This is a genomic window from Sphaerochaeta sp., from assembly GCF_050256055.1.
Classification (GTDB): Bacteria; Spirochaetota; Spirochaetia; order Sphaerochaetales; family Sphaerochaetaceae; genus Sphaerochaeta.
In genome coordinates this window covers 1-115,343 of record NZ_JBFWIJ010000003.1, presented here as the reverse complement: position 1 = coordinate 115,343, position 115,343 = coordinate 1, and the positions used below count along the sequence as shown (strand labels likewise).

Here is a 115,343-nt window from a genome sequence, read left to right as displayed (position 1 = left end):
AGATCAAGATGCGCAGTGAGGAATTGTTTCTCGCCTCCTACAAGCAGATTTCCCAGAATTTCCAGGAAATGTTCCGCAGGTTGTTCGGAGGAGGCCGTGCCGAACTTTCTTTGGTCGACCAGCAGAATGTCCTTGAGAGCGGGATCGACATCCTGGCCCAACCGCCGGGAAAGAAACTGACCCATCTTTCATTGCTCAGCGGCGGGGAACGCTCGATGACCGCCGTGGCCTTGCTGTTCGCCACCTATCTGGTCAAGCCGTCTCCGTTCTGCATCCTCGACGAGATCGATGCTGCGCTCGATGACCGCAATATCGGATATTTCCTTTCGGTACTCGAGGAGTTTGCGATGAAAAGCCAGTTCATCATCATCACCCATAACAAGCATACCGTCATGGGCAGCCAGACATTGCTCGGCGTTACCCAGATGGAAGCGGGGGTCTCTACGATGGTCAGTTACCGGATCGGGAGGATAGAGGGGGAACAGGTCATCCTCAATGATGCCCAACAGGAAGTAACCTTTGATGAAAATGGAAGCTCTGAAGCCAAGCCTTGACAGAAAAGTCTGGTGTACGGTATAAGATGTAACTTGAGTGAAATTAACAATAGAGTAAGGTAATGTTTGATTCAATAAGCGATAAGTTCTCCGGCATCATGCGAACGCTTGCCGGCAAATCCAAGATAACCGAGAAGAATATCCAAGAGGCCGTTGAGGAAATCAAGGTAGCCCTCTTGGATGCCGACGTGAACCTGAGGGTCGTCAGACGTTTCATCAACGGCACGATGGAAGAAGCACTCGGCGAGAAGGTCCTCAAAGCGGTCGATCCCGGACAGCAGTTCGTCAAGATCGTATATGACCGTATGGTCGCCTTGCTCGGGGATGAGGAGAATCAGAAGCTTTCACTCAAAGGCCCCGATACCACGACCGTCATCCTGATGATGGGTCTGCAGGGCAGTGGTAAAACCACTACCAGCGCGAAGCTTGCAGCACGCCTCAAGAAAGAGGGTCGCAGGCCGATGCTTGTTGCAGCTGACTTGGTGCGCCCGGCCGCAATTCTTCAGTTGAAGGTACTCGGCGAGGCTGTCGGTGTTCCTGTATTCAGTATAGAAGGGGAGAAGGATCCTTCCAAAGTGGCCAAGGCTGCGCTCTCCCAAGCAAAGAAGGATCAACGGGATATCCTGATCGTCGATACCAGCGGACGGATGCACCTCGATCAAACCCTTATGGATGAGATCCAGCGGGTTCGGGATACCCTTAAACCGGATGAAACCTTGTTCGTCGCCGATTCGATGACTGGTCAGAACGCAGTGACCATTGCTCAGGAATTCGAGCAGAAGGTCGGTATTTCCGGGGTGGTGCTCTCCAAGTTCGACAGTGATACTCGGGGTGGTGCCGCCCTTTCGCTCCGATCGGTGGTGGGTAAGCCCATCAAGTTCATCGGGGTAGGCGAGAAAATCGAAGATCTTGAGCCGTTCTATGCTGAGCGTATCGCCAGTCGAATCCTTGGCATGGGTGATATTGTAAGCCTGGTTGAGAAAGCCCAGGACGCAATGGATGCCCAGGAAGCGATGCGGATGCAGGAGAAGATGGCGAAGAACACCTTCGACCTGCAGGACTATCTGGACCAATTGAACAATATGGACAAAATGGGCTCGGTTGAACAGCTGTTGGAAATGATTCCAGGGGCGAAAGGCCAGATCAGTGAAGATGATATCGATAAAGCGGAAATTCGTCGGGAGAAAGCAATTATTCTGTCGATGACCTATGCGGAACGGACGAATTACCATATAATGGGACCGTCGAGACGCAAGCGGGTTGCCTCAGGTAGCGGTACCGCCGTATCCGATGTCAATCGGCTGCTGAAGAAGTTTGAGAAAATGCGACTTACTATGAAGAAGTTGGCAAAAAATAAAAAATACCAGGCTGCAATGCTGAAACAGATGGGTATGTAGAGTTGAATTCGTAGGAGGAATTGACGTGAGCACAAGCATGAGACTGAAGAGATTTGGCAGCAAGAAGAGACCTGACTACCGAATCGTAGTGATGGACTCCAGGGCAAACACCCAGAGCCGCACCCTCGATGAGGTTGGACAGTACCATCCTCTGGCCGAAAAGGACCAGCAGGTAGTATTGAAGGTTGAAAAGATCAAGGATTGGCTTGCCAAGGGTGCACAGCCCAGCGACACGGTGAAGAGCCTGCTTAACCGCAGTGGTGTTACGGTAGCCAGAACTTCCCAGGAATAAGTTCCAGGAGATAGTTGTGGAAAAAGATCTTGTTGAATACATTGTGAAATCACTGGTTGATGTCCCTGACGAAGTCAGCATCAATGTAATCGAGGGCGAGAAGTCCACGATTCTTGAGCTGAAGGTAGCCAGCGAGGATGTCGGCAAGGTGATCGGCAAGCAAGGCCGCATTGCGAAGGCGATCAGGACCATCCTGAGTGCCTCGGCTACCAAAGGTGGAAAGCGTGCCGTGCTGGAGATTCTGGACTGATATGGAACCAATGCTCTGGACTGCAACCGTAATGAGCCCGTTCGGGGTCAACGGAGAGGTGAAGATCCATCCTCATAACGACGATTGTTCCTACCTGAAGAAACTCAAGGTAGTAATTCTGCGTGCAAAGGATGGATCGGAGCAGAGCATTGCTGTTGAACATTTCAGAATGCTCGGCTCCCAAGCCCTGATGAAATTCGCCGGTTATGATACACCGGAGGATGCCAGGGCTTTGAATGGGCAGCATATTATCGTGGAACGGAGCAAGGCAGCCCCGCTGAAGAAAGGCCAGTACTACGTAGCCGACCTGATTGGTTGTGCCATGGTGCACGAAGGGAAACAGGTCGCTCAGGTAGTCAGCAGTATTGACGGTGCTCAGGCTGTGTTGCTTGAGGTTCGAGGGAATGACGACAAGCTCTACATGGTTCCGTATTTGACGGAGTTTGTAGGCGCTGTCGATCTCGAGAATCGAACGATCGAGTTGAAGGCTCCCTGGATTCTTGCGTGAAGATACAGATAGTCACCCTGTTCCCTGATATGGTGGAAGGGTTTTTCAAGAATTCGATCATGAAGCGTGCTGTAGAGAGCGGCAACGTCGAGTATGAAATCATCGACTTCCGCCGGTTTGCTACGGACAAACATCTCAGTTGTGACGATGTACCCTATGGGGGGGGTGCAGGGATGGTGATCAAATGCGATCCCCTCTGCAAGGCTCTCGATTCCATCCAGGCAAGGGAAAAACGGGTGGTCTATGCATCTCCTTCCGGGAAACGCTTCACACAGCAGTATGCTGAAAGCCTGAGCAAGGAAGACGAATTGGTCTTCATCTGTGGTCATTACGAAGGGATTGACCAACGGGTGATCGACCTATATGTTGATGACGAGATCAGCATTGGGGATTATGTGATCAGTAGTGGAGAGGTTTCCACCTTGGTTTTGATCGATGCAATCTATCGTCTGATAGACGGTGTGATCAGCAGCGAGTCTCTCTCCGAGGAGAGTTTCACTCAGAATCTGCTCGAATATCCCCAGTATACAAGGCCTGAGACCTATTGCTCAAAAGATGTCCCTGTTGTATTATTGAGCGGACATCATGCCAACATTGGCCACTGGCGACTACAGAAACGGTTGGAGAAGACTTTGTCCAATCGACCGGATCTGTTGGAGACGGCATCTTTGGATGCGCACTCCAGAAAGATTTTGAATGCATTGAAAGAACATAGTGCGAAGGGGACCGTAGACGATGGATGTTATTAAGGCTATTGAGTCGGAACAGATGAAGGAAAATGCAGAGAATTTCTGCGTTGGTGATACCGTAAAGGTATATTTCAAGATTATTGAAGGTACCAATGAACGTGTCCAGGTATTTGAAGGCCTGGTCATTGCCAAGAACAATGGTGGAATCCGGAGAAGTTTTGTTGTCCGGAAGATCTCCTACGGAGTGGGTGTGGAAAGGATTTTCCCCTTGCATTCTCCCCGTATCGAAAAGATCGAAGTCATCCGCAAAGGCCGTGTCAGAAGAGCAAAGCTCTACTATATCAGAGGCAAGGTCGGCAAGAAGGCAAAGGTCAAGGAGCTCATCCGCAAGAAGAATGCCTAAGGGCATCATTCATGCACCCGGGGGACGGCAGCTTGCCGTCCTTTTTTTGCACTCTTGCCCATCTTGGGAAAAGAGGGTAGTCTGAAACGCATGAGGTAGAGGATGGAAGCTGAAAAAAAAAGCAAGGAAAACGTGCTGAGCAAGAACCAGAGGAAGCGTGACAAACGCAACCGTTCCAAGAAGCAAGCCAAAGCGAAGGTAGTGCAGAAGGAAGGTGCGTCCAAGCCGAAAAACACCCTCCTGCCCGATCCCGCACGGAGAATTTACCATAGTAATCTTCCCCAGGTTCCGGTGAAAAAGGTAACTGAGCCTCTGGACACGTGTATCATCTGCGGACAGGTCATTGATGTCATTGCCAGTGCCATGACCCATCCCCAAGGCGGATTCTGTCACTTTGACTGTGTATTGGAAAAATTGAAGGCTGAGGAACAGCTTTCCGATTCGCAGAAGATCAGTTATATAGGCCGCGGTACCTTTGCAGTGGTTCAGCAGAATGAGGATGGTACGTTCACCTTCGTCAAACGCATCGTCTGGGAAAATGCCGAGGCGCTGGAAAAAATGAAGAAATATGTGGAGACCGTCAAGCAATGAGTGCAAACAGCAGGACTGCCATGCTTCCCGGATCTTTCGATCCACCGACCAATGGGCATATCGACATCATAGAGCGGAGTGCCCGCTTGTATGAAAAGCTCTATGTAGTGGTTGCCGACAACGTGCAGAAGCAGTGTCTTTTTACTCCCGATGAACGCATGGAGATGCTCAGGCAGATTCTGCAATCGCATCAGAACATAGAGGTGGTCAGTTATCGCGGATTGGTCGTGGATTTCGCTCGAGAGCATGAGGTGGGAGTGATGATCCGCGGAGTCAGGGCGTTGGTCGATTTCGGTTACGAGTTCGAACTGGCCATGACCAACAAGCAGCTCAACCCATCGCTTGAAGTGCTCTTTCTCCCCACCAGCCCCAAGTATTTTCAGCTGAGATCGAGTGCCATCAAGGAAATGGCTGCCTATGGGGCCGACATTTCGCCGATGGTTCCCCCATTGGTCGTACAAATGATGAGAAAACGTATCAAGTTGTTGACGCTTTAGGGGTTTTCCGTTATTCTTGCAAACGTGTCAAAATTTTGTGTAGCATAAGAGGATATCAACATGGCAACACCCAAATATAAGACTTCAAAGGCTAGTGCCGCTTCCAGAAAAGCAGCAAACATGCGCCTTGCGACCCCCACACTCTCCCGTTGTGGTACCTGTGGGAATATGGTCCTCCCTCACCGTGTCTGCCCGAAGTGCGGATTTTATCGTGGAGTGCAGGTCATCGAGCTGCAGGACAAATAAGTAATATTTCAGGAGAAGCGAGATGGATAGCAAGGAAGTTTTTGAGAAAGTAAAGTCTTTGATTGCAGAGAAGCTGGAGATCGATGAGAACAAGATCACCATGGAGGCCTCCTTCCGCAAGGATCTTGGAGCCGACAGTCTCGATACCTATGAGTTGGTGTATGCCATCGAAGAGGAACTGGGTATTTCCATTCCTGACGAGAAGGCCAATGAGTTCGAAACTGTGAAGGATGCTGTAGATTTCCTTGCCACCCAGCTCTAAGGCTAATCGGTTCTATGGAGAGCACTCTCTTCACAAGAGCTCCCGCCATCTCTGAAGCTAGAGAGCGGGAGCTTCTTGCATTCATTGCAGACAGCCATATTTCCATACAAAACCTCGCACTGCTCAACCTTGCATTCACCCACCGTAGTTATGCCAATGAGACGCTCGAAGTTGTTGACAACAATGAGCGTTTGGAATTCTTGGGGGATAGTGTCCTGGGTGTTTGCGTCGCCGATTGGCTTTTCAGAAATCTGCCCGCCAAACAGGAGGGGGATTTCTCAAAAATCAAAAGCGTCGTTGTCAGTGAAGACAGTCTTGCCGTCGTCGCCCGCAAGCTGAATGTCGATCGGTATCTTTTGATCGGCAAAGGTGAAGAGAACAGCGGAGGACGGACCAAGAAGGCCCTGCTTGCAGATTGCATGGAAGCTTTATTCGCAGCATGCTACCTGGACAGCGGGTTCGAAGCGGCGAAGCGTTTCGTCATGGAAAACTTGGAAGTGCAGATCCGGGCTGTGCTGGAAGATGATTACCACCGCGATTACAAGACAAGCTTGCAGGAATATATGCAAAAGCGTTGGCGTAAGGTTCCTTCCTATCGGTTGGTAAAGAAAACCGGCCCAGAGCATGACTATACGTTTTTTGTCGAAGTTGACGTCAACGGACGCATTTTCGGCCCTGCACGGGGTGGAAACAAGAAGGAAGCCGAACAACAGGCTGCCAAACTTGCTTACGACTGCCTCGCTGAGTCCAAGAACGACTGATACGCCTTTGCCAGCTGGAGCAACTGTTGCCGCTCATTCTGCCTTGGGTCGTCCAATACGGTCTCAAGCAAATAGGAAAGGGTGGCTCCGATGCGCGTTCCCTTAGGAATGCCGAGTCCAATCAGGTCGTTGCCGTTGATAGCAAGATCCTTGATGGAGAGTGCGTCCTGCTGTTCGATGATGGTTCGGATCCGTCCTTCCAATTCCTCCAGAAGCCGTATGTCCGCCTTGCCGTGGATTGCTATCTGGTCTGCCATTCTGAGGACGAACAAGGCTCCGATCTCATCCTTTCCCACTGTGGTGATGAAACGGCGAACCGCACTGTCGGTCCAATTGCTCTGGTATGCGAACATATGATGACGAACCAGATGAGAGACCTGCTGGATTTGCTCGTTGCTTGCCTTCAAGCGCTTGAGCACCGTTTTCGTCAGGTTCTCTCCGACCACATCATGTTGATAAAACGTATTCCGCTGTGCATGATAGGAAACCACTTCACTTTTTCCGATGTCATGCAGCAATGCGGCGAGTCTGACCTCCAGTCGACCGGTGAGCGCCACCGATGCTTGGCAAACAGCAATACCATGATCCAGCACATCCTGGTGGTGCATCCCTTTCTGTTCGATCCCTTCCCCCGCAGCGAGTTCAGGGAGCACGATCGGAAGCAACCGGCATGTCTTGAGGTAGTACAAACCTTTGGATGGATGATCGGAAAGTACCAATTTGAATAATTCATCCCGAATCCGCTCGCTGCTGACCATCCTCAGTCCCTCTCGTTTGGCCTGCATGGCATCAAGGGTGTTTGCTTCTATGGAGAAGTCGAGCTTGCCGGCGATACGGCAGGCCCTGAGAATTCTCAACCCATCCTCGGAGAAGCGTTGAGACGCATCCCCGATCGCCCTGATCACCCTATGCTTGAGGTCCTGCAATCCTTCATGCTGGTCGATGATGATTCCACTCTCGCAGTCGGCGGCAAATGCATTGATGGTAAAATCCCTCCGCTTCAGGTCCTCTTCAAGGCTGCGGATGAAGGTCACCGAATCCGGATGTCTGCCGTCGCGATAATCGCCTTCACTACGGAAGGTGGTGACCTCGAAGCTCTGATGCTCAAAATGAACGGTTACGGTCCCATGTTCGATACCGGTCGGTATGACATGGTGAAAAAGACCTATCACCTGCTCGGGAAGGGCATCGGTGGTAAAGTCATAATCCTCGTTTTCCAGGCCAAGGAGATGATCGCGAACGGCTCCTCCCACGATGTACAGGGAAAAACCGGATGCTTTGAACTGCTTTGCAAATCGCTTGATTACAGGCGGAATGGGAAAGGTATGCATAATCAGACAGTAACGCGCCCAAGGCTGAAGGTCAACGGGGAAAATCCTTCTGTAAAGGTTGTCATTTACGCCAGATATGAATAGAATGGCACTCATGCGATTGTGTAAATTCAAGGAGTGCGTATGTTTCGTCCAGTAAATACCAAAGTGGATTTCCCTGCGATGGAAGAGAACGTTCTGGCTTTCTGGCAGGCAGAGGATATTTTCAAAAAGTCGATCGAGACACGATCTGAAGAGAATGAGTACGTCTTTTATGACGGCCCTCCGTTCGCGACCGGGCTTCCCCATTTCGGCCACTTGGTTCCTGGAACCATCAAGGATGCAATCCCTCGCTTTCAGACCATGAAAGGCAAACGGGTCAGGCGTGGCTTCGGGTGGGATTGTCATGGACTCCCGGTGGAATACGAGATGGAGAAGACGCTGGGTATCAGCGGTTATTCAAATGTCGTGAATTATGGGGTGGCAAAATTCAACGAACAATGCCGCTCGATTGTGTTGCGCTATACCAGTGAATGGCAGTCCACGATTAATCGTATGGGACGTTGGGTTGATTGGGAACACGGCTATCGCACGATGGATACCAACTACATGGAATCAATCTGGTGGGTGTTCAAGACCCTCTATGAGAAGGGCTTCATCTATGAAGGCTACAATATCCTTCCTTACAGCCCGGCCTTGGCCAGTCCGCTTTCCAATTTTGAAGTGAATCTCGGTGGATATCAGGATGTGGTCGACCAAGCCGTGACGGTCCGCTTTGCCGTGGTAGGGCAGAAAGATACCTATTTCCTGGCATGGACGACCACGCCGTGGACGCTTCCTTCCAACCTTGCTCTTGCGTTTGGTCCGGACATCGACTATGTGAAGGTCCATGACAAGACCGATGGGAACTTCTATATTCTCGGTAAGGCTCGTTTGGGCAATTATTACAAGGATCCCGCCACCTATGAGATCGTGGACGAGCAGAAGGGAAGTTTCTACAAGGGGATGCGCTACAAGCCGCTGTTCCCGTATTTCGCCCACTTGTTTGATACAGGTGCGTTCGTATGTGTGACCGGTGATTACGTAACCACCGAAGATGGATGCGGCATCGTACATACTGCCCCTGGATTCGGCGAGGATGACTACAAGGTGCTGAAGGGCACCGGAATCCCTGTGGTATGTCCGGTGGACGAGGAGTGCAAGTTCACCCAGGAAGTGCCCGATTTCCAAGGTCGCTTCGTCAAGGATACCGACAAGGATGTCATCGCTTATTTGAAGGAACACGATCTGTTGGTCAAACGCGAGAATTACCTGCACTCCTATCCCTTCTGTTATCGGACCAAAAAACCGCTGATCTATCGTGCATTGAGTTGTTGGTTTGTTGATGTCGAGAAAATCAAGGAATCGATGCTCAAGGCCAATGAGCAGATTACCTGGGTTCCTGAGCATCTGAAGGCCGGCCGTTTCGGCAAGTGGCTCGAAGGGGCACGGGAATGGGCGATCAGTCGGAACCGGTTCTGGGGAAATCCGATCCCCATCTGGAAGTGTGACGGCAGCGACTACATTGAAGTAATTGGAAGTCGAGCTGAATTGGAAGCAAAATGCGGCAAGAAGGTGGATGACCTGCACAAGCATTTCATCGATGATTTGACCTGGCCCAGCCCCGATGGGAAAGGCACGATGCGCCGAATCGGCGATGTGCTGGACTGTTGGTTTGAATCCGGATCCATGCCGTATGCACAATTGCATTACCCGTTCGAGAACAAGGAATACTTTGAAGAGCATTTCCCTGCTGATTTCATTTGTGAAGGACTGGACCAAACGAGGGGCTGGTTCTACACCCTTACCGTCATTGCGGCGGGATTATGGGATAAGCCGGCTTTCACCCATTGTATCACCAACGGGATCGTGTTGAACGCCGAAGGCAAGAAATTAAGCAAGAGTGAACGCAACTATACCGATCCGATGGACATGGTCCGCCAGTATGGTGCCGATTCTCTGCGCTTTGCTTTGATGAACAGTGCGGTAGTCCGTGCCGAGGATCTGAAATTCAGCGAGGACCTGGTCAAGGAAGTACTCAAGAGCCTGATCATTCCGCTTTGGAATGCCTATTCGTTCTTTGTCACCTATGCGAATATCGATGGGTATGTTCCTTCCGAGACGGCGTATGAGCAGCTGGAGAATCCGATGGACCGCTGGATCATCAGTGCGACCCAACGGTTCGTCCAGGATGTGACGAATGCCTTGGAAGCCTATGATATCCAGAAAGCATGTTCCAATTTCGTGCCGTTCATCGATGAACTGAACAATTGGTACATCCGTCGCAGCCGTCGTCGGTTCTGGAAAGGTGAAAGCGATACGGATAAGAAACAGGCGTATGACACTCTCTACAAGGTATTGATGACCTTTGTGAAAGTGGCCGCTCCGATCATTCCGTTCACGACTGAGGAAATCTATCTGAACCTCAAGACCGATGATATGTGTGAGAGTATCCATCTGTGTGATTACCCTGAGTATCAGGAGGGACAGCGCGATTTCGAACTGGAAAATCAGATGTCCTTGACCCAGAAGGCTATCGCCATGGGACGGGCTCTGCGTGCCTCGAACAACCTGAAGATTCGACAACCGCTGCAAACCCTGTATTTGGTCGATCGCAATGAGGAGGACCGCAAGATCCTTGCCTCTATGCAGGAGATCATTGCAGAAGAATTGAATGTCAAGGAAGTGCAGCTGCAGCAGGACGAATCCGCATTGGTTGATTACAGCGCCAAGGCGAATTTCAAGGTGTTGGGAAGTTCCTTGGGCAAGGATATGAAGGAAGTCGCTGCTATGATCGCCGGTTTCGGAGGGAAACTGATAGCTTCCATCCTGGACGGACACACCCATCAGCTATCCTACAGCAAGGGGGAAGTGGCGATTGGATCCGAGCAGATCATAGTCCAGAGAACCGAGAAGGAAGGGGTGAAGGTATTGAATGATGGTATGCTTACCGTCGGCTTCGATACGAAAGTCACCGAGCAATTACTCGAGGAAGGCATTGCCAGGGACATCATCCGTTCGATCCAGAATCTGCGCAAGGAAAGCGGATTTGAGGTTTCCGACCGGATCCGTTTGACTTGGGATGGGGATGAGATGATCGCTCGTGTATTCGAGCACTATGCTCAGACCATCGCAAAGGAGACGTTGTCCAATTCGGTTCGCTTTGGTACACTCTCTACTGAGAATATTGAATGCGGCGAATATGTGGTGAGGTTGTCCGTCGAGAAGGATTGAGTGAATGAAGCTTCTGCTAAGGCTGGGAATTCCACTTTTGGGTATAGTACTGCTTCTGTCTTCCTGTGCCACCTTGGCACCAAGACAGAGGCCGTATTATGAGTTCCAAGGGATGGCTGAAAAGGGTACCATCGTGGTGACGGTTGATGCCGTCAAGGAACAGAAGACGGTGAATATGGCCTTTCCCAGTCTGCAGGAGTTTGCAAAACGTTCTACACGGATTTCCCTTGCACTGACCAGCGCCTCTAAGGCCTATCCACTTGGTCTTGACCAGATAGCGATGTATGGAGTGGTCGATGGCGATTATCCCCGGTTCTTGGTGAATACCGGCATGATGTACGCCAGAGAGTTTACTCAGGAGCATTCGGACAACGGCTTGACCTGGTTCAGCAGGAAAGATGGTGATTTCTCGTTGTATGCACCGAAGAATAACACGTTGATTTTCACCAATGCATCCTATGAGAAAGCTTTCGAACAGGTTGCCGCCAAAAAGGTGTTGATCGATGATCAAAAGGCAGCGAAGATGGCGAATGCCGCCATCGCCGTGTATGCGTACGAGCCCCAGACGTTTTTCGACCTCGGACTGGATCTTTCCCAGACGGTGATCTCCCAGGCAAAAGAGATGCTGTTGTTGTTCGACCAGAAAAGTGAGGGAGGGTATACGATGGATGCATATATTTCCATGGACACCCCAAAGCTGGCAAACACGCTTTCGCAAATGGTACGGAGCGGGTATCTTGCGCGACTGAAGAAGGATAGGATTCCCTTTAAGATCGCGGATTTGATGCAGATGTTTTTCATTGAGGATGATCTAGTCACGATCAAACATATGGATGTTGGTGAAGAGCAGGTTCAGCTCATCAAACAAAGTCTGACCGGCTTGCTGTAAGCCAAAGAGGAGAAAGTAAAGCATGCCTTCTTATGAATACGAATGCCAATTGTGCAAAGCACGGGTGGAACTGGTCCAATCCTTGGACAAGCATGAAGCTCCTGCAGTATGTCCTTCCTGCAACATGGAGCATACGATGATGCGGGTGAACATTCCCTCCACATCTGTAAGTGAGTCGACGGCTGAAGTCTCAGAGCACGAAGAAGCGTAGCGAAGCGGAGGGAAGCGTGGATACAAAGATGAAACGGATTCTCACTGGCGATCGGACAACCGGGAAACTGCATCTCGGTCACTACGTTGGATCCTTGAAGAGCAGGGTGGAGCTGCAGGACAGCTATGAAACTTTCATTCTGCTTGCGGATGTACAGGCCTTGACCACCCATTTCGAGCGACCTGAGTTGATCAACAGCAGCATCTATGATGTTGCCATCGATAACCTTGCCGTAGGCCTTGACCCTGCCAAGGTGACGTTGGTGCAACAGTCCCAGATTACCTCAATTGCCGAATTGACGGTATTCTATTCCATGATTGTTACCGTGAACCAGCTCAGGCACAATCCTACGATCAAGACGGAAGCCAAAAATTACGGATATGCCGACCTTACCTACGGGTTTTTGGGGTATCCGGTCAGCCAGACGGCAGACATTACGTTCTGCAATGCCGACTTGGTCCCGGTAGGCGAGGATCAGATTCCCCATATTGAACTTGCCCGCAAGATTGTACGGAAGTTCAACGACCTGTACGGGACTTCCATTGTGGAACCGCAGGCCAAACTCAGTGCGGTCGGAAGGCTCAGCGGTTTGGACGGAAACGCCAAAATGGGAAAGAGTCTGGGCAATGCCATCTATTTGTCCGATACTCCTGAGATGGTCTGGGAACGGGTGCGCAATGCGGTGACCGATCCTGCACGGGTAACCATCAAGATCCCAGGAACCCCCGAGATCTGCAATGTCTACAAGTACCATTGCGTATTCAATCCAGAGGAGTCGGATTCAATCGGCGAAATGTGCCGGACCGCTCAGATCGGGTGTGTCGCCTGCAAAAAGCGGTTGAATGCAGTGTTGAACACCCTGCTTGATCCGATTCGTGAAAAGCGGGCCTATTATGAGGAACATACGAGTGAAGTCCGTGATCTGATTGTGGAAGGGACCAGAAAGGCGAACCGGATTGGTAATGAGAACTTGGATAAAATCAAGGAAAAGATGCATGTTCTGATCTGAACAAGCGGTTCTGTATACAAAACCCACTGCTCCGAGAGCAATTATCTCGTAGTGGTGGCATTTTTTTCGTAAATTTGTAGTTAAAATCTTAATATTCTTTGCTTTTGTTCTCTATAAACCAATGCTATAGTGAAAACACGTGGGTATTGTATACAAAATTCAAAAGGAGAGAATTATGAGAAAACTGCTTGTATTCTTGCTGATCGTCTCCCTGTTCCCGGTTACTGTATTTGCAACCGGAACAAAGGAAGCTGCGCCTGCCCCCTCCGCTGCTGCAGCAGTGGAAGAGGTGTTGACGCATGATGAATTGGTGAGCCGGGCGAAAGCCGAAGGAAAGGTTGTCGTCTATGCGACGACCAGCCGAATTGCAAAGGCTGCCGAAAGTTTCTCCAAACTGTATGGAATCGAAGTAGAGAGTTCCAACCTCAAGGATTTCGAGTTGATCGAAAAAGTGGCCAAGGAAGCACAAGCCAAGGTAGTCGGTGCTGACTTCGTACTCGCTCAGGATGCCGGTCGCTTGGTTGGTGAACTGATGGAACCTGGTTACTTGTACAACTATGTGCCGCCGACCCTGAAGGATGTGATTCCACAGAGCATGCAGAATCCTCTCCAAGCATTCGCGATCAACAAGGTGTTCATTTATAATGACGAGGGTATCGACAAGAGTCCGTATTACAATATCTGGCAGTTTGCAGATCCGAAATACAAGAGCCTGCTACAATTCAAGAACCCGTTCCAGGAAGGTGTGAATGCGAATTTCTTGACCATGATCACCAATGAGTATTGGTCGAAGAAGATTGCAGACGCCTACAAGTCCTATTTCGGCAAGGATATCGTGCTGACCACCAAGAATGCAGGATATGAGTGGATCAAGGCAATCTATGAAAATGATCTCATCGTCGGGACCAGTGACACTACCATTGCAGAGAATGTGGGTATCAAGGGCCAAAATGCAAAACGTGATCTTCCTCCGGTAGGATTGTTCGTGTTCTCCAAAGCCCGATATGCTACCAGCAAGAACCTTGCGCTCAAGCCCGCAATGGATATGGAGCCGTTTGCCGGTTTCTACTACAGTCTGTATGCCCTGATGGTGAAGAGTGCAGCGCATCCCTATGCTGCGAAACTGTTCATTGAATATCTCTTCACCGAGGAAGGCTTCGCTCCTTGGGGGTCGGATTGCGGTACCTACAGTGCCAATCCGAACAACCCGATCCAGGAAGACATCGATTATCCGTTTGCCGTCTGGAAACCGCTGTTGGTTGAAGAGGAAGGTTCCTATTGCTTCGACCATCGCGCCGAGGTGGAAGAATTCCTGAACCAGTACATCTATTGATTCGTGATTATCCAAAGGCCTGCAGGAATATTCTGCAGGCCAGTCTGTAAGGAAAGCTTCGCATGAATGTAAAGAGCAAACTCAATCAGCTCGCTTCGTATCTGAAGAAACCACATAATATCATTCTCTTGGTCCTGTTGGTAGTGCTTGGGTATCTGACCATGGTTCCTTTGCTGACCATCATATCCGACACATTCACGGTACATTCCTCGGAAGCCCGCTTTGTCAAACAAGGTGTCGGGACCTTCACGTTGTATCATTGGACCAAACTGTTTGCCAGCGGCGTTACCAGCCAAAAAACGTTTTATGAACCTTTTGTAAACACCATGGTGGTGGCATTCCTTTCCTGTGTGCTCGCCATCCTGATCGGTGGATTCTTTGCCTGGACGGTGACTAGAACCAATATCCGTGCCAAAGGATTCATTTCCACCGTATTCGTGTTTCCGTACATCATGCCGGCATGGACCCTCGCCATGGCTTGGCTGAATTTTTTCCGTAACAGTCGAATAGGTGGAGCTCCGGGCTTGTTTACCGTTTTTACCGGGATCGAGACTCCAAATTGGTTTGCTTACGGCTTGTTTCCCATTGTCATCGTCCAAGGTCTTCACTATGCACCTTTTGCCTATATCCTCATCGGAGGCATCCTGCGCAATATGGATGCAAACCTGGAGGAAGCAGCAATGTTGTTGCACGCAAACCGGTGGCAGATCATGCAGAAAGTCACCATCCCCATTGTTCGGCCTGCATTGCTTTCCACCTTCCTGTTGGTATTCTCCTCAACCATGAGTGCCTTCGCCGTTCCTGCTTTCTTGGGCAGTCCCGTCCGTTTTCAGGTCCTCACCACCCAAATGTACCGGACCCTCAATGGGATGAACCCCGGGTACGGCTACATCATGGCATTGGTTATGATCATCATCGGTGTGGGAATCCTGATGCTCAATCAATGGATCACCGGGCGAAGGAAATCTTACACCACCATCACTGGAAAAAGTTCGAATATCAGTTTGGTGAATCTGCGCAGGGTACGCACCCCCTTGTCCATTGTGTTGGTTGCCATCCTCTTGATGATCGCCATCCTTCCCCTTGTATCCTTTGCCATCGAATCGTTTATAATGGCACCCGGCGATTATTCTCTTTCCAATTTCACCACAGAGTTCTGGATTGGGGCGGGAAGAGCCGACATCGCCAACAGCGAACCGGGGATTCTACGCAATCCATCCATCTGGCTTGGGCTGACGAACAGCATAAAACTTTCGGTGATCATCAGTCTGATTGCAGGTACGGTGGGTATGCTCAGCGGGTATGCCATCGCCAAGAAGCGGGGATCGCGCCTTGCCACCTGGGTAAACAATCTGACCTTCTTTCCGTACCTCATGCCTTCCATGGCCTTTGGTGCCATCTTCCTTTCGATGTTCGCCGTTCAGCGTGGGTTCATCCCCGCTCTCTACGGTTCCTTCTGGTTGTTGGTCATCGTAGGTGCAGTAAAATACCTTCCTTTTGCTTCACGCAGCGGCATCAATGCGATGCTGCAACTCTCAGGGGAAATCGAGGAAGCGGGTACCATTTTGGGAGTGGGGTGGATCAAACGGATGACCCGGATCATTTTTCCCATCCAAAAAACTACGTTCATCAGCGGATATCTGCTCCCCTTCATTTCCTGCATGCGTGAACTTTCCTTGTTCATTCTGTTGGTATCCCCTTCGACCCGGATACTCACCACATTGCTGTTCCAGTACAATGAAAAGGGCTGGAACCAATATGCGAATGCCATAAACCTGATGATTGTCGTCATCGTCGTCAGCTTCAATCTGTTGATCAATAAACTGACCGGGGCATCCATCGACAAGGGAATCGGCAACAACTAAGAGGAGTCTGCAACAATGCCAAAAATAGAATTACGTCACGTAACCAAGAAATTCGGAAAATTTATAGCCGTTGATGACCTGAACATGGTGATAGAAGATCGTTCCTTCGTCACTTTGCTCGGTCCCTCGGGTTGTGGAAAAACGACAACGTTGCGTATGATCGCCGGCTTGGAGACTCCCACTGAAGGAGAGATCGTCATCAATGATCGTGTGGTGTTCTCCTCTCTGAACGGCATCGATGTGCCTCCCGACAAACGTGATGTGGGATTCTTGTTCCAAAACTATGCACTCTGGCCCCATATGACCGTTTACAAGAACATTGCATTCGGTTTGGAGAATCTGAAATGGCCGAAGAATCAGATCAACGATCGTGTCCAGCAATTGCTTGACATGCTCAAGATAGGTGAATTTGCTGCACGGTATCCTGCAGAACTCAGCGGCGGACAGCAGCAACGGGTAGCCATCGCCCGTACTTTGGCCACCGGGCCGAAGGTCCTGTTCATGGATGAGCCGTTGAGCAATCTTGATGCCAAATTGCGTATGGAAATGCGTGCGGAACTCAAACGACTGCACCGGGAAACAGATTCCACATTCGTGTATGTCACCCATGACCAATTGGAGGCCATGACCCTTTCCAGCATGGTTTGCCTGATGAAGAACGGATATATGCAGCAATACGCACCGCCTTTGGAGGTCTATCGAAAACCTGCAAATACATTCACCGCAGATTTCGTCGGATCGCCCAACATCAACCTCGTCGAAGGGACGGTGATCGACGGTACTGAGCAGATGATTCGTCTGACGGAAGGAATTGTATTGCAGTTCACCAGTGAAAAAACCCTTGGACTACATACCGGACAGGCTGTGGTACTGGGATTACGCCCGGAACACATCAGCATCACCGAACATGCTTCCCTGGTGGATGCAACCATTCTCAGCTCCCTTCCTTCTGGAATGGAGACTATCGTTGCATTGGATATGGATGGCATTCGATTGCATTCGGTGGTGTTTGGAGACCTCGATTTTGAGGTGGGAAAACACGTTGGATTATCCTTCAGTCAGGGGCTTTTCAACCTGTTCGACAAGGTCGATTCCAACAATCTTGGCCAAGGCACCTTGAGCAAGGCCTAGAAAATGGATGCAGCCATATTCAAGGCTCATGATATCAGGTTTGCGAGGGAACTGCTCGATGCAGAAACCAAAAACCGCCTGGCATGCGCCGTCGCTGAGTATTTTGCCCAGGATTGCGGTGCACAGACTGTGGTGTTGGGCAGAGATGCCCGGTTGGGTGGAGAAGGGTTGCTCTCTGTCCTGCAAAACGAGATGCAGGCAGCAGGCATGGATGTGCTCATCCACGAAGAGCCGATCGGCACCTGCCATTTCTATTACAGCTGTATGCAGCATCCCCACAGCTGCGGGGTCATGGTGACCGCCAGCCATAATCCAGGCTCCTATCTTGGGATGAAGATCGTCGGCAAGGATCTGCTTCCGATCAGCATGGGAAGCGGACCGAATGGGGGACTGAAACGGATTCAGCAACTTTTTGAGGGAGAAACGACATTGTATCCCGTGTGCCCCCGAGGCAGACGGGAAAAGCTTGAGGATCTTGCTTCGTTCACCGAATATTCCCTGCACCTGGCGGGTCTGGGGAAAAACAGCCTCTTTGGCATGCACGTCGCCTGTGATTTTCTGCATGGGAGCAATGCATCTGCCGTACTGGATGCGCTCACCCAAGCAGGTGTCTCGTATGAGGTACTCCATCAGACTCCTGACGGTTCGTTTCCTGCAGGAGACCCGAATCCAGGTATTGCGAAGAGTATGCAGGATGCACATGACTATCTCAAAACCCATCCTCATCCGTTGCTTTTCGCCTATGATGGTGATGGTGATCGCATGGATCTGTTGTATGAAGGAAGGCAGCTGCCTCCTTCCTGTGTGCTTTGGGCGATTTCAGATGCATTGCAGCACCTGCAGACCTTCTCATCCAATCCCCGGTATTTGCTTGATGTCAAAGCCTCCCCGGTTGTTCTGCATGCCATGCAACAGGAAGGAAAAAAGGTCGCCCTTATCCGGAATGGGCACTCGGTCATCAAGGCGCGGCTTCATACCAGTGGAACCTATTTCTGTGCCGCCGAAGAGTCAGCGCACTATTACTACCAATTTCCCCAAGCCGGGGGCGGTTTTATTCCCAGTGAGAACACCATCTTCTTTACCTTGATGGTGTTGAAGACCTACCAGAATAACCCGCAACGATTCTTTCAGGCCAGAGCCCTTGCAGACAGTTTTTTTCGTCAGCGTGAATGGGCTGTGACTATCAAGGATGCTCAGCAACGATCCCATTTTCTTAATCAAGTCCGACAAGCCATGGAATCGATGCACGCTGAAATTATTACAGAGGATGCAGACGGATTTTCCTATGGAGCTCTGCTGTACCGTCATGGCATTCATGCTGATCTCAGCTTGGAAAGCCAGTGGTTTCAGGTATTCCAACGCATCAGCGAAAGTGAGGATTCGCTTGTTCGCTTTGAGGTGATCGCCGCAAACCAATCATTGGGATTGCAGGTGACCGCCTCGATTTTGGAAATTCAGGAACAAATCAGTCAAACCACGTAAAGTCGTTGTCCTTCGCCATCTGCGCCGCAAAGCGGGGAAGGGTCCTGATCGGATAGACTTCCACCGGAAGGTCATCAGAGAGCATCGGTTGGACAATTCTCCATGATTCAGAAATCTCCTTCATCGTCGGAAAGAGGCTCTTGTCGGCAGTGAGTATCTTCTGGACGATTTGTTCATAGGCTTCGGGAGTGTTGGCCCCGAAGGTTTCGCTCTGGTTGAACCTGAATCGAACCGGTTTTGATTTCCAACTGGTATTGGGCATCTTGAGGTTCATGCTGATGTCGATGGTAAGTTCCGGATGAATGGTGATGATTACCCCGTTCTCCGCAATACTCGGATCATGCATCACCTGCTTGGTGAGATTCTTGAATTTAATGTAGATCAAGGATTTGGCATCCTTTTGCATCTTGCCTGTGCGAACATAAATGGGGATGTCCGCAAAATAGTAGGTGTTTACAAAGAGTTTGAAGGCCGCGTACGTCGGGGTTTGTACAATATGCCCGCTGTTCATTCCCAACGATTCATACCGTCCCATATGGAATTCACTGATGGGAGATATACTGCGTAGTACCTTTTCCTTCTCCACTGCGATATCCTCAGGGGAAAGCGAGACAGGTTCACTCATGGTGAGGTAGGTGATGATCTGCATGATGTGGTTTTGGATCGTATCGCGTACGACTCCGATCTTTTCGTAGAAGCCGAGACGTTGGTCTACACCATGCGTTTCATCGAAGATGATTTGGATGGATTCGATCGTCCGGTTGTCCCAGATTCGGCGGATGATATCATTATGGAAACGCATCAAAAGAAGATTCTGCATGAACTCCTTGCCCAGATAATGATCGACCCGGAAAATTTCCTTGTCCGTGAATGCCTTTTCCAGAATCTCATTGTATCGTTGGGCGCTTTGCAAATCGAAACCAAACGGCTTCTCGACCACAATCTTTTTAGTGAGGGTGCACATGCATTGAAGCGAGCCGTCGACTTCCTTGATCTGGTGTATCGCTTGTTCATACAAGGAAGGCTGCAAGGCCAGATAATAGATGAACTCCACCTCATTCTGGTTTTCGATCATCGATTGCAGGCGAGCGGAAAGGATGGAGACTGCTTTATCGTCATCCATATCAAAATACAGGTAATCAAGATGATCAGTGAAGGTTGCAGGAGCCTGGGGATCGACCAGATTGGAAAGGAAATCCTGTCGATTTGCATACCGTCGGCCCAACGCAAGGACTTCGAAAGAAAAATCTTTCTCCATCAGGTTCTGGTAGGCCGGATAGAGTTTTTTCAGGGCAAGATCACCGGTGCCCCCATATTGGATGATGATTCGTTTCATGTTGTTTCCTCCTTGAGATCGGTGATGATCGTTGTCTGGTTCCGGTACTCCAGAAAGAAGGCGCAGGGGAGTGTCTCGGCAGTTTCCACCCCTTTTCCAAAGCGCTTGAGCGCTTCACCTTTGCTTTCGCCAAGAAAAAGCAAATGGATCCGGGCCCTTTTCGTCAGATCTGACAGTCCCGAATAGGAAAGCGTCGCCCTCCGTTTGGGCTGTTTTGGGCTGTCCTCAACCAAAATCACCTGATCAATACGTGCATCAGGCCAGGAACCGGGGAATAGTGAAGCGATATGCCCATCTTCTCCCACTCCCAAGTATACACGATCAAAGCCGGTATCCGACAAGCGTTCCCCGACAACCGGAATGCGAATCTGATCCATGGACATACGCTTCGCTGCTATGGCCTGGCCAAGCCCCGCTTCTAGCAGTGTATCCAGGTTCCGCTCTCCTTCCAGTCGTTCATCAACCAGATACAGGCGAACGCGTCGCAGAATCTGATCATGCAACTGCAACAACCCCTGAACCAGATAGGCCGCACTTCTTCCACCCGGCAACGCGATATGCAAGAACCCGTCCTTGGAGGCGGCCAATCCGGCCAGATCTTCTTTGGTGAATGAGGCTAGCTGTGATGCATGGTCCAATCGTATGGTATTCATACTTCACAATGTACTCAAAGAAAAGGAAGGGGAATAGTAGGAGATTGCGTATTTATACACTTTTCCCGGTTTGTTGGTGTTCTTTTGCAATGGAGAGCATCAGCTTGATTCGGTTTTCTTGATTTACATGCGTCGCAGACGGGTCGTAATCGATAGGAACGATATTTGCTTCAGGTGCCCGCTCAGTCACCGCCCTGATCATCCCTTTGGCGACAATATGATTGGGAAGACAGCCAAACGGTTGTGCACATACGATGTTGGTATATCCGCTATGGACCAGATCAAGCATTTCTGCGGTCAAAAGCCAGCCTTCGCCCATTTTTACCCCATAATCAAGTAGCCCTTCGTTGAGTTTCTTCATTTCCGTATAGGGGATGGGAACGGTGAATTTACCACTTTTTTGCATCGCCTTTCGACTCATTTCCTCAACTTTATAGAGCTGACGGAGAATGAATTGGGTGATTTTCGCACTGAAGAACCGTTTGCCGTAATACGTGCGATCGGTTATGGCATTATCAGCGCCATAATACAGGAACCCCATAAGGGAGGGGACCATCACCTCACAGCCCTGCTCCTCGAGATATGCTTGCAGCTTGTTGTTTCCCAGTGGAGAATATTTCATGTATATCTCCCCGACGATGCCTACCTTGATCCGTTGCTGCTTTTGCGTCGGGATGGATGCGAATTCATCACAGATGGCATTGAGATTCCGCTTCATCGCCCAACCGATGTATCCCCGGTTATGGGCGAATCGTTCGCTCAGATACGCTGTCCATTTTGCCACCAGCGCATCTGCTTCACCCTTGGTGACTTCATAGGGCCGAACCTGATTCGAAAGTGCCATCAGCAAATCGCCATAGATGAAGGCACTGTATGCCTGCAGCAACATGAAGGGTGTCAATTTGAACCCGGGGTTTTTCTCCATACCTTTGAGATTAAGGCTGATTACCGGGATGTGACCCATTTGGCACTTCTCCAGTGCTTTTCTCAGAAGAAAAATATAATTGCTCGCCCGGCAGCCGCCTCCGGTCTGGGTGATTACCAGAGCACATTTGTCTGCGTCATAGCCGCCATGCTTCAGGGCATCGATGAGCTGACCGATCACCAACTGGGCGGGGTAGCAGATGTCATTGTGTACATACCGCAGTCCCTCCCGAATGACATTCGGACCTTCATTTTCCAGCAAAACCACCGTATAACCATGGTTAGCAAACACTTCCTTGGCGATATTGAAATGAACTGGGGACATATTGGGGATAAGGATCGTATAATCCTTCTTCATTGCTTTGGTAAAGACGGGGCTCATGGTGCATCAGCCTCCTTGAGGGCGGAAAGAAGACTACGGATGCGTATTTTCACCGCACCCAAGTTTGCTATCTCATCAATCTTGATCTGAGTGTAGATCTTATCCGTAGCATGCAGGATATCCCGGATCTCATCAGAAGTGACCGCATCGAGTCCACATCCGAAGGATACCAGTTGGATGAGTTGCATGTCCTTCTGGGTTGTCACATAGCGCGCCGCATCATACATCCTTGCATGGTACGTCCATTGGTTGAGTACCGATCGCTTTTCCTTGGGCATCAGATAGGCTGTCGAGTCCTCACTGAGAACGGCACATTGACATTGGAGCAACAATTGGTCGATGCCGTGATTGACCTCGCTGTCCACATGATACGGCCTGCCGCAGAGCACCATGATCGGCCAATGCTTAAAGCGGGCATGCTCGATGATGGAAAGGGCTTGGTTGCGTACTTCCATCTGGTAGTCTTTCAAGGCTTGGTACGCAAGCTTGACCGCTCGTTTCACTTCGTCTTTGCCGACAGGGAAAAAAGGTTGGAGAACTTGATGCAACCGCTTGGAAAGAAAGCGGGGATTGTCCAAGGAAAGATAATCGGAGATGAACGGGATATTTGAATCCTGAAGCATGGGCATATTGTGCTTCAGTACCTCGGGATAATAGGCTACCACCGGGCAATTGAAATGGTTGTCTCCCTTCTCCTCATCGATATTGTAACTGCTGCACGGGTAGAATATGGCATCGACCTTTGCATTGAGCAAGTGCATGATATGGCCGTGCATCAACTTCGCAGGATAACAGATGGTATCGCTGGGGATCGTACTTTGCCCATCGAGGTATGTCTGTCGAGTGGAGGGTGGGGACATGACCACCTCGAATCCCAAAGAAGTGAAGAATGCTTGCCAAAACGGCATTTGTTCATAGAAATTCAGCTGCAACGGTAATCCGATGCGTCCGCGTTCATTGGTGCCGACAGACAAACGGTCAAGATATTGCTGCTTGAAGGCATAGATATTCAAGGTTTCAGGATTATTGACGAAGGTTTGCGGACTTACAATCCGATCACACTTGTTCCCGCTGATGAGTTTGCGCTCCCCGTCGAATGTATTGACCGTAAGCAGGCAGTTGTTCGTACACCCTTTGCAATGGATGGTTTTCGTGCGATGGCTGAATGTCTGCAGTTCAGCCAAGGAAAGGGCTGTTTTTTCCTGAACGAATCGTTGGTGTTGGGTTTTTGCGAACAAGGCGCATCCGTAGGCGCCCATCAGCCCGGCTTCATCGATCCTGATTACTTCGCATCCCAGTTCCACCTCGAAGGAGCGCAGCACGGCGTCATTGAGGAATGTCCCTCCCTGTACGACGATATGCTTTCCCAGCATGGAAGGATCAGTGCTGCGGATGACCTTGTACAATGCATTCTTGACGACACTGATGGCCAAACCTGCAAAAATATCAGCGACACTCGCACCATCTTTCTGTGCCTGTTTGACAGAGCTGTTCATGAAAACCGTACAACGGCTTCCCAGATCGACCGGATTCTGCGCTTTGACGGCAAGTTCAGCCGCCTCTTGGGGCGAATACCCCAAGGCATTACTGAACGTCTGCAAAAATGAACCGCATCCGCTGGAACATGCTTCGTTGAGGAAGATGTCATCTATGACACCATCCACGATCTTGAAGCATTTGATATCCTGGCCACCAATATCGATGATGAAGTCGACATCGGGGAGAAACGCACAGGCGCTGGTGTAATGGGCCATCGTTTCAACCAAGGAATACTCGAAATTGAAGGCATTCTTGATAAGATGCTCCCCGTACCCGGTGGAGCAGGATTTGACCAATTCAATATTTGGATATGTGGTAAGAAATGAGGATAAAAATTCCTTGACCGCTTGGACCGGATTGCCGTTGTTCGCTTGGTAGCGGCTATGGAGCAATCGCCCCTGGTCGTCGATGACACATGCTTTGACGGTAGTGGACCCGGCATCAACGCCTAAAAAAGCAGTCCCGTGGTAGTGTGCAGGATCGGCTTTTACCAGTCTTGCCTTGGCATGACGGGTCTTGAAGGTCTCATAGGCATCGGTTCCTTCAAAGAGGGGAGGTATGGAAGTGAAGGCTTTTTCCACCTCGTAATGTTCCAAGCTATAAATCAAGTTCCGTAGTTCAAAGCTCTGTTCGTTCGCCATCAAAGCGCTGCCCATCGCAACATAGAACAGGGAATTGGTAGGGCAGATCCCTTCCAATCCCAAGGTGGTGTCAAATGCTTTGCGCAAGGAGGAAAGGAAGGTCAGCGGTCCACCCAGATAGACCACCTGGCCTGTGATGGGCCTGCCTTGTGCAAGGCCTGCAATGGTTTGATTCACCACGGATTGCAGGATGGAAAGAGATATATCAGCTTTATCGGCCCCTTGGTTGAGCAGGGGCTGGACATCGCTTTTTGCGAACACGCCGCATCGGGAGGCAATGCTGTAACTCTGTTTGGCTTGCATTGCCAATTGGTCGAGCTCAGCCTGATCCACCGAAAGCAGGCTGGCCATTTGGTCGATGAATGAGCCGGTGCCTCCTGCGCACGTTCCATTCATGCGTACTTCCATATGGGTACCGAGAAAGAGAATCTTGGCGTCTTCTCCTCCCAATTCGATGACCACATCGCTGGAAGGAAGAAATTGGTTCACAGCCAAACGGGTGGCATACACTTCCTGGACGAACGGAAGCTTTAGATTTTGGGAAAGGCCCATGCCTGCTGATCCAGAGACGGCCAAATATACCTGCTTCCCATCCAACAAGGGAAGCAGGGAAGAAAGCATTGCGACACCAGTCTGGGGAATTTGTGAATAGTGTCTGCGATAATCTGTATGCAACACATTGAGCTGGTCATCAAGCACAACGCATTTCATCGTAGTGGAGCCTACATCCAAGCCGATTTTCACCGAGAAGCCTCCGAATGCACCAACCATACGCAATTTTTCAAAAATGGTATAGCAAACAATCATTGTATATAGACACTAATTGAAAATATGTCTAGATACGAAGCGTTCCATCAGAGCCGAAATCGAAGACTTCGGTGTGGGCGATTGCTTCTTCAAGCAAACCTTCGATCTCCATATGGTAATAATGCTCAGTCTCCGTCTGCTTGTCGGGATGTACCAGCGGATGCTTGGGGCTGAAAATGACACAGCAATCCTCATACGGGAGGATGGACGTCTCATACGTCCCGATTTTGACGGCAAGGTTCATGATTTCCTGTTTGTCCATTCCGACCAAAGGCCGAAGTACCAATTGTTCACTCATACTGTCGGTGAAGGACATGCTTTCCAAGGTTTGGCTTGCCACCTGGCTGAGCGCTTCCCCGGTCACGATGCAGGTGCCTTCCTGTTTTACCGAGATGGCATTTGCCACCTTCATCATGGCCGCTCGGAACATGAGGGTAGTCTCATCGATCTGGCTGTGTTGCTTGATCCAAAGCTGGGGTTCGGTGAAGGGAACGACATGCAATCTGGTGCCCTGCAGATAGACGGCGATGATGCCGGCAAGTGTCTTGACCTTCTCCAAGGCCTCGTCGCTGGTATACGGGTAGGCATGAAAATAGATGCAATCCATTTTCAATCCGCGCTGAGCCATACGGTAGCCTGCGACCGGGCTGTCTATACCTCCGCTGAGCAGCAACATTCCCTTGCCGGCCGTGGTCACCGGAAGGCCTCCCGGTCCTGATTTGGGAGAGGTATACAGATACGCTTTGTCGCGGATTTCGCAAAAGATGGTATAATTGGGATGTTTCACGTCGACGGTCATCAAGGGATAGGTTTCATGCACCACCTCGCCGAGCATGCAGTCGATCTGGTAACTATTCAATGCAAAGCCTTTGTCGGCACGTTTGGTAACCGATTTGAATGTACCCGTTCCCTTGCTGAACGGTTCATCCTGAATGATCAGGGCCGCCGTCTTCTTGATTTCCTCGATGTCTTTTGCACAGCGCAGACATTTGCTGTATCCAACGACACCAAAGGTGGTGGAGAATGCCATGTCTATGGTTGTCTGGGGACAGTCGTTGCTGATCTCAAAGAAGATCCGCCCTTTCTGCTTGGATATTTGGGTGCGATATCCCTTGAGTTTCGCCTTGATGTTGTTCTTCAGTCGTTTTTCAAAGAAATCGCGGTTCAAACCTTTCAGTGAGATTTCGCCGAGTTTGACGAGATAGAGTGTTGCGTCGTTCATGGATGCTCCTGATACAGGGAGATGATTGCCTTTGCCAATGCATCGGCTTCTGCTTGCGTTGTGTCTTTGCTGAAAGAAAGGCGAATACTGCTTGCCCTTTGCTTCTGTTGGTATTGCATGGCTGCGAGCACGCTTTCTCCCTTATGCCGGGCATTGTTCGAGCATGCTGAACCGCTGGAGACACAGAACCCACGGTCATACAGCATTCGGGTAAACACCTCACTGGGAAGTTTCATTGCCGCAAACGTCAGAATATAGGGAGAACAGGTATGCAAAGGGGAGAGGATCGGTAGAAAAGACAGGGCGTCCCTCAATTGTGCATTGATCTGCTTGACCTGTTCATACTGCTCATCCAGGTTTTGGATTGCTTCCTTCAGTGCCGTCGTCATGCTTACGATTGCAGCAAGGTTTTCCGTGCCGGGGCGTAGGCCCGCTTCCTGGTCTCCGCCCCTGCTCAACGCCTCGATGCTTGCATCAGTGTTGTACAATATGCCGATTCCCCGGGGCCCATGGAATTTATGGGCGCTGAAGGAGGCACTGTCCACACCCAGTTCGGTCAAGTCGAATGGAATTTTTCCCAAAGCCTGCGTTGCATCAGTGTGGAAGTGAATTTTCCTGCCGCCTTGGTCCCGTTCAAAGCGTCGGACCACTTCAACCAAGGCTTTGACATCCTGGATGGAACCGACCACATTGTTGACCAGCATGATGCTGACCAAACGAGTTTGCTTGGTCAGCACCTTGGCCAGGTCCTGCGGTTGGACGAACCCATTTGGAGCGTTCAAAAAGGATATAGTCCATCCCAGATGCTTGTAGATGCGTTCATATTCCTTGATTGAGGGATGCTCGATGTTGCTCATGACGACGTGTGCCGGCTGTGATCGCCAAATGAGGGAATTGTGTACAATGGCATTGGCCTCAGTGGCTCCACTGGTGAAAGTCAGGTGCTGGGCAGGTACCTTCAGAAGCCCGGCTGCCAGGGTGCGACTTTCTTCAAGCAGCGCATGGGCATCCCTTCCGAGTGGATGCAATGCCGAAGGATTCCCTATCATACGGCCGGCAACCTCCTCATATGATGCAAGGGCGGATTGACTGATGGACGTCGTGGCGGCGTTGTCGAAATACAGTGGGGTATGCATACACAGCATTGTGCGACAACCAAAAGATTTTTGCAAGCAGGCTGATTTTTTTGGTTCTTGTCTTGCACCCCTGCTCTAGGGTATAACGAAGCTATGAAAACTGTGATGAATGCACTCCTTGACCAGGGAAAACAGACGGATGTTCTGCTTGCAGAGGATCTGAAGGATCTTGCCTCGCATTTGGGAAATTATGGACGCTCGGTGATGTGGGTGTTCGATACCAATACAGCGAAGTTGTTCAAGCAACTTCCTCCCAGTCATGTGGTACTTGAGAGCGGGGAACTTTCAAAGACGTTTTCTTCGCTGGAACGCATCCTTTCCTGTTCCTTGGATGAAGGTCTGGCCCGTGACGGCCGTATCATCGGGTTCGGGGGAGGAGTGGTCTGCGACATGTCTGCATTCGCGGCATCCATCTACATGCGCGGTTGTCGCTTGACGCTCGTACCCACCACCTTGCTGGCTATGGTGGATGCCTCTCTGGGAGGCAAGACTGCGATCGACTTCAGGGGTATGAAGAACATGGTCGGTTCGTTCTACCCTGCGAGTGAGGTTTTGGTCAGCATCGATACCTTGCGTACTCTCAGTGACAAGGAATTCCTCAATGGATTGGCTGAGGTGATCAAGCATGCACTGCTCAGTCAGGATGAGGAATTGTACAAGTTCCTGTTGGTCAAGAAAAATGAAATTCTCAGCAGGGATACCCAAACTCTGTCCCAATTGGTGGAACTCTCCTTGCTGGTGAAGAAATGGTATATTGAACAGGATCCGACCGAAACCAAGGGCATCAGGCAGGCCCTCAATCTCGGACACACGTTCGCCCATGCTCTGGAATCGTCATCACACTTCGGAAGTTGGGGGCATGGAGCGGCGGTTGCCTGGGGGACGTGCAGAGCTTTGGAAGCAGGGGTGGCCCTGGGGGTAACGGACAAGGCATATGCCAGCGGGGCAACCAAGCTGTTCAAGAGTTATGGGTATGATATCGAACACCGGATCGGTCGAGGCGATTGGATTGAGTTCCGTGATCATTTGCTGAAGGATAAGAAGAAACTGGACGGGAAAGTCCGGTTCGTGTTGCTCACTGCCCAAGGTAAGGCGGTGCTGCAACCGCTGGACATGCCATTGGTGCAGCACTTGGTCATCGCCAAACCTATTTTCTGATTTATTCCACCAGTTTGAGTAGGCTGCCGTAGATCTTGGCAACTTGGTTTGCCTGGTTCTTCCTGCCTGAAGCCTCCAGACCGTCGGCAAGCTGAAGCAATGTATACAACGAGGTGTCAAGCGCATCAAAGCAGTCATTGACGGCGGTGAACCGGTAATTGCCGTTCCCGCTTTCCTCCAATGCTACGAACGCAAGCTGTCTCCGGTCCTTCTTGCTCTTGGTGAAGGCAAGCACCCAGTTCAGGTTGTCCACCAGATTCTGTGCATCATTGAGGGTATAGATGCCTGAAGGCGGGTTGTCCAGAATGCCTTTGGCTGGGGAAAGTTTTCCCTGAAGTTCCAAAATGGAGAAGAATTTGTCCCCGAAGTGAATATAGAAGCCTTGGTGAAGCAAGGCCGCAGGGAAATTCTTCGGCCGTTTAGGTGCTTTCTCGTTTGCATTGAAGAGGTAGGCCAGATCGTCAAGCGGAATGATGGCGACCAACCGGTCCTTCTTCTTGCCCAGACTGACGGTGGGATAGGTCCGCTTGTAGATGGTGATGGTGGTTTTCGCCTTCTCCTCACGCTGCACACCGCCTTTTGCCCTTCGCTCCTCGCGCTCTTCTTCGCGTGAAGAACGCTCTCCCTTCGCCAATGCAGAGAGCTTCGGATAGAGGGTGGGGGAGATATCCTCCAACCAACTTTTTTCCAACGGACTGACGCTTCGGGCGTACAAACGGCTGGTCTGGACGATCTCACCGGCTATGATGAACTGCGGAAGTGTCTTGAAGTATGCGCTTCCCGGGTGGATGAATACCTGGTCTGCGGTAAGGCTCTTGTACATGTTGCCTCTTGCCTTGACGCAGACGTATTGCATCAAGCCGCTGGCGATGCAGCACAGGTACTCTCTCACCGAACCGCCGGAGGTGAGGGGGAACCCGATCTCGCTGCAGATTTCCCCAAGCTGTTCATCGACATGGACGATTTCCTGCATGCATTGGAAATCGAGATAATTCCGTTTACAGAATTTTTGTTTGCTTTCCTTGGTGGTGTTCGCCGTATATTGTTTGAAAATATTCAGGTATGCGACGAAATCACCATATTCGGTGGTATTCAAACGTTTGTGTGCGGCCCTACTCAATTCCTCTTCCCCGGGAGGCAGCAAAAATGGTGTTTTTGAGGAAAGAAACGAAACGGCGACCAATACTTCATCCAGTACGTCGGGGTGGTTCATCATTGCTTCGACGATGACCCGTGAATGACGGGGAAGCAAGGGGAATCGGCACATCAAGGTTCCTACTGAAGTCAGGTGTCTGGTCTCATCGATTGCACCGATGAACCGCAACGTCTCCTCTGCACTGAGGATTGCACTGTGCTTGGGCCTGGTGATGAACGGGAAATGTTCATAATCATAAATACCGAGATCACTCATCCGAAGCACCACCTCGCTCAGATCAGTACGCAGGATTTCCTCCGTACCATAGGCGAAGCGACTCTTGTAATCCTCCTCGCTGTACAGGCGGTAGCATACCCCAGGTTGGGTTCTCCCGGCCCTGCCTTTACGTTGTTCGCAACTGGAACGGCTGGTGGGCAGGGGAACCAGGGATGAGGTGAAATCTTTCTGGTTGTAGAAGTTGATTTTTGCAATCCCACAATCAATGACGGTGGTTATACCGTCAATCGTCACCGAGGTTTCGGCTATGTTTGTGGCTACCACTACCTTGGTCTTTCCCGGGGATGTCTCGTTGAAAACCGATTCCTGCTCCTCCTTGCTCAACCGGCCGTACAGTGGATAGATTTCGAGGAGACGTTCGGGGTCGGCTCCATACAGGGCATTGACGCAGGTGGTGATGTCAAATTCACCACTCATGAAAACCAGAATGTCCCCGGAATGTTTCTTCGCCTCTTGCATGGCAATCTGTGTGACGGCTTGCACTTGGAACTCCAGATTATCCCGCTCAAGCACTTTGTAGATGACCTTCACCGGATAGATGCGTGCATCGATGCTGATGATCGGGGCATTGTCAAAGAATTCACTGAATACTTTGGTATTGATCGTGGCGCTGGAGATGATCACCTTGAAGTCAGGACGTTCGGTCATGACATGTTTCAACAGGCCGAGGATGAAATCAATGTTGAGCGATCGCTCATGTGCCTCGTCCACCAACATCACTGAATAAGAACGAAGCAAGGGATCAGCTTTCAATTCCATCAGGAGGATCCCATCGGTCATGACCTTGATGCGGGTACTGGGGGTAGTCGTGTCCTCGAACCGCATCTTATACCCGACAAAGCCGTCGTCACGTCCGACTTGCCGTCTGATGAAATCACTGACACTGAGGGTGGCGATACGCCTTGGCTGGGTAATACCTACCTGCAGGTTGTCTGCATATCCTGCTTCATGAAGAATGAGCGGGATTTGTGTGGTTTTCCCACTTCCCGTGGGACTTTCGACGATGATGACCTGATTGTTCGCCAGACCATCGAGAATCTCCTGCCGGTGTAGATAAACCGGCAATTGTTTCATATCTTTCAAATTACTTCCTTTCGTATGTGGTCGATGGCTTCTTCGAGCGTAATCGACGCATAACTCGCTCTTGTTTTCAGATTTTTCAGGGTGAGCAGTCCTGTCTCAATCGTGTTTGCATCACTGAGGATGGCAAAAGGAACGGCGTTGGTTTCCGCCCATTTGTATTGAGCAGCAAGTTTCTTTTCCAATAAATATACATCGACGCGCAATCCTGCCTGCCGGAGTGTCCTCGCCATCCGGTCGTATTGGTTGAACAACGACATATCCGTGTTGAGGATCGCCACATCGGCACTATTGGTCTTCCCCACAACAGGGCTCTCGAGCTCTTCCAAGGCGGCCAACAAGCGGTCAAGGCCGATGGAGGAACCCACTCCCGGTAGGCGTTCCTTGGTATACAGACTTGCAAGATCATTGTAGCGACCGCCGCTGCAAACTGAGCCAAAGTTGGGTAGAGAAGGGAGGAAAGTCTCATATACGATGCCGGTATAGTAATCCAAACCACGGGTAATGGAAGGGTCGAAAGTGAAATGACCTTCAATGCCCGCTTCGCTCAGATATCGGTAGATGGTACGCATCCGTTGGGTGTGTTCGGTTTCATTCCCGGCAAGTTTGCTTAATCGATCCAAGGTGGCCAGAAAACTCTCCTGTTCGTCTTCCTTGGTGATGTAGGACAGAATATCTTGTGCTTTCTCGCTGCTTCCCGTCAGGGAGGTCAGCTGTTCCTTTACCGTATCCTTGCCGATTTTTCGCAATTTGTCGACCGTTCGGAGAATTTCGACACTCAGATCGATGATCCCCAGATGGGAGAGAAATGCGTTGAACAATCCGCGATGGGCCAAGCAGAATTGATACTCGCCGACCCCCATGACCGCAAACGAGCTGTCCATCACCGAAAGGATCTCGTAATCGGCTTCGGCACTGTCGACGCCGACGATGTCAAAATCGCATTGCGTGAATTCCCGATAGCGTCCTTTTTGGGGGTTTTCCCCACGCCATACCTTATTGATATGGAACCGTTTGAAGGGCAGGGCAAGCTCATTCTGGTGTTGGGCCAAAAACCGGGCGAACGGTACGGTGAGGTCGAAACGGAGGGCGACATCACGTTCACCATTGTCCTTGAAATGGAAGATCTGCTTGTCCGTCTCGCCTCCACCTTTTCCGAGAAGCACTTCCGTATATTCCAATACAGGAGTGTCTATCGGAACGAAACCATAGCTGGAGAAATGCTTTTCGAGCTTGTTGATGATGGCTTTCTTGGGAATCTCCATCGCAGGCAAGAAGTCCCTGAACCCTTTCAATACCCTTGGTTCGATGATGCTCCTTGTCGTTTTCTCGTCACTCATTGATTCATATCTCCTGTTGTGTTTTTCATGTGGATGGTGTACAAAGAGTGTATAACGAATCGCTTGTTCACTGCAATATGCGGTTCTTTCCACACCCTGCAAATCAATTGAGAGCGATATGCTGATACGATACAAACAAGACGAACAAGGAAAGACTCTGCCAGTTGCCAATATTTACACCCAGTCGGAACATAAGATCCAATCTCAGCTTCTTGACAAGGATGCACTTTGGGCTATCAAAAAACTCCAAGCCAGCGGAGCCGAGGCCTATCTGGTAGGCGGAGCCGTGCGGGACCTGTTGCTGGGCAACATCCCCAAGGACTTTGACATAGCAACGAGCGCTTCCCCGCGACAGATCCAGAGAATGTTCTGGAATGCAAGAATCATCGGGAAACGATTCAAATTGGTACATCTGGTCTTCAAGGACAAGGTTCTGGAAGTTTCCACCTTTCGCAGCGGCGAAGAGGCCATGGACGGCAACAACAATATTTTCGGTTCGATCGACCAAGACGCCAAACGTCGCGACTTCTCGATAAACAGCTTGTATTATGATCCTTCCAACGGACAGCTTCTGGATTTCAACCATGCAATGGATGATTTCAAGAAACGTCGTATTAGTTCCATCATCGATCTGGACGAATCATTTGAAGAAGACCCTGTGCGGATGATCAGGGCCATCAAGTATTCGGTGTCAACCGGTTTTTCGTTGCGTTGGAACGTTCGGATGGCCATCCGGAAATATTCCAACGAGTTGTCAAGGGTTTCCACCAGCCGGCTGACCGAGGAGGTCAATAAGATTCTGGGCAGTGGACACAGCCAAAAGATTTTCAATGAATTGAAGCGATATAAACTGTTGGTATTCATGCTGCCGGCTTTCTCCCTGTACAGCACCTATCCGCAGGTCCAAGCCAGTCTGAAGGATCTGGATGAACGTGTACAGGCTGCAAAACAGGGCAAAGGGGCGGACGTCGTCTTAGCCGATATGCTCATGGCGTTGGTTGATCCTCTGGTGGTGTTCACCGATGAGCAGATGACCGCCGACCAGCGGTTCAAGGAAACATTCCGACAGATCAAGGTGTTGATCAGTCCGATGACTCCATCCAACTATGACGTGGAGTTGGCCAGTGAACGCTTGCTTGCACAACGAGGATTCAAAACTCCGCGCAATTGTGTGCGGCTGCAACGCCCCGCCAACCGAATCCCGAATCGCCGTGGTCCCGTCGCACAACGAAAAGTCCGCAGCGAAGCTGCTGGTGAGGTTGCCTCAGCAACCAAGAAACGCAGGAACCGAAGACGGGGGCCGAAGAGGAAACCGGAGCTGGAAGGGCAGCAACTGCAACAGACACAACCACAAAGCAGTGCGGAAGCCCACGACCTCTAGCCCCATTCCTCAATTTCGATGTTGACGCTTGCCACAAAGATCGAACCGTATTTCTCCAGACTATCGGCAATATATTCCTGAAGTTCCCCAAGTGTGGTCGAAATCTGGTGCTGCATGGGAACCCGAAGTTTTACAGTCAAGGCGTAGCCTTCCGCCTTGACCTGTACCTGGACCCGTTTCACCTTTATCTGATTGTCGAATTCATCCAAACAATGAGCCACCATCTGAGTGAGGGCAGCCTCACTGACGGTGACTTTGCTGTATTTGGAAAATTCGGGACGTACAATGGTTTTCTCAAAACTGACATTTCTGCGCTTGAACGGCATACCCCTGTTCTTCTTGAGGAATACGCGCATGGAGTCATACACGATCTGCGGATAGTTTCGGGTGATCTCGATGGAAGGGACGGGGATGACATGCTTGCCCTCGGAATATCGGATCCGCATGGCTGTGTCTATCTGTTCCTTGGTGGCGATATCCTCGATCCGGAAGAGTTTCTCCGGTTGGGGAAGGTTCAGCCGGGCGGCAATCTTATACACCATCTTTTCACTGGTCCCGATGATCAGGACCTTGTGGTAGGTCTCCTTGGCCAATGCTTCCTGAACCTCTTTCTGGTGGTCCTGGTCATCAAAGACTGCGGTCCGGACGGCGGACAGAACGTTGTCCTCACGCTTGGCTGACTTGCCTGCGATGATGCGATCACCACGGATGAGCAGACCATCATCGATGATCATATCTATATGATATTTCTGGGCTACCAGCTTGGATCGGAAGCTTTTGCCGGTACCGCTCTTTCCTACCAATGCATATACTTTCGTTCCCTTTAACTTCCAGAAAGCATATTTAAATACTCGATTCATGGTTTTCATTATACCGAAATTCTTGTACAATAGAACCGCATTTGTGAAAATTTGCAATCTGTTAGTTTAATCACCTACATAAGGAGCGTTTTGCATGCAGAAAGTACCTACGTTCAGTAAGGGTGGAGTGCATCCTGATGACAAAAAGGTATTCAGCCGTTCTCAGGCGATTGAGCGTCTTCCCATGCCCGGGGAGTTGCTCGTTGCACTGTCACAGCACCTTGGCGCACCAGCTAAAGCCCTCAAAGCCAAAGGCGACACCGTGATCAGAGGAGAAAAGATCGGGGAAGCCGTCGGTTTTATTAGTGCCGATGTCCATTCTCCGGTAAGCGGACTGATCAAGGACATCAAGAAAGTAACCCTCGCAAATAGTGTCGTTTGTGATGCTTATGTGATAGTTCCCGATGCCGAGCAACCTCAGATTCCGTCGGACGTCCAAAACTGGCGCAGCCAAAGCAGTGCCGAGCTGTTGGCCAAGATCAAGGATTTGGGTATCGTCGGTATGGGTGGAGCCACCTTTCCTGCTCATGTGAAGTTTTCAATTCCCAAGGACAAACACGTTGAGGCGTTTGTCGTCAATGGCGTTGAATGTGAACCGTATCTTACCGCCGACTATCGAATCATGATGGAGAAGGGCGAACAAGCGCTTGAAGGTGCCATGATCGCAGCCAAAATCACTGGAGCGCAGCGTGTCATCGTCGGTATCGAGTTGAACAAGCCTGATTGCATCGCCAATCTGACGAATATCGCCAAGGAAAAGGGATATCCTATTGAAGTCATGGGCTTGAAAATGAAATATCCCCAGGGTGATGAGAAGCAGCTGCTCAAGGCCACGATCAATCGGGAAATCCCTTCGGGAAAACTTCCTTTGGACGTAGGTGCGGTTGTCGCCAACGTTGGAAGTTGCAATGCCATCTATGAAGCGGTGGCATTGGGTAAAAGTTTGTATGAACGGGTGGTCAGTGTGACCGGTGAATGTATCGCCAATCCGAAGAATGTCCTCGCCCCTGTCGGTACAAAGGTCAGTGATTTGCTTGCTTTCTGTGGAGGGTTCAAGAGTGAACCGGAAAAATTGGTCAGCGGCGGTCCTATGATGGGCTTCTCGTTCGTTGATACCGAAACTCCGGTAACCAAAGGTTTCAGCGGACTCTTGGCTTTGGAACCCCAAAAGAAAGTGCGCAGCACTGCATGTCTGAACTGCGGTCGGTGCGTTGCCGCCTGCCCGATCGGTTTGATGCCTGCCAAACTCTACCGGTACATCACCCATGGTGAGTACGAGTCGGCCATGCAGACCAGTTTGATGGACTGCAAGGAATGCGGGTGCTGTTCGTATGTGTGCCCAGCTCATCTGCCGCTCGTCCACACGATGAAGACCGGAAAGAAACTTGGGAGAAAGAAGAAATGAATAAACCTACCTTGACGGTTTCCTCTTCACCACATCTGCATGCGAAGACGGATACCTCATCCATTATGTGGAGTGTATCGCTTGCACTTGCACCTGCCTCTTTGTGGGGTATCTATGTATTTGGCCTTCGTTCCCTGTTGGTCCTCGGTGTTTCCATTCTCAGTGCGATGCTGTGTGAATATCTGTTGGGAAGAATGAGCAAAGAATCGACATTGTGGGATGGCTCGGCCTTCCTGACCGGACTTTTGGTAGGCTTGAACATGAGCCCGTCGGTACCTTTGTTCGTGCCGATGATCGCCAGCCTGTTCGCCATTTTCGTTGCAAAGTGGACCTTCGGTGGACTTGGGGCGAACTGGGCGAATCCAGCCCTTGCCGGTCGTGTGTTTGTCTTTTTCTCTTTCACCACGCCGATGTCCAGTTTCGTCACGCCGAAAACCTTGGCTTCAGCCATGCCTGATGCCATTGCTTCGGCCACTCCCCTTGGGCTGACGAAAACCGCGTTGGCGGCAGGAGCTTCAGGACTGGATTCGGCAGGTTTGCTTTCCCAGGCCGGATATCCTGCAACCCATTTGGCGCAGAGCCTGAGTTCCGCGACTGGTATCAGTGCGTATTCCATCGATGCCTTCCTGGGCAACGTCGCCGGTTGTATCGGTGAAGTAAGTGCGTTGGCTTTGTTGATCGGCGGTATCTACCTTTTGGTCAGGAAGATCATCACCTGGCATATCCCGGTGACCTACCTGCTCAGTTTCGCCGTTCTTTCCTGGCTGTTCGGCGGCATCCCCCAAGGGAGGGGAATGTTCAGCGGAAGTTTCTTTTCATCCATTTTCACCGGTGGCCTGATTCTTGGTGCCTTGTTTATGGCAACCGACTATGTCACCAGTCCGATCAGTCATAAAGGGCAAATCATCTATGCACTTGGATGCGGATTCTTCACGTTCCTGTTCCGCTACTTCGGAAGCATGCCGGAAGCTGTCTCGGTATCGATTCTTCTGATGAACGTCGTCACCCCGACGATCGACCGATATGTTGTTCCCCGCAAATTTGGTGATACCAAGGAACTTCGTAAGAAACAGAAGGAGGCGAAAGTATGACCAAGAATTTGAAATATGCATTCATTTTGCTCGCCATCTGTGCTGTCAGTGCGTTCGCCTTGGCGCTTACCAATTCGATTACTGCACCGGTAATAGCAAAGATGGATGCGGAAAATCGCCTCAGGGCATTAGAAGCAGTGAGCGGTGGCTATCAAATCGGAACCCAACAGGATGTTACCGATCAGCAATTCGTCAGCTATACCATTGATTTGTTGGATTCCGATAAAGTGATGGGATATATCCTCGGATTGAAAACCGCTGGTTACGGAGGGCAGATGACGCTGGTCGCTTCGTATTCCACCAAGGGAGAAATGCTTTTTGCTCAATTGCTTTCCGACAGCGAAACCCCGGGTCTGGGAAAACGAGCTGAACAGGAAGGGTATATGGACAAATTCAAGGGGACAGGTGCGGACAAGCCGGTCCCGACTTCAAAGGCAATGCTCTCATCCGGTGACGCACAAGCGGTCAGTGGCAGCTCGGTGACCTTCAATGGTATCGCCAAGGCCATTGCAGCGGGGAGTGCCTATGTAAAATCCCTGGGAGGTGCCAAATGAACATGAAAGAATTGACCAAAGGAATTTTCCGGGAAAACCCTGTCTTTGTCATTGTCTTGGGGCTTTGTCCGACTTTGGGTGTTTCCAGTCAGGTTTCCAATGCCCTGGGCATGTCCGCCGGTGTTATGTTTGTATTGCTGTTCAGCAACATCATTATTTCGGCCCTGCGTAAGGTGATCCCGAGCAGCATCCACATCCCTGCCTACATTGTCGTCATTGCGAGTTTGGTGACCATCACGGAATTGGTCATGCATGCATTTGTACCGGCCGTGTACAGCGCTTTGGGTGTATATCTTCCCTTGATCGTCGTAAACTGCATCATTCTGGGAAGGGCTGAAGCATTCGCAAGTAAGAATACCATCGTCGACAGCATCCTTGATGCAATCGGGATGTCCATCGGGTTTGCCTTGGGCATCACCCTGATCGCCGTCATCCGTGAGCTCCTCGGTTCAGGTACCATCACCTTGTTCCCGATGGGAGGCTTCAGTGGAGTCATCAACATTCCTTGGTTCAACGACAATCCGATCCGAGTCATGGCACTTGCTCCTGGAGCGCTGCTTTTGATGGGATATCTGAAGGCCTACTTCGATTGGACCGCCTCACGAAAGAAGGACAGGTAAGATGAGTTATATTGCAATTCTCTTAACATTTATTTTTATCAACAACTTCATTCTTGTCCAGTTCTTGGGACTGTGCCCTTTCATCGGGGTCTCCAAGAACAGCGAGAATGCAATCGGCATGGGAGCCTCGGTTACCTTTGTCACCACGGTAGCGTCCGTAGTGACCTGGGCTATCTATTATTTTCTGTTGGTTCCCTTCAACTTGCAGTACCTGCAGACGCTGACCTTCATCTTGGTCATCGCGAGTCTTGTACAGTTGCTTGAAATGGTCATCCAGAAAATCAGCCCGGCTCTTTACAAAGCTTTGGGAATTTATCTTCCTTTGATCACCACCAACTGTGCGGTTCTGGGTATCGCGATCATCAACATTACCAGTGAGTATAATGTGATGGAGGCTTTCACCGCAGGACTTGCGGCAGGATTGGGCTTCACGCTGGCCATCGTCCTGATGAGCAACATCCGCGAACGCTTGGATCTTCAACCGGTCAGGGGCGCCTATCGGGGGATGCCGATCGCTTTCATCAGTGCTGGTCTCATGGCGCTTGCCTTCATGGCCTTTGACAAGTCGTTGATCACGAATTTGCATCTGGTATAAGGGGGAAGCTGTGAGTATTGTATTGGCAATTTTGGTCGTAGCCGCTTTAGGTGGCTTGTTTGGATTCGGCCTCTCCTATGCAGAAAAGAAGCTTGCAATCAAGAAGGACCCGAAAATTCTTGCACTCGAACCCTTGATGCCTGGTGCGAACTGTGGTGTGTGTGGGTATGCCGGGTGTAATGCGTATGCTGCCGCTGTGGCGCTTGGAGAAGCTCCGATCGGACTCTGCAGCCCCGGCGGTTCCTCCTTGGTGGCCAAGATGTCCGAAATCATGGGACAGAAAATCGAGGAAGGCGGGGACACCCGCAGGAAGGTAGCGCATGTCATGTGCCGTGGAAATACGGAATTCACCCTCAAGGATTACAACTACGCAGGGTTGGAAGACTGTAATGCCGCAGCATTGCTTCTTGGTGGAGACAACAACTGCAAAAGCAGCTGTCTTCACTTGGGCAGTTGTATAAAAGTTTGTCCGGTAGGGGCTATCTATAAAGACAAAGATGGGTATATTATTGTAGATGAGCAGAAATGCATCAGCTGTGAGAAATGCGTTCAGATTTGTCCTACCGGCGCCATGCACATGATCTACGAAGACAGTGAATATGTCATCGAATGTAATAGCCATGAACCGGGAGGAAAAGTCCGTAAGCAGTGCACCGTTGGATGCATTGGGTGTAAGATTTGTGAAACCAAATATCCTGAATCCGGGTGTAAGGTGGATCGATTCCTCTCAACCTTTGATCAGGCACTTCCGCACAGCCAGATACCTGAAGCTGCGGAGGCTTGCCCGACCAAATGTATCATCAAGCGGTAACGGATGAAATTATTGATTGGTGCGTACAGTCAGATTACCCAAGGTGTTCCAGTGCCCGTTTTCGAACGGGCACTGGACGCTGTATTCAAGCCTCTCTTCACCTTGTTGCATCATCAGAGTGATTCCAATCTACAGGTTTCCTTGAGTATTCCTGTGTTGGAATGGCTTCAGACAAACTGCCTGTCCGTGAATGTGCTGCTTGCCGATTTGGCGCGAAGCGGAAAGGTTGAATTACTTACCGGATCCTATCATCAAAGCGTTCTGAGTCTTCTTTCTCCCAAGGATCGTTCAAATCAGATAGAAATGACGACCACCTACCTGCGCAAGCATTACGGGCAGCGTTCGAAGACTTTGTTCAGCTATGCGCAGATTTTTAATCCTCTGTATATCAATACCATGAATTTATGTTGTATTGATTCGGTGATTATTTCCTCGTATGACGCTGACAAGCCCAGCAAGCAGTTCAGTCAGCCGTTTGTCATGCAGGAGTTGGGAAAGAGCGTAACCATCATCCCATCCAGCACGGAAATCAATGCATTGGTTCACCAATTCGGACAGAGGGGAATTCGGTTTTCAAATCTTTTGGAACAAATCAGGATGGTATTGGATAACAAGCCTTCGTTTTTGATGGCGATGATTAACCTCGACCAATTGCTCCAAGGGGGTATTACCGAAGAACAGACGTTGCAACTCTTCGAACTCTTGTTCTCCTATGAGAATCTGAGTATTGATGAGGTGCATGGCCCGGATGAATTGTTGCACAAAGGATATCTCCAACCCGGTTGGTATGGTCTGGATTCCATTCGCGGAGATTTGTCCTGCATCAATGATTTGTTCGTACAGGATGAGGCACTTTCCTACCTCTACGGTAGGTACACTACGTTGGTTGAGACCGCACGTATGTATAAGAAGGACAAGGATGTTCGCAAGCGTCTGGAATTGCTGTTGCAGAAACTTTCCACAGGGACACCTTACTTGTGTGACGCGAATGCTTCCATGCTCCGTAGTTCCGTGCGCAAGCAATATTGGCGGTATATCAGCGAGGCGGACAGCGTCCTGTCTGCTCTCAAGGACTTTTCCTATCCAGTCTGTCTGGATTTCGACCAGGATGGGTTGGATGAGTATTTGGTCATAGGCAAGTATCTGAGTTGCGTCGTTGATTCCAAGGGTGGATCCTTGTCCGAGCTTACCTATCTGCCTTCCCTGTATAATTATGGGGATACGTTTGTTCCTCTGGAAGGGTTCGCACAAAATGCCGATACCCAACATCCTGCAAGAAAGGGAACCAAGCAGCGGCTCTTCACCGATGTATTCCTTCCTTGCGACTTGGTATTGGATGAATATGAAAAGGCCGATGGAAATACATGTCTGGATATGGGATCAGTGGTATATGAACTTTCGGTTTTGGATCGCAAGAGCACCGAGTATGCTTTGATCGCCAGAACCGGCGAATCGACGATCATCGGTGGGGAACTTGAGATTTCCAAACACTACAAGTTGCGACAGAACACCGTGTTGCTGGAAATCACACTCACCAACACGTCAGACCATCCGATCAGTTGTCTGTATGGGAATGAAATCCCACTTTCCATCGCTTCATTCAAGAGTCCGGTTGGTTTTTTGCAGTTGGAGAATAAAAAGAACATCCCGCATGAGATGGCCGAAACCGTCCTCAAGCAAGTGAAATCGATTCGTATGTATGATGAACCGAACAGTACTTCCCTCACCTTGGTTGCCGATACGCGCTTTACCTTGGTGAAGGAAGATTATACAATAGACGCCTCTACTGTATTGGGCAAGGAAAGCTTGTACCAGCACACCCTGTTTCTGGCCAGTTGGCCGGTGAGTCTTGAAAGCGGTGCAGAAAAGAAGCTTACGCTTGGACTCAGGGTGGAACGCAAGTAGAAGGACAAGGAGTAATTGCATGTTTTTCCAGAATAAATCTCTGTTTGATACCATCAAGGAAGAAGCCTATACCGTATGGAGGCGGCTTTGACCCGGATACAGTAGCTCAAAAAATTGCCGATTTGGAAGCGCATACCCTTCAACCCGATTTCTGGGATGACCGAAAGAACGCAGAACAACATTTTGCCCAATTGAATGCCCTCAAGGAGAGTTATTATCCTTGGAAGGAATTGATAGAGCGTCTTGATGAGATGCAGGATCTTCTGGATATCTATGCCGAGGAACCTGATAATCCGGAGGAAGAGGCTCAGATCAACGAGCAGATCGACGAACTGAACCAAGGCTACCAGCAATTGAAACTCAAGACCCTGCTTGACGGTAAATTTGACAAGAACGATTGCTTTCTCACCATCCATGCAGGAGCAGGTGGGAACGAGGCAAGCGATTGGGCCAATATGTTGATGCGCATGTACCTCCGGTATTGTGAACGCAATGGATTCAAAAGCCAGGTGCTCGATCTCTTGGAGGATGAAGGCGGTATCAAGAGCGCAACGATCAAGGTCTCGGGACCCTACAGCTACGGCTATCTGAAAGGAGAGGCCGGTGTGCATCGGTTGGTACGTATCAGTCCCTTCGATTCCCAGAAACGGAGGCATACCTCCTTTACCAGCGTCTACGCATCCCCGATCATCGACGACACCATTGAGATTGACCTGAAACCTGAGGATTATCGCTTGGATACCTATCGCGCAGGTGGGGCGGGAGGTCAGCACGTCAACAAAACCGATAGTGCCGTCCGCATCACCCACTATGCAAGTGGTATCGTGGTCCAGTGCCAGAATGAACGCAGCCAAGTGATGAACAAGGATGTGGCATTCAAGATGCTCAAGAGTCGATTGTACGAGTATTATCGTGCAGAGAAGGAGAAAGAGCACCAGAAGGATGCCATTGAAAAGAAAGAAATCACCTGGGGAAGCCAGATACGTTCCTACGTCTTCCAACCGTATACCATGGTCAAGGACCATCGTACCGGAACTACGGTGGGAAACATCCAGGCGGTGATGGATGGGGAGATCGGGCCGTTCATTGAGAGTTATCTCCAATGGGCCCAGAAGGAGGAGTAGGGTATGGCCAAGCGCCTGGCCTTGATGCTGATCCTGGTTGTGTGCCTGCTTCCTCTCGAAGCAGGAACCAACCAACCCTATACGATCGGGATCATCAGCTTGAAAAGCGGCCTTGAGACGCTTGCCTCCCTCGTCCAGACGAGTGCATCACAATTCGCTGGAACGCTCTACGTATCGGAAAAAGAACAGACATTGGTCGAGCAGCTGAAATTCGAGGCTGCTCAGTCGGTCGAAGCGGAAAAGCTGCACGCGGCATATGAAAAGCATGTTCCGGTGCAAAATCCCGAGCAACCGGTGGTAACCGGTTCCGATACCCTGCAGGTTTCCTACACGCAAGTGTCCTATGATGAGAATTTGGCTGCAGCCGTACAAACCGGCGACACTGCAGCCATGGATTGGCTTGCCCGCCGCAATGGTCACATCGGGTTGCTCATCCTGGATACGGAAAGCTTTGACTCATTGCTTCGGGTCAAGGTTTCTTCTTATCTTGTAGGTTTGAACAAGACTGTGCTCTTGCTGGACGAGCTGGTGCAATATGCAAACTATCCTGAGCTTGCTCCCACCCTCGACCAGGCATTGTTCTCCTCAAGTTCGAACAAGCGGATGAGTGTTGTGCAATTCACAGAACTTCCTGTTGCAGCGAGCATCATCATTGACGGACAGGAACATGCTCTTGTGAACAAGCGAGTATTTCTTGAACCAGGTAAGCATGGACTTCAGATTCTCGCACCGGGATATAAGCCTGTCAGTGAGGACGTAGTGCTGCAAGGTGGTCGGATTCATCAGCTTGCACTCCAACTTACGCCCGTTACCTATCCCTCTGTCAACCTTTTTTCGACCAGCGGAACGGTGGACTGGATACAGGAAGGAAAATTGGTTGGGCAAGGCAGTCATCTTACGCTGATCGACCCCACCTATCCGATCGTACTTACGGTACTTAAGGATGGGTTCGCCAAACGGATCATCCATCTTCCTTCGGCGTCCTCAGAGCAAATGCGGGTTTCCTTGCGTCCAGTTTTCTTTTCTGATCCGACGATTTTGCAGGAAGGTCAGAAGGACTTTTATAAACGGCTGAGAAATACTATCCTGTTGTTCGGAGCGTACGTTGGTTGCAGTACTCTTTCCGGTATGGTTGTTTCCGACCAAAATCTGTGGCAGGTTGGATTGACGGCCACCAGCGCGGTTGCCTTGGTCTCGGCACTTGCCGGTGCAGGGAATCTGGCAAGATATGCCGCGCTTGCTGAATCAAGTTTTTAATTTTGTAGGAGTTGTATATGTTGAAAGGTTTTGGGGCGAAATTGAAAGCTCTGTTCGGAATGAATACCTTTGATGAAAAGTACTTCGAGACATTGGAGGATTTTCTGATAGAGGGTGATCTCGGGGCAAAACTTGCCATGGATATTTCCGATGAAGTGCGGAAACAGGCGAAAAGCACGAAACCGAAGACTCAACAGGATTTGCAACTTTTGGTGAAATCCCTGTTGTCCGACAAGGTGTCGACGTTCGATCCCAGCCTGGATGATGATGCCTTGACGGTTTTCTTGATCTTGGGAGTCAATGGGGTGGGAAAGACCACCACGATAGCCAAACTCGCCCAGTATTACCAGAAGCAAGGCAAGCAGGTTCTCCTGGCCGCCGCCGATACCTTCCGGGCTGCAGCGATCGACCAGCTGGAAGTCCATGCAACCCGGCTTGACTGCAGGATAGTAAAGCAGAAGCATGGCAGCGATCCCGGTTCGGTTGTCTATGACGCCATTACATCCGCACAAGCGCGCAAGGAGGATTTGATTCTTGTGGATACGGCGGGACGTATGCACAATAAGGAAAACCTGTTACGCGAGCTTTCCAAAATTGACAAGATAGTCAAAGGAAGAGGGATCGACGCTGTTCATTACAAAAAATTTTTGGTCATTGACAGCACCACGGGTCAGAACGGGATCAGTCAGGCTGAGTTGTTCAACCAGGCCGTATCCCTTGATGCCTTGATCCTCACTAAATATGACAGTCTCGCCAAAGGCGGAGCCTTGGTACAGATTGGAGAAAAATTGCATATCCCCATCGCATTCGTCGGAACCGGTGAGACGTATCGCGATGTGCATCCCTTTGACAAGGATGAGTTTTTGGATACGCTTGTGGGGTTGACTGATTGAGATGAGATGGCTGTGCACCCTTTTTTTGCTCAGTACGATACTCGTTCCTACCTTTGCAGGAGAGCTACGTCAGTCCAACAGCATCGGTGAGGACCTCGGACCGTACACGGGGGAGAGTGCATATTATCAAGTGGTGGACGGCTCCCAGATCCAGCTGTACGCAGACAAGCGTCTTGTCTGGACGAAACAAACGTTTCCCAAGCCGGATGGCTCGAACGTACGGGTAACCAGATATGCAGAAGACCAACGGGAAGTCATCACCTGGTTTGAAGCGGGGCGCCCGGTCAGTGAGCAGGATGGAAAGAAGGTACGCTATTATACGTATGGTGATGACGGAAAGTTGAGTCGCATCGTCACCTTGCTTGACGGAAGCATGCAGGAAACTCGTATCTTCAGCTATGGGGGCGCAAACGGGTCCTTGTCGTTGATCGTACGCATAACCCCGCTCGAGGTAACGGTCCGATTGATTTCAGATCTGGGAAAAGACCGGGTATTCACCTCTGTCGATAAGCAAGGAGGGCAGAAATTCGTTACGATTTCTTCGGATCAGACCATCAGCCAGACCTGGGAAGCTGATCGGATGGATCAGAACATGACGATCGCGCCGACCAAACAGGGCGGCTATGAACTGATTCAGGGCGAAGGGACGGAACGCACGACGCAAATCTTCGATGACAAAGGACTGTTGATCAGAAAAATGAACGCTTCCTCTGTGACCGAATACCGGTATAATGAAGATCGGGTCCTCATCGAGGAAACTACAAAACAACAGGATGGCGTCGAGGTTCTCATTCGATATGCAGGAAAGAGGCGGATTTCGGCCGAGGAACGAAAGGATGGGCAATTGGTGAAAAGCATACGGTATAATATTGATGGAACGCATGTGGAAACGCTTTACAGCGAAGGTCGGCTGTATTGTGATGTCACCTATGCCGTTGATGGAAAGCGGGTACTTTCCCTTTCCTATTATCGTTGATATGCGGTTGCTGTTCCTGCTCTCCCGACGCTATGCGTTCAGCCGTCAGAATCGGCATAGGGGGACCAGTGTGCGCATTGCCATGGGTTTTGCGCTCTGCATATTTGCCATCATTGCCGTACTTTCGTTCATGCAAGCCTTGCAGCGCGACCAGTTTGCAGACATCAGGACATTCGAATCCTTCGATCTGCAACTTCCGCTTCCCCATAATGACATTGCAAAAGCTGATTCAATCATAGCATCCATAGAAGCCCTTGACTCGGTGCAGGCGGCATTCCTGTATGCCGATCTTCCGGTCATCGTACAGGCGCTTGACGGTACCACAGTAGCCGGCAGGATCAGGGCAATAGAACCAAAAGGCCGATTTTCCGAGCAACTCAACGCGTATCGTGGCAATTTGTTCGAAGATGGAACGTTGGCAGTCTCCTACTCGCACAGTCGTTCCATGCAGCTTGATGATGAAATTTCGGTAACGATGCTCAAGAAAGGCAGACAGGCGACGGTCATCCCTTCGCAACGTGAGATGCCCGTAGGCTCTTTGTATTATACAACCAGTTACACATTCGACCAATCCACATTCCTTTGCAGTATAGCTACGCTGCTTTCCCTCAATGCCGAGGCAGAGCTGCATATCGGAATTTTTACCTCAACGGGTGTCGATCAAGTGAAACAGGAAATTGAACGCCTGGGATTTTCCTCGGTCGCCACCTGGAGAGAAGTAAACGCTTCCTTGTACGGTGCAATGGAGCTTGAGCAGAAAATGATGACGTTGATGCTGTTTTTGATGGTCATCGTAGTCTTGGTGCATATAAAAAGTAGTTCTCGCCGTCTGTTGCTTGCAAAGCAGCGAGAAATTGCAATGTTGCGTTCCATGGGATTGACCATCGGTCGGGTGCGACTCATTTTCCTGTTGCAATCTTTTTTGGTCGCCTTGCTCGGCTGCTTGATCGGTGTGGTGCTTTCCTACGCTGCGGTGGGCTCCTATCCGTCCCTGTCGCAGTTGGTATATCGATCCATGGGGGTGCATCTCGTCTTGGAAATCCGCCCTACACAAGTCATATGGCTCGTGGTTTCGATTCTTCTGTTCAGTCTTGTGGCATCCTTCCAGGGGACGCACAGGATTATGAAAGCTGATATCATGGAGATGTTTGGACATGATGAAGTCAGATGAAGTGCTTATGCTCAAGCATGTATCAAAGAGTTTTCCTGCGACCCTCAGGGGAGGAGAACCCATTCAGATTCTGCAACAGATCGACTTGGCACTTTTGCGGTCCGAAAGTCTTGCGATCACCGGCCGGAGTGGAAGCGGCAAATCGACTTTGTTGCAGGTAAGTGCCGGTTTGCTCGGTGCGGACAGCGGGGAGATCGTGTTTGAAGGCAAGAACCTCACGATGCTTTCCGATGACAAGCTCAGTGCACTCAGAAGCCAGCGAATGGGATTCATCTTCCAAAGCAGTCTGCTCCTCAATGATTTCACCGCCTTGGAGAATGTACAGATTCCAGCCATGATTGCCGGAAAACGTGAACGACAGGCACGCCAACTGGCTTTGGACATGCTTGAACTGGTCGGGTTGGGTGATCGGCTGCATCATGGAAGTGACCAACTCTCAGGGGGAGAACGCCAAAGGGTTGCCATCGCCAGGGCATTGGTGAACGAACCATCGGTAATCTTTGCCGATGAACCCACCGGGTCTTTGGATGAGCGAAATGCCGCTTTGGTGGAGGATTTGCTGTTTTCCTTGGTACATGATCGTCAAGTGTCCTTGCTGTTGATCACCCATAACAATCTATTCGCCAGCCGGTGCGATCATGTATACCGTCTGCATAACAGGGTACTGGAGGTGAAGGAGTGAGAACCAGGCTGGTTTTGCTGCTCATGCTCAGAAAACTCGGGTACAAAGGCAGTAGAGCGGATAAGAAACGTATCCTTTTCAACCTCATTCTGATCAGCTTGGTAGTGGCGGCTTTGGTGTTTGCACAGATATTCGTGGTATCGATGAGCCGAGGTATCGCTGACAAATATGCCATCCTCGGGGATGGGCATGTCCAAGTCCACGAAGGGGCGGGCATCCAGATTCCCGACGACCCATCCATCGTCGATGTCCAGTTGGTTGCGCAAAGCTATGCACTCATCTACAGTCCCAGTGCCAACAAGATGATCCGACTCAAGGGAGTCGGTCCTTCGTATTTCAACGAAACCCGATTGGCGGAATTGACGCTTGGCGAGCCTTTCAACGACCCATCTTCAACTCTTCCCAAAATTCTGGTCAGCACCACGTTGGCAAAAAGTCTGCATGTGGCAATCGGCGACAAGGTCGCATTGATGCTGGTCAGCCAGAACAGTATCCGCCCACAGTTGTGCGTCATCAAGAATTTCTATGATTCTGGATACCAGGAGTTGGATTCCAATCTGGTATTTTGCGATTTCGCTCTGGTCGATCGGCTGTTCAACGGCAAAGAGGATGTCTACCATGAATTGTTGGTCGAGCAGGGGCAGGATAAACGTATCAAGAATCAGCTTGTGGAGAAAGGATACTTGGCGACCACCTGGGATGAAGAGAATTATGCTGTGGCAGTCAACCTGAATACGAGCAGGCAGGCGGTTCTGGGGGTCATGGTTGCCGTAGCCATGTTGTGCGGATATTTCATCAGTGAGCTCTCGAGGGAAATGGTTGAGGATGACAAGCAACAAATTGCGATGCTCGGCCTTCTCGGGGGACGGAAATCGATGATCAGAAGGGTGTATTTTCTGGCAGTCATCTTTGTCACCTTGGTTTCGATAGCCGTGGGAAGTTGTTTGGGGATCCTGCTTGCCGATAATTTGGGTGGGGTGCTTTCATTACTTGCAAAACGCTCCATACCTTTGCTTTCCTATTATCTTCTGGACTTCTCGGTGGTGCTTCCGGTCGGTGATATCTTGTTGATCCTTCTGGTATTGTTCTTGGTCAGTATGCTCTCGGTACGATGGAGTCTGAGAAGAGTGATGCGTATTGAACCGCTTTTCTGCATACACTATGACTAATTCCGGATTTCCGGTATACTCTTTCCATGAATTTTGAAGTATTTGTACTCGGGACCAGTGGTATGATGCCACTTCCCAACCGCTATCTTACCAGTGCCATGGTCCGCAGGGATGGGGATCTTTTTCTGTTTGACTGCGGGGAAGGGACACAAGTGTCCTTGAAGATGCTGAATCTCAAATGGAAAAAGATTCATTCCATTTTTATCAGTCATATGCACGCCGACCATGTTACCGGGCTTCCTGGTATGCTGATGCTTTCCAGCCAGGTGGACCGTGATGAACCTTTGACGCTCTATGGGCCAGCAAAACTCAAGGAATACATAGATGCAAATCGAAGAATTCTTGACATGTACATCAACTATGAGATTATTGTCAAGGTCGCTCAACCTGGGGTCATCCTGGAGACCGATGAATTCACCGTCAGTGCATTCCCGCTTTCCCACACCAAACCCTGTGTAGGATACGTGATGAAGGAAAAGGACAGACCCGGTGAATTCCATCCCCAGAGGGCGAAGGAGCTGGGGGTCCCCATGGGGCCGTTGTGGGGAAAACTGCAGAAAGGTGAGTCAGTTTCCCTTACGGATGGAAGCGTGGTCCATGCCTCCCAGGTGGTGGGCGAGAAGCGGGAAGGGCGAACATTCAGTTATGTGACCGATACGCTGTATCTTCCCAGCATCGCCGAGCAGGTGCGGCACAGTGATCTGCTTTTGTGTGAGGGAATGTTTGGCGATGATATGCTGGAGACCGCTTTGGAAAAGAAGCATATGACCGCTTCCCAAGCGGCAACAATTGCAAAGGAAGCTGAAGTGAGACAATTAGGGTTGTTGCATTACAGTCCCCGGTACAGTGACGGAGAACTCCGGTATCTATTGAAGGATGCCCGCTCTGTGTTTGGGCCGACTGTCCTTACCAGGGACCGGATGGTTTTCGAGATTCCGTTGAAGGATTAATCCTGAGCTTCTTCGACCAGGCTGCATGCGGCTTCAGCTTCATGCAGCAATTGGGTGCCGTCTAGCATCCTTCCGTTTCGTGAAGCGAATCCGATCTGCAGGGAGGATCCGGAAAATTCCTTCTTGCAACTTTCGATCATGGAGACGGTAAAGGATCGGGCCTCATCAGAATTGTAGAACGGAAGCACCATCGCAATTTTTCCGCCTTCCAAGGAGAAGCTGTAGGCGAGCTCTCCGCTGAGCATCATCAGCTTGTTTGCGATCAAGGCGGCAGGACCTTCGGTAACCTCTATCAGTACCAAGGTGAGATCATAATCCATATCCTTTGAATTATCCAACTCAACACCGAGGATGGTGGTAAAATCAGTTTTGTAGAAAACCTGTTCACTCTGCACCGGTTCGGGAAGTTCGACTTCCTCCTTGATAACCGGTTTCGTCGGCTCAGCTTGCACTGCCCTGGGGAACATCTCTTGGATGGGTTGTATGGTCGCCGGTGCGAGTTCCTCTTCCTCAATGACCGGTTCGGCCTTGCCTTCCGGTTTCACCACGGTTTGTTGTGTGTACAGCATCTGATCGCTGTGCAGATGCGCCGGATCATCCTGGGGTAGTGTGTAGAAGGGTTTGTCATAGGCATTCGGAGGAAGCTTGTCCACTTGGTCCGCATATTCCTCATCTCTGCGCCGTGCGACCATGACGCCGATTTCTATCATGATCAAGCCGATGAGCAAGGGAAACAATTTCACCAGGACGCCGTATAGCTGTGCCTGGTTCACTTCATACAAAGGCAGGAGAAAACGGGATGCGAGATACAAGGCGGCAAGTAACAGAAAAACCGTCAGAAACAGGCTAAGAATGATCTGACGCCCATAGTGTTTATTCTCAGACATTGCCACCTCCGACCACGAACTTTACACTTGTACTATACCTATAGTATCATATTTATCATAGAGGTTGAAGGATGGCATGACAAGAAAATTAGCTGTAGTCTTCGCTCTCAGCCTATGTCTTTGCTTTCCAATTCTTCTTGCCTTCGTGGGAAAAGACGGGTATCTGCATAACCAAGCGCTTCGCAGGGAAATTGCCTCGCTGCGCTATGAGGATGAAGTCTTGTCGTTGCAGGTGCAGTCTTTGCAGCAGCAACGCAATCAGATGAACAGTGATGACGCGCTGCGTGATGCCGCTTTCAAATATGGGTATCAGAGCGAAGGTGAACAGGTGTATTACTTTGATGAGAAGCACCTTGAACCGCCCCTACGAGGGATTACATCGCCTGTTGTCGGGCATGCCCCGATATTTCCCGGGTTCTCTTGGCCCTACGTATTGCTGACAGCCCTAGGCATTTCCTCCTTGTTTACGGTATCCTATGGGATCTTTGCATACCGATGGAGAAAGAAGCATGGGCGATAGGTTCGAGGAAGCACAATTGATCTACACGACGGAACAGGATTCGGTGAATCGAATCGTCCGTCTATTGCGTGCAGGCAATATCATCGTGCTTCCTTGTGATACAATCTACGGACTCAGTGGTTTGTATCAGAGTACCCTTTCCCAATTGCGTACACTCAAGATGGGCAGCGGCGAACAACAGTTTGCCGTACTGGCAACGATGGAACAGGCGAAGAGGTTATGCAAGGTCCCCGAAGTGTTGGAACAGCATTGGCCTTGTCCGCTTACTGCAATCCTGGAGGAACATGAAGGTGATGGCAAGATCGCCATCCGTGTTCCGTCCGACCCCTTGACCATTGCCATACTCGAAGCGTTGGGGTCTCCGATCTATTCGACAGCCGCGAACGAGCGTGGTTTTGCCATTACCCATATTAACGATATCATCTTCATGTACAAAGAAAGGGTGCAGGCCATCGTGGTGAACCCAGACAAGATGCATGATACGCCATCCACCTTGATCGATTGCACCACAGAACCCTACACCCTGCTCAGATGCGGCGTCTATGACGCCTCCAGCCTTCTATTCTAGGCCTGGATCTTTCTCGCTTCCATATAGTATCGCTTCTCGTGCGCTTCTCCCATGGAGAATGTCTTTCTTGGCAATGCACTGTCCTTGATGATGGTCTCAAAGAAGGTCGCCTTGGAGACATCCGGAAGAATCAGGGCGATGTTGCCCGGTTTCTTGCCGAGATTTGCGGTGGTCTCGACACCATGGATATAATCCACCGTACCTTTCTTCTGGGAAAGCAAACTGTCGATGACCAGCTGCAGCGTGCCGGCTGCGATGTTTGCCTCAGGAGCCTTCAGGCTGTAGAGTACAAAACCCTTTTGATCGCAGAATCCGAACTTCTGTTTGCCGTCGGCTTCCTTGATCGCATGGACCAGTTCATTGAGGGAAGCGATACTTCTCTTCTCAAAGGATTCGCATACCTTCCTGATTTCTGATTCAAACGTCGATCCATCCACCCCGAACAGGACGCGGTGGATGGGTTCGAACTCAAGGCCGGGGTCGAAGATGTTCTCCAATTCAACCAGAGCATACCGTGCAGGGTGTGTTTCCCTCTGGTCGACGCTGAGATGTTGTTTGATATCCATCCAACAACTTTTTGCAGTTGCAAGGCTGTGATTGCCGTCACCCATGGCGAAAAGCAGGGGATTGTCCGGATCAAGGTCTGCATGCATGGCAGCTACGGCATCTGCGATCGCCTGTTTGTCCTCTACACTATCGACCACCCAAGCCTGAAGATGACCGCCGCCTGCCATCAAGGGAGTGGAGTAGGCTTGGACGAGTGTGTCGCGTTTTTCAGCCAGACGCTCAATGACCGAACGTCTCGCATCATTGATCAAAACCATGATATGCGGCAGCTCAAGCGGTGCATTCTTGCGGATTTCCTTGCGTGGTGGAATCCTTGAGAGGATGGTTCCCTCGGTAGCCCTGATCAGGGTTTTGGAATCCTTGGCATAATCGTAGTGTTCCAGATCGAGGGTGACCAACAATCCCCAGCGGCCTTTCGGGTTGTTTGGGGTGCTTCGATGCACCAGGAAAAAGCAATCGGGAAACGTGGTGAATAGTTGTTGCTCGAGATAGCTTTTCATTTTTGCATTGATGGAATCGATACGTTTCTGGGGATTGGCTTCTTCCAAATACACTTCAGGATAAATAAGGTGCAGAGTGGAGGGTGCATCACCGACATCCTGGGCCACCTGTTCCCAATACTGCGGTTCTGACGTATACTGGTCGCAAGCTACGACAGCCCACTTGGAAAGGTCGACACCTTGTTTGGGAATCATGATATCGGCGCTCTTGAGAGCATACTGTGCTAATTGTTGAGCAACATTGGCCATGCGGTAACCTCTTTGATTTATGAATGTGGTAATATAATATTCTAATATTGCAACATCCGCAAGATAAAGTGAGAAAATATGAGTAAAGCTATTATATTTACAGGGGGAGGAGCTCCGACGCACCTTCCTTCCGATCTTATTGATACCCATGATTATGTCATTGCAGCCGACAGCGGATATGATACAGCCAAGCGCATGGGCATTCGAGTTGATTGCTGCATCGGGGATTTTGATTCCACTCGGTTCCTGGCGGAAATCATCGAGCATAATGCTCTCAAGCAACCCAAGGACAAGGATGAAAGTGATACCGAACTGGCTTTGCGGCATGCGCTCGACCAAGGCTATACCGAGTATGTATTGGTAGGAGGCGGTGGATTCCGCATGGATCACCTCTTTGCCACCTACGCATTGTTTTCCCGGTATCCAGCCCCTTTGGCTTGGTATACCTGTTATGAAACCCTTCATCTGGTGACTGGTTTCCGTCGATTTTCCAATCTTGAAATCGGGATGACGATCAGTTTGTTCCCCGTACACTATGCTGAAAAAGTGGTGGTGACCGCCAAAGCCTTGTTCTGGCCGCTTGACCGCTATGCATTGTCGATGACCTCCCTTTCGTTGTCGAACCGTACCAATGATTCAGTTCTTCAGCTTTTAGTGGAACACGACAAAAGTCTCTTCGTCTGTTTCCCGGTTGCAGACAGACAGGATTAGGTGCTACCATCCTCGTATGTTACAAACGCGACGATTGCTGGCGTTCTCCAGTAGGGTACACACCTATACGCTCCTGCTTTATCTCTTTTTCTTTGTCGTGTACCTATTGAGCAGCTTCTTTTCCGTACAGCAGTCGTTCATTGAGTTATTGCAGTTCCTGGTGTATTTGATCAGCTGGACCAGTCTCTTGTTTGGTTTCTGGATCCTGGTATTTTCCGTCATTGTGTGGGCAAGCGATCGGGTGTTTCCTTTTTCTGTCGTGGTTTTGACCTTGCTGCGAATGCTTGTGGTATTTGCACTGAGTCTGATTGTCGCAATTTTGGAACAGGTGATCACCAAGGGTGTGGTCATCAGTTGAGAGAGGATGTATGGATTTGATGCATATGTGTGCGATTAGGGGAGCCATTTGTGTGGATGGCGATGACCCAAGGTTGATTGATGAGGCTGCGTGCAAGTTGTATTCGCAGTTGTTGGAAAAGAATGCTTTGGACGAGGGTGATGTCAGCTGTCTGCTGATTACCCAAACAAATGACCTGAAGTCGCGTAATCCTGCGACCGGTTTGCGCAAGGGTGGCTTTTGTGCAACAACTCCGTTGTTCTGCATGCAGGAATTGGAAATCGAGGGCATGTTGGAACGAGTGATCAGGATGCTTCTGGTGGTCGGCCACCCCATGAACCAAAGTGTTCCTGTTTTCTTGGATGGGGCGCAACGTCTCAGGCCGGACTTGCAGCTCTAGAGGAAGCAGCCACCCGAAAGGGTGGTATGTTTTTACCTATATGTATGAAAATTTACAAATGATTGCGTAAATACCACATCGCTAATTCGTTGTAATGGTAAGAAAACACATTTTATATAAAATATAATTGAATAATAGTTGCATAAATATGGTCTAAACTGCATACTAAATGATAATTTACAAATGAGCACAAATGGAGGCTTGTATGAAATCACGATTGTTCGTTTTCGTAGCGGTATTGACCGTCGGTCTTGGTTTGTTCGGTGCGGGAAATGTTGAGTCCCAGAGTCCGGCCGCCTATCCTCAGAAACCCATAACGATGATTGTTCCGTATGGTGCCGGCGGTACGACCGATATCAGCGGAAGACAATTGGCGGTTCAATTGGAAAAACACCTTGGCCAAAGCATTACCGTCATCAACCAGGGAGGCGCCAGCGGCTCCATTGGGGCAAAGACTGTTCTGGATGCAAAAAGTGACGGGTACACTGTGCTCTTTACTGCGGAATCGCTTGGCACCCAACGGGTCATGGGATTGTCACAGATGAGCTATGATGATTTTACGCCGATAATGGTCGCCGTCAATGACCCGAAAGTCATCGTGGTAGGAAAGGATTCCCCCTATCAAACGCTGCAGGATTTGGTCGATGACATCAAAGCCCGCCCTGGAAAAGTGAAAATGTCCTATACGGGACCGGGGGGAAGCGGACATGTACAAGCTTTGATTTACAACAAAATGGGATTGGATATGGCGCTTACCGCCTATCCAGGTGGAGCCGATTGTATTCTGGCTGTCCTGGGCAAGCAGGTCGATTTCACCAATTCAAACTATTCCACGGTCACCGGATATCTGGCAAGCGGGGACTTGAAGTTGCTCGGTATTTCCGCACTCCAACCGTTGAGCGCCTATCCAGATGTGCCCACCCTGGGTGAAATTCTTCCGGGAAGTGAAAAGTATCTGGGTAATCCCTTCACCCCGCTTTCCTTGTTGGTGAAAGCCGATGTACCGCAGAATGTAGTTGATACCTTGCGGACAGCCGCCAAACAGGCTGTAGAAGAGCAGCAGTGGAAGGATTTTGTTGCACAGAACTCCTTGGATAAATTGTACGAGGCATATCCGGATGAGCAATCGATGCGCACCTTCTTCAGGGATTGGGAATCGTTGGTATCCTGGTTGCTGTATGATAGCGGGGCGGCAAAGTTCAGTCCGGAGAAATTCGGCATTAAAAAGCTCAGTTACTAGTCTGCAGGTTGGGTCGGATAGCGCGTTCTGCCTTCCGACCCTCCTTTCAAGGAGTATGATCATCATGGAACCACGGCAAGCGAAGCCCAATAGATCGACGTATATCGAAGGGTTGGTATTTTTGGCTTTTTCGATCGCGTTGCTCATCTACGCATTGTTCAATCATTATCAAAACGACGGTGAATGGAAACAATCGCCTTATTTGTTTCCGTTGTTGATTGCATTGTTTTTCCTGCCTTTGGCGGTTGTATTATTGCGTCAAGGCAAAGCTGAAGGAAAGAAGCAGAATTCTCCGGCAACCCTACAATACAAGGATACCGCAATCGTTGCGTTGACGACCCTCATCTATATGGCGGTTATGCCGTTTGTCGGGTTCCTGGGTTCTTCGGTCATATTCCTTGCCGTCCTGATTTGGTACCTGGGAGAACGGAATACGGTACGTATCATTCTGATCAGTATCCTGTTCCCGCTGGTCATGTATGTGCTTTTCGCTCGGATGCTGCATGTCATGTTGCCCTAGGAGATTTGTTTCATGAATGAATTGATCGATATACTCGGATTCTTCCTCAATTTTCGGTTCGTAGCTTTGGTACTGGCAGGATCGGTTGCCGGTTTGTTCATCGGCGCCATACCCGGGCTTTCCGTGTCCATGGCCACAGCTTTGTTGGTTTCCATCACGTATTCCTGGCAGACCACCGATGCTTTAGCCATGATCATGGGCGTATATGTCGTCGGAGTCTTCAGCGGGGCACTGTCCGCCATCTTGATCAATATACCCGGAGCTCCTTCCTCCGTGGTTACCACCTTGGATGGGTTTCCCTTGGCGAACAGGGGAGAATCATACAAGGCATTGGTCTATGCAATCGTCTATTCCTGCATCGGGACGCTCTTCGGGTTCATTGCCTTGTTTGTCCTGGCTCGTCCGATTTCCAATCTGGCACTGCGTTTTACTCCGATGGATTATTTCTTACTGGCACTCTTCGGATTGACGACGGTTGGTTCCTTGACAAGTCAGAACTTCGCAAAAGGCTTGATCAGTGCAGCCCTGGGATTGTTCTTCAGTATGATCGGTTTGGATTCGGTTATGGGAACGCCCAGGCTCACATTCGGCATCCAGGATCTTCAGGCCGGGATCAACATTGTCCCGGCCTTGGTCGGGTTGTTCGGTTTTTCAGAAGTCCTGATGGTCGTAACAAATGCTCGGCTTGAAGGAACGGCCATGACGGTTTCCAAACAGAAACTGAAGGCTTCGGAAGTGCTCAAGCGTGGGAGATTCTCCCTCTGGTATGCAACCATCGGCGTGTTGGTAGGGGCTTTGCCGGGAGCAGGAGGGCCGGTGGCGGCTTTCCTGGCCTACAGTCAGGCAAAACGGCTTGAAAAGCATCCTTCCCAGCCATTCGGGGAGGGTGCGGTTGAAGGTATCATTGCAAGCGAGACAGCGAACAATGCCTGCATCGGTGGTGCGCTCATCCCCATGCTTACCCTGGCCATCCCCGGTGATGCCGTTACGGCGATCATTCTTTCCGTATTCTATGTGCATGGGCTTCGTCCAGGACCGCTGTTCATCCGTGACAGCCAACCGTTGTTCCATGCAATCCTTGCCGGAGGTTTCATCGGAAGCATCTTTTTGCTCATCCTCGGTTTTTTTGCATCAGGGCGTATCAGCAAGGTGATCACGATTCCCAAACGCATTCTGCTGCCATTGGTGACCGTGTTGTGTGTAATCGGTTCCTTTGCCACCAACAACCGGCTTTTCGATGTGGGATTGTTGTTCTTCTTCGGACTTCTTGGATTTTTCATGCGCAGCCGATCCTATTCGGTTGCACCCATGACACTGGCCATCGTGCTTGGCGGTATGATGGATTCGAATTTCAGGCGGGCGATATCCTTGGCATCGAGTGAAGATAATATGCTTTCAGCCCTGTTCAATCGCCCAATCACTTTCGTGCTCACCCTGTTCATCATACTCACCTTGGTCTCTCAGACCAAATGGTTCAAACAACGCTTTCGGCAAAAAAGGAATTGATGCATGCAAGTACGTGTAAGCCCCGGATCCCTGCATGGGACACTCCAAGTTCCTGGTTCCAAGAGCCATACCATCCGTTGTGTGTTGCTCTCGTTGCTGGCAAAAGGACCGTCGGTCATTCATAATCCTTTGGCCAGTGGAGACGGCCTGAGCGCACTTGCCGTTTCCAAGGCTTTTGGTGCAACCGTCCAACAACAGAAAGGCCGATGGGTCATAGAAGGACGGGGCTCACAGCTGCTTGTACCGGAAAATTGCATTGATACCCGAAATTCAGGTACGACCACATGTTTTTTTACGTCGGTGGCGGCATTGGTCGATGGGTACACGGTGATTACCGGAGATCAGCAGATCAGACGGCGTCCCATTCTCCCTTTGGTGAATGCATTGAACGAGCTTGGAGCCAAAGCCTTTCTCACCCGACCGAATCAAAGTGCGCCTCCGGTGGTGGTTCGTGGTGTCATGAAAGGTGGAAACACTACGATCAACGGCTTCAACAGTCAATATGTCTCCAGCCTTTTATTAAGTACGCCTTTGGTACAATCGACCACCCATCTTACGGTGGTGGACGCACTGGAAAAGCCGTATGTGCAGATGACACTCGATTGGATGCATCGCTACGGTGTTGACGTGGCGAACGACCATGCATATGGAGCATTCACGATTGAGGGAGGGCAATCCTACAAAAGTGGGGAACATCACATTCCCGCCGACTGGTCTGCCGTCGCATTCCCCTTGGTTGCGAGCGTTATCACCGATTCCGATCTTGTCTTGACCGGGCTCGACTTTCAGGACAGCCAGGGGGACAAACGGGTAGTGGACATCCTCATTTCCATGGGAGCCGATATCGTCAAGGATACAGAGGCGGGTACCCTTCATTGCAAAGGGGGTGTTGCCCTCCAGGGTGGGCAGGTCATCGATCTTTCGGATATACCCGATGCCTTGCCGGCGTTGGTGGTAGCGGCAACCCAGGCACACGGCAGTACGGTTTTCACCAATCTGCAACATGTACGGGTGAAGGAAACCGATCGGGTGGGGGAGATGACGCAAAAGCTCAACCTGTTGGGTTGTGATCTTTCCATTGTCGAAGATTCGCTGGTGGTTCGTGGTCCTACAGCGATCGGAGCAGGCACGGTATCCTCCTCGCACGACCACCGCATTGCCATGGCGTTGGTAAGTGCCGCAATGGCAGCACAAGAAGAGGTTGTGGTGACCGACGCGGAATGTGCTGATGTATCGTTCCCCGGTTTTTTTGATTCGTTTCGTGCATGCGGGGCAAATCTGGAGGTTATGGAGGATGCAGAGTTGTGAATACGAAGGACGTTACCATTACCGATGTAGCAGCCATGGCAGGCGTATCCATCGCCACAGTCTCCCGTGTCATCAACAATTCATTACGTGTCGACCCGGTTGTTCGCCAGAAGGTGCATGAAGCTATCGAGCAGCTCGGATATGTCACTCCGATCAAGAAGCATGCTCAGAACCTCTGGGCTCTCATCGTTCCCAGTTTGCAAAACCCCTTCTTTTCCTTGGTAGCCGAGGGGGTGCTTGCCAGAGCGAATGAAGCGAAGCAGAATTTGGTGGTATATTCTTCCAATGGAAGTGCAGAACAGGAAGCGTTGTGCCTGCAGCAGGCTGCCCAGCTTGGGGTTTCGGCTTTGTTGTTCTGCCCTATCTCCGATGCCTCGCTATCCTTTCTCCCTCGCGATGTGGCAGTGCTCATCGTCTACCGACGAGCCTATCAGAAAGGCGGCGTCCATATTTATTATGACAATGAACTGGGTGGATATCTAGCGACCAAATATCTCTTGCGGGGCAATCACCGACACATCGCCTTTTTTGCCAGTTTCTGGCAGCCGCAGACTATAGAGAAGCATCAGATGCTCAGGGATCTTGATTCAGACATGAAGCGGGGCAGTTATTCGTCTCTCGATCGTCTGGCAGGATATCGGAAGGCACTCTCTGAATTCTCGTTGGAGCTTGACCCCGATCTGGTATGGGTTGCCGGTTATGATTTTTCCAGCGGATATACCCAGGCAAAGGCGTTTCTCTCGACACTGAAGGATTTTGATGCAATTTTGTGTTGCAACGACTCGGTAGCCTCAGGTGTATTGCAAGCATTGCAGGAGCAGCATATCAATGTTCCTGAGCAAGTGTCGATCCTGGGGTATGACGATTCGTTTCTCTCCGAGGTGGCCCGACCTGAATTGAGCAGCATCCGCCAAGATCCCTTGTTGTTGGGAAGACAGGCGGTGGATTTGCTCACGCAAAGGCTCTCCGGTCGACCGGTTGGGGATGTGGTGCTCAAGCCGACCTTGACGATCAGAAATTCCTCACGGATGCGTACCAATGAAACAGGCACACCAGAGAAAAACTGATGTGCCTGATCGAGCCGACTGTCAGGATTGAACTGACGACCCCGAGATTACAAGTCACGTGCTCTACCGCTGAGCTAAGTCGGCTTGGACTGTTGCACTATACCGACAGGAAAACGCTCTGTCAAGCATACCGTTTTCTCGTCTGAAATGCGAGAATTGATAAAATTGACGAAGTTGGTTGACAAAAGAGTCAATACTTTGTAATGTACGGTTGTCTTTTGGCATGGAGAGGTTCCCGAGTGGCCAAAGGGGGCAGACTGTAAATCTGTTGGTTATACCTTCGAAGGTTCGAATCCTTCTCTCTCCACTTGAAGGCCTTCTTCTCAGAGGAAGGCCTTTTTTCCGTCTTGTATGAGTAGAGGTGTTGATGCGTTGTTTTTATGAGGAAGGATTACAATTCGCCTGTAAGGAAGGGTGCAATTATTGTTGCAGCTGTGAACCTGGGTTTGTGTTTCTTTCCCGCGAGGATTTGGAGAGATTGGTCCGATTCACCGCATTAGCTGAGGAGAAATTCATCAACACGTATTGTCGAAAGGTACCGATGGGTGGTTTTTCGATGCTCAGTTTGCTTGAACGGGATAATTTTGATTGTATTTTCCTTACGAAACAGGGTTGTTCGGTCTATGAAGCCAGGCCGAGGCAATGTCGCACGTATCCCTTCTGGAGAAACGTAATGGAAAGCAAGGAAAGCTGGGAACAAGAGAAACAAGCCTGCCCGGGTATCGGATCGGGAAGGGTGTACAGTAAGGAAGAAATTGATGCCTTGCTTTGCGTACATGCCGGCCAAGATCCCTTGATACTCCGATAGGACAAGCCATGGCGAAAGTGTCCGACGCTGTCCTTGAGCAGATCAAGGCTCGTCTTCCCATCAGTGAGGTTGTCTCCGATTATGTAACGCTTTCAGCGCGAGGGGGAAGGTTGTGGGGGTTGTGCCCGTTCCACCAGGAAAAAACCCCGTCTTTCTCCGTGGTCGACGACCAAGGTTTCTACTATTGTTTCAGCTGCAAGAAAGGCGGTTCAATGTTCGACTTCGTCATGGAAATGGAGAAAGTCCCCTTCTATGAGTCGGTCAAGATACTCGCAAAAAAGGCCAATGTTGAGTTGGTCGATGAAAATCCGGATGAGCGGAAGCGAAGGGATCTCCACGAAACCTTGTACGATCTGTATGACAAACTTGCTGGATCCTTCCATTTCTTGTTGACTTCCTCACCGGCCGGAAAACAAGCACGAGCGTATCTGGAACAACGCAAAGTCGACCCGGCGTTATGGGAGAAATTCAATCTCGGGTATGCACCGAGCGATGCATCCTGGTTGCATGGTTTTTTGAAAAAACACCATTACAGCGATGAACTGCTTACCCAGTCGGGGCTTTTCAGTCAGAACAATCCAACGTTTCCCCTGTTTCGTGATCGTCTGATGTTCCCCATTCGTACCTGGCAGGGAAAGACTGTGGCATTCGGAGGAAGAGATCTCACGTTTACGGCCAAAGCCAAGTACATCAATACTCCTGAAACGGCGATTTACAGCAAGAAGCATATCTTGTTTGGTTTGTATGAGTCGCTGGATACCATCAAGAAGGGGCAAAGTGCCATCTTGTGTGAGGGCAACTTTGATGTGGTTGCGCTTCATCAGGCGGGGTTCACCAACGCTATGGCCCCTCTGGGGACTTCTTTTACCGAGGAACAGGCAAAACTGCTCAGACGTTACTGTACCTCGGTACAGATTCTCTTTGATAGTGATCAGGCCGGGCAAAATGCGACGGCAAAGGCTTTGGTATTGGCGCAAAGCCTCGGGATGGAAAATTCGGTGCTGCAGCTGCGTTCGGCGAAGGATGCTTCCGAATTGGTCCAGAATTCCGGGGAAGAGCAATTGAAAAGGGAATTACAACAGTCAGTGCAAGGGTTTCGTTATCTTGTAAACAATGCGGTAAACCAGTATGATATACTGACGTCCAAAGGCAAATCTTCAGCTTTTACCGCTGTGAGACCATATTTGGACGCTACGCAGTCATCCATTGAGAGACAGGATCTTATCAAGGGATTGGCTGCAAAGCTGAATGTAGATGAAGCGTCGATACATGCGGATTATTCGCGGGGGCTGAGCAAAGTATCCAAACCGGTTTCTCCGGTCCTGGAACAGCAGGTAAAACCATTGAATCCTGCAACCATTTCCGTGGATTTGTATGCAATGTTGACACTTGTCAATAATAGGGATTTGTATCTTCAGATACGATATAAACTTGCTGTTGAGGATTTGGAGGATAAGGAAGCCGAGGCTCTTTATGATGTATTGGAAGAAGCGGCACGGGAAGAGGTCGGCAAGCATGATGAATACATCCTGCAGATGATTGAGGATCCACAGCTCAGAAGTGACGTAGCAGCTTCCTTTACGATGGAAGACTTTAGGCTTGCACCCCAAAAGGTGCTCAATGAAGCGGTGAATCGGATTCAACTGAGGAATTATGAGAAGAAACGCTTGAGTAACAAGCGGCTCTTGGATATCAGCCTTCATGACGGCACTGAGGATGAAGGGATCGAGGAACTGCTGAGAGAGAAGACGGAGATCGATGCAAGGATTTCTGAATTGAAGCAAGCTCTCGGGCAGGATAATTACACAGGGTAGGTAGAGATACAGATGCTTGATGAGAACATTTCGCAGGCCATAGTAAAAGATATGGTGGCGCGCTCAGCAGAGACCGGACATGTAACCAAGGACGAGATTCGCAAGGCTCTTGGAACACAGAATGCCACGGATGAGGCTGTCGATGAAATCATGCAGACACTCAGTGAGCTGGAGATCATGGTCACTGAGAACGATGAGGCTCCCATGGGGTCTTTGTATGGGGAAGGGCCTTCTCCTGATGATATCGATACTGAACTTGAAGAGGAACCGGATGATGTCGATCTTCTCGAGGAAGACCTCGAGGAGGATGACCTTGGTGTAGATCTCTTGATTGATGACTTTTCCGAACATCATGAGGAAAAGGAAGCCGAAGGCAAAAAGAACAAAGAGGAACCGGAGGACGAGGACGAGGATGAAGAATCCTCTCTCGAGGACGATGAAGATGGTTCCCATGCAATGAAACATGCCTGGAGCGGTATAGGCACCGATGATGACTCCATCGGAGGCAGTGATCACTTCGTGGACATCTCCAGCTTGGATGACCATGACGGGGACATTGAACATGTCCGCCACAGTATGATTCTCGGAACCGACAAGAGTGACACCAGCGGTGATGACCCGATTCGGTTGTATCTTCGGGAGATCGGCAAGGAGAACCTCCTTACTGCAGACCAGGAAGTTGAGTTGAGCAAGAAGATGGAGGACGGTGCCTTGATCATCAAGGAGGTCATCCAGGAAAGCGGGGTCATGATCACTCGGTTTCATGAGATCATCAAAACGCTCAACACGAAGATTGAAGGCCAGGAAGAAGAGTACAACGCAAAGGATTACAAGGAGCTGGTGACCAACCAGAAACGGTTCACTCAATTTTACAAGGAACAGTTGAAGGATGTTCAGGCTTCCTTGAAGAATTATATTGCGAAGAAAGAACAGATGATCTCAAGCGGTGAGGATGTACTGCATGACGATACGTTGGTGAAAACCCGGATTACACTGCTTAAGAAGCTTTCCAAAGTCGAGTTGCAGCCTGAGGAGATCACTGCATTTACCCATGATTTCGTCGATGCAGAGAACAAGATCCGTACCTATAAGGAAAAGAAGCAGCAGCTCGAGAACAAACTCCATATTTCCTCTGCCAAGGAACTGCGTCAGCTCGGCCGTGATTTGGCTACGCAAAGCAGGAGTGGGAAGATTGAGGAGGAACTGCATCTTTCCAGTGATACGATCAAGGACCTGATTCGTGAGCTTCAGCTGACCGAGAAGGAACTCAAACAGATCGAATACCAGTTCGAGGAAACCTGCGAGAATATCCTGATCCATTCAACGAAGATCAAATTCGGCCAGAAGATGATGAAGGATGCAAAGGATCGCCTGATCAGGGCAAACCTTCGTTTGGTTGTCTCGATTGCAAAGAAGTATACCAACCGCGGGCTCCATTTCTTTGACTTGGTCCAGGAAGGGAACATCGGCCTCATCAAGGCGGTTGAGAAGTTCGAGTACCGCAAAGGGTTCAAGTTCTCTACCTATGCCACGTGGTGGATTCGCCAGGCCATTACCCGTTCGATCAGCGATCAGGCCCGCACCATTCGTGTTCCGGTGCATATGATTGAACAGATCAACAAGGTGGTCCGGGAGTCAAGGATGCTCATGCAATCCCTTGGTCGTGAACCGACTGATGAGGAAGTCGCCGAGAAGCTCGGTTGGACCGAAAGCAAGGTAAAGGCCGTGAAGAACGTTGCACGTGAACCGATCAGCCTTGAGACGCCGGTAGGTGAGGAGGAGGATTCGTTGCTCTCCGATTTCATCGAGGACAAAGAAGTGGAGAATCCTGCAACCCAAACAGCGTATTCATTGCTGCAGGAGCAACTCAAGGACGTGTTGGCTACACTTCCTGCTCGTGAGCAAGAGGTTTTGAAGATGCGTTTTGGTCTTGAGGACGGATATTCATTGACACTTGAGGAAGTAGGATTGTATTTTGAGGTAACGAGGGAACGTATCCGACAGATCGAGGCAAAAGCCCTTCGGCGGCTGAGACACCCGAAACGTAGTAGAAAATTGAAGGATTTCATTTGAGATACAGGGAGAAGATGATGGAAGAAGCAGTAGTGTTTGAAAAGCTCAGCCAATTGCAGGAAGACCTGATTGTCCGGTTTGCACTTGAGGATGAGATTGTCAAGTTGCCGAGGGATCTGAAGGTGAAGCAGGAGCTGCTGGACAAGATCAACCTCGAATATATTGAGGAACATACCAGAAGCGAAGCAGCCAAGGATGAGCTGAAGAGCCTTCGGATTCAGTATGACGATGCTGTCCATGCACGCGAAAACTCTGAGAAGCAAATGGAATTGATTTCAACCCAACGTGAATTTGAGGCGTTGGAAAAAGAGATCAAGGATGCTTCGGCAAAAGAGCAGAATCTGCTCAAGTTGCTGCATGTAAAAGAGAAGCAGGTACATGAATTCAGTGAACGTTTGACTGAGAAAGAACAGTTGATGACGTTGCAGAAACAGGAAGTCGATGCCGAAGCCGGTAAGATTGAAGCTTTGCTTGCTGAAAAGAAAGCCCAACTCGCCGATTTGGAACAGAAATGCATCGGATATATTGCAGGGGACATCACTGAGGATTTGTACAACAAGTTCTGTAATATCGTCCGTAACAAGAAAGGTAAGGGTATTGTACCCATTCACGGATTGGTCTGTCAGGGTTGTCATATCGTACTTCCCATCCAGTTCGTCAATGACGTGCGCTCGGAGAAGGAAATTGAGTTCTGCCCGTATTGCAGCCGAATCCTCTTTTATGAGGAGGTCGAGGGTGCTGACGAACAGTTCCGCAAGAGTGTCGAGGATATTGAGATTGAGGAAGGCGGTTTGGCCGACTTTGTCGATAGCAGTGAATTCGACGATCTATTGTAGGTTGTATTTCAAGGTAGGCTAGATGATCGCGGGCGGCTTTAGAGCCGCTTGAGGAAAGTCCGGGCTCCATAGGACATGACGCCGGGTAACACCCGGGAGCGGTAACGCTATAGAGAGCGCCACAGAAAATATACCGCCGGTTTTCCGGTAAGGGTGAAATGGTGGGGTAAGAGCCCACCGCACTACTGGCAACAGGGGTGGCAGGGCAAGCCTCGTCAGGAGCAAAACCAAGCAGCAGGCAGGGCTGTCCGTCCATTGCCTGCGGGTCGGTTGCTAGAGAGCCTTGGCAACAAGGTTCGTGGATAGATGATCATCATATACAGAACCCGGCTTATTGCCTGCCTTGTTTTTTTGATACCATAGGAGAACAGAGAATGATGAGAACACGATGGTGCACCCTTCTCCTGTTCTCTCTTTTTTTGCTTTTCTCCATGGGATGTGCCAAACCTTCTCCCTCACTGGCTGAATTGGCCATCGAGGGGGATTATCCACAACTGCTGCAGGCTGCGAGAGCTGAATTTTCCAAGCATTATGCATCAGGTGCCCTCTATTACATCGCCTTGGCACAACAACGGATGGGTGATAATGCTGAGGCTGTAGCCGACCTTGCATTGTATTTCTCCCTCACTGAGGAAAGCAAGGTTTCATTGGCCGCTCGACAGCTGGCTGTACAGGTTGCCGGAGAGGCGCATCAGATGGGAATGGTAGCTAGTCAGGCAGCTTATCTGGAAGCAGGGAACGCACTTGATTTGGAGGAAGCCAAACTGTATTATCAGGCTTTGCTATCCTTGAATCGCCGAGACGAGGCGGCAAGAGTGTTTGCGACCTACCTGAGACAAACAATGGATCCCCTTTCCTATGCACGGATGCTTGTTCAGGGAAATGCACCGCTTTCCATGGTGAAGGAATCCTGCTCGAACCTTCCTGTGCAAGAGGTGGTGCAGATTCTCCTCCTCGCTTCCAGTAAGGTTGATGACAGGCAGCAAGCACAAGCGTATCTTTCCTATGCCGTTTCGTTTGAGAACAAGGAAATGGCAACCGATGTCCGTAAGGATCTCTATACTGCACTTTACGAATTCAGCAGGAAATCTGATGCCAGGGTGCAGGCAAACAAGTATCAGAGTCTGATACAATCATTACCATAAAGAAGGAATGCCATGCAATTGCACGATACACTCGCCGATGATCTTCTGATGATACAAAATCCCAGCCGGTACACCGGTGGTGAATTCCATTACGGGCAGAAGGACCTCTGTAAAGTCACCTTCCATGCAGCGATCTGCTTTCCTGATCTCTATGAGATCGGGATGAGCAACCATGCGGTGCGCATCCTCTATGATCTGCTCAACAAGATGGAAGAGGTACATTGTGACCGGGTGTTCTCCGTAGCTCCCGACTTCGAGGCATTGCTCAGAGAAAAGCAAGAGCCGCTGTATACGTTAGACTTGCATAAGAGCCTTTGTGATCTGGATTTGCTGGGCATATCCATCGGCTATGAACTCTGTGCCACGAATATTTTGCAGGTATTGGAATTAGGACGAATTCCCCTGCATGCCGATTCGCGCACCGATGAACATCCTCTGGTCATCGCAGGAGGGCCTGCCGTAACCAATCCGCTTCCGTTTGCCCCTTTCTTTGACTTTGTCTATATCGGGGAAGCGGAAGGTGGACTGGAAGCAGTGGTGCAGATGCTTATTGATGCAAAGAAAGAGAACAAGAGCCGGGCACAGAAGATCGACATGCTCCGAGAGGTTCCCTATCTCTGGTATCCGGGCAAGAAAAAGGCAGTCAGGTATGTGGATACCACCTTCGCCGAAAATCAGGACCATACCTTCGGGTATTATGTAGTTCCGAATTTCAAGGTGGCTCAGGACAATGGGGTGGTGGAGATCATGCGAGGTTGTCCGAATGGCTGCAGGTTTTGTCATGCCGGCCAATACTACAAGCCCTATCGACAGAAGTTGTACACTACCATGAGGGACCAAGTCGAACAGTATGTCAGTACATTCGGTTTTCGGGAAATTACCCTTTCCTCCTTGTCCAGTGGGGATCATCCATATATTAAGGAATTGATCGAGACGTTGAACACCGAGTATGGGCCTCGTCATGTCTCGTTTTCCCTGCCGAGTTTGAAGGTGACCTCCTTTTCCTTGGGAATTCTTGAACAACTGTCCGAGGTCAGGAAAAGCGGGCTGACATTTGCTATCGAAACTCCCAAATTGGCATGGCAACAGGCGATGAACAAGGAAGTGCCGCTCGAACAAGTCATCCAGATTGCAAAGGAAGCGAAAAGCAGGGGATGGAAACTTGCCAAGTTCTATTTTATGATAGGGCTTCCCTTTGTCGACCAGGAAGAAGAAAACCAAGCGATCGTCGATTATCTTGGAGCCATTGCAGATGAGACCCACCTGCATATGAACATCAATATCGGTACGTTCATCCCCAAGCCGCATACTCCGTTCCAATGGTGTGCCCAAAGAACACCCCAGCAATCGTACCAGCAACTCTCTGCATTGAAGAAGATGATCAACGAACGGATCAGAGGGTGCAAGGTTAGTTATCATGAACCGAACATCAGTTACCTGGAAGGTTTGATCAGCAGAGGAGATGAACGATATGCATCCATCATCGAGCGAGCCTACCAGAAGGGGTGTCGTCTCGATGCATGGGATGAGTACTTGCGCGCCGACCTCTGGATGGAAGCGATTGAGGAAGCCTCCTATGATCCGAATCCCTCCATTTTTAAAGCATATGCTCTGGATGATACGTTGCCATGGGACAGTGTGAGTATGCAGGTGAGCAAGAAGTATCTCAAGGATGAGTATGTGATGGCTAGACAATTGTTCCTGACTGAACGTTGCCTTCCGACATGCGACCATCTTTGCGGCGTATGCTCAAAAATGACCAAGGTGGTGGATACCACCCATGTTGATCCACTCATGGAAGCGGTGCGTGAGCATCGAATCGAGAAAACGGAACAACTCTCGGTTACTGGTGAGAGTATCCAGGCATTGATAACCTACCGACGATATGGAAAATCATTGTATATCAGCCACATCAATGCGATGAGAAACTTCGAAATGGCTTTCCAACGTTCCTCCCTGCAAGTTCAGTTCACCCAAGGATACAATCCCAAACCAAAATTGGAATTCGTCAATCCCTTGTCGATCGGAATCGAAGGCTTGGAAGAAGTGATGCTTGCAGAATTGGTTGGCGTCGATTCCTTGACGGAAGCACAAGTGAAGCTGCAGCTTCAGCAGGCGTTGAATGAGGGATACGAAGTAGGGCAGGTGGTGTTTCTTGCAGGAGGCAAGAAGCAGACGCTGGCAAAGCATTTGAAAGGCAGCAGATACACCATCGACACCCGAGAGGATTCCCAAACCAGGGAACTACTGGTGCAACTGGCGAATGATCCAGTGCAAGGAGCACAGGTCACCAATCTGGATGGCAGGAATTTTGCGGTTCTGATCGAAGGCGAGAAAAATATGGTCAAATTGTTGTTCGGATCGGAAGCGGACAAATTTGCTTTGGCAAGCAGGCTTACGATCGTCCGTACCAATGTGTATGCAGGATCGTGGGATACCTCGTATCCTGCGTATTTCGAAACGATTCGGGAAGGACGATCAGTCCAATAAGGATTGGATGTTCAGAGTGGCGTGCTGGGGACCGACCATCATCAGCACGTCATTTGCGCGGAGCGGAAGATACGGCCCCGGAGATAGGGTGATCGCCCCGTCTCTACGGATCGCTACCACTGTGGCCTCGGTTTCCTGCCAGAAGTTCAACTCCCCCAAGGTTTTCCCGACGGCTTTGCTTTGTTCGGAAATGGTATATTCGAAGATCGGGAACGGGTTCGCCTCATGAAAACGGGTGTTCACGGAGAACAATTGCTTTGCGATGGACAGAAGCTCGTGGTCGAGTGCTGCATGTTCCTCGAGAATCTGGCGCATGCGATGCATGAGCAACTTTGATTCGTCCTGCTTTTCATATTTTTCGATGAATGTCTTCGCCTTTTGGCTGCTTTTGACCAAAGCACCGCTGTTTTGCATAACCTGCACGACTTCCATTTCTTCCAACAACGCAAAGGAACGGCGGATTGTTTCGGGGGAAACCCCATATTCTCCCGAGAGCAGGGTTCTTCCCGATAGTCGTACCCCTTCTGCTATCTCTCCCCGGACAATACGCTTCGCTACATCCAAGGCAATGCGTTCGTACACGGCACTATTCTCTCGTTTACGCTGCATGGAACGGTTTGGTTGCAGTCTTGCAGTTTCCATGATCATCTCCTCTCAGCTCATCACTTCCGATTGTTTGACTTCATTCCACAAAGCATCCATCGCTTCGAGATTGTCTGCACCAAGATTGATATTGCGTTGCTTTGCCAGACGGTGCAGGGCGTTGAAACGCATTCTCATCTTCTGATTGGAGCGGTGCAGAGCGACCGATGGGTTGTAGCCCAAAAACCGGGCGAGGTTTACCACGGCGAAGAGCAAATCCCCCAATTCCATCTCTACATCCTCGTTTCGATCTTCTGGATGCTGTTGTGCGTGCATTACTTCATCAAGCTCTTCCTTTACTTTGGTGAAAACGCCTTCGACTTCGGGCCAATCGAATCCGACTTTGCGTATTTTCTTTTGAATCTCATTGGCCATCTCCAGAGGAGGCAGGGAGGAGGGAACCCTGCTGAAGAAATCATCCTGGTGGGAAGTCTTTCCTTCAATCTCGACCTTGATGGTGTTCCACAGATTGATGACTTGGTCGCTGGTTTCCACACGATGGGACCCGAACACATGAGGATGCCTGCGAACCAGTTTTTCACATACCTCATTCAAGGAATCGATGGCGGCGTTCGATTGGGATTCCTCATGCATTTCCACCAGCATCATGGCATTAAGCAGGACATCGCCGAGTTCTTCCCTCTGACCGGCTTCGTCCGCTTCCAAGACTGCATCGATGTATTCATAGGTCTCATCGAGGAGGTTGGTGGCAACACTCTTGTTTGTTTGTTCCCTGTCCCAGGGGCAACCATTTTCGCTGCGCAGCAATGATACCAGCGTAAACAGCTGCATCAATGCTTCCTCCAGCGTTGTTTTCGGTTCAAAGGTGAAATCGATCATACGAACAGTATACCGGAAGCAGAGAATCTTGAGAACCAGTGAAGAAGGTGCTTGACATGGTATGTATACTGTATATACTGTATATTAACAGATGGGAGGGGGCTTGTGGATATCATTCTATCCAATGCATCAGATGAACCGATTTATGTGCAAATAACCGAGCAATTACGTGCACAAATCATTTCCGGTCTCCTAAAGGAAGGGGAATTACTTCCTTCCATCCGCTCGCTGGCCAAGGAACTGCGTATCAGTGTGATTACGACCAAACGGGCTTACGATGAACTGGAACGGGAAGGATACATCCAAACCGTTGCAGCAAAAGGCAGTTACGTCGCCGTACGGAATCGTGAACAAATCAGGGAGGCGTACCTGAAAAAAATCGAGGAGCATATGCGTTCGGTTGCATTGCTTGCCGGATTTGTCGGGCTCAGCGATGAGGAGCTTGGCATGATGTATCAATTGATCAAGGGAGGAAACACCTGATATGGAGTATGCAATCGCCTGTTCCCAATTGGTGAAACAGTATGGCCGGTTTTCTTTGGAGCTTTCTGATTTTCACGTGCAGAAGGGAACGGTGCATGGATTGGTCGGAGCGAATGGTTCGGGTAAAACGACCACTTTGAAGTTGTTGCTTGGTCTGTTACGCAAGGATGGTGGGGATTGCGTCGTGTTGGGAAGTGAAAACATAGGATCGGAAAACAGGCTCCGCGAGCAAATCGGTTTTATGATTGAGGAAGCCTCGGTTCCCAGTCTGCTCAACCCGAAGCAACTCGGACGTGTCCTGTCCCATTGTTATTCAGGATGGGATGCGGTGCAATTCGGAAACCTGTTGGACGCATTTCATCTAGATGCTGATAAACCTTACCACAAGTGTTCACGTGGAATGAAAGTGAAGATCCAATTGGCGATTGCCTTGAGTCATCAAGCTTCTTTGTTGATACTGGATGAACCTACCAGTGGTCTGGATCCGTTGGCCCGTGATGAGATCGTGACCATGCTTTCCGAGTACAGCCGCCGATCTGATCGGACCATTCTGATCAGCAGTCATATTACCAGTGATCTGGAGAAACTGTGTGATTACGTTACGTTCCTGGAGATGGGGAAAATCAGGTTCACCCAGGAAAAGGATACGCTTCTTGATGAGTATCGATTGGTACAGACAACCCATGCACGACTCGCCGATTTCGACCGGTCGGCAATCCTGGGGAAACGGGAAAATGCATTCAATGTTGAACTACTGATGCAACGCAAACACATCCCTGATTTCGCCCAATCACAGAGATGTACGCTTGAGGATGTGATCATCCTGCTTTCGAAGGGAGGAGACTGGACATGAGAGGTTTGCTGTTGAAGGATTGGTATGTGTTGAAACGGCGTGCCTCATTCATGCCGTTCTTGGTTCTTCTGTTTTCCTTGGTTGCCGTATTGCAGAAGAATATGTTGTTCTTCATCATGAGCACCCTGATGGTGTTGCTCTTATCGCTCACCACCTTGGCCTATGACCAAACAGATGGATGGGAAGCGTATGTGATGGGATTGCCTCTCAGCCGTGATACAGTCGTTGGAAGCAAATACCTGGTCTCCTTGCTCTCCATCCTGTTTTCGGTTGTCCTGACAGCCGTCTTATCCCTGATCGTCAACCGGAGTGCATACAAAGACCTGCTGTTCTTTCTTGGGATTCAGATTACCTTCGGGTGCATGTTCCTCTCGATCAATCTTCCATTGATCTTCAAGCTTGGATTTGAGAAAAGCCGTATATGGTACATCAGCTTTACCATGTTGCTTTCGATCCTCAGTACCCTGATCACCAATCTGGGAACAGCAGCGGATGTTTCGAGGTACCTGGGATGGATTCCCTTGCTGGCCTTCTCTGTCGTCTATCCCAGCTACCGATGGGCGACACATATCATGAAATGCAAGGAATTTGATGAATCCTGAAGAAATCTACTCTAGCATCAATCCTGCTTTCTGTGATACTACTGCTATAACCTGTGTTTTTGGGGGTGACTATGTGCGGAATCGTGGGGTATATCGGAAACAAGGAAGCTTCACCAATACTGCTGGATGCGCTGAGGAAATTGGAGTATCGAGGGTATGATTCCGCTGGGATTGCCGTTATTACGGAAGATAAAAAGCTCAATGTCAGGAAAATCAAAGGGAGATTGTCCAATCTTGAGCTCTTGGTGCAACAGAACCCTGTTGTCGGTACCTGCGGCATCGGACATACCCGATGGGCGACCCACGGTGAACCTTCCGATCTGAACAGTCACCCGCATACCGATGTCTCCCAAACCATCGCAGTCGTGCATAACGGCATCATTGAGAACCATGCACAGCTGCGTACTTGGTTGGAACGCCATCAGGTATCCTTTGCCAGCCAGACTGACAGCGAGGTAATCGCGCATCTGATTGATTTTCACTACAATGGCGACTTGTTGCTTGCCGTACGGGAAACCGTGAAACGATTGGATGGTTCCTATGCGATAGCAGTTGCCTGCAGCGAACATCCTGATCTCTTGGTGGTGGCAAGAAAAGACAGTCCCCTGGTCATCGGTCGCAGTGAGGATGCAACACTCCTTGCAAGCGATGTGCCGCCATTGCTCAGCCATACCAGACAGGTCCAATATCTCGAGGACTTGGAAGTGGCCACGTTGACCTGTGATGAGGTGCATATCTACACACTCGATGGCGATGAAGTAAAGCGTGAAATCCAGACGATCGAATGGGATATGGAAGCTGCTGAGAAGTGTGGGTTCGAACACTTCATGCTCAAGGAGATCTGCGAGCAACCCAAAGCGTTGCGGGATACGCTTCGTTCTCGCCTGAAGGACGGGAATGTTTCCTTTCCAACTCAGGTGGAAACTTTGCTCAAAGGCGCCAGTCATTTGCTCATCACCGGATGCGGAACCGCCTACCATGCAGGCATGGTGGCCAGTTATGTGATCGAACAGGTAGCCGGTGTTCCGGTCGAGGTTACGGTCGCCAGCGAGCTACGTTACCGGGTGCATATCCGAAAAGAGGGAGAAGTTTGCATTCTGATCAGCCAAAGTGGAGAGACCGCCGATACCATCGCCGCACTGCGGATGCTCAAGGAACGGGGAATTCCGACGATCGCCATAACCAATGTCGTGGGGTGTACGATCAGCCGGGAAGCCGATTGGGTACTCTATACCCAGGCAGGTCCGGAAATCGCTGTGGCTTCAACGAAAGCGTTTTCCACCCAATTGCTCAGCCTGTTCGCCATCGCAACGTTGCTGGCAAAGCAAGAGAATACCGCATTGCTTGATGCACTCATGAATCTCCCGAACATGGCACAGCTTCTTATCGATCGTCAGGAAGATATCCAACGGTTCGCAGCAAGTCAGTTCAACAAAACGAAAGTCTTCTTCATGGGGCGCCTGGTCGATTTTGCGATCAGTTTGGAAAGTGCACTGAAGTTGAAGGAGATCAGCTACACACACAGTGAAGCGTTCGCAGCCGGAGAGCTCAAGCACGGGCCGATTGCCTTGGTTGACACGTCGACCTTGGTGGTCGCCATCTGCACGCAGCCGTCGCTGTATGCTAAGATGGATTCCAACATCAAAGAAGTAAAAGCGCGTGGAGCTACGGCGTTGGTGATTACGTTTGAAACTGTGCATAACTTTGATGAGTGCGCTGATGTGATTTTCCGGATTCCTCAAACACATCCTTTGTTCAGCCCGATTCTCAGCGTGATGGTAAGCCAACTCTATGCATATTATTGCTCGGTACTCAAAGGTAACGATCCTGACAAACCAAGGAATCTTGCCAAGTCAGTGACGGTCGAATAAGAATTGCGAGAAGGAAAATATGGCAAAATTTCTATACGTTTGGGTTTCTAGTTAACAGAATATATATTATACACATTATAGGATTTCTTAGAATCAGTTTTACTGAGAGGGTATGTACAATACCCTGTTGAACGAATCAGGTCAGTTCGATGTATCCGAGATGTGCCAATTGTGTCCAATAGATATTGGAAAAACTTCCTTCGGTGATTGACATGGCGGCAAACACATGGAGATATAAGGTTTTCGAAGTTTCGCTGACTTGATAATCCGGATATGAATCGGGGTTAGCAATGATGGTGCTGGCCTGCAGAGGGAAAGACGTTCCGTTATACCGACGTAACTCACCTGTTCCATTCATTGAATACGAGCCGTTCTTTACAGAGAGATTGAGAATTCGAAGTGAGGAATCCGAGGAATCTGCAGCTCGCTGCAGTTTGAAGGAAATATCAACACTGGTAGGATTGTCTGCCAAGAGTACATATCCTGGGGCACGGAATTTGGTCCCCGTACTATCAGAAAACTGATATACATGATTGCTTGTAGATTCAAGAACTAGATCGTTTGTTACGGCGATGCCATTGTTGTTACGGATATATTGTGAGCTGAAGGCAGTTGATATGGAGGATGGTGTATTTGCAGAATCCGTCACAGTGTAACACAACAGTAATCCAGGGCCGCCACCTACCGTGATCAAGGACAAATTTTCTGCGTAATTACTTATAGCATAGGATCCAGAGACTGAATCGATGGAATCGGAACCTGCTGTAACTGCACTAATCACATAAAAATACGTAGCAATCCCACATCCAGTCAAAAGCAATAGGGTTGCTAAAAAAAAGACAGATGCCTTGTGAAGAAGTTTTTGATTCATCTTCATAGCATCTGTCTCCTTTGAACGGTGGATTTTACCTCACCACCCTACCCTGTTTTCTTACAGGAATGCAAGCTTGTCTTTGGCAAGCTTGGAGAATTCACTGCTCGGGAATTGGTCGGCCAACTGCTGGAACGTTGCCTTGGCAAGTTCAGCGTTTCCACTCTTTTCCTGCAATCTGGCTTGACCAAAGAGAGCTTTCGGGGCTTCGGCTGCGGTCAACCCAAATTCGTCAATGACCTTTGTGTAGTATTCAAGGGCAAGCGAATCATTGCCCAACTCTTCTGCACTCACTGCAGCATTGGTCAGGGAAAGGGAACCAAGATACGAACCGTTGGCATCAGAATAGACGGAAAGGAACGAATCCATTGCCTTCTGATAATCCTTTTTCTCAAAGGACACCATACCCAACAGGTATTCTGCCTTGAGATTGGGATATTTCTTTCCCTTCGCCGCCAAGTCATTCAAGTTCTTGACCAGCTCATCATACTTTGCCTGATACCCTTCGGCATCAGTTCCCATAGCCTGAAGATCGGAATAGGATTTTCCAAGCTGATCGACGGTGTCGAATTCCTTCAACAAATTCTTGTGATTCACTGAAGCAATTATGCCCACGGTGACCAGTACTACGACCAGAACAGCCGCTGCAATGATCAGGGCCTTCTTGTGCTTTGCAAGAAAACCATTCAAAGTCCCTTCAATCCGTTCCGTCAAGCTTGTATCAACGATATCCTTATTATTACTCATGGCACATCATCTCCGTTATCAAGAAATACAACACAGGCGGCAGTGCGCCGCCTGGTTGGGTGGAACACAACAATCGTTGTCTTCCTTACTCCTTGTCCTCATCCTTGTAACGCATCATATCTGCCAGGGAGAAGGTATCGCTGTCATCATCATCCTCATGGATGTACTTGGCAATTTCCGACTGCTGGGAACGCTTCACCATTTCCTTGATGGAGAGGGAAAGCTTCTGAGTGGTCGGGTTGCACTCGACAACCATAGCGGTAATCGGGTCGCCGACGTTGAACTTCTTGAGCACCTCATCGGTATATTCCTCATCCGGTCCAACCAGATTATACTTGCTGATCAAGCCTTCGATATCGCCCATGACCTTTACGAATACTCCGAAATCAGTGACATTGGTGACTACACCACTGATCGTGCTGAACTTCGGATAATCATGGCGGAGCGTCTGCCAAGGATTGCCCTCAAGCTGCTTCACACCAAGGCGGATACGGCGATTGTCCGGTTCTACACGGATGACCACTACGTCGATCACATCACCTTCTGCACAGAAGGAAGCCATATTCTTGACCTTCTTCGTCCAGGAGATGTCATCAATGTGCAGGAACCCATCGATGCCCTCTTCAAGATTGACGAAGGCACCACTGTTGGTGATCTTCACAACCGGTTTGGAAAGAGTCATTCCGACAGGATAGCGCTCGACGATGGTATCCCAAGGATTTTCCTCGAGTTGCTTCAGTCCGAGGGAAACACGCTTCTTGTCCAAGTCATAGCCAAGAATCTTTGCTTCCACGACATCACCGACATCCAGCACTTCCTTCGGATTGTTGATCCGCTTCGTCCAGGACAGTTCGGAAATATGTGCCAATCCCTCGATGCCGGGTTCAATCTCGATGAAAGCGCCGAAGGTGGTAATCTTGGTTACCGGAGCCTTGACAGCGTCGCCGACATTGTATTTCTGCTCGAAGGTCGTCCAAGGATCTTCCTGCATATGCTTCAGAGACAGGTTGATCTTCTGGGTTTCCGGATCGATATTGATGAGTCTGAGCTGTACAACCTGTCCCTTCTTCACAAAGTCCTTGGGACGGGTGACATGGCCCCAGCTCATGTCATTGATATGCAAAAGTCCGTCGAATCCACCGAGGTCAATGAATGCGCCGAAGGAAGTAAAGGACTTCACTACACCTTCAACAACATCACCGATATGTACGGTAGAGAAGAACTTCTCTTTATTTTCTTTGATTTTCTGGTCAAGGTATTCACGTCTGTTGACCACACTCTTCAGTTTCGTACCGCCGTGGAATTTGTCGATGATGAAGTAATCAGTCACTCCGATCAACGTTTCGGGTTCCTCGACACGAACGACATCGGCCTTGGACAGAGGACAGAATCCTTTGTATTCACCACCGAGATCGATCTCGAAACCGCCCTTGATTACTTTCTCGAATTTGCCCAATACAGGAGATCTGCTTTCAGAGGCAGCCTTCAGTTCATCGGTGCGTTCCTTGAAGTCGGCTCGCTTCTTGGAAACGACGATCTGACCGCCCTTCCCTTCCTTGTTGATGATGACGACTTTAACTTCTTCACCAATCTCAGGAATCGTTGCGAATTCATCACGAGAGATGCGACCCTCGCTCTTGTACCCGACATCCACGAATACATACTCGTTGTTTACCTGGACAACAGTACCGGCCACGAGCTGACCGTCTTCGATTCCATCAAGAGATTTAAGATACTCCTCCTGCAGCATATCCTGCATTTTGGTCTTCTTTTCTTCCATTTCTTGTTCTTCAGCCACTTGATTTCTCCTGATCCTAAATTTACCTATTTACTTCGCCCTTAAGCGCAAAAATAGCAGATAACACTTTCTCACAAACTTGCTCCATAGTCAAGTATGAGGTATCGACATAGAGGGCGTCACGAGCCACCTGCAACGCTCCTACAGCCTTGTTTCGATCAATTGCATCACGTTCCTTGATTTGTCTCAGAACCGTTTCATAATCCTGGTTCTCAGGATGCTGCTTGAACCGACGCTGGGCCCGTACCTCGGGTTCAGCATCGAAATAGCACTTCAAATCAGCATCGGGAAACACCACCGTGGTGATGTCCCTTCCTTCAACGATGACATCCATATTCTCGGCGATTCTGCGCAACTGAACGTTGACGTATTCACGAAGCGGTACATACGTGGAAACCTGAGCAACCACGGAATCAACCTGCGCGGTATGTAGTTTGTCCTCTACCTCGAGGCCGTCAATACAAATACGTCCATCAAAAACCGTCAACTCATGCGACTGGGCGGTCCTGAGCACAGAAGGAAAGTCCATGGGGTCAAGATGAGCCTGAAGCTGGAGATAGGTGTATGCACGATAAAAGGAACCTGAGTTCAGATAATAGAAATTACAGGTTTGTGCAATCAATTTGGCAATTGAACTTTTTCCGACCCCGGCAGGTCCATCGATGGCTACTACCATGAGGACTTTCTCCCTTTCTTCACCGGCTCCGTCTCACCTTTGAGCATCGCTTCAATCTCGGAAGAAGCGACTGGTCTGAATTGGCCGGGTTGAAGATCCCCCAGTTCAATGCAGCCGATACGCATTCGCACCAATTGCTTCACATCATACCCAAAATAGCTGAAGATTTTTCGGATTTCGCGATTCTTCCCCTCGGTCAGAATGATCCGAACCCATTTTCGGTTGATGATCTCGAACCGTTTGATCCGGTATGGCTGGGAAATATCGATGTATATGCCCTTCAATGCCGCTTCCAGATCCTCACGGTGTACTTCGGTAGAGCAACTGACCAAATATTCTTTCTCAATCTGTTCGGAAGGATGCATGATCTTCTGTGCTACTTTTCCATCATTCGTATAGAGGATGAGCCCGCTCGATTCCTTGTCCAACCGGCCGATGTGGAATAAAAGATTCTTGTCTGCGATATCAATCAATTCACGCGCATAAAGCTTTTCGTTGGGATCATAGTTGGTACACACATATCCACGGGGTTTATACAATGCATAATAATAAGTCTTGTCACTTGGTTCGACCAATTGGTCATCGACCATGACCACATCCTCTTCATTGACCTTGGTCCCCAATTCGGTGACCCGTTTCATGTTTACGGTAACTCTTCCCGCGCTTATCAGTGTTTCACAGTAGCGACGGGAACCGCAACCACTTTTTGCCATATAGGCTTGCAGACGAATCGGGTATTCTAGTTTCATGTTTCTTCATTCTCCTGTGTGGTATCCGCTTCGAACCGCTGTCGGTCAATATCAGAAAGCTTGGGCAATGCGCTGATGCTGCTCAAATTGAATTCAAAGAGGAATTTTCGCGACGTTCCATACAGACAAGGATGGCCGGGAACGTCCTTGCGGCCAACCACTTTGATATATTCCCGTTCCCTTAGCAACCTGATGATGGTATCACTGGCAACCCCACGGATATTGTCGATTTCCCTGCGAGTGATCGGTTGGCTGTAGGCAACGATGGAAAGCGTCTCAAGAGCAGCCCTGGAGAGGCGCCTGTCGACCCGTTTCCCGTAACAGGAGCGAAGTCTGTCATGCAAGTCAGAGGATGGGAGAAATTGGTAGGCGCCTTGGCTCTCGACCAGATCAAGGCCGTGCAAAGCAAGTTCATATTGCTGTTTCAGCTCCAGAAGGGAATCTTTGATTCTCTCTTCCGGTATGTTGGTCATCTTCAACAATTTTTCCAGACTGACAGGTTCATTCTCCAAAAAAAGAATGACTTCCACCAACCGGGCCTCTGTACTCAAGAGGGGGCTTTGCAGCGCAGCACTCTTGCCCGCCTGCCTCTTCTTATCCACTCATGCGCTCCTATTCATCATCATCGAGGAGGATTTGTTCAACCTCGCTTTCTTCATCATACTGAAAAACTCGACCGTCGTCAGTAGTTGTGAGCCCGGTTTCTGCATCTTGGGGAAAATCTTGTTCAAAAAGAGTCTGTTCTTCATCCTCACTGATCGCTTCCGGTGCCAGGAACGTGTATGCTTCATCCTCCGGTTCATCATACATCTGGCTGAAATCCTCATTGAAAGCTTCAGTACGCCTGCGAAGCAGGATGGGGCCAAACGGTTCAGTCTGTACGAGCGTAATCATATGAAGCTTGCATGCATCGAGGATCGCCATAAAGGAACAGATGATATGCAACGTCTGGTCGAGATGGATGATCAGATCCTCAATGGTGATGTAATCCCTGCTTTCAAACAGTTCCTGCATCAAGGCTATTTTTTCATTCACCGTTACCGATTCGTACACATTGAAAACCTTGTTGGGGGTAATGGTGGTCATCAGGCGGGTGAACGTGGTCAACAAATCCTGTAGACTGACCTCGGCGAACAATTCCTCGTCACCGAAGGGAAGCCGAAACTGGGAACTCTTCCTGCTGATGAACAATTCGGAAGAAGTGGAAGTGTTGGTAAGCAATTCCGTATATTTTCGAAATTTCTGGTATTCGAGCAACCGTTCGACCAACTCTTGGCGTGGGTCCTGGTATTCCTCGTCAAACTCAAGATCAACAGGAAGGAGCATTCTGCTTTTGATATAGAGAAGATCTGCAGCCATTTTGTAAAACTGGGCGAGATCCGCAAGTTCCGAATGCTCTGCCTGTCGCAGATACAACAGAAACTGCTCCGTGATCTCACTGATGGGAATATCATAGATGTTGATTTCCGATTTTTGGATCAGATACAGCAACAAATCCAAGGGACCGTCGAAAATAGGGGTATGGAAAGTTCTTCCATCGATCTGACTCTGCTGTTCCGTATCTCTTGCTTGCACGTACCACCCCTACTCCAAGAGTATAGCTTTCCCGGCCCATCATGACAAGAAAGCGGGCGAACCGCCCGCTTTCTGTTTCTAAACTCTCAACAAGTCATTCTTCTGCTACCGCCGAAGCTGGTTCTTGTTTGCTCTTTTTGGGAAACATCACTTCCCGAAGTCGATGATCAAGATCGACGACTATGTCCGGATTGTCCTTGAGGAAGTCCAGAGTCTTGTCCCTGCCCTGACCGATTTTCTCGCCGTTGTAGGAATACCAGGAACCGCTCTTTTCCAACATTTCATATTTCAGCGCAGCGTCCAGAACACTGCCGATATAGCTGATGCCTTCACCGAACAGTAAATCGAGCTCTACTTTCTTAAACGGAGGAGACACCTTGTTTTTCACAATCTTGATCCTGATCCGGTTGCCGATGATGTCATCCGCCCCTTTGCTTAGGGATTCGATCTTACGGACCTCAATGCGCACTGATGCATAGAATTTCAATGCATTTCCACCGGTGGTGGTTTCCGGATTACCGAACATAACACCGATTTTCATACGGATCTGATTGATGAAAATGATGGTGGTGTTGCTTTTCGACAGTAACCCGGTCAATTTGCGCAGTGCTTGGCTCATCAGACGCGCCTGCAACCCCATATGACTGTCACCCATGTCCCCGTCTATCTCAGCCTGAGGAGTCAATGCAGCAACCGAGTCCACCACGATGATGTCGACAGCTCCGCTTCGTACCAATGACTCAGCTATTTCCAGAGCCTGTTCTCCACTATCAGGTTGGCTGATCCACAGTTCATCAATGTTGACACCGAGTTTCTTTGCATACCCTGGATCCATGGCATGTTCTGCATCAATGAATGCCGCAATGCCGCCTGCTTTCTGGCTTTCTGCAATGGCATGCAATGCCAAGGTGGTCTTGCCGCTGCTTTCCGGCCCGTAAATCTCGATGACTCTGCCCCGAGGATATCCTCCAATGCCAAGAGCTTCATCCAACAACAAGGAGCCGGAAGGAATATAGCCGATGTCCATCGATTCCTCACTGTCCCCGAGTTTCATCAAGGATCCCTTTCCGAATTGCTTGTCGATCTGAATGCGGGCGGCTTCCAATGCTTCCCGCTTCTGGGTAAGGTCGGTAGGGAACGTCGTATCTTTGTTCTTTGCCATAATGTGCTCCTTGGCTGTATGTGCTTATCCTCTCAAGAGGCTGGCGGGCCCTCTTTGCTTCATCATCTCATGCTTCCAAAATAAAGGTTGCCGGACCATCATTGGTATACGTTACTTCCATATGTGCTCCGAAACTGCCGCTGGCAACCTCAAAGCCCATTGCCTGAAAGCGACCCAAAGCAGCCTCATACAATCGTTGGGCTTCCTTTGGATCGGCTGCGTCATCGTACGAAGGACGATTCCCCTTGCCAAGATTCGCAAGGAGCGTGAATTGACTGACCACCAAAAGCGAACCTGCCACTTGGGCAAGACTTTTGTTCATCTTACCCTCATCATCACTGAACACCCTGAGTTTCGCAATCTTCTCGCACAACCAGGAAAGCTGCTGTTCGGTATCAGCCTTTGCAATTCCCAGATAGACCAAGAGTCCTGCTTTGATGGAGCCGACCACCTGCCCTTCTACTACTACTTTGGCATTGCGTACCCGCTGGAGGACTGCTTTCATACCGAATGCCGGCCTTTCATGCGCAGGACGAATTCCCTTCGGTCGGGTGCATTGAAGAATGCGCTTCCACAAACCGCAACATCGGCATGATGTGCAATGACTGTAGATACGGTGGACAAATTGACTCCCCCATCCACACTGATCAAATAAGAGAGGTGTTCCATCTCTCGCAATACAGAAAGTTCTTTTACTTTTGCGAGGGTTGATGGGATGAGGCTCTGTCCGCCGAATCCGGGGTTGACCGTCATGACCAATACAAGGTCAACCATATCGAGAACCGGAAGAATGGCGCTTACCGGCGTGGAGGGAATCAAGGAAATGCCGGCCTTGCATCCACTGTCCTTGATCAACTGCAAGGTACGGTGCAGATGTACCGTGGCTTCCCCATGCACCGTAAGATAATTGCTTCCGCTTTGAGCGAATTCCTCAATGAAACGCTCAGGCTTCTCCACCATGAGATGGGTGTCAAAGACCAGCGGGCTATGGGCTCTCAAGTCGGTTATGAATTTCGGCCCGAATGTAATATTCGGTACAAACATGCCATCCATGACATCAAGGTGCACCCAATCGGCACCACTGGTCTGAATCGTACGAACCTCCTCGGCGACCTTGGAAAAGTCTGAGGACAACATGCTCGGCGCAATGATCAAAGAAGATGTTTCCATGTCTTTGTTATAGCAGGTAGCAGGAGGTTTTGCAACGTCAAAACCGCTCAGAATACTATATATGTGTTAATATGTTTTGGCGGGTTTCGGAAAATCAATTGCTCGTTTTCCCAATTCGTGATATAGTAGAGAAAACTGAATGAAACGACAAACCCGAGCAGACTTTGACCCGGTCTGCCCGGTTTCTTTTACGTCTGAGAATTATGACAAATATGTGTGGAGGAAGCCATGGGATTCCAGGAGATCGAGAACTTACTGAAAGAAGAGCAATGGACACGGACAACGGTAAATACCTATACGGTCAATAGCTTTCAGGCTCTTGATGTTCATCTTCAGCAGATGGACGAAGAGCAGAAGACCGAGGCAAAAAGCCTGTGTGACAAGCATCTCGCCGAGCGCGAGCGCAACAGTATCATTGCAATGTATATCAGCGGTTCCATCCAGTTGGAACGCAAAGGAGCTGACGATTATCTGCAACTGCTCAACTTGATCGAGATGTTCATGGAAAACAAGAAATGGAACGTCGCAGAGTTGCTTTGCCAGAAAGTCCTTGCACGCAATGAAAACAAGCATGCGCTCAGATTGCTCTCCGAAATCTATGAACAAACTGGCCGTGAGGATGAGAAATACCAATTGTGGGAACGATTGGTGAAAGTCGACTACGATGAAGTTGAAATCGTCAGGCAACTTGGTCTGTATTCCAGCCAGAAAGGGAACAAGGAAAAGGCAATTGCCTATTATAAAAAGGCGATCCATCGCTTGATCAAACGCAAGGATGTATCTCCCATTCGGTCACTGTTTTCCGCCCTGCTCGAGCTGGAAGGGGAAAACTTCGGATACTTCATGTCGGTCGCAGACCAAACATCGGCAGTCAGCAAAAGTACGGCTGTTGCATTGTTGCGTGATCTTGAGAGTGCAAGCAAGGATGACATCGATCGTCAGATTGAATGCCAGAAAAAGATGCTCAGTCTTGATCGTGAGGATACTTTTGCCCGCGAGAACCTGATCAGAAGCTACAAATTGAAATACAAAGGACATTCCCGGTTGCGCAACTGCCTTGAAGCCAGTGCGCTTACCAGCAACATCAGTCGCGACATCCTGCACAGCATCGAGGATTTTGAGACAAACATCGCGTTTGACAAAGGTACCTTCGTATTCCAAAACAGCACCAATAGAATCGGGCGCATCCGGTCAATTGATGAGAATGATGTCATCGTTGATTTTGCCGGCCAAGCGTCCAGGGAAGGTGCACGGCTTTCCACTTCCATGGCTTTCAAAAGTCTGCAGGCACTTCCCAAGAGTCATATCTGGGTGCTCAAGAGTGCATTGCCCAGGGAGAAGCTGAACAAGAAGGTATTGGAGGACATTCCATGGACTCTCAATACCTTGATGAGCAGCAACGGGGGAAAGATCAGCCTGAAGGAAATGAAGAATGAATTGGTTCCCTCGATCCTTGAAGCCAAGGAATGGACTCCCTGGCTCAATCAGGCGAAGAAGGAGTTGATGACCAATCCGTTGTTCGACCTCTCCTCCAATGATGTGGATACCTATTTGTTGCGTGCAACACCCGTAAGTTATGAGGAGAAGCAGCTTTCTGTTTTCAGAAGTGAGAAGGACTTCTATGACAAGATCAGGAGCCTGAAGGATTTCTTTAGTGCAAAGGGTGATGTGGAAAGTGATTACTTCTTTGAGATGGTAAAATTCTTCAGTGATATGTTCTTTGAGGAAAACGGAACATCCAGGCCAATCGTGGTAGCGAACGACACCATCATCAGTTCCTTCCTGCTTTTGGAGGAATTGGTGAAGCGTCAAAACATGAATTTCATCAAGCAACCGGAGAATGTGACGTTTGCAATGCTGTATGGCAGACTTGAGGATCCTGAGACTTGTTTCGCCTCCATAAAGGATGCTGAACTCAAGAAAGGCTTCATCGACCATGTGGTGGATGAATTGGAGGACTGGCAGAAGATTTTGATCAGTCTCTTCCCCTACTACCTTACCAGCTACATTCCCGAGATTTTCCGCCAGAACAAGAAGAACAATGAGTTTGTGAAGGTTTACAAGGATGCCGTGGAAAACTTCAAGGAACGCGGGAATACCTTGATTTACCTTCTCAAGAACGGAGATGCCAAACTCTGGGCCAAAAGCGGGATCAGTAATGAGCAGCTGTTGTTCACTGAGTTGCAATTGCTTGATTACACAAACCGCTGCATCGACAACCGAAAGGATGTACAGGAGAACCGAAAGAACGCAAAGACGTTGATGGGAATTCTGTTTGATGAGAAAGCCGTCCTGAACTATGTGGAGCAAGGCAAGGAAGAGCATGCTCAGAAGATCTACAGTCTGGTTGCCAATGTGTTTGAACTGCCCGGCGGCAGGAAGATTGAGATCAAGCATGCAATCAGTGAACGGTATCCGAGTTTCAGGTTCTTCGATGAGGTGGTGCCCATCGACAAGGAAACGGTGATCCCCACCGGTTTGTTCTGTACCACAGCATCCTTGGAAGCGAAGAAAAAAGAACTCGATCATATCCAGCATGTTGAGTTGCCCGAAGTAGCCAGGGAGATTGGAATGGCCCGTGAGCTCGGAGATCTTCGCGAGAACAGTGAGTACAAATACGGCAAGGAAAAGCAGAATCTCTTGAACAACACCTTGCGCAGGCTTTCCGAGGAGATAGACCGTGCAACGGTCATCACCAAGGATAAGGTTGATGCATCCAAGATTGGATTCGGCGTGACCGCCACCTTGTTTGACCATGTACATGAGAAGGATGTAGTGTATACCATCATGGGACCCTGGGAATCCAACCCGAATGACAACATCATCAATCTCTCCGCTCCGTTCGGTCGTGCTCTGCTCAATCGACAGGTGGGTGAACGCTTTTCCTTCACCTTGAACGAGCAAGTCTATGACTATACCGTGAAGAATTTGGTGGTCTTGGATTTCTAACGCACATATTGCCCCGATTCAGCTGATGGATCGGGGTTTTTCTTGCCTTTTGGCCTGTATATGATAGGATGCAACCATGCTGAACCGTTACCCGATCGATCCGAATCATGTGCTTGAGGAGTATCCCCGTCCACAGATGGTGCGTGCTTCCTATCAATGTCTGAACGGCGTTTGGGACTGTGCCATCTCAGATGATCCTTCCATCCCTTCCTGGTATCCAGCATCCATTGTTGTGCCGTTTTCCGTTGAAACAACCCTGTCTGGGGTGGAGCAAAAACTCGCACCCCACCAAACATTGACCTATCACAGAACGTTCAGCCATGTCCTATCCAATCCCCAAAACAGGGTATTGCTCCATTTTGACGCTGTCGACCATCGGTGCGTCATCTTCCTCAATCACCAGAAAGTCGGGGAACATATCGGAGGATACCTACCCTTCCAATTTGATGTGACTACCGTCATAGAAAATGAAAACGATTTGATTGTCCAGGTTCAGGATCCCTGTGACACCCAGCCGATCATACGGGGCAAACAGAGTGAGAAAAATCATGGCATCTTCTACTCCGGCCAGAGCGGTATCCATCAAACGGTTTGGCTTGAAGAAGTTCCGGATATCTACATCAAGCATTTGGTGATCGAAAGCAAACCCGAACAAAAATGCTGGCAAGTCCGTGTGTTGGCAAATCAAGAGCACGTCCCGGTGACAATACAGTATCTGGATGGAACGCACAGCGTTCATGGATACAGTGAGGAGCTTTTATCCTGCCAAGTACCTGAAGTACATCTGTGGTCTCCCGAAGATCCCCATCTCTATCCATTCACCGTTTGTCTTGGTGAGGATTGCGTTGAGAGTTATGTCGGATTGCGTACCTTCTCGGTGGAACAGGGAAGGCTTTGCCTCAACGGTAAGCCCTATTTTCATCATGGAATCCTCGACCAGGGGTATTGGCCGTTCAGCCTGTATACCCCGCCGACCGACCAAGCCATGATCGATGATCTTCTGTTGGTGAAGAAGCTAGGGTTCAACATGGTGCGCAAACATGGGAAGATCGAGAATTTACGGTGGTATCATCATTGCGACCAGTTAGGACTCTTGGTGTGGCAGGATATGCCAAGTGGGGGAAGAAAACCGATCCAACCGGTTATGAGCGGCCCGTTGTTTCTCCCTTCTTTCTCGATACGCGACCATCATTACGCTTTGCTCGGCAGTCAGGATGCATCCTACCGAAAAGAATTCGAAGATACGCTCGTCGGCATGGTGGATATGTTACGCAACTGCACCTGCATCGCCATGTGGGTTATTTTCAATGAAGGATGGGGACAATTCGATTCGGCGCGCATGCTCAAGCTGATGGAATCTCTCGATCCTTCACGTACCTGCGACCCGGCAAGCGGATGGTATGACCAGGGAATCGGGAAAGTCGCCTCACGTCATGTATATTTCAAGGCATACCGACATACACATGATCCACTCGATCGGGCAATTGTACTTTCGGAATTCGGAGGGTATGTCTATCGGTGCAATGGACACGACGAACAAAAGAAAGTGTTTGGATATGCAACCTACCCGGACAGACAAAGCTTCAACGAAGCGTTCTTTCATCTGTATCAGCAGCAGATACTCCCAGCCAGGAAACAAGGTTTGAGTGCCAGCGTCTACACGCAGTTGACTGATGTGCAGCAGGAACTGAACGGGTTGGTCTCCTACGATCGACTTTCCGTCAAATTGGACGAAATCGTCGCTTTACAGGTCGCCGCTCTTCTTCTCGGGTCTGAGGAGCTGTAGCAGCGGGATATCGGCGATCCGGTAGGAAAGGTAAACCACCAGGCATGCTGACAATCCCAGCAAGGAAAGGATAAGCAAATTTCTCCAATTTGATCCGGAAGCATACCAAAGCAGATCCAAATGGTGATATACCAAGAGCAACAGAAACACCGGAAGATTTGCCAAGCCGATACGAAGCAAACCTTTTGCAAACAGTCCGTCGGTATGCAGGGAATACACATCCCGCAATACAATGAGGAGAATGATCATGCCGATGAGATACGAAATGCCATTGGCCAGGGGGAGCGAACGGATATCCAACCCTGCTTTGAGGAACACCCACATCAGTGCGATATCCAACAGATTCTGAATGGTTGTGACGATGGTCATCAATCGGTATCGATTTGTACTATAACCAAGGCGAAGCAACATGGCATACCATGCACTGATCAGCATGAAGACCAAAAACGGGCGCAACACCAATGCGGTCAATTCGGAATCGAAGGCGGTGTAGTTCCCCGTCTGCAGAACAACATGCACACATTCCCTGCTGAAAAAATACAAAATGATGGTTGAAGGCAGCAACAACGTAGCCAGATGCAACAAGGAGGATCTCGTATGTTCCTTCAGTTCCTCCTTCTTGCCCAAGGCAAAGGAACGACTCATCAAGGGAAGGCTGACGGCGCTGATGGCGTTGAAGAAAATTCCATAGGGAGTCTGGAAGAAAATGGTGGAATTGGTGAATGCCGTTACACTACCCTCTTGCAACGTCGAGGCGAAGAGAAAGCTTATCATTTGGACCAGAATCTGCATTCCCATGCCGAGAGTCACCAAGGACCATGCTTTGACAACCGGCTTGAAATCGGTTCCTGTTGTGTTGAAAGCAGGTTTGATACGATAGCCGTACCTACGGAGCATCACATAGGAATAGGTGCCTTGCAACAACCCGCCTGCCAACGCTGCATAAGCCATGCTCATGGCCCCCAAAGAGTCGGAGAGCGTTAGTACTCCGATGATGACGCACAGCGAGAACAGAAGTGGGGAAAGGTACGCATGCAAAAAATTCTGATGGGCCTGCAGGACACCATTGAAGGTGGCCGACAGACTGATGGTTGCGAGATACACGATGAAAAATGGAAGCAATCTGGCTCCGAGGGCTATCTGTGAGGCATCGAAATCGCTGAGGAACCCAATGATCTGCCTCCCGTATAGATAGGAGACCACTACCAAGGGGATCAGAAGGATCGTCTGATAGGTGACAAGGAGTGAAAACAGGCGCAGCGATCGATCCTTTTCCTCATGGCCCAACAAATTGCTGAAAGCAGGAATGATGGCGGAGTTTACCGCCCCCTCAGCGAAGAGCTTTCTGAAATTGTTGGGTATGTTGAAAGTGAAGTTGATGACATCGGCTGTGGCACCCGCACCGAAAACAGAGCTGAGCACCCTGGCCTTTACGATTCCCAGCAACCGGCTGAGCAACGTACACAGCATCACGATGAGACTGCTTTTCGCTGATCTCCTACTTTCCGTAGAATCGTGCAAGGTAGTCCCTCTTGAAGGATGCAAAACGGTTTTCCTTGATGGCAAGTCGAATTCGTTCCATCAACCGATAGAAATAGGTCAGGTTGTGCTCCGTGGCGAGCATGCCGCCGAGCATCTCTCCGGTTTTCACCATATGGTGCATATATGCGCGGCTGTATTGGGTACAAGCCCTGCAGGAACACCCTTCCTCAATCGGACCATGGTCGAACCTATGTACCGCTTTTTTCAGGGTAACCACCCCATCATCGGTAAAGACAGCCCCATTACGGGCCATGCGGGTGGCAAGCACACAATCGAACATGTCTATCCCGTTCTCAACCGCTTCCAGAATATAATCAGGGCTTCCGATCCCCATCACATACCGAGGTTTCTCTTTGGTGACCAAATCTGCAGTGTATGCAAGAAATTGCCTGAATTGTTCGCTGCTCTCCCCGACGCTGAGACCTCCGATTGCAATACCAGGGAAATCCATCTCATTGAAGTATTCTGCACTTTGCTTACGCAAATCCTCATAAAAATTGCCCTGTACAATTCCAAACAAATTCCCCTTGAATTCGGAACCAAGTGCTGTTCTATGATCGAGGGCACGCTTTGCCCAGGCATGGGTGATGTGCATCGCCTCGGTGGCGGCTCGATGGTTGATCTGTGGAGGGGTGCAGACATCGAGACACATGGCAATGTCAGAACCGATGACTTTCTGGGTATCCACGACGCTTTCAGGAGTGAATACGTGTCGTGAACCATCGATATGGCTTTGGAACGTTACTCCTTTCTCCTCAATCTTTCTGAGACCGGAAAGGCTGAAGACCTGAAATCCTCCGCTGTCAGTAAGCAGATTCCGATTCCAATGGGAAAAGGAATGCAAACCGCCGAATTGGGATAGCACCTCCAGACCGGGACGGAGATACAGATGATAGGTATTGCCGAGTATCAACTGGTAGCCGATGCGTTCGACATCCTCATGGAACATGCCTTTTACGGTTCCATTGGTGCCTACCGGCATGAATACGGGGGTTTGAACCTCACCGTGACCAAGGAAAAGTCTTCCTAATCGTGCCTTGCTGGAGCTGTCTTGATGTTCAACGCGAAATATCGAATTCATAGGTTCCTCTATCGTATGGCAATGCGTTCTGCCAGTGCTATGCATACTATCACAATCATGGGAATTGCCATACCCCATATCGGTCCAATGACTCCTTGTTTGGCCATGATCAAGGTTAGCATCTGCACTACATAGTAGATGACGGCGATGCCGAGGCTGGTGATGATACTCAACAGAAGGATATTTTTCTTGTATTTATAACTGATGGTACATGCTATAAACAGCATGACCAAAGGGTTCAGGCAATCGAGGATACGTTTGGAGAAATCGGTTGCCAAGGCGGGATATCGGTGAGGATCCACGATGGCGATGCGTTTCAGGTACTGTGAAGCGGTTTTGATGTCCATCGTCTTGATATCATTCGAAAGATTTCTGAAATAGGAAGGAGCCAGCGTAAATCGGGGCACGTAATACGTCTCTTCCCCGATTGAGTTCACTTGCATGCTCATTCCGTTTACTTGTTCAATCCGCACGTTTTCCAAACGCCATCGTCCGCTGTCCTCTTCCCAGAAAGCCCAGGAAGCATCAATGCGTTGCTGCAAAGCACCTGTATCATCGGTAAGGACCAACATGACCTGGGCCAATCGTTTGAGTTTGTCATTGTACTGCTTTGCATGGACCACGTACTTGCCCTGCTCATCGGTCAAGGTGATGTTGTTGCTGTCATAAGTGCCGTGCATGCCGAACATTTGGTCTTCAGCGCTGTTTTTGAGTCGGTAGGCAGGAATATACACCTGTTCACTGAAACCAAATTGCGCGAAGGAGAGCAAAAGGCCCACCACCAGAAGCGGAGTTACGAGCCTGCGGTAGGAAAGCCCGCTTCCCAAAAGACAGATGAATTCATTATTTGCCTGCATCTGCGATAGATAGAAGGTTGCAGCGAACAACAAGGAAGGGCCAAGCACGAACAAAACCGCTTCGGGGACACCGAGAACCGTCAGTCTGGCGATTGTAAAAGCATCGACTTTGTTAGTCAAATAGGAATCGAGATGAGAGAACAGATCTACACTCACCAACATCAAGGTACACAAAAGTACGGCGAGCAATGCAATGGAAACAACTGATTTGGCTGCATATCGGTCATAGAGTTTCATAGACGCCTCGTATGCACAAGCAACAACAGCCCTGAGGCGAAAAGTACCAGGTTGGGCGACCAGATGAACCATGCAGGATTCAACGGATAGGTGAAGATTTGCATTTGGGCGAAGAAAAGCAGATACCAATATACGACGGAAGTCAGCATGGAAAGCGCAAACCCCACCAATCTTCCGTGTTTGATGCGGAAAAAGGAAAGCGAAAACGTCAAGAACACCAACATGAAACAAGCCATACTCAGTGCAATCTTTTTCTGCAGTTCCGCTCGATAGTACTGATAATAGAAATTGATGGGTTTCTGTGCATCCAGCAAGGATAATGCTTCCTGCATTTGCGCAATCTGCGCAGTTTCGACTTTTTTACCTGCTCCGGCTTGCAGCTGGGCGTCGGCAATGGATTGCATCAAAGCCTGACGTTTTTCTGTGTAGCGTTCCATTTCCTGGTCAAGGGCTTGTTTCTGGATTGTTATCTGTGCCTGCAGTTCCTTGATCGAAAGCTGTGAAGGAAGAGCCGATGCAAGTGCCGCAACTTGGCCGGAGAAATTGAGAAAGAACGTTGCTTTTTGAGCTTTGGAGAGTGCCCATTGCCCATCCTTTTCGCTGGAAAGAATCAAGGGTTGCTCCAAATCGAGTCGGTAGATGAATGCAGAAAGATCATAGAGGCTCACTTCAGCGGACGGTGCACTCATAATCTGTCCTTGCCTGTTTGAAGCCGTATCGAAGAGGAGTACATCCTGCACATTCGTTCCGCTGACTTGTTTGTTCACCAAAACCTTATCCCCAATGATATTTGTGCTGTTGCTCTGTAATTCAAGTGTAGGAAGATCGCGCATTAAGTGAGTGTACAACTCTCGATATTTCTTGGTGCTCCAAGGCAATGCCTTATCTGCAGTCACGAAGGTCATCAGGGAAAACACAAGGGATAGCAGGATGATGGGCAAAAATACATGCTTGAGTGAGATGCCGCTGCTTCGCAACGCCAACAGTTCATTGTTTCCCGAAAGATCTCCGAGCACCATACTGGAGGCGGTAAGGGAACTGAAAGGAAAGGTATAGAGAAGAAATTGTGGAATGGAAAGCAGTACAAGCTGCAGTACAGAAAGATAATCGACCTGCTTGAGCAATATGCGTTGGGCGATTAAAAGTATCTGATTGATGAAAAAGATGAAAAAGAAAAAAAAGAATGCCACAACGAAGGAGAGCAAGTACTCTCTTGCGATGTGGCGATGTACAAGATGGAATCGGGCATGTGAGGCCAACGTTATACTCCCGTCGAACCAAACCCCCCGTTACCACGCTGCGTAGCGTCCAGCTGAACTGAGGCGACAAAAGAGGCTTGTTCACATCGTGCGATAACCATCTGGGCGATTCGATCACCCTGATGAATAACAACCTTCTCTTTCCCAAGGTTGATCAACAGCACCGCTACTTCACCACGATAATCCGCATCGATCGTTCCGGGGCTGTTGAGTACCGTGATACCGTATTTCGCAGCGAGTCCGCTCCGCGGCCGCACCTGGGCTTCATATCCTTGGGGAAGCTGAATGCTCAGACCGGTAGGAATCTTTGCAAAAGAGCCCGGCTCCAGCGTCACCTCACGCTCAAGACAAGCACACATATCAGAACCGGCTGCAAGGTCCGTTGCATAGGCCGGAAGGATTGCTTCCGGCCTGAGTTTCTGAACCTTGACCGTAATCAGGGAGGAATCCATCTTATTTCGTCTTTGACTCGATGGCATCGATGTAGCTGAGATTCAAACGGTTCTGGCGATCAATCTCAATGAGCTTTACCGGAACCACCTGACCAACAGTCAACACATCCTCGACATTCTGAACTCTGGTTTTTGCCAATTTGGAAATATGACAGAGGCCTTCCTTACCGGGAAGAATCTCGATGAAAGCACCGAAATCCATGATACGCTTGACCGTACCTTGGTAAATGCGACCAACCTCCGGTTCCTCGACGATGGACTTGACCAGGTCCTTGGCCAACTGGGCGGATGCATTATCCCGTCCATAGATGGTGACCGTCCCGTCATCGGCGATGTTGACCTCAGCTCCACTTTGACTGGCGATGGCCTTGATCGTCTTACCGCCGGTTCCGATGACCGCCCCAATCTTCTCTTCCTCGACCTTCATTGTTAGAATCTTGGGCGCGTACTCACTGATTTCGCTTCGAGAAGTCTTGAGAGCTCCTTCCATGATTGAAAGAATATGCAATCTTCCCTTCTGAGCCTGCTCAAGGGCTTTTTTCATGATCTCAGGGGTAACACCGGCAATCTTGATGTCCATCTGGAAGGCTGTGATACCGTCACGGGTACCGGTCACCTTGAAGTCCATGTCACCAAGATGGTCTTCTTCTCCGAGGATATCGCTGAGTACCACATACTTGGCATAGTCGGCACCTTCGGTGATCAAACCCATTGCAATACCGGCAACCGGCTTCTTGATGGGAACACCGGCATCCATCAAGGAAAGGCATCCACCGCAAACAGAGGCCATCGAGGAACTTCCGTTGGACTCCATGATCTCACTGACAACACGGATCGTGTACGGGAACACATCCTTGGAAGGTACAATCGCTTCCAAAGCCCGTTGGGCCAGATGTCCATGCCCGATCTCTCTCCGGCCGGTGGTAAGCCTTCCAGTCTCCCCTACACTGTACGGAGGGAAGTTGTAATGGAGCATGAAGGAACTGAATGTCTTCTCCCCATCGATGGTGTCGAACATCTGTTCGTCACTGGCAGTCCCGAGGGTAGTCACCGCCAAGCTCTGGGTCTCACCGCGCGTGAACAAAGCCGATCCATGGGTACGGGGCAGCAGTCCAACCTCACAGGTGATGGGACGAATCTGGTCGACCTTGCGACCATCGGTCCTGATTCCATCGTTGAGGATGGAAGAGCGAAGGATTTCGTACTCGAGATCCTCAAAGAGTCCATCGACCTGTCCGTCGCGCTTGGAATCCTCTTCGATCAACTCAGCGAACTTCTCACGAACCTGCTGATGCACCACAGCCAAAGCCGCATAGCGCTCCATCTTGCCTTTGACGAACGAAGCTTCCTTGATCAAGGGATACGCGTATTCCTTCACCGGTTCAAGCCAGGAGAGGTCAACCGTGGTTTTGATGACCGGCAGCTTCTCCTTGCCAGCAATCTTTTTCAATTCAAGCTGAGCATCGCAAAGTTGGGTGATGACCGGCTGTGCGGTGGCAATTGCCTCCAGCATGAACTCTTCACTTACATCCTTTGCACCACCCTCAACCATATTGATCCCATCAAGGGTTCCGGCAACCACGATGTCGAGGCTTGATTTTTCAATCTGGCTGAACGTGGGGTTGACGATATACTTCCCATCCACCAGGGAAATGCGCACTGCTGCAATCGGGCCGTTGAAGGGAATGTCACTGATGGTGACAGCTGCACTGGCGGCATTGATTGCAATGATGTCAGGGGTATTGTTCATGTCGGAGGAGACTACCGTAGGTACAACCTGGATCTCTCGTCCAAACGCTTTGTCGAACAGAGGACGCATCGGGCGGTCGATCAAGCGGCTGACCAGAATTTCCTTATCCTTGGGGCGGGACTCTCGCTTGAGAAACCCACCGGGGATTTTGCCGGCCGCGTAATATTTCTCATTATATTCAACACTCAAGGGTACATAATCCAGAGCCTCGTTCGGCTCCTTTCCACAACAAACCGTTGCAATGACTGCGCTGCCTTCATACTGGGCATACACGGCACCGTTTGCCTGCTTGGCAATTTTTCCGGTTTCAAAAACCAGATCGGAATTGCCGATCCGTACAGAAATTTTTTTAACTTCCATCTTCTTGTTCCTTTCTTCGTTCTTTTCAGTTCTTTGTCTACAATGCAAAATAGCTCCAACAGCCTGAAAAGCCATCGGAGCTATTCACAAATCCTACGAATGCAACACCACGATTACTTTCTCAGACCGAGTTCGGCGATCAGAGCGCGGTAGGCTTCGATGTCATTGTTTCTCAAGTACTTGAGAAGCCTTCTGCGCTGGCCGACCATCAAGAGCAAGCCTCTCGTACCTGCATGATCCTTCGGATTTTTCTTGAAGTGAATCTGCAAGTCGTTGATGCGAGCGGTAAGCAAGGCGATCTGAGCCTGAGTCGAACCGGTGTTCTTGGCATCACCACCGAATTTGGTGATGATTTCCTGTTTCTGTTCCTTAGAGATCATGAAACACTCCTCTTAGCAAAAATGCTAAGTCTATTTGTACGCACAGTCTGCCAATCTGCAAACGCATTCCTGCTCTCGATAAACAGTTCCTGTTCACCAATATGAACCGTCACTGAAGCAAGTTCACCATCGGAAAGCAACAAAGCGGCATCATACACCCCTGATGCAGGCAAGAGCTGCATGAAGGATGCCGTGCGATACAGCAAACCATCTTCGGTAAACTTGGACGGATATGCGGCCAAGTCCAACTCATACGGTCTGCCGAGCATACTCTGGACTTCTTCCAAAGCGCCCTCAAGAAGTTTTTTACGCACCAAGGTACTTGAGGTAACCTCCCCTTCTCCTGTACGGACGAAAGGAGGAATTTTGACACAGGCACCTGGCGACAATCGGGATAGATATTCCTGCAGCTGAACAGGTCCGGCACTTGAAGCCGGGGCACCGCAGCGGAAATCCTCACCGACAACCATCGCTTTGACTTGGCAAAAAGCACAAACCAAAGTTAGGAACTCCTCAGCTGTGAGTTTACTGAAATCGGGAGAAAAGTCAATGACAACCATATGGTCAACACCAATATTTATAAGGATTTCCTCAATTTGTGCATCACTTGATAACCGAGAATGATAGGGTTGACTGTGCATCTCCATTTTCGGGTTTTTATCAAAGGTTATCACCATACTCTCCCATCCATTGTTGACGGCCAATTCCGTACAAGCAGAAAGAATGGACATATGACCGCGATGCAGTCCGTCAAAAACGCCGATGGAAACCACCATCGGTTGCTGCCAGAGAACGGGATGGGTTGAAAGATGCATGAAATCGTAACGTTTCAAGACTCTTCCTCCTTTCGAAATGGATGGATTTGGGCGATGAGCTTGTGTCTTGTAAGATCAGCTACTGCTCGCAGTGTACCATCCCGGCTGTAGAGCGCGCCATATTGATTTCCCTCATTTTCCCGGATAAATCGATAGGATCGAGGGAATGTTCCATTGGAAAGTTGAAACAGTTCATGATTAGGAACTTCAAGTAAACTCAGGTTCTGCACACGTTTCATGTATTCGTCCGTATTGGCAAGGGACGCAAGCACCGCTTCCTTTTGTTTTGGGTCAACCGCTTCATCAAGATGATACGGACCGATTCTTGTACGTACCAAAGCAGAAAGATATGCACGCGAATTACAGGCAAGACCCAAGTCCCGGGCAATCGAGCGGATGTAGGTTCCTTTGGATACGGAAATATCGGCGATCAACACTCCATCCTCATACTTGATCGGGGTGAACTCATACACCGTGATGGGACGTTTCGCCATTTCCACTACTTTACCCTTTCGTGCGAGATCGCTGGCCCGCTTTCCTCCGATATGCAAGGCACTGTATTGGGGCGGCGCTTGCTCAAGAGGTCCAAGGAAATGCGAAATTGCCTCTTTGACGGTTTCATAGGAAGGAATCGGGGACGTAGCGATCACCTCCCCTTCGGGATCGAGGGTGTCGGTTTCCATCCCGAAATGGATGGTCGCCCGATAACTCTTGTCCATGGAAGAGAACAATACATTCAATTTGGTCATGCTGCCGGTAAGCACAATCAACAATCCTTCTGCAAACTTATCAAGCGTACCGGCATGTCCGACTTTCGGATCAACCGTACGCTTGATTGCATTCAAGGAGGAAAAACTGGTTATCGAACCGGCCTTTTTGATCAACAGAATACTAGCGTTTGTTCCCATCTTCCACCAAAGTATCGATCAGGGCGTTAATCTTCAGCCCTTCCTTCAAGGAGGTATCCACCTTGAATTTCAGCACCGGAGTGTTTCGAGTCTTCAAAAACGATCCCACCCGCTTTTGGATGAAACCGCTGGCTTTCTGCAACGCTGCAACACTTCTTTCCAAGGTCTCCTCATCGAGCACGGAGGAAATGAAAACCGTTGCATACGCATTGTCCTGCGACAGTTCCACCCTGCTCACCGAGCAGAGTGTACTTACCTGTTGATTCTTAATCTCCCCGGTGACAATCAGCGTACTGATTGCCTCGGAAAGTCTTGCCTCTATTCGTTTCTGACTATATTCACTCATACATTCCCGTTGCTTTCGAGTTTCCGAGCCACTTCCTCGGTTTCCACAACCTCAAGGATGTCGCCGACCCGCAAGTCATTGAAATTCTCAAGTCCGACACCACATTCGAATCCTTCGGAAACTTCCTTGGCATCATCCTTGAACCGTTTCAGGCTGGAGATTCGGATCATATCGCTATTGAGCTGGATGGAATCACGGATGACTCGGACCAGGCTGTTGCGTTTGATCTTGCCCTTGGTGACCATACATCCTGCGATGGTTCCCACCTTGGGTACCTTGAAGGTGTCACGCACCTCAACGGTTCCGATTTCAATCTCCCGTACTTCAGGACTAAGCATGCCTTCCATGGCCAATCGGATATCATCCACCACATCATAAATGATATTGTATTTGCGTATCTCGATCTTTTCCTGGTCTGCAAGTGCCTGTGCCCTGGGAGTCGGTCTGACATTGAAACCAATGACCAATGCATCAGAGGCGCTGGCCAAGGTAATGTCACTCTCAATGATGGCACCGGCGCTTGCGCGGATGACATTGAGGTGGATTTCGTCGGTGGACAGTTTCTCAAGGGAACCCTGGAGGGCTTCGACCGATCCTTGTACGTCACCTTTGATGATGACATTGAATTCCTGGATCGCCCCTTCCTTGATCTTGGTATACAGATTGTCCAGGGTAACCTTCTTGACGTTGCGGCTGTCACCCAACCGTTCAAGTTCCTGCCGTTTTGTTCCGACCTGACGAGCTTGTCGTTCGTCCTCGGTAACCTGGAACGGATCACCTGCACCGGGAATATCGGACAATCCGATGATCTCAACCGGAGTGGACGGACCCGCTTCCTCAATCTTTCTTCCCTTGTCATCGAACATAGCCCTGACTCTGCCGGGATAAATGCCTGCTACATAATAATCGCCTTGGCGGAGTGTTCCCCTCTGGACCAATACCGAGGCTACAATTCCCCTTCCTTGGTCGATGCGGCTTTCAATGATCTTTCCTTCTGCCCTACAGTCTGCATTCGCCCGCAACTCAAGCATCTCCGCCTGCAGCAAGACAGTGTCCAACAGCTCGTCGATACCAATCTTCTTCAGTGCCGAAATCTGGCAGTACAAAGTCTGTCCGCCCCATTCCTCAGGCATCAGACCGAGATCGGAAAGCTGTTGCATGACACGCTCTGGCTTTGCCTCGGGGAGATCGCACTTGTTGATGGCAACAATGATGGGAACATTGGCAGCTCGTGCATGGTCGATGGCTTCACGAGTCTGCGGCATCACCCCATCGTTGGCGGCAACAACCAGAATGACAATGTCGGTAACCTGCGCACCACGAGCACGCATCATGGAGAATGCTGCGTGACCCGGAGTATCAAGGAAGACGACATCGCCCTTTCCAGGAAGGTTCACTTTATAAGCACCGATATGCTGAGTGATTCCACCAAACTCGCCTTCTGCAACCTTGGTGGATCGAATGGCATCAAGCAACTTCGTCTTACCGTGGTCGACGTGACCCATGACGGTTACGATCGGAGCGCGGTCAACCAAATCATCCTCAACATCAGGTTCGCTTGCAATCAAGGTCTCATCGTACAAGGAAACCAAGTGTACATCACAATTGTAATCACTGCAGATGATGGCGGCAGTATCGAAGTCGATCTGTTGATTGATGGTGACCATCATGCCCATCTTGAACAATTTGGCAATGATTTCACTGGCCTTCAGATTCATCTTCTTTGCAAGATCACTGACGGTGATCACTTCCATCATGTCGATGGTCTTGGGAACGGAAGCCAATTTTGCAGCCGCCTGTTCCTTGCGTCTCTGAATCTGGAATTCCTTCTCTTCCTCGGCATTCCGTTTCTTATACGATGCTTGGTCCTTTTTCTTGTTGAAGGTTTTCTTAGGAGTCCTCTGGTTCAACCCGTCCATTTCCTGTGAGGGAGCAGTCGAACCCGGTCTTCCGCCACCGGCTGGACGCTGGCCGAAGGGAGGTCTCCCCCCTGCACCTTGAGGTCTGAATCCACCAGGACGCTGTCCACCGGCACCGGGACCACCTTGGCCCGGTCTCCCTTGATAGGGAGGCCGTCCCTGGAACGGAGGTCTGCTTTGATAGCCGCCGCCACCTTGACGAGGAGGTTGTGTACCCTGTCCTTGCCCTTGTCCCTGATATGAACTGTTTCGATTGGGCGCCTGACCTTGGTAACGATTGTTCTGTCCTTGGTAATTATTCTGGCGATTACCTTGGTAAGGAGGTCGGCTGCCTGGGGCAGGACGGCCACCAACGGTACCTGCTATGCGAGGTCCGACACTGGGTACCGGTGTGTTTTGCGGCGTTGCAAGAGCCTCAGGATTCTTTGTCTGCAACTCTGCCTGATCCTTGACGGTAAGCCCTTGATTGGGAACAGGCGGAAGATTGGTTGGTCTGATCACAACCGGACCGGTATGCAACGGTGAAGCGGAAAGCTTGTCGGAGACACCACGAGGAACTCTTCGTGCATTCCCCTGTCGTGAGGGAGCATGCGTGGCCCGCTCCTCCTGTTTGGGAGAAGTTTGTTCCTCTTTCTGGGTAACAGGTTCCTCATTGGATCGTTCGGATTCAACACGAGGTTGTGGCTTCACCACCACCACTTTTTTCTTCACTACAACTACGCGACGTTTTTCCGGCGTCTTCAGCTTGGACTCCTGCTCCTTGGCCGGTGCCTTCTGTTCTTCCCGATTCTGGTTTTCCGAGGGTGTCACTACGTGCTTGATCAGTGTTGCTTTAGGCTTATTATTCTCTTCCGTCATTATTTCCTCTTGGATGGTATTACTCTACCTCAAATGCCAGACCTGTACCACAGTTCGGGCACACAGTCATATCCATCGTGATGGAAGCACCGCAATTGGGGCAAACATATTCGGTTTCTCCATCTTCTTCATCCTCAACGATATCTACATACTCGTTGATCGTATCCTTGATTGCAATGATCTCTTCTTCCGTCAAATCACCGAATCCAGCAAGCTCCTCATCAGTAAGGTTGATGAATTCCTCAACACTGTACACATCGTGGAACTGCAATTTCTTCAAAAGAAGTTCATCCAAGGGGAGTTCTGACAAGGCAATCTCATCTTCGTCAACAAACGTTTCCACTTCCGCCGGAATTTCCGACTGTACAGGAATCTCAACTTCCCCGGCTGTTTCCGCTTCCTCTGCAAAGAAGGGTTCTTCTTCCATGAAGATGCTTTCTGCACGGCTCCGTGCTTCCTTGGCGATATCCATCTCGTCGAATTGAGCCTGGGTCTTGACGTCGATCATCCAGTCAACCAGTTTATTGGCCAAACGAACGTTCAACCCCTGTTTACCGATCGCCAGGGAAAGCTGACTGTCCTCTACGATCGCAACAGCATGGTAGATGTTCTTGTCCAGAACCACTACATCCTTGACCTGTGCGGGGGAAAGTGCATTGCGGATGTAGTTGACAGGATTCGGATCGTACCGAAGGATATCGATCTTCTCGCCTTCAATTTCACTCATGATAGTCTGAATTCGATTTCCCTTCAACCCGACGCAAGCTCCGACCGGATCGATGTCATCATTGCGGGATGCTACGGCCACCTTCGTCCGATACCCAGCCTCTCGTACAATCTTGATGATGTCAATCTGATTCTGTGCAATCTCAGGAACCTCAACCTCAAAGAGTTTGCGGATCAATTCAGGACTGGTTCTGGAAAGTACCACACGAAGCCCACGCTCCGCTTTCTCTACTTTTTCCACATAACATTTAATCTTGTCGTTGCTACCGTAACTCTCACGACTGGACTGGTTGCGACGCGGAAGGATGCCCTCGGTCGTCCCGATGTCGACATAGATGTCACCATTGGGAATCTGTCTGCGGTAGTAGCCGATGATCAACTGTCCTTCCTTTGCCTTGTACTCGCTGTACAGAGTATCCTTTTGGATATCCCTAAAACTCTGATGCGCACGTTGTTTTGCACTTTGGACACTGATGCGATCGAATTCCCTGAGGTCTACGGGAATGAGCAGTTCATCGCCGATTTCACAGTCCTCGTGGATTTCCTGGGCTTCACTGAACGGAATTTCCGTCACTTCATTATACCAATTGTCATCATCTACGATCTTACGTCGGCTCGACAGTTCAACGGTGGTATAATCCTCACTGAACTCAATGACGGCATTCTCATCGGTACCGAATTTTCGTTTGTACGCTGCACGAAGTATATCCTCGATGGTGCTGATGACCAGCTCTTCGGAAATGTTCTTTTCCGCTACCATACTTCGGATAGCGTCACCAATTTCAGTTGCCATGTGAATTGTCCTCCCATCTATAGTCGAGCTTTGCCTTCTGGATCACGGCAAACTCCACAACCTGTGTTTCCTGCATCTCTGTTGTATCCTCAATATATGCATGAGAAAGCGTTACACTGTGCTCATCGCTAGTTTCGATGATGCCGCTCACCCACGCTTCTTTGCTCGTATCATACAAACGTACCCGCTTTCCGCGGAACAAGCTGAATTCATAGACATCCTTGAGTGTCCGCTGCAACCCCGGTGTACTCACCTCCAGCTGCAGATCACGCTCACCCAACTGTAATTCCATCCTTGGATACACAAGGCGGTACACCTGTGCACAGTGGTCGACGCTAACCTCTTGTTCAGCAGCCTTGATGATGATGGAGACACTCACCGTTTTTCCACGATCAATACGGTTGATATCCACGAGGATGATGCCCATATCCCTGAGCAAGGGTTCGTACTCCAAGAAGAGTGCGGTGTTTTGTATTCCTGTTCCTAACATTGTATTCCTAATAAAAACTCATAAAAAAGGGATGCACCTTCCGGCGATCCCCCAATAAACAACTAATCCTGCATGTATCTTATGCACTTGCAATCCTTTTGTCAACATATCGGGATCTTTCAGGCTCTCGAGAGTACACAGATGGTACAGGAAACACCGAATTTTTGTTGGAGCAATGCGTATGCTTGGCGAGCGGTATTGCCGGTGGTATAGATATCATCGAGGATGACCGGCGTTAAGCCGACATCCATCAATCGACGAAATCTATCATTGTTCACGTCATTGAGGCGAAGATGATGTTGCTCCAGCCGCTGAGTCCTCCCCAACAACGTATAGAATTGCCGCTCTGTTTGCGAGAACATCCGTAGATACGGTACCTTCAGATTTTTGGCCGTAATGGAGGCGAGCAATGCCATTTGATCAAACCCGCGCAGGCGTTTCCCGCTGGAAGATGAGGGAATGGGCACCAGAAGGATATCGTCCCGTGGAATCAGCATTGTTTCAAACAAAGAAGCCAAAACCGGGGCGAGCGCCTTTTGTCCCTGATGTTTATACAAGCGGATGCAGGATGACAGGATTCCTTCGTACGGACCGTACGCATACACATGTTCGTTGCATATCGGACAGGGATACACACTGTCCAGAACCGGAGCAGAACAGACGTTGCATCGTTGGTCATACGCCGAAGCATAGGACAACGAAGAGAGCAAGGCATGGCAGGAAGGACAGAGCCTTGCATCGGAGAGTCGACCGCAATAGACGCACCACATACACTGCAAGGTGGAATTTCACACGAGATGCTTCAGCGTCTCCTGGAGTTTTTTCAAAAATATGAGCGCATCCAAAGGTGATGATTGTTCAATGGAGAATGACTCGATCTGTGAAAGCACTTCAATCTGCTGCTCATCAAATTGCGAAGGTTCATCGGCAATGCTGAACAAATCAGGTTGTTGGGATGCCAGATCATATTCAGCGAAATGTTGTTTCTGGAAAGAACGTGCCATCTTGAGCACCTCACGGCTGATTCCCGCCATTTTTGCGACATTCAGACCATAGGAACTGTTGGCGATTCCTTCGATTACCCGACGGAGGAATCTGACCTCCCCATTGTTCTCACTCACCTGCAAAGTCAACAGTTGAATAGCCGAAGTATCGATTCTGGCCAACTCATGATAATGCGTGGCGAACAGCGTCTTGCTGCCCATGTCCAACAGCTGCTGCATGACTGCATAAGCAATCGACATCCCATCCTGGGTGCTGGTTCCCCGTCCCAGCTCATCGATGATGACCAAAGAACGGCGACTTGCCGTACGCAGGATATGCGCCGCTTCCTGCATTTCCACGAGAAACGTGGATTCCCCTCGAGCCAGATTGTCACTTGCTCCGACGCGGCAGTACAGTCTGTCTACCAGTGAGAGCCGCGCTTTTACCGCCGGAACGTAGCTGCCCATCTGGGCCAGCAGGACAATGAGCGCAGTCTGCCTGAGGAATGTTGATTTGCCGGCCATGTTCGGCCCGGTGATCAGGCAGAATCGTTTTCCCGTACTCCCAATGGTAAGATCATTCGCCACAAAAGCGCCGACAGGAAGATGTTGTTCAACCACGGGATGTCGGGCTCCGATGATTTCCATCACATCCTCCTCAACGAATTCAGGTTTGGAATATCCATGGGTGATGGCCGTCGACGCCAAGGATTGCAGACAATCCAAATCGCTGAGGAATGTACTGATGGATAGCAGAACCTGCTGTAAGGAACGGGTATCGGATACCAATTGTTCATAGACATCGCGTTCCCGCTTCTCCGCCTCAAACGAGCTTTGGAGAATGGTTTGTTCACAGGCGATCAATTCATCACTGGTGAACCGTTCTGCGTTTACCAGCGTCTGCTTTCGATAGAAGGTTGCAGGAACCCTTTCAGCTTGCGCTTTCGATACTTCCAGATAATGCCCGAGAATTTTATTGGAAGAAAGTTTCAGGGTCGTGATACCGGTCTGCTCACGAACTTTTTCCAAATACGCAGAGAGCAGCTGCTTTCCTCCCGCCTTATGGGAACGCAGTTCGTCAAGCACTTGGTCATAGCCTGTCAGGATGACTTTTCCTTCCTCAAACGATCCTTGGCATTCTGTGTTGATTGCACGCTGGATGCGCTGGACAAGATCGACCAATAAAGCGAGAACGCTTTGGTCCAACTGTTGTCCCAGCAGCGTTTGATACCGTTGGTCTATGATCTGGAAAAAGGACTGCACCGTTTGGGCGATTCCCACCAGATCCTTGGGAAGGTGGCGATTCATTGCAATCCTGCTGGTAAGCCGCTGCAGGTCGAGAACCTGCTTGAGATGGGAACGTATGCGCCCCAACTCAGAACGGTCCTCATACAGCAGGGTGACCCAGTCTTGCCTGAATTGTATTTGGCTCAGATCGGTCAGAACGTTGGTAATCCATCGTTTAAGTGTCCGCGCGCCCATGCTGGTCAGCGTCGCATCAATGGCACTGAACAAGGAAAAAGCTTTCGTTCCATCATTGAGGTTCGTCAACAATTCGAGACTTTTCCTGCTCGCCTCATCGATGCTGAGTAATGTTTCCTCTCCCACCACTTCATAGCGCTGGATCTGGTCCAGACTGGTTTTGGCGGTTTCCTGGATATACCACAAAAGGGCTCCGGCGCTCCCAAGGATGGGGTCGTTCTGCTCGAGATCGAAGGCCTTCAATGAAGTGGTGCCTATTTGTTTGCAAAGTCGTTCATATGCTTTGTCCCGGGAAAAATGCCAAGATGGAAGCTTGGTAACCATGGCCGGGTACGTGTCAAGCAATGTCTGAAAATCCTGATGGAGAAAATAATCGTCCTCATTCACGAGGATTTCACGGGGACCGACTTGAGCCAATACTGAAGCAAGATGATTGAATCGGTCATCAAGCAACACAGTGCGCAGGAAGAACTGACCGCTGGTAATATCCGCATAACTGACCGAAAGGCTCTTTTTGGAAAATGCGATGGACAGAATGAAACTGTCCCGGTCAGCCTGGAGGAAATCGTCCTCGACCACCGTAGCAGGAGTGACCACTTGCACCACTTCCCGTTGGGCCAACTGTCGGTTTCCCTGACTCAACTGCGTCTGTTCGCAGATGGCGATCTTTTTCCCCGCCTCAAGCAGCCGTTTCAGATATACCTTCGCCGCATGGTAGGGGATGCCGCACATCGGCTGTCCGTTTCGTTTGGTCAGCGTCAAATTAAGCAGTCGGGATACCTCCACTGCATCCTCCTCAAACATTTCATAGAAATCTCCAAGGCGGAAGAAAAGGACGGTATCCTGATGTTGTTCCTTGATCTGATGATACTGGATCATCATGGGGGTCAACGTTTCTGCTTTTTCCATACGGCTCAATACAAGGTGGTGGTGATGGCCAAGACAAGTTTCAAGCCACTGGTTTCACTGCTTCCCTTGAAGATGGTTCCTCCATCCCATGCAAATGTATTGTCCAGATAACTTGCATTCTTGACCAGATACAAGCCGAGGGGGAATCCAGGCACTTTCAGTTTCACTCCAATACCGGTAGAGAAATACCAACCGAGATCTTTAAACGAAAGATTCTGCAAGTCGGGACTCACTGCAGTGGCACTGGCGTAGATTTCAGCAGAAAGTACATTCCTGGCCAACGGCCAGCTGATAGAAATCTGATTGTCCCAGAGGAACGATTGATCATAGACAACCGAGAAGCCCCGTGCGATGTTCATCCCGTCGATGTACAACATCTCATACCGTGTTGCCCCTTCCTTCGCATCATACCAACCCCAAACACCCGTGTTGTAATTCTGGTAGTATTGCTTGAACATGGCGCTGACGCTGCTGGTCACGCCGAAGACGACGTTGGCCGGTTGATCGTCAAGCTTGAAGGTGAACAATGTAAAATATCCACTTGCAGAGGAATTGGACCTGATATAGTTGGAAAGCCCTCCCAGAATACCTCCTGCATAGGTGAACCCTTGGCTGAGGTAGTATCCTTTGCTGGTATTTTCGATGCGATCCCTGCCGTCCCACGCAAATGAGAGGGTCAAACGATTGCTGAATTTCCAACCCTGACCATACCGGTAGATCAACTGTTCGTAGGGATCGTACAGGTTCTTGTCGTAATCGGCATAGTTCAAACCAATGGACAATCCTCCACCGATGGTCAGTGCACCAGGCTTGAACATGAAGGTGTACCCGGTATTGTAGCCCAAGGAAAGTCGATAATATGTGTACGTCATCAAGTAACGGGCTGCCGGCAATGCCTGGTTGGCGGCAACATAACTCGCATAACTTTCATACCCGTAGGGGAACGGATTATCCTCGGGATTCGTTGCATCATGACCGGTATAGTAGTCGCTTCCGATACCCCGCTGCAGTGTGGAATCCTTGATGCTCCGTTCGAAGGAGAAGCTGAATCCATTCGACCAACGCCAGTTCTTGAACCAGCCGTCATTGAATGCAAGCGAAACGGTCTGAGAATCGGGGCTGAGGTTGGTGGAAATCGAGAGGTCCCTGCCCGTTCCCGCCAGATTCTTATCCGACCATTGTAGGAAACCGGAGACAGGAAATCCATCAACATTGCCCCCGAAGGTCGCCCCGAACTGGATATCCATCTGGTTGCCCTCAGTGACCGTAAAGACAGGAATGACTTTCCCTTGTTCCGTACCATTGATGATATCAAACTTCACATCGGTGACTATCAAGGTGTTGTAAATGTTCTGGGCGCTGCGGATAAGTTCTTGTTTTGAAAAAATATCGCCTTTTTTGAACGTAAGCTCACGCTCAAAAACATAGGGCTTGGTTTTCGTCAGACCCTCGATCCGTATGTCCTCGATCACCGCCTGCTGGTTTTCCTGTACTTTCAAAATATAGGTCACCGTTTTGTCAGCTTCGTTACGGACCATATCGGTGGATATGAGGTTGAAGATATACCCGTTGTTCCAATACAGGTCAGTCACTGCCGTAATTTCCTGTTGCACCCGTGATGCATCCAGAACGGCGCCTTTCTGCATATTGATCAAGGATTGGAACTGTTGATCGGTGAAGACGGTGTTGCCTTCAACCTGGATGCCGCCGAAAAACCACTGTTCCCCTTCCTCAACGGTGAAGACAACCCTGAGCTTGGTATATTTGTCTCCTTCGGTGGTGATATCTTCGGTACGTACGGAAACAATCTTGGCATCGATATAGCCCTTGCTTTGGTAATATGTCAGAATTTTCTGTTTATCCGTATCGATGGTAAGCGGGTTGTAATATCCGGCATTGAAATAACTGACCGTCTTCGAATCCAATTGCTTGGACAGCACATCAGAGGCAACATTGGTATTACCCTCGAATACGAGCTGACCGATGCGCTTTTGTTGATTTTCCACTATCGTATAATGCAAGGATACGGTATTGGTTGCATCGTCGGTGGTGTATTCGCTCTCCACCGATGCATCAGCATATCCCTTTTCTTTGTAGAGAGAGAGGATTTTCTGCTTGGAAAGTTCGATATTCTGGTCGTTGAGGAAACTGCCTTGCTTTGCAACAAGGACACCCTCGATGTCTTTTGTTTTGATCCCATCATTGCCGGTGATGCTCACCGTCTTTATGAAAGGCAGCTCATAAAACGTCATGGCGATTTCAAGTTCGTTGTTTCCCTCTCCCGCCCGTTTGGCTTCAGCGAGAAAGTAAGAGAAATCCTCCAACCCATACAACTCGCCTTGGAGTTGGTTGAACAATTCGTCTGTGAACGGCTTGCCTACATATTTGTATTGGATGTCCAGTACGGTTGTTTCCGGAACATTCTGCAATCCTGTATTGGTAAAGGATGCAATGCGCTTGCCGATGTACCAAGGGTCGGTCTCAGCAGCAGAAAGCGAAAGGGTTGCAAACAGCAGTATGAGGGCGGCCATGCCCAGCCGACGCAGAAGGCGTTTATCCATGATGTCTCCTCTATCAAGTGTCTAACGCAAAACAATGCGTTTGGTTACACTAAAACCAATGGTATCCAAAATAGTGGTGAACGACAACTCGTTCGGTTGCGTAAAGAATGAGAAGGTACCCAACGGATTTTCCCAATCCAACGATAATTCAAGGTCGAGCGAAAGATCAGGTGAGATGAATGATCTGGTCACCTTTGTACGGTCCATGGCACTGAGGTGGACCAAAGCCTGCAGGAAGAATTGTTTGCCGATGTATTTGCCCATGAAAATGGAAGTATTGTTCAAATATCGGGCCAACGGGGTCAAGGTTGTTCCCAGATTCGCCCCGGGAAGGGCATCGAACAAAATGTTCTGCAGAATGTTGCTTCTCAGACTGAACATATCAAGTCCCAAAGAGGTGCGTATCGATTCGGTGAGCAGCGTAGTCTGACCGAGGTCCAGATACCCAAGACGTCCAGCCACGTCGGTAGCTGCAGCAGCAAGACTGGCTACGCTGTACAGATTGACCTGTCCATAGGCACCGGTGGGCAGGATCGATTGCCCCAGTATCTCCAGAATTTCATTCACGCTTTTTGCAGGAATCGATTCAAACTGGGGATTCAAATTGGTGAGTCCGGAATCACGCAGCACCAAGAAAATGTCGACACGATTTCCATTTGCATCAAAGTCGGATAGTTTTGCCCGAAGATTGATCGTCGGCTGGATCTGGTTCTTTCCCGTCAAGGCATCGGTATGCAAGGCCAAGGATCCCTCGGTTATGAAGAAGTTCTTTTGGAAATAGTACAATTCACCACTTCGGAAACTCAGGTTTCCGTCAATGTTGAATGCGTCGGTGATGTGGTCGTAAGCGAAGGAAATAGCCTGGTTCTCCGTAATGGTAGCCTTGATGAATGGGTTGGGCGTATTCGGATAGAAGAATGTCACATTCTTTCCCGTAGTGACGGTGAAGTCCGTGCTGGTCAGGTTGTTTGACTCATACCAGTAGGGAAGGTCCTTGATCCCGAGGGTCATGGTGGTATCCTGGATTTGTACAGAGCCGGACAACCATGTCTCGAATCCCTTCCCGGTCAGATTGAAGGTCCCTCCTGCGTAGGTGCGGATGTCAGCATCAAAGTTCTGCATGGGAAGCCAGACATAGACCATCTCTTGCTTACTGTCGGCATGGATTTCGTATGTATCCAATTGCCAGCCGTTCATGATCGCACCCATATAGCCGTACCCTTGGACGGTCTTTCCGGTGATTTTGTTCGTGGAAAAGAAAGGAATCCTTGGAATGATCATCCTGCTCCCATCGATGGTGGCACTGGCATTTTTCATGGTAATGACATCCTCAGGCAACCAGAACAGCTGCATACGCGAGGAATCGACATACAATTGCCCGTACAGCAGAGGTTTTTGCAGGGTGCCGCCGATCAATACCTCACCTTGTGCGGTCCCGTCAAGGAAGGAGAATATCGGTTTGAGGAAGGTACGGTTCAATAGGGCAAGCGGGAAATGAATGGCTGAGACCTTCAGGTTGAAATCGGAAGGATCAACAGATCCTTGCAAAGAAAAGCCCAAGCCGAAAGCAGGATCCACCTCTGCTTGCAGATGCCCCGTCTTGAAATCGTATGATCCGTGCAACAAATCCGAATCAGAGCGTAACGTGCCTTTGTCCAAGGAGAATGCATACGTTCCATCACGAAAACCACCCTCCCCTAATACCAACAAGTCGGAAAGGGTCAATTCCGCATCAAGTCTTCCTCCAAGAATCGGTTTGATTGCCTGCTGAATGTCAAACAAGGTGGTTAGCTCGGGCAGCTTGATCGTCAATCCATAGTTGAGATGGGAAGGTTGGTCGATATACGAAAGATGCCGTACCGTTTCAATTCTCCCCTTTGATTCCGCCTGCTGCTTACCTATGGTCAAAAGATCCCCATTGAAGGATGCATCCTTCATGGTGAAGGAACTGTCATACAATCTGAATAGGTCGGAGGTCGCATCGATCTTGGTACTGAACTTCTGTTCTCCTCGTTGAACGGTTGCCACCCCTCCCAAGCTGAGGATCGTTTTCAGATCGGTGGATCCGACCAGCGAAAGATCGACCACCGTTCCCTCAAGGCTCGCTCTGAATCGATCGAGCTGCAAGGAGGAAAGATTGAGTGCAAGGTCAAATGCATCGTCCTTGCTGACGATCGCTGCCTCGATTTTGGGAATATTTTCATAATCAAGTACAAACGAAGCCTTGAATGGAAGATGGAATGCATTGCTGATCAGTGATGCAATATCAGATCCTGTATAGAGAAATCGAGAGGAATAGGCCAGCTTGCCGTCGCTGAGAACCAGATCGGGCAGTGCTAGTGAAGTCGGCGTTGCTTCCAGGCTCGATTGCAGACTGTACGTATTCCCTTCAAAGTTCACCCCCTCGATTTTGAACAGAGTACTTTGCACCTGCCAATCATGCAAGGTTGCATAGGACAGGGAGAGATCTCCACTGAGTGAAGCGTTTGCAAAGAACCCTGCATCCGGCATTGTCAATCGATCGGAATGAAGGGTAACGGTGACCGGAGGAGCCAACGAGGAAATTATACCAAGATGCTGTTCTTGTTGGAGCGTGAAATGTAAATTGCTTGTATTGAACGTGAATGTAAAGGGATAGGAAGTCCCCAAGAGTGAGAAAGTCCCCTCGCCTCCAAGCAAGTCTGCCCGTTGGCGCCTGATCATCCCTTCCACTTGTGCAGTGGCCGCCAAAGGGGTTGTTGCACGGAATCGGTATTGGGAGGGAGGCACATCGGAGAATTGCATCGTCCCCAGCAGGAGCCCATCGTCGGTTCTGAATAGGTCCAAGGTTCCCCGAGGAAGCCAATGGTTCAACTCGGTAGATCCATTGAAAGCCAATCGATATCCACTGGTTGCCAAGGTCAAGGCGTCGATCTGAACGGAGTCCCCGACGATATCCGAAAGGAACGTGAATCCTGCATCCAGCGAGAATTTGCCGACCTTTACCGACAAGAGTGCCAAATCGATGGCCAACCTGCCGTCAAAGGGGAGTACGGTGCCTCCTCCTTGTTGCGATTGGAAGCTCAGGTTTCCAATGATGGTGGTACCCGTTTGGTAGTAGGGCTTGATGAATGGCGCATACCGTTCGATTGCCGGTGCAAACACCGATATCGGGAATTGTTCAAACCTACCGGTAATCGACAGCGTTCCACTCCCGTGGAGGGGAAGGTCATAGACCGATTGCAGCAACAGCTTGGTCCCCATTCCGATCTCAGCCTGCAACTGGCTTCCCTCCTTGGTGCCTTGGTAGGCAAACCGTGCAGAAAGATCCTGTTCAGCCAATGATGATGTAATAGCAGCAAATGTAAGGGACCCGGTCAAATTCTGTAGAGGGGGTCGGTAACTGAAGGAAAGCTGGACCGGGGACTGCAACTGGATATCCTGAAGGGGGAGCTGCAAGTTGCTATTTGCTGAAAGGTCCGCCCGTACCTGCAGCAATGTTGCATCTTGGGTAGTCATTTGGATAGTGCTCTTGACGGCATTCAGGTCGATATTGAGGCGAGGGTCGGCAAGTTGCAAAGCATCCAGCGAAAGCTGGGCGTCCACCTGATCCTGTTTTCGGTCATAGACAGCGGAAACGATGAGGGAGTCTGCCTGGGCAGATTGGTTGCTCTGGTTGCGTGCTTCAATCTGCTGTTTTTCCTTGGTGACCAATCCGATTTTTATGGTGTCCGGTTGGATGTCCGCCTTGATGGTGGAAGTCGGTATCTGAAGATTCCATGCCCCATACTCGAGCATCAGGGAATCATAGGAAAGACTCACATCTGAGACGGTCGAGGAGGAAAACAGCATGGTAGAGGAAACGGTGGGAACGGAAAGAGAAATCCCAATACGTTGAGTTTTCAGATTTGACAAGGAAAAGGAAAGATCCAGCGACTGATCAGCAAGCGAAAGGCTGGAGAGCGAGGTTTGACCAATTAGTTTTTCGAACGAAACCTCGGTCTTGGCATCCTTATAGGAAACAAAGTCGCTGCTGACGGTCAAAGAACCGGAATGCTGCAATTTCAAATCCGTTTGTTCCAAGGTCACGGTTCCATTTTCGTTTTGTACAGTGATTTTCTTCGCTTTCGCATCCAGGTCGGGAAGCTTTTGATCCTGTTTCAATGTGAGGGCAACATCGGTTTGCTGGAGATTGGCATCCACGCCATTGGTCTTGATGTCTGCAGCAAGATTGTCTGCTTCCAGCATGAAGGTGTTTGCATCCATCCATGACTTGAGTATGGGGGAAGTGGGATTTGGGGAAGTACTCATCGTCGAGTCGTCCAAATAAAGCGTCGGTGACTTCACATCCACAGAAAGCGTTTCCGATCCAAAGAGAATCGAGCGAAGCAGCAAGGGAATACCACCTTTCAAAGAGAGGTGAGGAGCCTCTGCCACCACCGTATCTTGATGCGAGAGAGAGACATTGGTCATCACCAGATCCTTGAGATAGGTCCGTTGTATTTCTTGTGCCTTGATGGTATACGGTCCATAGGTATTCAGTTTGGCTACGACATAATCGGCAAAAACCTGACTTGGATTGCGTATGCCAAACTGTACCATTGCATAGAAGCACAAAATGGTACAACACAAGAGAACCAAGACGGAAACGGCGATGTCTTTGAGCGTCGTATGAAATCTCACGTACCTGCAAACCTTTGTTGCAGTATAGCCTATCTGTCTGTTCTTGGGCACCTCTTTTCATGGAGCTTCGATGGAGATTCCTCCTCTCATTTGAAAAACTCATTTACCTTGGAACACTTTTCCCGTACCATACAGGTATGGATAGGAGATATGAAGATGCCATCAGTTTTAGCTAATTTTGTTGTTTTGGAGGGTTTGGACGGAGCGGGTACCACCACCCAGATGCAACTGCTTGCCGAGGCATGTGACCGTTCAGACCGAAACTGTCGTGCTACATTTGAGCCGACGGACAAACCCATTGGGCGTTTGGTACGCTCGGTATTGCAAAAACAAATCGTCACCACTCCCTTGGCGCTTGCCATGTTGTATGCCGCCGACAGGGAAGATCACCTGTATAATCCCGTGTATGGGTTGGTACACGATTTGGAAGCGGGAAAACTGGTGATATGCGACCGATACCTGTATTCATCCTTGGCATACCAAGGGGTCGAATGCGATTTCGACAAGATTGCCAGCCTGAATGCATTTCCTTCCCCGCAATATGTCTTCTTCATCGATACTCCCGTCGATGAGTGTCTGAGAAGAATACACAGCAGAGGAAATGATTCCGAACTTTTTGAGAAACATGAGTTTCTTTCCAAGGTAAAAGAAAATTATGAGAAAATCTTCCTTTCCCTTGGCCCCGAAGTGACGTTTGTCAGACTTGACGGACTGTTGAGCAAGGATGAAATCTCACAAAAGATCAGGGAAGTGCTTTTCAGCGAATGAACATCGCATCACCATAACTGAAGAATCGGTAGGATTTTTCAATGGCATGGCGATAGGCTGCATCGATTGCGTTCTTCCCTGCAAATGTTGAAACAAGGACGAGAAGTGTCGATTCTGGCGTATGGAAATTCGTCAACAATTGGTTCACTACCTTCCATTGATACCCAGGGCGGATGAACAGGTTCGTCCGCCCTTCCCCACTGAGGACTCTATCCTGGGTAGGGTCATATGCACTCTCCAAGGTTCGGACGCTGGTCGTCCCGGTAGCTACAATAGGTCTTCCGGCTTTTCTCGCTTGGTTGATCAAATCAGCACTTTCCCGGCTTATCTCATATCGTTCATAGTGCATGTGATGATCTTCCAACCGTTCGGCGCGAACCGGAAGAAATGTACCGGGACCAACATGTAGGGTGACCGGGACTATGGTACATCCCTTATCCCTGATCGATTCCAGAATCTCGTTGGTGAAATGGAGTCCTGCCGTCGGAGCGGCTACGGAACCCTCGGTTTCTGCGTAGACGGTCTGGTATCGGTTTTCATCGGCAAAATCATCCTCCCTCTTGATGTAGGGAGGAAGCGGGACGTGCCCGAGTGTTTGGAAAAACGATTCATCCAAAGGTTGTGCGAATGCTATCGTACGCGTACTGTCTTCATTTTCTGCAATGATCCAACCTTTCTTCTGGTATGAATCATCCGGGGTACTGAAGGTATATTGTTTACCGATATGCTGTTTTTTGGTTTTGGTGACCATGACGTTCCAACTATGGTCTATGTTTTCCTCGAGAAACAGAAATTCAACCCTGCTTCCGGTATCACTGATACCGTATACGCGTGCCTT

General features: G+C 49.7%; 102 protein-coding genes, 2 tRNA genes and 1 other RNA gene (1 of these 105 running past the window's edge). 62 read left to right on the top strand and 43 right to left on the bottom strand.

Annotation, left to right across the window (positions count from 1 at the left end; all coding sequences use genetic code 11):
* The 12 genes from AB7C91_RS02040 to rnc form a co-directional block, all read left to right on the top strand.
* Positions 1-554, top strand: partial view of a chromosome segregation SMC family protein gene (locus AB7C91_RS02040; protein ID WP_428588884.1) — the end only. Its footprint begins 2,296 nt before the window's first position; the window shows 554 of its 2,850 coding nt (coding positions 2,297-2,850); its start codon lies beyond the left edge, outside the window; the stop codon is at positions 552-554.
* Positions 555-616: 62 nt separating this feature from the next.
* On the top strand, positions 617-1,951 hold the full coding sequence (gene ffh / locus AB7C91_RS02035; protein ID WP_332446713.1) for a signal recognition particle protein: 1,335 nt from the start codon (positions 617-619) through the stop codon (positions 1,949-1,951).
* 25 nt (positions 1,952-1,976) lie between these two features.
* A complete protein-coding gene (rpsP, locus tag AB7C91_RS02030) occupies positions 1,977-2,243 on the top strand; it encodes a 30S ribosomal protein S16 (protein ID WP_332448376.1) in 267 nt (88 codons plus the stop codon).
* Between the two features lie 16 nt (positions 2,244-2,259).
* Complete coding sequence (locus AB7C91_RS02025; RefSeq protein WP_198890115.1) at positions 2,260-2,493, top strand: KH domain-containing protein; 234 nt, start codon at positions 2,260-2,262, stop codon at positions 2,491-2,493.
* Between the two features lies 1 nt (position 2,494).
* On the top strand, positions 2,495-3,001 hold the full coding sequence (gene rimM, locus AB7C91_RS02020) for a ribosome maturation factor RimM (protein WP_332448378.1): 507 nt from the start codon (positions 2,495-2,497) through the stop codon (positions 2,999-3,001).
* Positions 2,998-3,750 (top strand): tRNA (guanosine(37)-N1)-methyltransferase TrmD, encoded by a 753-nt coding sequence (trmD, locus tag AB7C91_RS02015; RefSeq protein ID WP_332448379.1) that lies wholly within the window; start codon positions 2,998-3,000, stop codon positions 3,748-3,750. The genes rimM and trmD overlap by 4 nt, the downstream gene beginning before the upstream one ends.
* The gene (gene rplS / locus AB7C91_RS02010; protein WP_332448380.1) at positions 3,737-4,093 is read left to right on the top strand and encodes a 50S ribosomal protein L19; all 357 of its coding nucleotides are present in this window, start codon (positions 3,737-3,739) and stop codon (positions 4,091-4,093) included. Before trmD ends, rplS begins: the two co-directional genes overlap by 14 nt.
* 102 nt (positions 4,094-4,195) lie before the next feature.
* Positions 4,196-4,684, top strand: a complete 489-nt coding sequence (locus AB7C91_RS02005; protein ID WP_332448381.1) for a hypothetical protein — start codon at positions 4,196-4,198, stop codon at positions 4,682-4,684.
* Positions 4,681-5,181 carry a pantetheine-phosphate adenylyltransferase gene (gene coaD / locus AB7C91_RS02000; RefSeq protein ID WP_428588879.1) on the top strand — a complete coding sequence of 167 codons (501 nt, stop codon included), beginning with the start codon at positions 4,681-4,683 and terminating at the stop codon, positions 5,179-5,181. The genes AB7C91_RS02005 and coaD overlap by 4 nt, the downstream gene beginning before the upstream one ends.
* Positions 5,182-5,241: 60 nt before the next feature.
* The gene (gene rpmF / locus AB7C91_RS01995) at positions 5,242-5,427 is read left to right on the top strand and encodes a 50S ribosomal protein L32 (protein WP_332448383.1); all 186 of its coding nucleotides are present in this window, start codon (positions 5,242-5,244) and stop codon (positions 5,425-5,427) included.
* Positions 5,428-5,449: 22 nt separating this feature from the next.
* On the top strand, positions 5,450-5,689 hold the full coding sequence (gene acpP, locus AB7C91_RS01990; RefSeq protein ID WP_332448384.1) for an acyl carrier protein: 240 nt from the start codon (positions 5,450-5,452) through the stop codon (positions 5,687-5,689).
* Positions 5,690-5,703: 14 nt separating this feature from the next.
* Entirely contained in the window at positions 5,704-6,450 is a 747-nt protein-coding gene (gene rnc, locus AB7C91_RS01985; RefSeq protein WP_332448385.1) for a ribonuclease III, read from the top strand.
* Here rnc and AB7C91_RS01980 read toward each other — a convergent pair.
* Positions 6,417-7,781: a CCA tRNA nucleotidyltransferase gene (locus AB7C91_RS01980; RefSeq protein WP_332448386.1), complete on the bottom strand. Its 1,365-nt coding sequence runs from the start codon at positions 7,779-7,781 to the stop codon at positions 6,417-6,419. The genes rnc and AB7C91_RS01980 overlap by 34 nt on opposite strands.
* 123 nt (positions 7,782-7,904) lie before the next feature.
* On the opposite strand from AB7C91_RS01980, the gene ileS reads away from it, so the two are divergent.
* The 8 genes from ileS to AB7C91_RS01940 all read left to right on the top strand — a co-directional run bounded on the left by ileS (position 7,905) and on the right by AB7C91_RS01940 (position 18,953).
* Positions 7,905-11,033, top strand: a complete 3,129-nt coding sequence (ileS, locus tag AB7C91_RS01975) for an isoleucine--tRNA ligase (RefSeq protein WP_428588873.1) — start codon at positions 7,905-7,907, stop codon at positions 11,031-11,033.
* Between the two features lie 4 nt (positions 11,034-11,037).
* On the top strand, positions 11,038-11,922 hold the full coding sequence (locus AB7C91_RS01970) for a hypothetical protein (RefSeq protein ID WP_332448388.1): 885 nt from the start codon (positions 11,038-11,040) through the stop codon (positions 11,920-11,922).
* 22 nt (positions 11,923-11,944) lie between these two features.
* Positions 11,945-12,133 (top strand): FmdB family zinc ribbon protein, encoded by a 189-nt coding sequence (locus tag AB7C91_RS01965; protein WP_332448389.1) that lies wholly within the window; start codon positions 11,945-11,947, stop codon positions 12,131-12,133.
* Between the two features lie 16 nt (positions 12,134-12,149).
* A complete protein-coding gene (gene trpS / locus AB7C91_RS01960; protein WP_332448390.1) occupies positions 12,150-13,142 on the top strand; it encodes a tryptophan--tRNA ligase in 993 nt (330 codons plus the stop codon).
* Between the two features lie 175 nt (positions 13,143-13,317).
* On the top strand, positions 13,318-14,475 hold the full coding sequence (locus AB7C91_RS01955) for an ABC transporter substrate-binding protein (protein WP_332448391.1): 1,158 nt from the start codon (positions 13,318-13,320) through the stop codon (positions 14,473-14,475).
* 62 nt (positions 14,476-14,537) lie between these two features.
* A complete protein-coding gene (locus tag AB7C91_RS01950; protein WP_332448392.1) occupies positions 14,538-16,340 on the top strand; it encodes an iron ABC transporter permease in 1,803 nt (600 codons plus the stop codon).
* A 15-nt stretch (positions 16,341-16,355) separates the two neighbouring features.
* Positions 16,356-17,471, top strand: coding sequence for an ABC transporter ATP-binding protein (locus tag AB7C91_RS01945; RefSeq protein WP_332448393.1), 1,116 nt, complete (start codon positions 16,356-16,358; stop codon positions 17,469-17,471).
* A 3-nt stretch (positions 17,472-17,474) separates the two neighbouring features.
* Complete coding sequence (locus AB7C91_RS01940) at positions 17,475-18,953, top strand: hypothetical protein (protein WP_428588867.1); 1,479 nt, start codon at positions 17,475-17,477, stop codon at positions 18,951-18,953.
* Here AB7C91_RS01940 and AB7C91_RS01935 read toward each other — a convergent pair.
* From AB7C91_RS01935 to AB7C91_RS01910, 6 genes are read right to left on the bottom strand one after another with little or no spacing between them, the layout of a single operon-like run.
* Complete coding sequence (locus AB7C91_RS01935) at positions 18,937-20,289, bottom strand: glucose-6-phosphate dehydrogenase (RefSeq protein ID WP_332448395.1); 1,353 nt, start codon at positions 20,287-20,289, stop codon at positions 18,937-18,939. The genes AB7C91_RS01940 and AB7C91_RS01935 overlap by 17 nt on opposite strands.
* Positions 20,286-20,942, bottom strand: coding sequence for a 6-phosphogluconolactonase (locus AB7C91_RS01930; protein ID WP_332448396.1), 657 nt, complete (start codon positions 20,940-20,942; stop codon positions 20,286-20,288). Before AB7C91_RS01930 ends, AB7C91_RS01935 begins: the two co-directional genes overlap by 4 nt.
* Before the next feature lie 52 nt (positions 20,943-20,994).
* The gene (locus AB7C91_RS01925) at positions 20,995-22,248 is read right to left on the bottom strand and encodes a 2-hydroxyglutaryl-CoA dehydratase (protein ID WP_428588864.1); all 1,254 of its coding nucleotides are present in this window, start codon (positions 22,246-22,248) and stop codon (positions 20,995-20,997) included.
* Positions 22,245-25,235, bottom strand: coding sequence for an acyl-CoA dehydratase activase-related protein (locus tag AB7C91_RS01920; protein ID WP_428588861.1), 2,991 nt, complete (start codon positions 25,233-25,235; stop codon positions 22,245-22,247). Before AB7C91_RS01920 ends, AB7C91_RS01925 begins: the two co-directional genes overlap by 4 nt.
* A gap of 28 nt (positions 25,236-25,263) precedes the next feature.
* The gene (thiI, locus tag AB7C91_RS01915; protein ID WP_332448399.1) at positions 25,264-26,457 is read right to left on the bottom strand and encodes a tRNA uracil 4-sulfurtransferase ThiI; all 1,194 of its coding nucleotides are present in this window, start codon (positions 26,455-26,457) and stop codon (positions 25,264-25,266) included.
* Positions 26,454-27,593 carry a cysteine desulfurase family protein gene (locus AB7C91_RS01910; RefSeq protein ID WP_332448400.1) on the bottom strand — a complete coding sequence of 380 codons (1,140 nt, stop codon included), beginning with the start codon at positions 27,591-27,593 and terminating at the stop codon, positions 26,454-26,456. The genes thiI and AB7C91_RS01910 overlap by 4 nt, the downstream gene beginning before the upstream one ends.
* 93 nt (positions 27,594-27,686) lie before the next feature.
* On the opposite strand from AB7C91_RS01910, the gene AB7C91_RS01905 reads away from it, so the two are divergent.
* On the top strand, positions 27,687-28,751 hold the full coding sequence (locus AB7C91_RS01905; protein WP_332448401.1) for a 3-dehydroquinate synthase family protein: 1,065 nt from the start codon (positions 27,687-27,689) through the stop codon (positions 28,749-28,751).
* Position 28,752: 1 nt separating this feature from the next.
* On the opposite strand, the gene AB7C91_RS01900 is transcribed toward AB7C91_RS01905, so the two are convergent.
* Together AB7C91_RS01900 and hisS are read right to left on the bottom strand one after the other, a co-directional pair.
* Entirely contained in the window at positions 28,753-31,257 is a 2,505-nt protein-coding gene (locus tag AB7C91_RS01900) for an oligonucleotide/oligosaccharide-binding fold domain-containing protein (protein ID WP_428588856.1), read from the bottom strand.
* A gap of 5 nt (positions 31,258-31,262) precedes the next feature.
* Positions 31,263-32,603 (bottom strand): histidine--tRNA ligase, encoded by a 1,341-nt coding sequence (hisS, locus tag AB7C91_RS01895; protein ID WP_428588853.1) that lies wholly within the window; start codon positions 32,601-32,603, stop codon positions 31,263-31,265.
* 118 nt (positions 32,604-32,721) lie between these two features.
* Between hisS and AB7C91_RS01890 the strand changes: the two genes are divergently transcribed.
* On the top strand, positions 32,722-33,984 hold the full coding sequence (locus AB7C91_RS01890) for a poly(A) polymerase (protein ID WP_332448404.1): 1,263 nt from the start codon (positions 32,722-32,724) through the stop codon (positions 33,982-33,984).
* Here the strand turns inward: AB7C91_RS01890 and AB7C91_RS01885 are convergent.
* Positions 33,981-34,853 (bottom strand): hypothetical protein, encoded by an 873-nt coding sequence (locus AB7C91_RS01885; RefSeq protein WP_332448405.1) that lies wholly within the window; start codon positions 34,851-34,853, stop codon positions 33,981-33,983. The two genes, AB7C91_RS01890 and AB7C91_RS01885, sit on opposite strands and share 4 nt — an antisense overlap.
* Before the next feature lie 85 nt (positions 34,854-34,938).
* Between AB7C91_RS01885 and rsxC the strand changes: the two genes are divergently transcribed.
* The 15 genes from rsxC to AB7C91_RS01810 all read left to right on the top strand — a co-directional run bounded on the left by rsxC (position 34,939) and on the right by AB7C91_RS01810 (position 50,047).
* Positions 34,939-36,249, top strand: coding sequence for an electron transport complex subunit RsxC (gene rsxC / locus AB7C91_RS01880; RefSeq protein WP_332448406.1), 1,311 nt, complete (start codon positions 34,939-34,941; stop codon positions 36,247-36,249).
* Complete coding sequence (locus AB7C91_RS01875; protein ID WP_428588848.1) at positions 36,246-37,340, top strand: RnfABCDGE type electron transport complex subunit D; 1,095 nt, start codon at positions 36,246-36,248, stop codon at positions 37,338-37,340. Before rsxC ends, AB7C91_RS01875 begins: the two co-directional genes overlap by 4 nt.
* Positions 37,337-37,894, top strand: a complete 558-nt coding sequence (locus AB7C91_RS01870; protein WP_332448408.1) for an FMN-binding protein — start codon at positions 37,337-37,339, stop codon at positions 37,892-37,894. The genes AB7C91_RS01875 and AB7C91_RS01870 overlap by 4 nt, the downstream gene beginning before the upstream one ends.
* On the top strand, positions 37,891-38,514 hold the full coding sequence (rsxE, locus tag AB7C91_RS01865; RefSeq protein ID WP_332448409.1) for an electron transport complex subunit RsxE: 624 nt from the start codon (positions 37,891-37,893) through the stop codon (positions 38,512-38,514). The genes AB7C91_RS01870 and rsxE overlap by 4 nt, the downstream gene beginning before the upstream one ends.
* Before the next feature lies 1 nt (position 38,515).
* Positions 38,516-39,109: an electron transport complex subunit RsxA gene (gene rsxA / locus AB7C91_RS01860; RefSeq protein ID WP_332448410.1), complete on the top strand. Its 594-nt coding sequence runs from the start codon at positions 38,516-38,518 to the stop codon at positions 39,107-39,109.
* A gap of 10 nt (positions 39,110-39,119) precedes the next feature.
* Positions 39,120-39,920: an RnfABCDGE type electron transport complex subunit B gene (locus AB7C91_RS01855; RefSeq protein WP_332448411.1), complete on the top strand. Its 801-nt coding sequence runs from the start codon at positions 39,120-39,122 to the stop codon at positions 39,918-39,920.
* Between the two features lie 3 nt (positions 39,921-39,923).
* On the top strand, positions 39,924-41,825 hold the full coding sequence (locus AB7C91_RS01850) for an alpha-amylase/4-alpha-glucanotransferase domain-containing protein (RefSeq protein WP_428588843.1): 1,902 nt from the start codon (positions 39,924-39,926) through the stop codon (positions 41,823-41,825).
* 19 nt (positions 41,826-41,844) lie between these two features.
* Positions 41,845-42,949 (top strand): peptide chain release factor 2 gene (gene prfB, locus AB7C91_RS01845; protein ID WP_332448413.1). Its coding sequence is split into 2 segments (ribosomal slippage): positions 41,845-41,913 and positions 41,915-42,949, totalling 1,104 coding nucleotides; the frame shifts between segments, so codons are not numbered across the junction.
* Between the two features lie 3 nt (positions 42,950-42,952).
* Positions 42,953-44,206 (top strand): PEGA domain-containing protein, encoded by a 1,254-nt coding sequence (locus tag AB7C91_RS01840; protein WP_428588840.1) that lies wholly within the window; start codon positions 42,953-42,955, stop codon positions 44,204-44,206.
* 17 nt (positions 44,207-44,223) lie between these two features.
* Positions 44,224-45,099, top strand: a complete 876-nt coding sequence (gene ftsY, locus AB7C91_RS01835; RefSeq protein ID WP_332448415.1) for a signal recognition particle-docking protein FtsY — start codon at positions 44,224-44,226, stop codon at positions 45,097-45,099.
* A 1-nt stretch (position 45,100) separates the two neighbouring features.
* Positions 45,101-46,075 (top strand): hypothetical protein, encoded by a 975-nt coding sequence (locus tag AB7C91_RS01830; RefSeq protein WP_332448416.1) that lies wholly within the window; start codon positions 45,101-45,103, stop codon positions 46,073-46,075.
* A gap of 1 nt (position 46,076) precedes the next feature.
* Positions 46,077-47,246, top strand: coding sequence for an ABC transporter permease (locus AB7C91_RS01825; protein WP_428588837.1), 1,170 nt, complete (start codon positions 46,077-46,079; stop codon positions 47,244-47,246).
* The gene (locus AB7C91_RS01820; protein ID WP_332448418.1) at positions 47,230-47,928 is read left to right on the top strand and encodes an ABC transporter ATP-binding protein; all 699 of its coding nucleotides are present in this window, start codon (positions 47,230-47,232) and stop codon (positions 47,926-47,928) included. Before AB7C91_RS01825 ends, AB7C91_RS01820 begins: the two co-directional genes overlap by 17 nt.
* Entirely contained in the window at positions 47,925-49,097 is a 1,173-nt protein-coding gene (locus tag AB7C91_RS01815) for an ABC transporter permease (RefSeq protein ID WP_428588833.1), read from the top strand. Before AB7C91_RS01820 ends, AB7C91_RS01815 begins: the two co-directional genes overlap by 4 nt.
* Positions 49,098-49,123: 26 nt before the next feature.
* Complete coding sequence (locus tag AB7C91_RS01810; protein ID WP_428588830.1) at positions 49,124-50,047, top strand: ribonuclease Z; 924 nt, start codon at positions 49,124-49,126, stop codon at positions 50,045-50,047.
* Here AB7C91_RS01810 and AB7C91_RS01805 read toward each other — a convergent pair.
* Complete coding sequence (locus tag AB7C91_RS01805) at positions 50,044-50,934, bottom strand: hypothetical protein (protein ID WP_428588827.1); 891 nt, start codon at positions 50,932-50,934, stop codon at positions 50,044-50,046. The two genes, AB7C91_RS01810 and AB7C91_RS01805, sit on opposite strands and share 4 nt — an antisense overlap.
* 76 nt (positions 50,935-51,010) lie before the next feature.
* Between AB7C91_RS01805 and AB7C91_RS01800 the strand changes: the two genes are divergently transcribed.
* Both AB7C91_RS01800 and AB7C91_RS01795 read left to right on the top strand, forming a co-directional pair.
* On the top strand, positions 51,011-51,454 hold the full coding sequence (locus AB7C91_RS01800) for a septum formation initiator family protein (RefSeq protein ID WP_332448422.1): 444 nt from the start codon (positions 51,011-51,013) through the stop codon (positions 51,452-51,454).
* The gene (locus tag AB7C91_RS01795; protein ID WP_332448423.1) at positions 51,444-52,022 is read left to right on the top strand and encodes an L-threonylcarbamoyladenylate synthase; all 579 of its coding nucleotides are present in this window, start codon (positions 51,444-51,446) and stop codon (positions 52,020-52,022) included. The genes AB7C91_RS01800 and AB7C91_RS01795 overlap by 11 nt, the downstream gene beginning before the upstream one ends.
* Here the strand turns inward: AB7C91_RS01795 and AB7C91_RS01790 are convergent.
* Entirely contained in the window at positions 52,019-53,338 is a 1,320-nt protein-coding gene (locus AB7C91_RS01790; RefSeq protein ID WP_332448424.1) for a DUF1015 domain-containing protein, read from the bottom strand. The two genes, AB7C91_RS01795 and AB7C91_RS01790, sit on opposite strands and share 4 nt — an antisense overlap.
* Before the next feature lie 78 nt (positions 53,339-53,416).
* On the opposite strand from AB7C91_RS01790, the gene AB7C91_RS01785 reads away from it, so the two are divergent.
* The 8 genes from AB7C91_RS01785 to AB7C91_RS01750 all read left to right on the top strand — a co-directional run bounded on the left by AB7C91_RS01785 (position 53,417) and on the right by AB7C91_RS01750 (position 60,427).
* On the top strand, positions 53,417-54,049 hold the full coding sequence (locus AB7C91_RS01785; RefSeq protein ID WP_428588823.1) for a thiamine diphosphokinase: 633 nt from the start codon (positions 53,417-53,419) through the stop codon (positions 54,047-54,049).
* A gap of 16 nt (positions 54,050-54,065) precedes the next feature.
* Positions 54,066-54,407, top strand: a complete 342-nt coding sequence (locus tag AB7C91_RS01780; RefSeq protein ID WP_332448426.1) for a hypothetical protein — start codon at positions 54,066-54,068, stop codon at positions 54,405-54,407.
* A 10-nt stretch (positions 54,408-54,417) separates the two neighbouring features.
* Positions 54,418-54,786: a chorismate mutase gene (gene aroH / locus AB7C91_RS01775; protein WP_332448427.1), complete on the top strand. Its 369-nt coding sequence runs from the start codon at positions 54,418-54,420 to the stop codon at positions 54,784-54,786.
* 205 nt (positions 54,787-54,991) lie between these two features.
* On the top strand, positions 54,992-56,026 hold the full coding sequence (locus AB7C91_RS01770) for a tripartite tricarboxylate transporter substrate binding protein (RefSeq protein WP_332448428.1): 1,035 nt from the start codon (positions 54,992-54,994) through the stop codon (positions 56,024-56,026).
* Between the two features lie 64 nt (positions 56,027-56,090).
* The gene (locus tag AB7C91_RS01765; RefSeq protein ID WP_428588819.1) at positions 56,091-56,546 is read left to right on the top strand and encodes a tripartite tricarboxylate transporter TctB family protein; all 456 of its coding nucleotides are present in this window, start codon (positions 56,091-56,093) and stop codon (positions 56,544-56,546) included.
* Between the two features lie 12 nt (positions 56,547-56,558).
* A complete protein-coding gene (locus tag AB7C91_RS01760) occupies positions 56,559-58,052 on the top strand; it encodes a tripartite tricarboxylate transporter permease (RefSeq protein ID WP_428588816.1) in 1,494 nt (497 codons plus the stop codon).
* A 3-nt stretch (positions 58,053-58,055) separates the two neighbouring features.
* Positions 58,056-59,360: a 3-phosphoshikimate 1-carboxyvinyltransferase gene (gene aroA, locus AB7C91_RS01755; RefSeq protein WP_428588813.1), complete on the top strand. Its 1,305-nt coding sequence runs from the start codon at positions 58,056-58,058 to the stop codon at positions 59,358-59,360.
* Positions 59,357-60,427 (top strand): LacI family DNA-binding transcriptional regulator, encoded by a 1,071-nt coding sequence (locus AB7C91_RS01750; RefSeq protein WP_332448432.1) that lies wholly within the window; start codon positions 59,357-59,359, stop codon positions 60,425-60,427. The genes aroA and AB7C91_RS01750 overlap by 4 nt, the downstream gene beginning before the upstream one ends.
* Positions 60,428-60,439: 12 nt before the next feature.
* On the opposite strand, the gene AB7C91_RS01745 is transcribed toward AB7C91_RS01750, so the two are convergent.
* Positions 60,440-60,511: transfer RNA gene (locus AB7C91_RS01745), tRNA-Thr, on the bottom strand.
* Between the two features lie 141 nt (positions 60,512-60,652).
* Between AB7C91_RS01745 and AB7C91_RS01740 the strand changes: the two genes are divergently transcribed.
* From AB7C91_RS01740 to AB7C91_RS01705, 8 genes are all read left to right on the top strand, one after another.
* Positions 60,653-60,734, top strand: a tRNA-Tyr gene (locus tag AB7C91_RS01740).
* 60 nt (positions 60,735-60,794) lie between these two features.
* Positions 60,795-61,235 (top strand): YkgJ family cysteine cluster protein, encoded by a 441-nt coding sequence (locus AB7C91_RS01735; protein WP_332448433.1) that lies wholly within the window; start codon positions 60,795-60,797, stop codon positions 61,233-61,235.
* Positions 61,236-61,243: 8 nt separating this feature from the next.
* Positions 61,244-63,049: a DNA primase gene (gene dnaG / locus AB7C91_RS01730; protein ID WP_332448434.1), complete on the top strand. Its 1,806-nt coding sequence runs from the start codon at positions 61,244-61,246 to the stop codon at positions 63,047-63,049.
* Positions 63,050-63,100: 51 nt separating this feature from the next.
* Positions 63,101-65,122, top strand: a complete 2,022-nt coding sequence (gene rpoD / locus AB7C91_RS01725) for an RNA polymerase sigma factor RpoD (RefSeq protein WP_428588808.1) — start codon at positions 63,101-63,103, stop codon at positions 65,120-65,122.
* 17 nt (positions 65,123-65,139) lie between these two features.
* The gene (locus tag AB7C91_RS01720; protein ID WP_332448436.1) at positions 65,140-65,958 is read left to right on the top strand and encodes a zinc ribbon domain-containing protein; all 819 of its coding nucleotides are present in this window, start codon (positions 65,140-65,142) and stop codon (positions 65,956-65,958) included.
* Between the two features lie 9 nt (positions 65,959-65,967).
* Positions 65,968-66,308: RNase P RNA component class A (gene rnpB, locus AB7C91_RS01715), an RNA gene on the top strand.
* A gap of 24 nt (positions 66,309-66,332) precedes the next feature.
* Positions 66,333-67,103, top strand: coding sequence for a hypothetical protein (locus tag AB7C91_RS01710; RefSeq protein WP_332448437.1), 771 nt, complete (start codon positions 66,333-66,335; stop codon positions 67,101-67,103).
* 12 nt (positions 67,104-67,115) lie between these two features.
* Complete coding sequence (locus AB7C91_RS01705) at positions 67,116-69,593, top strand: TIGR03936 family radical SAM-associated protein (protein ID WP_332448439.1); 2,478 nt, start codon at positions 67,116-67,118, stop codon at positions 69,591-69,593.
* Here AB7C91_RS01705 and AB7C91_RS01700 read toward each other — a convergent pair.
* Positions 69,582-70,235 carry a TrkA C-terminal domain-containing protein gene (locus AB7C91_RS01700; RefSeq protein WP_332448440.1) on the bottom strand — a complete coding sequence of 218 codons (654 nt, stop codon included), beginning with the start codon at positions 70,233-70,235 and terminating at the stop codon, positions 69,582-69,584. The two genes, AB7C91_RS01705 and AB7C91_RS01700, sit on opposite strands and share 12 nt — an antisense overlap.
* Positions 70,236-70,247: 12 nt before the next feature.
* On the bottom strand, positions 70,248-71,075 hold the full coding sequence (gene mazG / locus AB7C91_RS01695) for a nucleoside triphosphate pyrophosphohydrolase (protein ID WP_332448441.1): 828 nt from the start codon (positions 71,073-71,075) through the stop codon (positions 70,248-70,250).
* 105 nt (positions 71,076-71,180) lie between these two features.
* Here mazG and AB7C91_RS01690 point away from each other — a divergent pair, with 105 nt between their 5' ends.
* The 4 genes from AB7C91_RS01690 to glmS all read left to right on the top strand — a co-directional run bounded on the left by AB7C91_RS01690 (position 71,181) and on the right by glmS (position 74,884).
* Positions 71,181-71,558 carry a GntR family transcriptional regulator gene (locus AB7C91_RS01690; RefSeq protein ID WP_332448442.1) on the top strand — a complete coding sequence of 126 codons (378 nt, stop codon included), beginning with the start codon at positions 71,181-71,183 and terminating at the stop codon, positions 71,556-71,558.
* Between the two features lies 1 nt (position 71,559).
* Positions 71,560-72,411, top strand: a complete 852-nt coding sequence (locus tag AB7C91_RS01685) for an ATP-binding cassette domain-containing protein (protein WP_428588802.1) — start codon at positions 71,560-71,562, stop codon at positions 72,409-72,411.
* Positions 72,408-73,013, top strand: a complete 606-nt coding sequence (locus AB7C91_RS01680; protein ID WP_428588799.1) for an ABC-2 transporter permease — start codon at positions 72,408-72,410, stop codon at positions 73,011-73,013. Before AB7C91_RS01685 ends, AB7C91_RS01680 begins: the two co-directional genes overlap by 4 nt.
* Before the next feature lie 71 nt (positions 73,014-73,084).
* Positions 73,085-74,884 (top strand): glutamine--fructose-6-phosphate transaminase (isomerizing), encoded by a 1,800-nt coding sequence (gene glmS / locus AB7C91_RS01675; RefSeq protein ID WP_428588796.1) that lies wholly within the window; start codon positions 73,085-73,087, stop codon positions 74,882-74,884.
* A gap of 136 nt (positions 74,885-75,020) precedes the next feature.
* Here the strand turns inward: glmS and AB7C91_RS01670 are convergent, their stop codons facing one another.
* From AB7C91_RS01670 to rpe, 10 genes are all read right to left on the bottom strand, one after another.
* The gene (locus AB7C91_RS01670) at positions 75,021-75,761 is read right to left on the bottom strand and encodes a hypothetical protein (RefSeq protein ID WP_428588794.1); all 741 of its coding nucleotides are present in this window, start codon (positions 75,759-75,761) and stop codon (positions 75,021-75,023) included.
* Positions 75,762-75,815: 54 nt separating this feature from the next.
* Positions 75,816-76,502, bottom strand: coding sequence for a tetratricopeptide repeat protein (locus AB7C91_RS01665; RefSeq protein ID WP_332448447.1), 687 nt, complete (start codon positions 76,500-76,502; stop codon positions 75,816-75,818).
* A gap of 85 nt (positions 76,503-76,587) precedes the next feature.
* Positions 76,588-78,300, bottom strand: coding sequence for a S1 RNA-binding domain-containing protein (locus tag AB7C91_RS01660; protein WP_428588791.1), 1,713 nt, complete (start codon positions 78,298-78,300; stop codon positions 76,588-76,590).
* A 22-nt stretch (positions 78,301-78,322) separates the two neighbouring features.
* Positions 78,323-78,976, bottom strand: a complete 654-nt coding sequence (gene cmk, locus AB7C91_RS01655) for a (d)CMP kinase (RefSeq protein ID WP_428588788.1) — start codon at positions 78,974-78,976, stop codon at positions 78,323-78,325.
* Positions 78,970-79,725: a pseudouridine synthase gene (locus tag AB7C91_RS01650; protein ID WP_332446916.1), complete on the bottom strand. Its 756-nt coding sequence runs from the start codon at positions 79,723-79,725 to the stop codon at positions 78,970-78,972. The genes cmk and AB7C91_RS01650 overlap by 7 nt, the downstream gene beginning before the upstream one ends.
* Positions 79,722-80,327, bottom strand: a complete 606-nt coding sequence (gene scpB / locus AB7C91_RS01645) for an SMC-Scp complex subunit ScpB (protein WP_428588785.1) — start codon at positions 80,325-80,327, stop codon at positions 79,722-79,724. Before scpB ends, AB7C91_RS01650 begins: the two co-directional genes overlap by 4 nt.
* A 10-nt stretch (positions 80,328-80,337) precedes the next feature.
* A complete protein-coding gene (locus AB7C91_RS01640; protein ID WP_332446918.1) occupies positions 80,338-81,300 on the bottom strand; it encodes a segregation and condensation protein A in 963 nt (320 codons plus the stop codon).
* A gap of 94 nt (positions 81,301-81,394) precedes the next feature.
* Positions 81,395-82,462, bottom strand: a complete 1,068-nt coding sequence (gene recA / locus AB7C91_RS01635) for a recombinase RecA (protein WP_428588781.1) — start codon at positions 82,460-82,462, stop codon at positions 81,395-81,397.
* 67 nt (positions 82,463-82,529) lie between these two features.
* Entirely contained in the window at positions 82,530-82,967 is a 438-nt protein-coding gene (dtd, locus tag AB7C91_RS01630) for a D-aminoacyl-tRNA deacylase (RefSeq protein WP_332446920.1), read from the bottom strand.
* On the bottom strand, positions 82,964-83,632 hold the full coding sequence (gene rpe / locus AB7C91_RS01625) for a ribulose-phosphate 3-epimerase (RefSeq protein WP_332446921.1): 669 nt from the start codon (positions 83,630-83,632) through the stop codon (positions 82,964-82,966). The genes dtd and rpe overlap by 4 nt, the downstream gene beginning before the upstream one ends.
* A gap of 228 nt (positions 83,633-83,860) precedes the next feature.
* Between rpe and greA the strand changes: the two genes are divergently transcribed.
* A complete protein-coding gene (greA, locus tag AB7C91_RS01620) occupies positions 83,861-86,581 on the top strand; it encodes a transcription elongation factor GreA (protein WP_332446922.1) in 2,721 nt (906 codons plus the stop codon).
* Positions 86,582-86,657: 76 nt separating this feature from the next.
* On the top strand, positions 86,658-88,367 hold the full coding sequence (locus tag AB7C91_RS01615) for a glycoside hydrolase family 2 protein (protein ID WP_428588776.1): 1,710 nt from the start codon (positions 86,658-86,660) through the stop codon (positions 88,365-88,367).
* On the opposite strand, the gene murJ is transcribed toward AB7C91_RS01615, so the two are convergent.
* From murJ to AB7C91_RS01530, 17 genes are all read right to left on the bottom strand, one after another.
* Positions 88,326-89,837: a murein biosynthesis integral membrane protein MurJ gene (murJ, locus tag AB7C91_RS01610; RefSeq protein WP_428588927.1), complete on the bottom strand. Its 1,512-nt coding sequence runs from the start codon at positions 89,835-89,837 to the stop codon at positions 88,326-88,328. The genes AB7C91_RS01615 and murJ overlap by 42 nt on opposite strands.
* Before the next feature lie 28 nt (positions 89,838-89,865).
* Complete coding sequence (gene tgt, locus AB7C91_RS01605) at positions 89,866-90,990, bottom strand: tRNA guanosine(34) transglycosylase Tgt (RefSeq protein ID WP_332446925.1); 1,125 nt, start codon at positions 90,988-90,990, stop codon at positions 89,866-89,868.
* A gap of 8 nt (positions 90,991-90,998) precedes the next feature.
* A complete protein-coding gene (locus AB7C91_RS01600) occupies positions 90,999-92,084 on the bottom strand; it encodes an LptF/LptG family permease (protein ID WP_428588772.1) in 1,086 nt (361 codons plus the stop codon).
* Positions 92,081-93,274 (bottom strand): LptF/LptG family permease, encoded by a 1,194-nt coding sequence (locus tag AB7C91_RS01595; RefSeq protein ID WP_428588769.1) that lies wholly within the window; start codon positions 93,272-93,274, stop codon positions 92,081-92,083. Before AB7C91_RS01595 ends, AB7C91_RS01600 begins: the two co-directional genes overlap by 4 nt.
* A 71-nt stretch (positions 93,275-93,345) precedes the next feature.
* Positions 93,346-93,795: a dUTP diphosphatase gene (dut, locus tag AB7C91_RS01590; RefSeq protein WP_428588766.1), complete on the bottom strand. Its 450-nt coding sequence runs from the start codon at positions 93,793-93,795 to the stop codon at positions 93,346-93,348.
* A gap of 1 nt (position 93,796) precedes the next feature.
* A complete protein-coding gene (pnp, locus tag AB7C91_RS01585) occupies positions 93,797-95,905 on the bottom strand; it encodes a polyribonucleotide nucleotidyltransferase (protein ID WP_428588763.1) in 2,109 nt (702 codons plus the stop codon).
* A 113-nt stretch (positions 95,906-96,018) separates the two neighbouring features.
* Entirely contained in the window at positions 96,019-96,285 is a 267-nt protein-coding gene (gene rpsO / locus AB7C91_RS01580) for a 30S ribosomal protein S15 (RefSeq protein ID WP_332446930.1), read from the bottom strand.
* On the bottom strand, positions 96,282-97,100 hold the full coding sequence (locus AB7C91_RS01575) for an FAD synthetase (protein WP_428588760.1): 819 nt from the start codon (positions 97,098-97,100) through the stop codon (positions 96,282-96,284). Before AB7C91_RS01575 ends, rpsO begins: the two co-directional genes overlap by 4 nt.
* Before the next feature lie 14 nt (positions 97,101-97,114).
* Complete coding sequence (truB, locus tag AB7C91_RS01570; RefSeq protein ID WP_332446932.1) at positions 97,115-98,008, bottom strand: tRNA pseudouridine(55) synthase TruB; 894 nt, start codon at positions 98,006-98,008, stop codon at positions 97,115-97,117.
* Positions 97,992-98,354: a 30S ribosome-binding factor RbfA gene (gene rbfA, locus AB7C91_RS01565; RefSeq protein WP_332446933.1), complete on the bottom strand. Its 363-nt coding sequence runs from the start codon at positions 98,352-98,354 to the stop codon at positions 97,992-97,994. The genes truB and rbfA overlap by 17 nt, the downstream gene beginning before the upstream one ends.
* Entirely contained in the window at positions 98,351-101,131 is a 2,781-nt protein-coding gene (infB, locus tag AB7C91_RS01560) for a translation initiation factor IF-2 (protein ID WP_428588757.1), read from the bottom strand. Before infB ends, rbfA begins: the two co-directional genes overlap by 4 nt.
* Positions 101,132-101,150: 19 nt before the next feature.
* Positions 101,151-102,650, bottom strand: coding sequence for a transcription termination factor NusA (gene nusA, locus AB7C91_RS01555; RefSeq protein ID WP_332446935.1), 1,500 nt, complete (start codon positions 102,648-102,650; stop codon positions 101,151-101,153).
* Entirely contained in the window at positions 102,640-103,104 is a 465-nt protein-coding gene (locus AB7C91_RS01550; protein WP_428588753.1) for a ribosome assembly cofactor RimP, read from the bottom strand. Before AB7C91_RS01550 ends, nusA begins: the two co-directional genes overlap by 11 nt.
* Before the next feature lie 155 nt (positions 103,105-103,259).
* Entirely contained in the window at positions 103,260-103,910 is a 651-nt protein-coding gene (locus AB7C91_RS01545) for a ComF family protein (RefSeq protein ID WP_428588750.1), read from the bottom strand.
* Between the two features lie 18 nt (positions 103,911-103,928).
* Positions 103,929-106,514, bottom strand: coding sequence for a DNA mismatch repair protein MutS (gene mutS / locus AB7C91_RS01540; RefSeq protein ID WP_428588748.1), 2,586 nt, complete (start codon positions 106,512-106,514; stop codon positions 103,929-103,931).
* Positions 106,515-106,519: 5 nt separating this feature from the next.
* Positions 106,520-109,075, bottom strand: a complete 2,556-nt coding sequence (bamA, locus tag AB7C91_RS01535; protein WP_428588745.1) for an outer membrane protein assembly factor BamA — start codon at positions 109,073-109,075, stop codon at positions 106,520-106,522.
* Positions 109,076-109,096: 21 nt separating this feature from the next.
* A complete protein-coding gene (locus tag AB7C91_RS01530) occupies positions 109,097-113,656 on the bottom strand; it encodes a hypothetical protein (protein WP_428588742.1) in 4,560 nt (1,519 codons plus the stop codon).
* A 237-nt stretch (positions 113,657-113,893) separates the two neighbouring features.
* Between AB7C91_RS01530 and tmk the strand changes: the two genes are divergently transcribed.
* Positions 113,894-114,505, top strand: a complete 612-nt coding sequence (tmk, locus tag AB7C91_RS01525) for a dTMP kinase (RefSeq protein WP_332446941.1) — start codon at positions 113,894-113,896, stop codon at positions 114,503-114,505.
* On the opposite strand, the gene queA is transcribed toward tmk, so the two are convergent.
* The coding region (gene queA / locus AB7C91_RS01520; protein ID WP_428588739.1) for a tRNA preQ1(34) S-adenosylmethionine ribosyltransferase-isomerase QueA at positions 114,495-115,343 on the bottom strand (849 nt) is incomplete at its 5' end. The two genes, tmk and queA, sit on opposite strands and share 11 nt — an antisense overlap.

Bases quoted from the DNA above. Each gene is read 5' to 3' on its own strand.
- ffh (WP_332446713.1), top strand. From the start codon at position 617: ATGTTTGATTCAATAAGCGATAAGTTCTCCGGCATCATGCGAACGCTT.
- rimM (WP_332448378.1), top strand. From the start codon at position 2,495: ATGGAACCAATGCTCTGGACTGCAACCGTAATGAGCCCGTTCGGGGTC.
- rplS (WP_332448380.1), top strand. From the start codon at position 3,737: ATGGATGTTATTAAGGCTATTGAGTCGGAACAGATGAAGGAAAATGCA.
- AB7C91_RS02005 (WP_332448381.1), top strand. From the start codon at position 4,196: ATGGAAGCTGAAAAAAAAAGCAAGGAAAACGTGCTGAGCAAGAACCAG.
- coaD (WP_428588879.1), top strand. From the start codon at position 4,681: ATGAGTGCAAACAGCAGGACTGCCATGCTTCCCGGATCTTTCGATCCA.
- rpmF (WP_332448383.1), top strand. From the start codon at position 5,242: ATGGCAACACCCAAATATAAGACTTCAAAGGCTAGTGCCGCTTCCAGA.
- acpP (WP_332448384.1), top strand. From the start codon at position 5,450: ATGGATAGCAAGGAAGTTTTTGAGAAAGTAAAGTCTTTGATTGCAGAG.
- rnc (WP_332448385.1), top strand. From the start codon at position 5,704: ATGGAGAGCACTCTCTTCACAAGAGCTCCCGCCATCTCTGAAGCTAGA.
- AB7C91_RS01980 (WP_332448386.1), bottom strand. From the start codon at position 7,781: ATGCATACCTTTCCCATTCCGCCTGTAATCAAGCGATTTGCAAAGCAG.
- ileS (WP_428588873.1), top strand. From the start codon at position 7,905: ATGTTTCGTCCAGTAAATACCAAAGTGGATTTCCCTGCGATGGAAGAG.
- AB7C91_RS01970 (WP_332448388.1), top strand. From the start codon at position 11,038: ATGAAGCTTCTGCTAAGGCTGGGAATTCCACTTTTGGGTATAGTACTG.
- AB7C91_RS01965 (WP_332448389.1), top strand. From the start codon at position 11,945: ATGCCTTCTTATGAATACGAATGCCAATTGTGCAAAGCACGGGTGGAA.
- AB7C91_RS01955 (WP_332448391.1), top strand. From the start codon at position 13,318: ATGAGAAAACTGCTTGTATTCTTGCTGATCGTCTCCCTGTTCCCGGTT.
- AB7C91_RS01950 (WP_332448392.1), top strand. From the start codon at position 14,538: ATGAATGTAAAGAGCAAACTCAATCAGCTCGCTTCGTATCTGAAGAAA.
- AB7C91_RS01945 (WP_332448393.1), top strand. From the start codon at position 16,356: ATGCCAAAAATAGAATTACGTCACGTAACCAAGAAATTCGGAAAATTT.
- AB7C91_RS01940 (WP_428588867.1), top strand. From the start codon at position 17,475: ATGGATGCAGCCATATTCAAGGCTCATGATATCAGGTTTGCGAGGGAA.
- AB7C91_RS01935 (WP_332448395.1), bottom strand. From the start codon at position 20,289: ATGAAACGAATCATCATCCAATATGGGGGCACCGGTGATCTTGCCCTG.
- AB7C91_RS01930 (WP_332448396.1), bottom strand. From the start codon at position 20,942: ATGAATACCATACGATTGGACCATGCATCACAGCTAGCCTCATTCACC.
- AB7C91_RS01925 (WP_428588864.1), bottom strand. From the start codon at position 22,248: ATGAGCCCCGTCTTTACCAAAGCAATGAAGAAGGATTATACGATCCTT.
- AB7C91_RS01920 (WP_428588861.1), bottom strand. From the start codon at position 25,235: ATGATTGTTTGCTATACCATTTTTGAAAAATTGCGTATGGTTGGTGCA.
- thiI (WP_332448399.1), bottom strand. From the start codon at position 26,457: ATGAACGACGCAACACTCTATCTCGTCAAACTCGGCGAAATCTCACTG.
- AB7C91_RS01910 (WP_332448400.1), bottom strand. From the start codon at position 27,593: ATGCATACCCCACTGTATTTCGACAACGCCGCCACGACGTCCATCAGT.
- AB7C91_RS01905 (WP_332448401.1), top strand. From the start codon at position 27,687: ATGAAAACTGTGATGAATGCACTCCTTGACCAGGGAAAACAGACGGAT.
- AB7C91_RS01900 (WP_428588856.1), bottom strand. From the start codon at position 31,257: ATGAAACAATTGCCGGTTTATCTACACCGGCAGGAGATTCTCGATGGT.
- hisS (WP_428588853.1), bottom strand. From the start codon at position 32,603: ATGAGTGACGAGAAAACGACAAGGAGCATCATCGAACCAAGGGTATTG.
- AB7C91_RS01890 (WP_332448404.1), top strand. From the start codon at position 32,722: ATGCTGATACGATACAAACAAGACGAACAAGGAAAGACTCTGCCAGTT.
- AB7C91_RS01885 (WP_332448405.1), bottom strand. From the start codon at position 34,853: ATGAAAACCATGAATCGAGTATTTAAATATGCTTTCTGGAAGTTAAAG.
- rsxC (WP_332448406.1), top strand. From the start codon at position 34,939: ATGCAGAAAGTACCTACGTTCAGTAAGGGTGGAGTGCATCCTGATGAC.
- AB7C91_RS01875 (WP_428588848.1), top strand. From the start codon at position 36,246: ATGAATAAACCTACCTTGACGGTTTCCTCTTCACCACATCTGCATGCG.
- AB7C91_RS01870 (WP_332448408.1), top strand. From the start codon at position 37,337: ATGACCAAGAATTTGAAATATGCATTCATTTTGCTCGCCATCTGTGCT.
- rsxE (WP_332448409.1), top strand. From the start codon at position 37,891: ATGAACATGAAAGAATTGACCAAAGGAATTTTCCGGGAAAACCCTGTC.
- rsxA (WP_332448410.1), top strand. From the start codon at position 38,516: ATGAGTTATATTGCAATTCTCTTAACATTTATTTTTATCAACAACTTC.
- AB7C91_RS01850 (WP_428588843.1), top strand. From the start codon at position 39,924: ATGAAATTATTGATTGGTGCGTACAGTCAGATTACCCAAGGTGTTCCA.
- AB7C91_RS01840 (WP_428588840.1), top strand. From the start codon at position 42,953: ATGGCCAAGCGCCTGGCCTTGATGCTGATCCTGGTTGTGTGCCTGCTT.
- ftsY (WP_332448415.1), top strand. From the start codon at position 44,224: ATGTTGAAAGGTTTTGGGGCGAAATTGAAAGCTCTGTTCGGAATGAAT.
- AB7C91_RS01830 (WP_332448416.1), top strand. From the start codon at position 45,101: ATGAGATGGCTGTGCACCCTTTTTTTGCTCAGTACGATACTCGTTCCT.
- AB7C91_RS01825 (WP_428588837.1), top strand. From the start codon at position 46,077: ATGCGGTTGCTGTTCCTGCTCTCCCGACGCTATGCGTTCAGCCGTCAG.
- AB7C91_RS01820 (WP_332448418.1), top strand. From the start codon at position 47,230: ATGATGAAGTCAGATGAAGTGCTTATGCTCAAGCATGTATCAAAGAGT.
- AB7C91_RS01810 (WP_428588830.1), top strand. From the start codon at position 49,124: ATGAATTTTGAAGTATTTGTACTCGGGACCAGTGGTATGATGCCACTT.
- AB7C91_RS01805 (WP_428588827.1), bottom strand. From the start codon at position 50,934: ATGTCTGAGAATAAACACTATGGGCGTCAGATCATTCTTAGCCTGTTT.
- AB7C91_RS01800 (WP_332448422.1), top strand. From the start codon at position 51,011: ATGACAAGAAAATTAGCTGTAGTCTTCGCTCTCAGCCTATGTCTTTGC.
- AB7C91_RS01795 (WP_332448423.1), top strand. From the start codon at position 51,444: ATGGGCGATAGGTTCGAGGAAGCACAATTGATCTACACGACGGAACAG.
- AB7C91_RS01790 (WP_332448424.1), bottom strand. From the start codon at position 53,338: ATGGCCAATGTTGCTCAACAATTAGCACAGTATGCTCTCAAGAGCGCC.
- AB7C91_RS01785 (WP_428588823.1), top strand. From the start codon at position 53,417: ATGAGTAAAGCTATTATATTTACAGGGGGAGGAGCTCCGACGCACCTT.
- AB7C91_RS01780 (WP_332448426.1), top strand. From the start codon at position 54,066: ATGTTACAAACGCGACGATTGCTGGCGTTCTCCAGTAGGGTACACACC.
- aroH (WP_332448427.1), top strand. From the start codon at position 54,418: ATGGATTTGATGCATATGTGTGCGATTAGGGGAGCCATTTGTGTGGAT.
- AB7C91_RS01770 (WP_332448428.1), top strand. From the start codon at position 54,992: ATGAAATCACGATTGTTCGTTTTCGTAGCGGTATTGACCGTCGGTCTT.
- AB7C91_RS01765 (WP_428588819.1), top strand. From the start codon at position 56,091: ATGGAACCACGGCAAGCGAAGCCCAATAGATCGACGTATATCGAAGGG.
- AB7C91_RS01760 (WP_428588816.1), top strand. From the start codon at position 56,559: ATGAATGAATTGATCGATATACTCGGATTCTTCCTCAATTTTCGGTTC.
- aroA (WP_428588813.1), top strand. From the start codon at position 58,056: ATGCAAGTACGTGTAAGCCCCGGATCCCTGCATGGGACACTCCAAGTT.
- AB7C91_RS01735 (WP_332448433.1), top strand. From the start codon at position 60,795: ATGCGTTGTTTTTATGAGGAAGGATTACAATTCGCCTGTAAGGAAGGG.
- dnaG (WP_332448434.1), top strand. From the start codon at position 61,244: ATGGCGAAAGTGTCCGACGCTGTCCTTGAGCAGATCAAGGCTCGTCTT.
- rpoD (WP_428588808.1), top strand. From the start codon at position 63,101: ATGGTGGCGCGCTCAGCAGAGACCGGACATGTAACCAAGGACGAGATT.
- AB7C91_RS01720 (WP_332448436.1), top strand. From the start codon at position 65,140: ATGGAAGAAGCAGTAGTGTTTGAAAAGCTCAGCCAATTGCAGGAAGAC.
- AB7C91_RS01710 (WP_332448437.1), top strand. From the start codon at position 66,333: ATGATGAGAACACGATGGTGCACCCTTCTCCTGTTCTCTCTTTTTTTG.
- AB7C91_RS01705 (WP_332448439.1), top strand. From the start codon at position 67,116: ATGCAATTGCACGATACACTCGCCGATGATCTTCTGATGATACAAAAT.
- AB7C91_RS01700 (WP_332448440.1), bottom strand. From the start codon at position 70,235: ATGGAAACTGCAAGACTGCAACCAAACCGTTCCATGCAGCGTAAACGA.
- mazG (WP_332448441.1), bottom strand. From the start codon at position 71,075: ATGATCGATTTCACCTTTGAACCGAAAACAACGCTGGAGGAAGCATTG.
- AB7C91_RS01685 (WP_428588802.1), top strand. From the start codon at position 71,560: ATGGAGTATGCAATCGCCTGTTCCCAATTGGTGAAACAGTATGGCCGG.
- AB7C91_RS01680 (WP_428588799.1), top strand. From the start codon at position 72,408: ATGAGAGGTTTGCTGTTGAAGGATTGGTATGTGTTGAAACGGCGTGCC.
- glmS (WP_428588796.1), top strand. From the start codon at position 73,085: ATGTGCGGAATCGTGGGGTATATCGGAAACAAGGAAGCTTCACCAATA.
- AB7C91_RS01670 (WP_428588794.1), bottom strand. From the start codon at position 75,761: ATGAAGATGAATCAAAAACTTCTTCACAAGGCATCTGTCTTTTTTTTA.
- AB7C91_RS01665 (WP_332448447.1), bottom strand. From the start codon at position 76,502: ATGAGTAATAATAAGGATATCGTTGATACAAGCTTGACGGAACGGATT.
- cmk (WP_428588788.1), bottom strand. From the start codon at position 78,976: ATGGTAGTAGCCATCGATGGACCTGCCGGGGTCGGAAAAAGTTCAATT.
- AB7C91_RS01650 (WP_332446916.1), bottom strand. From the start codon at position 79,725: ATGAAACTAGAATACCCGATTCGTCTGCAAGCCTATATGGCAAAAAGT.
- recA (WP_428588781.1), bottom strand. From the start codon at position 82,462: ATGGCAAAGAACAAAGATACGACGTTCCCTACCGACCTTACCCAGAAG.
- dtd (WP_332446920.1), bottom strand. From the start codon at position 82,967: ATGAAAGCAGTCCTCCAGCGGGTACGCAATGCCAAAGTAGTAGTAGAA.
- rpe (WP_332446921.1), bottom strand. From the start codon at position 83,632: ATGGAAACATCTTCTTTGATCATTGCGCCGAGCATGTTGTCCTCAGAC.
- greA (WP_332446922.1), top strand. From the start codon at position 83,861: ATGGGATTCCAGGAGATCGAGAACTTACTGAAAGAAGAGCAATGGACA.
- AB7C91_RS01615 (WP_428588776.1), top strand. From the start codon at position 86,658: ATGCTGAACCGTTACCCGATCGATCCGAATCATGTGCTTGAGGAGTAT.
- murJ (WP_428588927.1), bottom strand. From the start codon at position 89,837: ATGCTGTGTACGTTGCTCAGCCGGTTGCTGGGAATCGTAAAGGCCAGG.
- tgt (WP_332446925.1), bottom strand. From the start codon at position 90,990: ATGAATTCGATATTTCGCGTTGAACATCAAGACAGCTCCAGCAAGGCA.
- AB7C91_RS01600 (WP_428588772.1), bottom strand. From the start codon at position 92,084: ATGAAACTCTATGACCGATATGCAGCCAAATCAGTTGTTTCCATTGCA.
- dut (WP_428588766.1), bottom strand. From the start codon at position 93,795: ATGGATTCCTCCCTGATTACGGTCAAGGTTCAGAAACTCAGGCCGGAA.
- pnp (WP_428588763.1), bottom strand. From the start codon at position 95,905: ATGGAAGTTAAAAAAATTTCTGTACGGATCGGCAATTCCGATCTGGTT.
- rpsO (WP_332446930.1), bottom strand. From the start codon at position 96,285: ATGATCTCTAAGGAACAGAAACAGGAAATCATCACCAAATTCGGTGGT.
- AB7C91_RS01575 (WP_428588760.1), bottom strand. From the start codon at position 97,100: ATGCATCTTTCAACCCATCCCGTTCTCTGGCAGCAACCGATGGTGGTT.
- truB (WP_332446932.1), bottom strand. From the start codon at position 98,008: ATGGGAACAAACGCTAGTATTCTGTTGATCAAAAAGGCCGGTTCGATA.
- rbfA (WP_332446933.1), bottom strand. From the start codon at position 98,354: ATGAGTGAATATAGTCAGAAACGAATAGAGGCAAGACTTTCCGAGGCA.
- infB (WP_428588757.1), bottom strand. From the start codon at position 101,131: ATGACGGAAGAGAATAATAAGCCTAAAGCAACACTGATCAAGCACGTA.
- nusA (WP_332446935.1), bottom strand. From the start codon at position 102,650: ATGGCAACTGAAATTGGTGACGCTATCCGAAGTATGGTAGCGGAAAAG.
- AB7C91_RS01545 (WP_428588750.1), bottom strand. From the start codon at position 103,910: ATGTGGTGCGTCTATTGCGGTCGACTCTCCGATGCAAGGCTCTGTCCT.
- mutS (WP_428588748.1), bottom strand. From the start codon at position 106,514: ATGGAAAAAGCAGAAACGTTGACCCCCATGATGATCCAGTATCATCAG.
- bamA (WP_428588745.1), bottom strand. From the start codon at position 109,075: ATGGATAAACGCCTTCTGCGTCGGCTGGGCATGGCCGCCCTCATACTG.
- AB7C91_RS01530 (WP_428588742.1), bottom strand. From the start codon at position 113,656: ATGGTACAGTTTGGCATACGCAATCCAAGTCAGGTTTTTGCCGATTAT.
- tmk (WP_332446941.1), top strand. From the start codon at position 113,894: ATGCCATCAGTTTTAGCTAATTTTGTTGTTTTGGAGGGTTTGGACGGA.